The sequence below is a fragment of the Coxiella endosymbiont of Dermacentor marginatus genome, from assembly GCF_907164955.1.
Taxonomy (GTDB): Bacteria; Pseudomonadota; Gammaproteobacteria; order Coxiellales; family Coxiellaceae; genus Coxiella.
The window spans coordinates 403700-519042 of the sequence record NZ_OU015521.1; the positions used below are offsets into that span (position 1 = coordinate 403700).

Sequence of the window (115343 nt, forward strand, 5' to 3'; positions counted from 1 at the left end):
TTTTGAGCAGCTGTTATTTCGCTCACGCCTTCTCGCCAGTGGTTTATTAACCAATGTAAAAAGCGCACCATAGCAATAGCGTCAATGATATGCGCCTCACGCGCGCCTTTTTGCTCTATGGGATTTTTAAGTGCTTTGGCTAGTGTAATAGGACAAGTTTTATAAACAAAATTTTTAGCGTTTTTCAAATGCCTTCGAATCCACCAACTGGTTGTCTCGGGATCAATCCAAACAGAGTTCGATAAGTTGTTAAGTGCTTTGTCAAACGCATGATAAGGTTTTATCTGAACATGAATCTTTTTGAAGTAAGTTCTGTTCTCTTCGGTAAGCTTTTGCAAGTTTGTAAATAGAAAGGCTTCATTATAAGTGACTATAGCGTAGCTTAAAGTAAGTGGGTTATAATCAATATCGTTTCCTCGAATGTTAAACAGCCAGGCAATATTATCGAGAATATTGATTATGAGAGTATCTGCTTCTGCCAACTGCAAAGTTTTACGGAGGGTAGTGAGTTTTTTTTCAGCACTTATCCCAGCATATTGTTCTGGATGTACCTGAATAAGGCTGTTTAGAATTGCTGGGTGATCTTTCCATAGTTGGTCCACAAGATTATTATCTAGCGGTAAGAGTTTTCCTCTCTCTGGAAGCAAGGCCTGCTCAATTTTTTCTGCTTGTCGAACACTGATAACTTGAGGATCTGTAGCAAAGAGAATTGGCTGTTTTTGCTTACGTAACCATTGATCGATAGTGGGTGTTTCACATTGGCCTATTTTCATTAATTTAAAAAGCGTGCTGTCAAGTTGCTGTTCTGCTTGTAAGAAATACCTAGAATCAGTCCACAGAAAAGCGTTATTCATTCCCACAATGACATCTCCTGCGGATCCTGTAAATCCACTAATCCAAGCTCGTCTTTGCCAATAGGTTGGGGGATATTCATTTTTGTGCGGATCAGTAGATGGAATATAGTAATAGTCAACATTAATTTCTCTCATTAATTGTCGTAATTTAAGTAGTCGATTTTTAATGGAGTTTTTAGTCATTATGATTTCTCTATACCATAACGTCTTTGTTATACTCAATTTTTACACTTTTGTGGTTGATTGGTGAAGTTAAAAGTATCTCATATATGTTTTTAGTATGATAGGATACTAGTGCTATGCCAGTTTTACAAAATAAATTAGATCTCATTATCATTGGAGCAGGCCTTATTGGGACAAGTTTAGCAGTTTCTATTTCTATGCAAAATCATGGATTAAGAATCAAAATATTAGAACATAATTTGCCTAATATAAATTTACCTTTACAGAAAGATATGAGGCCTATTGCGCTTTCATATGCTAGTTATCAAATATTACGAGCGTTAGGTATATGGGAGAGCTTGGATCCTGAATCATGCCCTATTTTTACCGTACACGTTTCTGATCAAGGTGCATTAGGAACTTTATGTTTTCGATCTAGTGAATTAGGAATTTCTGCCTTAGGTTATGTAGTTCCCTTTTATAAATTACAGGAAACACTTTATCAAAAAGCAGCTTCTCAAAACAATGTGGAAATTATCCCTATTACTGAAATTCTGGCTATTCATTGTAATAATGATATGTCTTCGGTTAATTACATGACTGTTGAAGGAGAAAAAGACATACAAGCGAGTTTGCTAGTTGCTGCCGATGGAACCCAATCTACAGCTAGACGATTATTGAACATTCCTATTGAAGAAAAAAATGAAAATGAAGTTGCGTTAGTTGCCTCAATGGAATTAACAAAGCCGCATAATCAAGTTGCCTATGAGCGATTTACGCCACAAGGAACACTGGCTATTCTACCTCTCTTTGCGCAGAATCAATGTCGTTTAGTTTGGTCTTTGTCGAAGCAATTGGCTGATAAAGTTAGCCAATATTCCGATACAGAATTTCAAGATAAGATTCAGAAAATTTTTAAAAATCGTTTAGGAGACATTAAATCGCTTAAAAGAAGTAAACAATTCCCTTTGCAGCTGCTTGTTGCTAAAGAACAAATTCGTCCAAGTTTTGTTCTATTAGGAAACGCAGCTCATACTCTTTACCCAATTGCTGCTCAGGGTTTTAATTTAGGATTACGAGATGCAGCAGCACTCAGCGAATTGATAGTATCTACTTATCAGTGGCATGATCCTTTAATAAAAATTGACATTTTGCAAGAATATATTAAATGGCGTAAAGAAGATCAGGATCGAATAATTAGGGTAACTCGAAATATTTCTCAATGGTTTGATTTACGATTACCATTAGTGAATCGAGTTCGGGGTTTAGGATTACTAATAACGGAATTATTGCCGCCAATTAAAAATCAATTAGCTAAACGCTTACTTGGTTTATCGGGACGTTTACCTAAATCGATGCGATACACTTAAATGAATGTGAATAAACTGTCTGAAGTGATGCCAGTTACCATTATCGGTGGTGGTATGGTAGGATTGTTATTGGCAGCACTATTAGCAAATGCAAAAATAAGGGTTGCTATTGTCGAAGAAAAGAGTCCATTGTTGTGTTGGAATAAAAGCAGTTTAGACCCTCGGGTAAGTGCTATTAATGCGGTTTCCGGACGTTTATTGAAAAAACTCGGTTTTTGGCAGGATATTCGAAAGTCAGCTTATTCTCCTTTGATTAAATTGAATGTATGGGATAGCATTGGTGGTGGAGAGATAATTTTTGATAGCGTAGAGGTTTGTGCCTCCGCTTTGGGTGTCATTGTTGAAAATCGAGAAATTACTCGAGTTCTTTGGCAAAAGTTAAAAAAAAATCCTCTGGTCGAATTTATTTGTCCAGAACGTCCTTGTAATGTCTCACATTCTGAAAAATTTATTAATCTTGAGTTCAGCAGTCGAAAAAAAGTTCAAACTTCACTTCTTGTAGGAGCTGATGGTTCTCACTCGTGGCTTCGTAATCAAATGAATATTGATATACAAGAAAGTTCTTATGAGCAAAGTGCTGTTGTTTCCGTAGTTAAAACCGAAAATCCCCATGAGCAAACTGGTTGGGAAACATTTTTACCAGATGCTGTTTTGGCTTTATTACCTTTAGCTAATCCCCATAATTGCGCTATTGTTTGGTCGGTTTCTCCGGAAAAAGCAACACAATTAATGGCCACCGATGACAAATCATTTAATACTGAAATAAGTCATACCTCTAATTTACGGTTGGGTAAAATTCATCGGATTACCCAGCCCAAAGTTGTTCCCTTAATAATGCGTTATGCAAAAAAATATTTAGATTCTCGTATGGTGTTAATCGGTGATGCAGCACATACGATTCATCCTTTGGCAGGACAAGGAGTTAATTTGGGTTTTATGGATGCCGCTTGCTTAGCGCAATGTATAATTGACGCTCGCTACAAAAAACTTGATGTAGGTAGTTTTCGAGTTTTACGTCGCTACGAGCGCTGGCGAAAAGGAGACAATCTTATGATGTTAGCTGCCATGAGATTTTTTAAAGAATGTTTTGGTACTCAGTTGTCTTTAATCGTTCAGATGCGTACGATGGGATTGACGATGATTAATCGACTTAATTTCGTTAAAAATTGTTTTATAAAGATTGCGATGGGTGAAACATTTGATTTACCTGATTTAATTATTCGATAAATTAATTAGAATAAAATTAAATTTTTTTGATTGTTAACCTTGCAAATTAATGTGATTTAGAACTTTTTATTACATTGGATGGAATGAGAAAATTCCTATCAGAAATTACTTCTTGTTTATTTTTAATTAAGAATTTTAGATTTAATATTTTTTTGGGGCAGAAAGAGGAATGAGCCAGCTCTCGTGGTGAAAACGAATATTTTCACCACGAGGCTGTTATATTTTATGAGATCTTATCTTCCCTGTTTTATATTATATACGGATTTTTAGCTTTCGGATCTACTTATCTTACCGGAAGCATAATCTATAATAATCTCGTCCATTGTTTTTATCTTAAAAGAGTCCGAATTCACTAATATTAAAAGATATGGGAAATTAGGTGGAACTGCTTTCTCTAGAAAGATTCCAAACGATAAAACTAAATTCTAATACGCATCAAACTAATAATTATATTTAGCGAAGAATCGATATTCTGTCATCTGGTATTCCTGATTTAATTCTAGAGAATATGAGGTTACTTAATATTATTTGTTTATCATTTCGGTTGTGCTTAGTTGGAACAGATGAGGATGAAATTTAAGTATTTAGTGACATAGTAGAAGTAGTTAATCCTATTTTATTATGGCACGAGAACCAAAATGGAAATTAATAGGCTGAGAAACGGTATGTACTCCTATTTAATAATATTTTATGTACTCCTATTTAATAATATTTACAGCTTCTTGGAACTTGGATGCGTTCCTTTCATCTCTACTTCTTGCTTTTTCTGGGAAGGATTAATATCTTCTTAATAACACCTCATTCAAGATAATTCTCTTCTTTCTCAAGAAAGAAATAATTGTGTTACAATTTTCTTCTCATGAAGATTAGCCAATTTTTTCTGGCCACTGTTAAAGAAATTCCTTCGGATGCGAAACTGACGAGTCATCGTTTGATGATTCGTTCTGGTATGTTGCGTAAATTGGCAAGTGGATTATACACATGGTTACCGTTAGGATTGCGAGTGCTAAAAAAGGTAGAAAATATTGTACGAGAAGAAATGAATCGGAGTGGTGCGCTAGAACTATTAATGCCCATCGTGCAACCTGCGAGCTTATGGCAAGAATCGAACCGTTGGGAAGCGTATGGAGCAGAATTATTAAAAATTGTTGATCGGCATAAAAATACATTTTGTTTTGGCCCCACTCACGAAGAAGTAATGATGGATATCGCTCGGCAGGAATTAAATAGTTATAAACAATTACCTGTTAGCTTTTATCAGATTCAAACAAAATTTCGCGATGAAATTCGCCCACGATTTGGCATGATACGTTCGCGTGAATTTTTAATGAAAGATGCGTATTCTTTTGACCTTGATAAAAAAGGTATGCAAGCAACTTATAATAAAATGTATAACACTTATACACGTATATTTACGCGTTTAGGATTAAATTTTCGTACAGTATTAGCAGATACAGGGACTATTGGCGGTGACTATTCCCACGAATTTCAAGTGCTGACCGATGTGGGTGAAAATATTGTAGTCTATAGTGATGAAAGTGATTATGCGGCTAATATTGAAAAAGCGAGCGCTCAAGCGCCTCAAGGTGAGCCAGCTAATCCTACGAATTATATGACTAAAATAGCTACCCCTGGTATTCGCACAATTAAACAATTAGCTGAATTAATAAATATTTCTCCTAAAAATGGGATCAAAACACTCATTGTGAAAGGAAAGGATATCCCTTTTGTAGCATTAATTTTAAGAGGTGATCATGAGTTAAATCATATAAAAGCTCAAAATATGTCTAGGGTTGCTTCTCCTTTAGTTTTTGCCATCGAAAAAGAAATTAGAGAAACTATTGGTGCTGGGCCTGGATCTTTAGGGCCTGTAAATTTGGCGTTTCCTTATATCGTGGATCGAGACGCTGCACATTTGGCCAATTTTTGTTGCGGAGCCAACGAAGATGATTTCCATTTTGTAAACGTTAATTGGGGTCGTGATATTCCTTTAAGAGAAGTTGCTGATCTTCGGAATGTGGTTGAAGGTGATCATAGTCCTGATGGCAAAGGTCGCTTACGATTTGCCAAGGGAATAGAGGTAGGACAAATATTTCAACTTGGCGAAAAATATAGCCGAAAAATGCATGCCACTGTAATCGATGAAATGGGGCAAAGTCGTTATATTCAAATGGGTTGTTATGGAATAGGTATTTCACGAACAGTAGCGGCAGCCATCGAGCAGAATCATGATGAAGCAGGAATTATTTGGCCTGAAGTGATGGCTCCTTTTTCAGTAGCTTTAATTGGTCTCAATAGGCATAAGTCTTATCGAGTACAATCATCTTGTGAACGAATCTATCACGAATTGATCGAAGCGGGTTTTGAAATCCTTTGGAATGATCGAAAAGAATACCCAGGTACTATGTTTGCAGATATGGATTTAATAGGTATTCCTCATCGATTGGTTGTTAGTGAGCGTAGCTTAAATGAAAATGTAGTGGAGTATAAGTTTCGTCGAAATCTTGTGACAGAAGACGTGCCTCTTGAACACCTAGTAGCTTTTTTAAAAGAAAAAAGCTAAAAGTGAATTTTATGTTGTTGGTTATAAATGCAACAGTTCTCGTATTCAGTTCATAGTCTATATAATATGCTGCTTACTCATTGATGCTCCTTCATTCGATCAGTAGTAGGAATCATTCACTTACAAGCAAGGCGTCCTTCCAAAAATAATGCTATTATACTGATTTAATAGTTTTTTAATTTTTGTGATCCTTCCAGATTATTGTCTACATAGAGTAAAAATTAAAAAGAGAGAGAATATCCCTTAACCTTAATTTCTCTCAATTTTTCTAGTATCCATTTAATAATAGAAGCTCTAGTGATCGGCTATTAAACAATCATGTCTTATGATAATCAACCAAAGCTTAACATACTGCATATCTTTTTAGTAGAATAGTTTTCTTAATTAATACATTTCTAAGTTTCTTAACTAGTCTGATTACTGCGCAGATTTTGCTGGATTGTTATAGGAGGTTATATATAATTAGGGGTGAATATTTTAATTTCTTGTTTGGCACCTAACTATTGTATTCTTTTTTAGTTGTTTAGTTTTGTATAATGTAACTAATTATCTTTAATGGTTGCCTATGAAGTGCAAGATAGGTTGTGGTAAATATCAGAAGAATTACAAAAATATTTCTAATATTTAATATTTCCAGTATTTAATGTGATCAAGTTTAGGAGGGCTAATGAGGTGTTGAAAATATCGCCCCCTTACTGTTTGCCGTTCGGTGTTTCTATTTTCTTTCATATAATTCTATTAATTCTGTTCACTATCAATTTATCTTCTTCGAATACTTATCGGATAAATAATCCATCGTCTTCTGTGACTTTTATTAAAAATATTAAAGCAGAAACTGTAAGCCAAACAGTTATTGACAATGAAATTAATGCTATGAAGATAGCAAAAAAACAAAAACACGAAGCTAAACAAGCATGCGCTCGAGGATTGAAAGAAAAAATTCAAGTGTTAAAAAAACAAAAAATCGCTAAACAAAAGCGGCTTACGGATTTGCATATGAAACAACTGCACATAAAACAAAAGAAGAAACAAGAAGCAGTAGTAAGAAAAAAGGAATTAGATTTAAGAAAGCAGCAGCAGAAAATTACATATCATCGAATAGTATCTAAACAACAAAAATTACAACAGCAACTATTACAAAAAGAAATACAGCGAGAGCAAACTCAAGTAGCTAAAATGTGTCAGACAGAGCAAAATCAAAGAATTTTAGATCGATACAAAGCACAAATCATACAAGTTATCCAACAACAATGGATTATGCCTGTAAACACTAATAAAAATCTTTTTTGTATTTTACTTATTCGCTTAGCGCCTGGTGGAGCTGTTTTATCGGTAACAACACTTCAGAGCAGTGGTGATCCTGTGTTAGACCGTTCAGCTCGAGTGGCGGTCTTTAAGGCTTCTCCTTTACCAGTACCACAAGATAGTTCTCTCTTTTCTCAATTTCATGAATTGCGCTTGACAGCTCGACCTTTGCAAGTTAAAGCCAATACTTGGCCCTCGTTGCATAAAAGTTAGTAATAACATTATAATCTATCAGAAATATCTCAATGCAATAAAAGCCATGCAAAAACAATATCGGATAGTTCTTTATATCCTCGCTTCATTAGTTTTTATTCCAATCTATGCTGCACTAGATTTAGAATTAACGAAAGGTATGATTTCTACGATTCCTATTGCTATTACGCCTTTCGTAGGACAATCTGTTTCTATTTCCGGTGACCAAACAATCCTGCAAGTAATCAAAAACGATTTACAACAAAGTGGGCAATTTCGAGTAATAGAGCCTAATCATTTAGTGAAAACTCCGAAATCTTTGCAACAGATAAATTATCATTATTGGCAAAAACAAAAAGTCAACGCAGTAATTATTGGTGCTATTCGACCATCAGGAATTAATCGTCATCAAGTGGCATTCACCTTAGTGAATGTCTTTGATTCGCACAATGTATTATTAAGCGATTCCTTTAACGTGAAGACCCAGAATTTACGAAGTCTTGCTCACCATATCAGTGATCTCATTTATCAAAAAATGACGGGAGTACGAGGAATCTTTTCTACACGCATTGCGTATGTTTTTGTTCAGCATTTTCCAGATAAATCCTCTACATATACCTTAGAAGTAGCTGATGCGGATGGTTTTAATCCTCAACCTCTTTTAGTTTCTCATATGCCAATCATGTCTCTCACCTGGTCTCCTGATGGGGAAAAAATTGCTTATGTTTCTTTCGAAGAACAACACGCAATTATTTATGTGCAAAATTTAATTACCGGACAACGCCAAAGCATTAGTAATTCTCCGGGTATTAATGGAGCACCTGCTTTTTCACCGGACGGAACCCGTTTAGCGTTAGTACTTACAAAAACAGGTAATCCTAACATCTATGTTTTAAATTTAGTGACGAAACAATTAATTGAAATTACCAATGACTGGGCTATTGATACAGAACCAGCTTGGTCACCTGATGGAAAAACGCTACTCTTTACTTCTAATCGGGACGGTACGCCTCAGATTTATAAATATTCTTTTAGTAACAATGCGATTACTCGATTAACTTACCAAGGTGATTACAATGCGCGAGCATCTTTTTTGCCCAATGGGAAATCGATTGTCATGATGCATCAAGAAAATGGTTTATTTGGTATTGCGTATGAAGATTTAACAACGTGGCAATTACGAATTCTAACCCAAAGTGGGGTAGATGAATCTCCAAGTTTGGCGCCGAATGGTAAAATGATTATCTATGCAACTCAATACGGAAGTCAAGAGATACTCGCGCAAGTTTCTATCGATGGACAAATAAAATCACGATTACCATCAAGAGATGGAATTTTCCAAGAACCAGCGTGGTCACCTTTTTTGAATTAATATTCATCATTACAAAGCAAGGAAACAGCAGTAGTAATGATTAAAGTTAGAAAATGTTAGAGGGGATAGATATGAAAAAAAGATTCCAATGGATTATTTTAGGTGCGGTTGTACTTGAATTGACGGCTTGTAACAGCCATCCTACTTCGATAGGTACAGGAAGCGCAGTAACTGGCATTAGAGATGGCGTTAAGACCTATACGTTGCCAGAGCAATTTGGCTACTATCATGGTCAAGTGATGCGGAATTCACAAGGTCTTATTATTAATTCCTTAGTTGCCCCTGCTAATCAAACTTATTACTTCGATTTTGATAGCACAATAGTACGACCTGTCGATCTTCAAGCAATTCGTATCCAAGCTAATTATTTGGTTACCTATCCAAAAGCAAAAGTCCGATTGGAAGGTAATACGGATAATCGAGGCAGTCGGGAATATAATATCGGATTAGGTTGGCGTCGTGATCAGGCTGTTGCTCGTATTTTGGAACAAGAAGGTGTCGCTCCATCACAACTTAATATGGTGAGCTATGGGAAAGAACATCCAGTTGTGTTTAGTGAGGATAGAAGTAGCAACAATAATTATGCGTGGCGACTGAATCGACGAGTTAATTTAATTTATGAGGCTTATTAATTATGAAAATAAAAATTTTATATGTTTTAAAGTGTTTGATAACTATCTTATTAACATGGGATACAGCACTGGGAGCTGCCCCGGTCTTTGATATTACACAACAAGCTAGCAGTCGTCAAGAGACTCAAACAGAAATACCTAAATTAATATCCAATGAGTTATTTATCGGAACTAATACTCCTAGTGCTTCTATTTCTTTACCTGTACAGCCGCTGACCAATAGTCAGCGGCTAACTCATCTGGAACAGCAAATTAATAATCTTACCAACATGAATTTACCTCAGCAGATTACAGATCTTCAACAGCGGCTAGCTCAAATACGAGGTCAACTACAAGAACAACAGCGTGATTTACAATTAGTGAATAACCAATTACGCAGTTTTTACAATGATCTTAACCAACGAATCACACAACTTAAAAATTTAAATAGCGATGTCTTAAATGACAATGCTTCTTCACAAAAAACTGATAGGAATTTACTTCCCTATAATGGAAATATTCAATTAAAAGATTCTACAACTTATCAAAAAGCACTTAATTTTTTAACTAAGAAGCGATATGACAAAGCTGAAGCTTCTTTTCAGAATTATTTAAATGATTATCCTAATGGAAATTATATCGCAAATGCTCATTATTGGCTGGGAGAAATTTACCTAGAACAAAAAAATAGAAAAAAAGCAGTACTGGAATTTCAAATGATTAAAGATAAATTTCCTAATTCCGAAAAAATGCCTAACGCCCAATTGAAGTTAGCCATTATTCATGCGGAAAATGGTCAATTTATTCAAGCCAAACAGGAATTAGTAAAAATAGAAAAACAGTATTCCAGATCAACGGTAGCACAATTAGCGAGTATTTGTCTGCAACAGTTGAAAAGAATAAACTTCCATCGGTAAATTCCTCGTTATAAATAAGATTTGGATTACTAAAATTTTTATTCTTAAATAAGGGAGGAATAAAGATTGGAATAGGGAGAAGCAGTGATTTCTTTATTCGAATAACGAGTGTAAGATTTCCACTGTGTTGTTTCTACTGTGATACTACTACATCTCTTACTACCTTCTTCAGAAGCAAAATTATTTTCTTATTAACTTGATAGTTAAGAAAAACCTTTAATTCAGCCTAATTATTTTATACTATAATAAAATAAAGGTGTTACGTGATTTAAATGAGTGAAACGTTAGGTATTCCCATGAGAAATTCTTACCCTTTTACCAACGTGATCGTCGCGATTGTAAATAGGCCAAGGTATTTGTTATTAAAGGGTATTTGCTATATAAATATAATTTATTCACATTTAATTTTCTTCTATTTTAAAAACATCGATCCGTGCTGGCGGAAAATTAAGCCAAATATTTTTAGATTTAATTTTTTTGAATCGAATTTTCGATTCAAAAACACTAGAAAAAAATCCGTGAGTATATTGAATGTAATAATTTCCCGGATTTAATAATTCTTCAATTTCAGAAATTACTTTGTTTTTTGTTTTTTCTGGAAGAATTAATAAAGGTAAACTTGAAACTATTGTATCAATATTTTTCGATAAATCTCCCAATAGTTCAGATAAATTTTTAGCATCACCTTGGAAAATTTTAATTAAGGGAAATTTACTTTTAAGTTCATCTACGAATATTTCGGAGCTTTCAACAATAATGAGTCGATGATGCGGAATTCCTCGCCGTAATAAAGCTTTAGTAATAGCACCAGTTCCAGCCCCAATCTCAAGGATATAGCCTTTGGAGAGTAAAACCATCGAAGCTACTCCGCGAGCAAGCCAGGGAGAACTTGGTGTTACTGAACCTATTGCTCTTGGATTTTTTAATAAAGCTTTATAAAAAGATCGCATAACTTATTAGTTCTACATTATTTATTAATTTGCACGATAGATAAAATTCATTACTAATACTTAAGATTATCGCATATCACCCAGATTTAAGAAATAACAACTACTCTTAAACCCCTCTTTACAATCCTATGCTAATGAGGAGCTCGATTTCGACAAATAGCTTTTTGGGGAAAGTCTAGCATAGCACATTGTCAATAAGTAACAAGATGATTAAAAAATAAATGACTTTTTTTAGTATATTAGAGAGGTCGCTTATTGCGGAGAGGAAAATTTCGTGGAAAATTTGAGGGGCGTTTACACGCAGTATCAAAAATTTAGTTAGACAACTATGTATATTTATATCCAATATTTAATATAAAGCAATAATCTTCCTATCAATCGTTGACTGCGAGGGCGTAATGTCTGCCAACTGTCTAACGAGACTTCGTGAGAATTTTTAAGGTCTTCTAGAAATTGTCGTTCCAATATTTTTTTAGCTTCCTTAGAATTAATATGAATATCCGCCTCTAAGTCGTGAATTAGACTACGATGATTAAGGTTGCTTGAACCAATAATCATCCAATCATCGATAATCAGTGATTTTGCATGTAACATTGAAGGTAAATACTCAAAAATTCTCACCCCTGCTTTAAGCAAACTGTAATAAAAAGTAGAGGAAGCCCAAGGCATCATAACCACATCAGATTTCTGAGGTAATAAAACACGTACGTCAATTCCAGAATGAGCAGCTTCTTTCAATTTTTTTAATAGAAAATTGTCAGGAACAAAATAAGCATTGGTGATCCAAATACGGTGTGTGCAATTAGCCATTTTACGAAGTAAATTTTTATAAAGAATGCGCCGGCGTTGACGAGTGTAATTGAGACGGATAAGGGGATCTTTTCGCATTTGGTTAAAAATTTCTCGTAAGCGTTCTTTAATTGTACAATGATACCAAGCTACATCAAATGCCTTAATTAATTCTTTTAAATCAATTCCGGTAAGGCGTACCGAAGTATCGCGCCATCCGTCTCCTCCCTCTTTTAAAGATAAATGATATTTGCTGATATTAAGACTACCGATATAGGCAATTTCTTTATCGATAATGCAGACTTTCCGATGATTTCGAAAATTAATTTTTAGAATTAAATAAATCCATTTTATAAGAGAGGGTAATTTAACGATAGAACGGCTCCAATCCCACAATTGCCAAGGAAATGGATGGAAAACTTTAGTTTTTACTCCCGCTTCTTCTAAGAAGCGGGCAAAATTCGCGCTCCAAAATGGGCTTCCGGCACCATCAACCATTACCCGGACTTTAACTCCACGCTTTGCGGCTTCTGTTAGCTTAAATGCAATCCATTTTCCAAGAGTATCGTTATGAAATAGATAAGTTTCTAAATCAATGGAATGTTTTGCTTTTGCAATATCAGATAACAGAGAATCAAAATGCTTCTGGCCATCTATAAAAATAGTTTCTTCGGATTTTTGAGTTATTGGGTGACCACCTTGCATGACATCCCCTTCTGGCCATTTAATCGGAATCTTCCTTGCAAATTCGTAAGTTGTTAGCTTTAGCAAATTTTATTATAGATTTGTAAAGCTCAGGATTAGATTGTTTCAGACGAGGATCGATGACAACACATTTATGGTCATCTTTCAAAGAGGGCTGTAGTAGAGGAGAGTAATGGATACGGTGTTTATGAAAGGTTGAAAGTGTACCACTCATACGTTCGGCCCAATCGCTTGGTCGAAAAAGTTCACCTGATTTTGTCACTCCTTCGATGATAATTCTTGGCTTCTTATTTTTCATCGCATAGTCTATATGAGTGGCGTACTATAATGTGTAATATACTTAAACAGTATATATTATAGCATTTTATCAAATTTTCCAGGGGGGGAGTTCTTGACTGAAACTAAACAACTTCGAGTTCGTGGTATTTATCTTTTGCCAAACCTTTTTACTGTAGGCGCTATGTTTTCAGGGTTTTATGCTATAGTAGCTGCTATGAAAGGCCGTTATGAAGCGGCTGCTATAGCTATTCTTGTTACCTTTATAATGGACGGCTTAGATGGCCGAATTGCTCGGCTATTGCACGCCCAAAGTGAATTTGGGGCACATCTTGATAGTCTAGCTGATATGATTGGTTTCGGTATCTCTCCTGCTCTAGTGGTTTATAACTGGTCTCTTGCAATTATGGGAAAGCCCGGTTGGTTAGCTGCATTCATTTATACGGCCTGTACAGCTTTACGTTTAGCACGATTTAACGTTCAGGTAAAAAAAGTTGATAAAAATTACTTTCAGGGGCTACCAACGCCGCCTGTGGCGGCGTTGGTAGCTAGTATTGTATGGGTATGTAGTACTTATGATATAGCAGGTGAAAGTATCGCTTTTCCAATGACAATCGTGGTTATTTTATTAGGACTTCTGAAAGTAAGCACGATTCGTTATCGTAGTTTTAAAGATATCAATTTGCGTAATCGTGTTCCTTTCGTAATGATATTGGGTGTAGTGTTGATCTTAGCGTTAATTGCCTTTGATCCACCAGATATTCTGCTCATCCTTTCTTTTTTGTATGTGATTTTTGGTCCTATTGAAACATTATGGTCCTTACACAAACGTCGTCAAAAAAAAAAAGAAACTAAAAGCTTTGAAACATCTTAGCAAATGAATCGAAAGGCTATCGAAAAATCTGTCCGAGCAAGTCTTGAGGAGGATATTAGAACAGGAGATATCACTGCTCAATTAATTTCACCTCATAAGTTTGTAAGGGCAACTATTATTTCTCGAGAAAAAGCCATTTTCTGTGGTACTCCTTGGTTTGATATGGTTTATCAACAGATAGATCCTGAAGTAAGAATACATTGGAATGTAAATGAGGGAGATTTTATCTCAGGTGGCCATTTGCTTGTGGAATTAGCAGGGAAGGCCCGCTCAATTTTAACGGGTGAACGGGCAGCACTTAATTGGTTACAAACATTATCTGGAACAGCCACTCTTACTTTTTATTATGTAGAAAAATTAAAAAATACTAAGATTCAATTACTTGATACTCGAAAGACAATACCTGGTTTGCGTTATGCGCAAAAATATGCTGTTCAATGTGGTGGGGGTAAAAATCATCGTATGGGGCTATATGATGCTTATCTCATTAAGGAAAATCATATTATAAGCTGTGGTTCAATTACTAAGGCCATTCAAAAAGCACGGAATTACTATCCTAAAAAATCGGTGGAAGTAGAGATTAAAAATCTGAAAGAATTACGAGAAGCTCTTGAGGCAAAAGCGGATATTATTATGTTAGATAACTTCAACAGTGATGACATAAAAAGAGCTATCATTATTAATAATGGAAAAGCAAAGCTCGAAGTTTCTGGGAATATAAATTTACGAAATATTCATAAGATTGCTAAGAAAGGCATTGATTTTATTTCTGTCGGTGCTATAACAAAACATCTCTGTGCAATCGATCTTTCAATGCAAATCTTTCTGTAATTTAATTTTTAAAAATTTATTTCCTATCTAAATTCAAGGAGAACATTTATATTAAATCAAAATCTCTCATTATATTAAGAAAATGATAATATATTTTTAATATTATAATTTTTTACCAATGAATTATTATTTACTAAGCTATAAATAAGATACACTCAAATAAGTAGGGATAGGTAAAAATATTTAGAAGCTCCTTCTCGGGTGAGGAGGAATTATCAAGTGCCGAATTTATTCAATCTTATGATGTTTTTGATACGCTTTTTGTAGATTTAGACATCTTATTTTCAAAATATATGGAATAGTAATAAGAAAAAAGAGTAAATTAATTAGAACTACATTTATTGTGCAAGAGTATCATCAGTTATGTACTCTAAAATAGACTCTTTAAAGACCTGGTATTATAATTTCAGATTTGTCTTAACATTGTCCCTAACTAAATGAAGAATCTCAATTTTTTATGGGAGTTTAGTTATTTTTTTGACTTGTTATCACTAATATTATTTTATTTAAGATAGATATAAAAAAGCTAATATTAACCCTTTTTAAAAAAATTTTTGAAAGGGATTATATATTATCGAAGAACCTTCCATCAAAAGATGGAGTTACTTTTAGATGATGTTGCTATAAATATTCTTATTAGAGTTAATCTTAGCAGATGTATTTACTTAAGAGAGCTATGTAAAATCTCACAAGCATCAACCTTACTTTTTCTAAAAAGAGGGTTGATTCTTGACTTTAATATAAACTCAATCAAATATTTTTTACCCCTTAGCAGGGATGGATGGGTATAAGATAAAAATTTGGAGAGTTTTTTAAGTCATAACAGCACTATTACCAAATAAAACAGCCTATATAATCTATATATAAAGATTTTTATAAGAAATGCACGAGGAGAGGTTTAAAAATGTTCATAACTAAGGTAAGGAAAATATTAATTAGCTTTGTGGCTATCATAAATAGACAAATTTACAAAAGATTTATTTGTTTGGATGCCAGCTGGCATCCAAACATTTTTCAAAGATCAGCTGCCAAAATGCCAAAGTATTTAATATTATAATATTTCTTCGCTCAATGAAAGAGACTTACATTAGGTTGCTGCTTGATTTCTCAATCATCATCAAAATGGTTAACTCATTAGTGAAAGTAGTATCCACCGAGAAGTATAGAATTGTAGTGGCGTCCCCAAGGGGATTCGAACCCCTGTTACCGCCGTGAAAGAGCGGTGTCCTAGGCCTCTAGACGATGGGGACCTCGCGGCGTTTTGGGAGCCCTCTAGACCACTAAAGGTAAAGCGGGCAAAAGGTTTATCTTCTTTTCACTAAACATTTTATTCTGCACAGTATTTTAGCTTAAGCGCTTTAACTTATTATACTTATTTCTTCCGATCTTCCGATAGAGCTTCCAAGACTGATCTCCCAGAAACTTATTCTGAAAAATTTGGAGGCAAAACAGAACAATGGAGCTAAGCGGGATCGAACCGCTGACCTCTTGCATGCCATGCAAGCACTCTCCCATCTGAGCTATAGCCCCATGAGAAACTTAGGCATTCTACGGAGTCTTCTATAACTCTGTCAATATCTGTTTCAGGAGCGAAATATTTTTAAACACTTTAATGGAAGTTAATAAAATTGAAGGCTGCTTTGGCCAATTATACAAAAGCTTCAATATAGTATTTAATTGACTCAGGGATTTATATTTCCCTATTACAAGTATAGAATCAAGTCCTTACTAATTACTATCAGGGGGCTTCCATGAAATTATTTTGTGTCCGCCATGGTCGTGCTGAACAGCTACCGGATCATACAGGTGAACGATCACTGACTCAAGAAGGAATTAATGAAGTTAGTAAGTTGGCTGCTTACTTAAAACATCGAGGAGTATATGTTACGCATCTCATGCATAGTGGAAAATTGCGAGCACAACAAAGTGCAGAAATTTTGGCTGTATTAGAACATCAGACTGTAGAAGTTTGCGCACTATTAAGGTCCGATCACTCTATAAAGCTTTTAATCGACCTTATTCAAGAATGGAATGATGATACTATGCTAGTAGGACATATGCCTTTCATGTCTCAGCTAGTAAGTACTCTTATTTTAGGGAAATACAGCTACGATATCCTTCGTTTTTTACCTGGAACAATAGTCTGTTTAGAGCGAATAGAAAACCATCGATGGATACTTAACTGGGTGATACGTCCAGATTTAGTACCAGATTGAGGAAATTAATTTTTTGTTCTAGCTATAGTTTTTCTTCGCTGTTTTTTAATTTGCTGTTTTTTAATTTTTTTAGTCGGTTATTCGGATTGGTTAGTTATTCGGACGGAGCTCTTTGTTCTCAGCTATATATTTTTAGTTATTAGTAAGGTATCTTGCTTTTATTTTTACTTAATTGTATTTTTTCATTCGATCTCTACGACGACTATTTAGTAAATTATCTTTGACAAGTCAGGAAAAATATGTGTAATAGAATTAACATGTGGAAGTATCGTAGCGTGGTATTTTATTTTCTTTAATTTCAGTACTCGTGATACACCGTGATAGGGAAAATACACAGTATTTACTATTTCATTCTTTGATTAGTTCTTGCACAATCTTCTTTTCTTGTTTGTTCAGAAAGAGTGGACATGTAATACAGTGTTTTTGGTGCAAGGATCAGTTTGTGGGTAATCTCTATTGTAATGCAACCCACGACTTTCTGTACGCAAGAGAGCACTTTGAACTATCAAGTTAGCAACGGTTATAATATTTCGTAATTTGATAAATGAGCTGGTGGGTGATGGGGAGAATGTGTTGATTTGTTGTGTAATTTCCTGTAATTGCTTCTTTGCATAGTTAAGTCCTTTATTGGTGCGAATTATGCCTACATGATCCCACATGATTTTTCTGACACGTTGGATGAGCAAATCCAAATATGGACGTTCATCTACTGTTACTACAGAAGCACCAGTAAAAATCAGAGGATCATTTTCTCTAGCTTCTGATGTTATCTCGTCACATGAATAATTGGATGAATGAAGAGCCTTGAGAATAGCTTGTGCGCTATTATCCGCAAATACGAGACATTCTAATAAGGAATTGCTGGCCATACGGTTAGCACCGTGTAACCCTGTAAAGGAGACTTCACCGATAGCATAAAGGTTGAGGATATCCGTTTGCCCACTTAAATTTGTCATAACTCCTCCACAAGTATAATGAGCGGCTGGCACTACTGGTAAAGGTTCTTTTGTCATGTCTAAGTCATATTTAAGGCACATAGAATAAATAGTTGGGAAAGTTTTTTTAATAAAATTGGCAGAGCTGTGGCTAATATCTAAATAGATACAATCTAATTGGTTCTTCTGTAACTCTGCGTAGATAGCTCGAGCAACAATATCACGAGGAGCCATTTCTGCTCGTTTATCATAACTGGGCATGAAACGTTTTCCATTGGGAAGTAATAAATAACCCCCTTCTCCACGGACAACTTCAGAAATTAAATAATAATTGGCTAAAGGATGATAAAGACAGGTTGGATGGAATTGATTAAATTCTAGATTTGCTACACGACATCCTGCTCGCCAGGCCATCGCTATTCCGTCACCACTAGCACAATGAGAGTTACTAGTATGCAGATAGACAAAACTAGCTCCACCAGTAGCAAGTACTGTGTGGCAGGCAATGAAAGTTAAGCATGAACGTTTCTCGGTATCATAAACAAAGGCTCCCCTACAGATTTTATTTTCAATAAGCAAATCTATTGCCACATGACTTGTGAAACAATCAATGTTAGGATGATTAGCTACTTGTTCAGCCAAAGTTTTTATAACCACCGCTCCAGTCTTGTCTAAAGCGTGTAAAATTCGACGCCGGCTATGGCCACCTTCTTGAGTTAAGTGGTATCCTTTTTTAGAATCTATAGTAAATCGAACCCCTTGTTGGATTAGCCATTCAACCGCTATCTTGGCTTGAGATAAGGTAGCGCGAACAATAGCGGGATCACATAAACCACATCCTGTGTTTAGTGTATCTTGAACGTGTAATTCCACACTATCATCAGTAAATCCCATAACTGCGGCGATTCCCCCTTGAGCTTGAGAGGAGGAGGAGCCGGCTGTGAGGCCTTCTTTACTAAGGATAGCTACTTGAGCTTCATTAGCAAGACTTAGTGCAAGTCTCAGCCCTGCAGCACCGCTGCCAATAATCAGCACATCATATTTTGAGCATAATATTGAATTCATATTACAGAATCTTAATTAAGAGATAAGGAGCACGAATCGTGCGACACCTGTCAATTTATATTACTAGTTTTAACATTACTAAAAAGCGTTACGGATTCACTACAGCTTTGTTTTCATTAATAATGGCGTTTATACTGATCAATTTTAGAATGCAGTTTTAAAATATGTTCCTAAAATCTCCTGCTACTTATTCAGAATTATAATTTTCATGATGAGCTGCTACAATCAAAGCTACACAAGCTGTTAATTTTTTCCCTGTAGGAATGTCTAGAAATTCATTGGGTCCATGCGCATTTGATTTAGGTCCCAGAAGTCCGGTAATCATAAATTGAGCATTCGGAAACATCTTACCTAACATCCCCATAAAAGGGATGGTACCGCCTTCGCCAAAATAGGCGGCTGGATTACCAAAGAATTGGTAAGAAGCGGTTTGATTAGCAGCAGCAAGCCAATTGCTCAATGGAGGAGCTAACCAGCCACTAGAAGCAGCTTCAGGAGAAAAAGATATCTTTGCGTGGTAAGTAGGATCTTTTTCTAAAACATCTTTTAATACGATCGACGCTTTTTTAGCATCAATTGTTGGAGGCAGGCGCATAGATAATATTATTCTTAGAGAAGGTATGGATACATTTCCAGCATTTGCTACTGGAGGTAAACCATCAAGCCCGGTCACACTGAGCTGGGGGCGCCAAGTTCCATTTAACAATAATTCGGTAACATTAGAAGTCACTGGTTTAACGCCAGGTAAAAACGGTAGAGCATCTTGAATAGCTCCTATTCTAAACGCCTGGGCTGCTTCTTCTATCTGCTCTTTGTACCTATTAGGTATAGGAGCTTTTAATGCTTCTAAAATTACAGTTCCTGTAGTACTTTCTTCAATTCGATCTAAAAGATGACGCAGGATAGAAAAAGGTGAAGGAACAATGCCGCTTCCAGTTCCTGAATGAATGCCATTTTTTAGTACCTCGATTTTTAGTTCCCCCCAAACAAGCCCTCGTAGGGAAGTAGTGCACCATAACTGATCATAATTGATACAGCCACTATCCAAGCAAATAACAAGGGTTGGCGCTCCAATACGACTATTTAAATGCTCAAGATAAGCAGGTAAGTCAACACTACCACTTTCTTCTGATCCTTCAATGATTACGATGCATCGTGCATGTGAGATTTGATAACGTTGTAAGGTAGCAATAACAGTGAGTGAGGCAAATACGGCATATCCGTCATCTGCTCCTCCTCGGCCGTATAATTTATTTTCTTTCAACACAGGTTTCCAGGGTCCAAGATCTTCATCCCATCCAGCCATTTCAGGTTGCTTGTCCATGTGGCCATAAAACAATATGGTTTTGTCAATAGTTCCTGGAATTTCAATAAATAATAGAGGAGTTCGTTTAGGCAATTGCACTACTTCTAATTGCATCCCATGAATGGGTTGTTTTTGACACCAATTCACTAGAAGAGTCATAGCCTTTTCCATATAGCCGTTTTCTTTCCAATTATCATCGTAATATATTGATTTATTAGGAATTTTAATATATTCCATTAATTTTGGGATGATGCTGTTATCCCAGGTGTTGGAAATAGCTTGATAAATTTCACTGATGTGAGTTGCAAAACGATTATTAGTCATCTGAATTCCTAACTAAGAGTGTGATATGATAGAGGAAAAAAGACGATTAGTGCAAGATTAAGATAGAGGTTCTTTAGCCCTAATGGAAAATTGGCTACATTATTTGAGCTATAATAAGTCACACAAAACTCGCTCTGCTAAAAAAATAATAGACAAAAATTGAAAAATTCAGTTAGGATCGATAGTCGAGTAACAATGCAATCTATCACATATCCACAGAAATAATTCAATCAATTTAGAAGCAAATATAGTTTTTTGGTTGTTGATTGCTATCTATTTTAGGATAGTAGTGGAACAAAGTTTTCAGTGCTAATTATTTAAAACTCCTTGATTAGTGCAAACTAATAAATTTATAATTTTTTCCAGCTTATTAATTTGAAAGCTGTATAGCTTGCAAATGTTTGTACAAATACAAATAAATAAACTATCTGAGCTTGTTAAATTTTCTTTACTTCATCTAATTAAATTGCATAATTAATAGTATGTGATTCAATACGTTCGTGCTAAAACATATAAAGTATTTAATTCGCTGCGTTAATTTATTGGAACCCCCGAAAAATGTTTCATTATTAGAAGGTGGAAAAAATCTTATTTCACTTTCAGAAAAAGAATTACGATTGATATTATGCTAGAAAATAGAAGGATTTTTCAATATCTTAATTTGTTAGGCGATTGGAAGGTAATGAAATATAGTATTCCTGCTGCAACTTATTAGAAAGAGAAGAGCTGAAAAAAGGGGTCTTTCATTAAAATTAACTAGGTTAATCTAAAATACGTGTTATCCAGATCAATTGACATTCTACGAACCTAAAGTACTATTTTTTAACGAAATGACTCAGTGCTCAATCTAGAAACGACCTAATTTATTCCTAGACCTATCCAAAGAAATTGATCATGAACAAGAAATTATCAATAATTTTAATTAATTGTGCGGAAATGAAGATTATTAAAGCTATTACTCAATAAGTAGTTGGTTAGTAGAAGTAAGCTAGAATTGTGGGAAAAAGCATATTTTATCCTTACTTAAGCGATTGAAAACTGAAGTCGCGGAAAATTCTTCAATTTATTAGTCAAAACTTATGCACACGATTACAGAAAGCATTCATTTTTAAGCACTGTGGTGCGAATCAACTAGCATACTGTCGAATTTCTACTTATCGATTAGTTTATCAACTATTCGATTTATTAAGTAAATATCTTTCAAACTGATTTGGAATTTTTATGAGGCAACTCTATTATAGGAAATCCTATATAAGAATAATGTCAATTTCCATTTTATAATAATGAAGAAATATTTCTGTATAGAACCTTATTTTAAAGAATAAAAGTTTATTTAAGTTAAGATCTTGGTTATTTCAGTGTGAATAAATGGCATTATTCTGAATAACATTTTGTAAAATCTTAAGATGATAATTATAATTTTTTATTACTTAATAATGATACAGTCCTTCTCAAAGAAGAATTTTATTTGTTATAAAAAAATCACTTGATTATCATCTTATTTTTAAATAGTTTTTGTTTATGGTAATTAATACCATATTCTCATTTCATTTATTATGTTTTAGTGATAATTATCATCCTATTTACACCACTATTGTAGAAACTTCTTTGGAACAACAACTGCTATCGTTCTATTGAAATCTATATGCCATTTTTTTACTCGACTAACCAAGGTATTTCCGAAGATCTAAGTAATGTACTAATCTAACTTGTTGATTTTATTTGGGAAGTCAAATTAATCCACTTAAAATTTAAAGCCTCATTAATAACAATATCTAAAGATATTGTTATTAATCTAAAATAGTTACGTTTTATCGAATTTAGATACGATCTGATTATTGTGTTCATTTTCTGATATAAGTCTAGCAGTATCGATACGTATTCTATGGTTTTAACCAGTGATTCTCTGTTCTCTCGCGAGATACACTATTCTATAAAATATCAGCCTTTTCGTTCTCATGGAAAATATTGTCGCTACCCTTAAAATAGGCAATAAAGATAAGTTTTGCTTATCGAGTTATCTTTGACGTTGAAGTGATATTTCTTCATTCTTAATTACGATTTTGATATAATGTTCGGCAGCCAGCTAAACAGTCGCTCAGCACAACTGGGAGGAAAGTCCGGGCTCCATAGGGCAGAGTGCCAGGTAATCCCTGGGAGACGTAAGTTTACGGAAAGTACAACAGAAAGTATACCGCTGTCGAGAATTCGACAGTAAGGGTGAAATGGTGCGGTAAAAGCGCACCGTGTTGCTGGTAACAGCAATAGCGATGGTAAACCCCACTCGGAGCAAGACCAAATAAAAATCCTTAATCGTGTGCCCGCACATGTGGATTTGGGTAGGTTGCTTGAGGTGCATGGTGACATGTATCCTAGATAGATGACTGTTCACGACAGAACCCGGCTTATCGGCTGGCTTTTTTTATTTTTACTAAGGAAAAGTAATATTCTGTCTGTGATTATTTATAAAGTTAGGGTTATTAGGGATAGCAAATGTATTTATCAATCTTTCTATATATAAGCCAAGCTTTAAGTCAAAAGCATGATTTTATTTTTGATGAATTAAGACAGGTATTTTTAAATTATCTGAAAAATGTATGTGGATCCCTAAGTTAAGACAGGTTCTGAGCTCTTATCCGAGTTTTGGGTTGCAATAGCTCTTCCTCGGCAACCTTTCTCTTGCCTAGACTTGATGTCTAAAATAAATAATCATTCGAAAGCATGTGCCGATACAAGAGATGCTATGAATGTTAGATTAGTTACATACTGATTAGGGGGTTTAGTTGGGTTGACTATTCGCTTCGCTACTGGCTAGCGCACAGATTGAATTACTTCAACATTATTGACAGCATTTTTTTAGAGTTTCATTAGAAACTTTAAGGATTGAATAATTATATAAGTTATTTTTAACTATATTTATTTTCTGATTCCATGTCCTCATAATTATTATTACTTCGTTAAAAGTTCTCAAATTATTAAAGAGAAAAAGAAGCATTTGCACTGTATAACTATTATTTAGATTATTTTAAAATAACAGCCAATACTTCCGTTATAGCGTGAAGAAATTAGGCTTTTAATTGTTGATTTTAGATAATTTCCCTTTATTCTCAATAGTAATGCTAGGGAATACACAATTGGCGATAAAAATAGCTGACTAATCAAGTGTTAATATGTTTAGTTTTTAAAAAATCAGGAACTGTTTTTAAAATTATGAAAACTTTTTCTAAATTAAAACTAAATTAAAATCAAAATCTGGATAATGTAATAATACAGCATCCTAATTTAAGTTTAAAAACGCTGTATGGTTATGAAGTTAATTGTTCTAACTATTTCTTTTTTCAGATTATTTAATAATTCCCTACTGAAATACTTAATGAGATTCTTCCGAAGGTTATTATATAGATATAGCAGCATTGACCTTTTAAGTAAGACTACACATCCTGCGTTAAAATTTGATTTAGTAGAGGAAGACGTTTTTTGTCTGAAAAATAGGAATGTTAACTACAAAGCTATAAAAAATATATTAAAAGTAATTATGAAAAGCTGATCATAATAAGCAAGTTAATATTGAATGAGTTGACTAAACAGCTAAAAAATCGTTAGGCTTATTTAAAGATCAAAAATTAAAATATAATTTGCCATCCAAGAAAAAGTATGTGTTGCAGTTAAAAAATAGGATGATTTACGGTCCTCAATCATTTTACCAGTGTTTTGCTTTAAATACCCCTAACTTTTTTCTCTCTCTCAAAAGTAGGTTAAGAAAAGGAGGTAAAGGGGGTGTTTCCTTATTTTTCTAAAATGATTTATGAACTTAAAACGTATTTTAGAAAAATTAGAAAAAATAGTATAATTTTATTAACTATATGAATATTCTAATGTTCTAAATCTTATAATGTTATTGCCGTTGATTAGAAAGAGTAATGTATTCAACCAACTTAACTATCTGATTTGCTTGAAAACGAAGCAGATAGAATGTTAGTGATCACTATTGATAAAATGGAATATTGTCTTTTACCTTATCCCTTATCATTAAGACCTCAGTTGGGAAAATTGAAACAATGGAGAATCTATCAAGATACCATCCGGAAATATGTAAGATAGGATAAATTATGATACTTTTAAAATAATGAGAAAATTTAGATTATAAAGTGAAGCGTAATGGGTAGTATAAGAATTAATTAGCAGAAGGAATTTTTATTGAAGAAAAGAAAATTGCCGCCAAAATTAAGAACAATTTCTTTTAAAAATGAAGCACCAGCCGGTTTTATTTAACGAAGTAATGAAAGGATTAACCGTTCGCCAAAATGGAATTTATGTCGATGCAACATTTGGAAGAGGAGGGCACAGTCTCGGTTTATTAAACCGATTGGGTCCTAGAGGCCGTTTATTGGCAATAGATAAAGATCCTGAAGCCATTGTAATCGGTTCTGAAGGTTACTTTCGTGAAGATCATCGATTCTCTATCGTTCACGAAACTTTTTCGAATTTAGAGAAAGTGGTACAAGATCGCGCATGGTATGGAAAAATAGATGGAATCGTGCTTGATTTAGGTGTTTCATCACCACAATTAGATAAGCCAGAGCGAGGTTTTAGTTTTATGAAGGATGGGCCATTGGATATGCGAATGAATCCAGCACAGGGTATAGACGCAGCAACTTGGCTTAATCAAGCTAGAAAAGACGATATCCGATATGTACTCTGGAATTATGGTGAAGAACGTTATGCCAAAAGTATTGCAGAAGCAATTGTAGAAGCGCGAGAAAAAAAACCTATTATCCGTACGTTACAATTAAGAAAAATTATAGAAAAGGCATCATCCTATCGTGAAATTAAAAAACAGCCAGCAACACGTACGTTCCAAGCGATTCGAATTTTTATTAATCGTGAATTGGATGAATTACGTGAATGCCTCCCTCAATGTTTGGAAATATTGACGATAACGGGGCGATTATGTGTGATTAGTTTTCATTCGTTAGAAGATCGCATTGTTAAACGCTTTATTCAAAAAGAATCACATGACTTCTTGCCACGCGAGTTACCTATTTTAGCAAATGAGATAAAACACCGTTTGAAAAAAATAGGGACTTTGACTAAGCCTACCGAGATGGAAATTAGAGAAAACCCGCGAGCACGAAGTGCTCGCCTACGAATTGTGGAGAAATTAGCATGAATACTGCTGAAATTAGTACGAAAACTGCCGCAACTCGTATCATTTTTACTAAAAATCTGAGGAAACAAAATCATGCGTTTCAAGTAACAAAGCAAAGAATTTTAGTCGTTTCCCTGGTAATGGCTTTATTATGTTCAGCCTTTGGCGTTATTTACATTAAAGATCTTAATCGACGATTATTTATTCAGTATCAAATTTTACAACGTGAAAAATCCGAAAAACTTATTCAATTGGGAAAATTGTTATTAGAACAAAACACTTGGTCCACACAATCGCGGGTCCAACGAATAGCACAACAACAGCTGGGAATGCAAATTCCTACCGGAAAGAAAGTTGTATTAGTCAATGAAATATGATACGAATGTTACCCTTAGGTAGTGTGCGTGCACGAGCGTGGCGATTTTACGTGTTATGGTTTTTACTGTGTATCACAGTAGTCGGATTGTTATGGCGCCTAATTGATTTAAATATCTTGGATCGATCTTTTTTACTAAAACAAAGTAAGGCAAGAATCCTTCGTGTTATCAATATTCCGGCTTACCGTGGTATGATTACTGATCGATTAGGAGTACCTTTAGCTATAAGTACTCCGGTTGATTCCGTCTGGGTTAATCCACGGTTATTTCAAGCAACACCTTCTCAGTTTGTCGCGCTCTCATATTTCTTGCATCTGCCTATTGCTTTTATTAAAAAACGAATTCAAAAAGGAGCAAATCACCAATTTGTTTATTTAAAACGAGGTAATCCTCCCTATATTGCAGAGGAAATTCGCCAATTACATATTCCAAATATTTTTTTTCAACGTGAATATCGGCGTTATTATCCTGAAGGAGAGATAACAGCTCATGTGGTTGGGCTCACCAATATCGATGATCAAGGACAAGAGGGTTTAGAATTAGCTTATAACCGATGGTTGTCAGGAAAGTCTGGAAAAATGGAAGTGATTAAAGACCGCTTGGGCCATATAGTGGCGAATATTGATTTAGTGAAAAAACCTATTCAAGGGCATGATTTAACTTTAAGCCTCGATCACCGTATTCAATATTTAGCCTATCAAGCTTTAAAAGAAACAGTTTCGACCTATCATGCAAAAGCTGGCTCTGCAGTAGTATTGGATGTAAAAAGCGGAGAAATTTTAGCGATGGTTAATCAACCTAGCTACAATCCAAACAACCGACCAGTAAGATACGATGGTCGTTATCGCAATCGGGCAATGACTGATATATTTGAACCAGGATCTGTAATTAAAGCGTTTACTATCGTTTTGGCATTAGAAAGTGGAAAATATACACCAAGCACTAAAATTGATACTAATCCGGGATGGATGAAAATCGGCAGTTATCGAATTAGTGATGATGGTTTAAATTTCGGTGTTATTTCACTAACACAGTTATTGCAGCATTCAAGTAATATCGCTGCAGCAAAAATTTTGTTGTCACTCAAACCAAAACATTACTATTCTCTATTATATGCATTAGGATTTGGGCAACGCACCAATAGCAGTTTCCCGGGAGAATCTTCCGGAACATTAGTTTCTCACAATACATGGGTACCTTCTAGAGTTGCGACTTTAGGCTACGGTTATGGTATGGCAGTTACCACTATCCAATTAGCTCAAGCCTATGCCATTTTGGGATCAGGAGGAATGAAAAGACCAATAACTTTTTTAAAATCAGAGCGTTCACCAAATAGTATACGGATTTTACCAGAAAAAGTAGCAAAAACAATTGTAAGAATGTTAGAAACAGTGGTCCAAAAAGGTGGTACGGGAATCCAGGCAGCTGTGTATAGATATTGTGTAGCTGGTAAAACCGGCACTGCTTACATTTCCGGGCCAAAAGGCTACGATAAACAGCATTATATGTCTTCTTTTGTTGGAATGGCGCCGGCTAAAAATCCCAAATTGGTAGTAGCTGTCGTTATCCGTGATCCCCAAAATGAACATTTTGGGGGACTAGTAGCAGCCCCCTTATTTTCCAAAATTATGAGTGGGGCTTTACGAGTATTAGATATTTCGCCAACCCCATCAAATTGACTTTTACTTCCTTCTTAATATTTTGCGATTATAGCTTCGTCTAGGAGTATCTATTTATATTATAATTCTTGGATGAATGGTGTCTTTCTCAATCGATTGTTAAAAGGGTTTAGCAATGAGTTGCCATTCGATATATTAATTCGAGGGCTTCAAACTGATAGTCGAAAGGTTCAGGAGGGTGATCTTTTTATTGCCCATCCTGGAATACATAAAGACGGGCGTCATTATATAAAAGAAGCGATCGATAAGCGAGCAGCAGCTGTTTTTTTCGATGCACATAATTATGAGCTTTTAATAAAAAGCTCAATCCCTCTAATTCCTATTGTAGGACTACAAAATAGAGTAGGTCAGATTGCAGCCCGTTTTTATAGCCATCCAACAAAGGACCTAAAAATTATTGGCGTTACAGGAACTAATGGAAAAACTTCATGTACGCATTTTATTGCTCAATTATTACAATCCCAATGCATTTCATGCGCTGTACTGGGTACTCTTGGTTATGGTTTTTTAAGGAATTTAACAAAAATAAGTCACACTACCCCAGCTCCTCTCCAATTACAACAAATTTTTGCACAGATGCGAAAAGAAGGAGCAACATCTGTTGCAATGGAAGTTTCTTCGCATGCACTAGATCAGCGACGAGTGAGCGGAGTGCATTTTGATATCGCTCTTTTCACTCAGTTATCCTATGATCATCTGGATTATCATAAAAGTATGGAAAATTATGCTCGAGCAAAAGAATTATTATTTCAGCAAATTGGTTTGAGTTATGGAGTGATTAATTGCGATGATGAGTTTGGCAGATATCTTATTGCGAAGTATCATAAAAAACTAATGCTAATTGGTTATTCTATGGGAAAGATAAAGGACGATCGGGTTCCATTAATAATGGTCACAACTATAAAAACATTAACACAGGGATTTTCAATAACTGTTCAAACACCGTGGGGGAATGGTACATTTATTACCTCACTCTTTGGGCGATTTAATATTATTAATCTCTTAGCTACTCTTGGAGTACTTGGATTATTTGGTATTCCTTTAGAAAAAGCATTTTCGGAATTATCAAAATTAAAAAATGTGCCAGGGCGAATGCAGTTAGTAAAATGTACTGGAGGTCCACAGGTAGTAGTAGATTATGCACACACTCCTGATGCATTAGAAAATGCGTTGATATCATTGCGAGAACGTTGCCGCGGCCGATTAATTTGTATTTTTGGCTGTGGTGGTGATCGTGATCGAGACAAACGGCCAAAAATGGGAGCTATTGCAGAATACTATGCGGATCAAGTTATTGTAACCACTGATAATCCGCGCAGCGAATCACCTTTGGCAATTATTCAAGATATTCAGTCAGGATTTAAAAATCCGAAACCGGTGATAGTTGAAACTAATCGCGCTATCGCGATTCATAATGTGATGCAAAAAACCACAGTCAATGATATTGTTTTAATTGCAGGTAAGGGACATGAAACTACCCAAATTATTGGAAACAGGGTTTTGCCTTTTAATGATGTGCAGCAGGTTAAGAAGGCGTTAAACTTATGAAGCTTTCACAAATCGCTCGTATTCTCAACGCAAAATTCAAAGGAAAAGATAAGGATTTTAAATCTTTTAGTATCGATACTCGTACTATCCAACCCAGGAGCATTTTCATTGCTTTGCAAGGCCCACGTTTTGATGCCCATGATTTCGTAGAAGTAGCAGTAGAAAAAGGAGCTGTAGGAGCAATTGTTAGTCGCCCAATAAAAACCTCCTTGCCAAAAATTTACGTCAATAATACTCATGCCGTTCTTATTCAACTAGGAAATCATCAACGTAATCAAATGAAAGAAGTAATGGTCGTGACAGTGACGGGTAGTTGTGGCAAAACAACCACCCGGGCATTACTTACCAGTGTTTTTCGCCAAAAAGGCAATGTGTTAGCTAGCGAAAGGAGTTTTAATAATAATATTGGATTACCGTTAACTCTCTTAAGATTGAATGCCAAGCATGATTATGCTGTGGTAGAGCTTGGAGCGAGCCATCCTGGAGAAATTTTCGAGCTAACACAAATAGCAAAGCCTAACATTGCTATCATTACTAATGCAGGCCCTGCGCACTTAGAGGGATTTGGAAGTATTGGAGGCGTAGCAAAATCGAAGGGGGAAATTTATCAAGGATTATCGTCTAATGGAATTGCTATTGTTAACAATGACGATTATTTTTCAGATTTCTGGAAAGAAATAATAGGTGTTCGGCGAACGATTACTTTTGCATGTAATAATCCAGCCGATGTCACTGCAAAAAATATTTTAGTAAATTCTGAAGGACAGCCACACTTCCGATTGATTTTACCAAACGGAGAGATTGATGTGCAACTGTCGCTCCTAGGCAAACATAATGTAATGAATGCCTTAGCAACAGCAGCTGCTGCCTACTCTCAGCATTTGCCAATTGCAGCGATAAAATCCGGTTTAGAAAACGCTTGCGCAGTTGATGGACGATTAGTATCTCGGAAAGGATATAAAGGCGCTACTATTATCGATGATAGTTATAATGCAAATCCATTGTCAGTATCTGCTGCTATCGACGTTTTAGTTAATTGTTTCGGCAGTCGATTGATTTTGGTGTTAGGAGATATGCTGGAATTAACTGATAGTGTGGATCAGTTACATCGTAAGGTGGGTGAGCAGGCATTGCAATCTGGTATTCATGAATTATTTTGTTGCGGATCTTTGGCTTATTATACCGCTGAGGCCTTTGGAAGTAATGCATATCATTTTAGTAATAAAGAAAAATTACTGACAGCATTAAAAAATAATTTAGATGAAAATACTGTCGTATTGATAAAAGGTTCTTTTTCCATGAATATGGGAAAAATTGTGAATGGACTAATCGAGAAATAAGCAATGTTGCTCTGGCTCACTAATTTTTTAAGTCACCATTTTCGTAGTTTTTGCGTTTTTAATTATTTTAATTTAACATTTCGTTCAATTGTAAGTGCTTTGACTGCATTAGTTATTATTTTCACTTTTTGTCCCTTTTTAATAACAAAACTTAAAAGATTACAAATTGGTCAAATAGTAAGAGATGACGGACCTCAGTCCCATTTTAATAAATCTGGAACTCCTACTATGGGAGGTATTCTTATCATTTTTTCTATTACGATTAGCACCTTATTATGGGGAGATCTTACCAATCGATTTATATGGATTATCTTGTTAGTTGTAGTACCTTTTGGGCTTATAGGTTGGATTGACGATTGTCGTAAGGTAATGAAAAAAAATAGCAAGGGATTATCTGCACGTTTGAAATACTTGTTTCAATCTCTAATTGGTCTTATAGCAGCAATTTATCTCTATCTGACAGCTACAAATCTGGCCGAAACCCAATTAGTCATCCCATTTTTAAGAAAGATAGCACCCAATTTGGGTCTTCTTTATATTTTTCTTGCTTATTTTGTCATAGTAGGTAGCAGTAATGCAGTAAATTTAACCGATGGGTTAGATGGTTTAGCTCTTATGCTTATTATAGTGATTAGTAGTGCCTTAGGAATTTTCGCTTACTTTAGTGGAAATCGTCTTTTTGCAGAATATTTAACGATCCCATATATTCCAGGAGTTAGTGAAATTGTTATTTTTTGCAGTGCTTTAGTAGGTGGTGGATTAGGTTTTTTGTGGTACAACGCTTATCCTGCTCAAGTTTTTATGGGGGATGTAGGTTCATTAGGATTAGGTGCTGCTTTAGGGATAATTGCAGTGATAGTGCGCCAAGAGATAGTTTATTTTTTTATGGCAGGAACTTTTGTTCTTGAAACCCTCTCTGTTATTATTCAAGTCGGTTATTTTAGGCTATCTGGTGGTAAGCGGGTTTTTCTTATGACGCCACTACATCATCATTTTGAATTAAAAGGTTGTCCTGAGCCCAAAGTTGTTGTTCGTTTTTGGATTGTTACCTGTATTCTAGTGCTTTTTGGCTTATCTACTTTAAAATTAAAGTAATATGCAAGACAAACAATTAATCGTTATTGTAGGATTAGGTAAAACAGGATTATCTTGCTCCAAATTTTTGGTAGAGACAAATCGATCTTTCGCAGTCACCGATAATCGAAAAAAACCTCCGAAATTAAAAGAATTCGTCAAGGCTTATGCTAATGTAGAATTAGCGTTAGGTGACTTTTCTGAAAATTTATTAAATGAAGCACAAGAAATTATATTAAGTCCTGGAGTACCTCTTTATGAACCTGCTATTGCCAGGCAGGCGGCGATGGGTAAATCCATTATTAGTGATATTGAATTATTCGCTTGTGTAGCCAAAAAACCTGTTATTGCAATTACTGGTTCTAATGGTAAGTCGACAGTGACAACAGTTGTGGGATTAATGATGAAGGCTGCGGGAATGAATGCCATTGTTTGCGGTAACATCGGACAACCTGTACTACAACAACTCCACTCTGATCCTGAATATTACGTTCTAGAATTATCGAGTTTTCAATTGGAAACAACTTTTTCCCTACAACCTCATGTTGCAACAATACTAAATATTAGTGAAGACCATATGGATCGATATACTAGTCTGAAAGAGTACATGCAAGCTAAGCGAAGAATCTACAATTCCTGTCGAACACCTGTTGTCAATGCAGATGAACCGGAGATCTGGAAAAATCTTTCATTCAAAGAAAAACCTCTATCCTTTGGATTAAAGAATCAAGCTGATTTTTCATTAACAGAACGTGATAATAAAACCTTTATCACATATCGGGGTAGAAGGCTTATGCCTATTGAAGAATTAAAACTAAACACCCACCACCACATCCAAAATGTATTAGCCGCTTTAGCTTTAGGAAAAGCAGCGGACGTGCCTATGGGAGCTATGCTTAAAGTTTTGTCTGACTTTACGGGAATCCGTCACCGTTGTCAGTGGGTACGAAAATATAAAGAGGTAGATTATTACAACGATTCGAAGGGAACTAATGTTGGTGCAACTCAAGCAGCTATTATCAGTTTGGGAGAAGCTAGAAAAGGAAGATTAATTTTAATTGCAGGTGGACAGAGCAAGGGAGCTAATTTTTCCGCTTTGAGAAATGTAATCAAACGTTACGTGAAGCACATCGTTTTAATTGGTGAAGATGCATCAAGATTAGAAAAAGCTCTGGAAGGCTGTACAAAAATTTCAAGGTTTTCTTCTATGAAAGAAGCTGTAAAAAAATCTACGGATATTGCGCACCCAGGTGATGTAGTTTTGTTATCCCCGGCCTGTGCCAGTTATGATATGTTTCAACACTATGAACATCGAGGTGATGTGTTTATTGAAATGGTGGAAAAACTTTAATGCAGCAAAAATCGATATTCTCAAGGTCTTATGACCGTTGGGTTATTATTTCTACTTTATCCTTGCTAGTATTTGGTTTACTTATGGTGGCTTCAGCCTCTATGGTTATTTCAGATCAGCGATTTAATTACCCTTTTCATTATTTTATTCACCAATTAGTTTATTTAATTTTAGGCTTACTACTTGCCGTTATAGCTTCTCGTGTGCCAATTAAAATTTGGCAGAAATATAATGGCTATTTATTTTTATCAGGTTTTTTATTACTAATAATGGTTTTATTACCAGGAGTTGGCAAAATGGTTAACGGAGGTCGCCGCTGGATCCAGTTGGGATTTTTTTCGCTGCAAGTTTCAGAAGTTGTGAAATTAGCCGCAATTTTATATTTAGCGAGTTATGTGCAACGCTACCAAAATGAAGTGCGTGAAAAACTTAAAGGGTTTTTAAAACCCATGATCCTTGTAATATTTTTGTCTGGTTTACTATTGTTAGAGCCTGATTTTGGAACAGCTGTTGTTATTACTATGACTTATATGGCTATTTTATTTCTCAGTGGTGTGCGCTTATGGCCTTTTTATATATTGTTAATTTTAGTAATAATTTCTTTAACTTTATTGGCAATTTTTTCCCCTTACCGATTGCGACGACTATTGGTTTTTCTAAACCCTTGGCATAATGCTTTCAGTTCAGGTTACCAATTAACTCAATCATTAATTGCGTTTGGGCGTGGAGGTTTGTTCGGTGTTGGTTTAGGTAATAGCGTACAGAAGCTGTTTTATTTACCGGAAGCACATACGGATTTTTTATTTGCAGTACTTTCTGAAGAGTTGGGTCTTATTGGTGAGCTTTTAGTGTTTACTTTGTTTATTATCTTAATTATTCGCATTTTTATAATTGGTCATCATGCTGAAACAAATGATCAATTGTTTTCAGCCTATGTTGCTTATGGTTTTGCTTTATGGTTCTGGTTACAGGCACTTATTAATATTGGAGTTAATATAGGTGTTTTGCCCACTAAGGGTTTAACTTTACCTTTTATCAGCTATGGAGGGAGTAGTATGTTAATTAATTGTTTAGTTATCGGGATCCTATTGCGCATTGCCCATGAAGTTCAGCAGAGTAATAGCACTAAACAATCTCGATTGACAAATTATTAATGTTAGAATTATTGCTAGCTTGAACGATGAATAGAAAAAACTCAGATAAAAAAAGAGGGGGGGGGTAGGTTGGTTCTGTTGGAACTTTCAAAATAAATGAAGCGAATATTAATTATGGCTGGAGGAACGGGGGGTCATATATTCCCTGCTCTCGCGGTGGCGCGCGCCCTAAGACAGCAAGATATAGAGATTTACTGGTTAGGAACTACGAGTGGTTTAGAAAAGAAATTAGTTTCTCCCGAGTTTCCGTTGAAATTTATTCAAATAAAAGCACTTCGAGGTAAAGGATTGGTGCGGAAATTTTTTATACCTTTTCGCTTGATTCGAGCAATTTTTCAGTCTTATCGAGTAATTCAACGAGTGAAGCCGAAAGTGATTTTAGGGATGGGAGGATATGTGGCAGGGCCTGGTGGGTTTGCTGCATGGCTAACTCAAACGCCCATAGTGATCCATGAGCAAAATGCAGTAGCTGGATTAACTAATCGGATATTAGCAAAAATAGCTCGATCTGTTTTGCAAGCCTTCCCAAATGTTTTTATTGATAAGAAAAATGTAAAGACTATCGGTAATCCTATTCGGATTGAATTAGTTAATACACCTTTACCACGAGCTCGCTTGATCAATCGGAAAGGACCTCTGCGAGTTTTAGTCTTAGGGGGTAGCCAAGGTGCTCGCCCGATTAATCAGAAAATGGTGACAACCTTAAGAAATTACCCTTATTCCCAAGAGCTTATGCTTTGGCATCAAACAGGCCAATCTGACTTTAAGTGGCTCAAGGAGGTTTATGAAACCCTACCTCTTGAGACTCGAGTCGACGCATTTATTGATGATATAGCTGAGGCCTATACATGGACTGATTTGATTGTTTGTCGTTCAGGTGCTTTAACAGTAAGTGAAATTGCAGCAGTAGGTATAGCTAGTATTTTGATTCCCTATCCTTATGCTGTAGATGATCATCAATTTCATAACGGTCGCTTTTTGGAAAAAGCAGGAGCTGCCATTATCATTCCAGAAAAATCATTAACGGAAAAATGTTTGATCCATTATTTTGAGCAATTTGCTCGTGACAGACAACGTCTGTTAACAATGGCAGAATGCGCACGAAGTTTATCAGAGCTAACAGCTGTGCAGAGTGTCATGAATGAATGTAAGAAAATACTATGATACTAGATGGCAAAACGATTAAACATATTCATTTCTTGGGGATTGGTGGGATTGGTGTTAGTGCCCTTGCTGAGATTCTTTTAAAAAAAGGGTACCGCATTAGTGGTTCTGATATTTCTCCAAATAAAAACACTGAAAGACTTTATCGTTTAGGAGCTGAAATTATATTTAATCATAACGGGAAAATCATCACAAAAGCTGACTGTGCTGTTTATTCAAGCGCAATTACGCTGACCAATCCTGAATTTATTGCTGCTCAACAAGTAAAAATCCCCATCTTAAAGAGGGGTCAAATGCTAGCTGAAATCATGATGGCTTATCAGTCAATTGCAGTAACTGGTACTCATGGTAAAACCACTACCAGTGCTCTTCTGGCTAATGCTTTTGTTATAGCTGGTTTAGATCCAACGTTTATGGTTGGTGGTATATTAAACGATAGTCAAACATCTGTACGGTTGGGGAGTGGGCCTTATTTTATTGCCGAAGCTGATGAAAGCGATGCGTCTTTCTTATATATGCATCCTAATATTGGTATAATAACGAATATAGATGCAGATCATCTAAGTATTACCTATGGTGGTGATTTTGACCGTTTAAAAGAGGCCTACATGCAATTTCTTCATCAAATTCCCGATGAGGGGGTGGCTGTTTTGTGTATAGATGATCTTGTATTAAATGAATTAATTCCGACTTTATCTCAGAAGATAATTACTTACGGTTTTTCCTCGAAAGCTAATTACCGAGCAAATAATTATTCACAAAAAGGTCTGAAAAGCTATTTTCAAGTTCATCGCTTTTTGCAAGATAAATCACCTCTATCTATTAAGGTTAATCTGGCGGGTAGGCATAATGCTCTTAATGCTTTAGTGGTCATAGCTGTTGGTGAGTTAATTGGAATTGATGAAAAAAAACTGTTGCAATCCTTGGAACAATTTTCTGGTGTAGATCGTCGTTTTACTATTAAGGGCGACATGATCCTTTCAAATGGACAAGCGCTCGTGATTGAAGATTATGGACATCATCCTAACGAAATTAAAGCAACCTTATCAGCAGCAAGAACCGCATGGCCTGAAAGACGGCTTATTCTTGTTTTTCAACCTCATCGTTACAGTCGAACACAAGAGTTAATGCACAACTTTGCTTCGGTTTTAACAGAATCTGATTTATTAGTGCTACTTGAAGTGTATAGTGCTAATGAAACTCCTATCCCGGGAGCTGATGGAAGGACATTATTAAAGGCTATTAAGCAACAGACCACTAAAAAAACTGTCTTTGTTCCAGCATTGCAAGATTTGCCAAAAATATTACGAAAGTTGGTACAGCCCAATGATATAATTATTCTTCAGGGTGCTGGTAGCGTGGGAGCTTCTGTAACAACTTTAATCAGAAACCGTAGTGAATTCTTTATTAATTAATGGGCGGCGGGCAGTATTTCGGCGTTTCAGATACGAGAAAAAAATTAATAATTTATGCGGGGATTTAATTTATAACCACAATTTAGCACATTACACTTCCTTGCGAGTAGGTGGTAATGCTGAACGATTTTATTGGCCTGCTAATATAGCAGATTTGCAAAATTTTCTTGCTCAATTACCACCTGATGAGCCATTAACCTGTTTAGGTTTGGGTAGTAACGTTTTAATTCGTGGTGGTGGAATTAGAGGAACGGTAATTTTAACTGTGAACCGATTAAAGGAAATTTCGTTTTTTAAAGAAGAAGATAAGCAATTAGTGATTCGTGCTGAATCGGGTGTAACTTGTTCTAAATTAGCGAAATTCTGTGTAAGCCAAGGACTAAAAGAGGGTGCTTTTTTTGCAGGAATTCCTGGAACTGTAGGTGGAGCTTTGGCCATGAATGCCGGTGCTTTCGGCAGAGAAACATGGTGTCATGTTATTCGTGTGGAAACAGTCGATCATTCGGGTATTCTCTATAAAAGACAGCCGGATGAATTTAAAATTAACTATCGTGAAATTCATGGCCTTAATAATCAATTTTTTGTTGCTGGTTATTTTTGTTTTGATCAGAAAGATATTAATAAAGCCAGGAAAGCTATAAATGTATTATTAAAAAAACGTGTTAATTTACAACCCATTGGGACTTTTAGTTGTGGTTCCGTCTTTCGCAATCCGCCTGGTGATTATGCGGCTCGGCTCATTGAGTCTGCAGGATTAAAAGGAACAAGAATCGGTAATACTAAAGTTTCAGAAAAGCATGCTAATTTTGTTATAAATATGGGAGAAGCAAACGCTTCCGATGTCGAATGTTTAATTCAATTCATTGCGCAACGAGTTTATAAAATTCATGGCATCCAATTAATAAAAGAAGTGCATATCCTTGGTGATCACTAACATCACATGAAAAATAAAATTAAATACTTTTGAGTAATCCAACTGCGAAAATCAATTACCTCTCTTTTAGGACTAATCATTTTTTCTACTTTTTTAATAGGAATATTATTAATATTGCGTAATCCTAAAACCTTACCTTTTCGTCAGATTAAAATAGACGCACCTGGCGCTTACCTTCAAGTACCAGAATTAAAAGATGTTATAATTCAAAATATTAGCGGAGGATTTTTTTCTCTTAATACGCATAAATTAAAATCAGCTTTAATAGTATTGCCGTGGGTATCTCATGTTTCTATTCGACGAACATGGCCGGATAAATTAGAAATTACTATTGCAGAACAACAGCCATTAGCACGATGGAACGGAACTCAATTAATATCAAAATTAGGTATACTGTTTACCCCGCCAATCTCGACAATCCCTAAAGATTTGCCTCAGCTTCAAGGACTGAATAATAGTGAAAAATTTGTTCTCGCTCGATTTGAGCAATTTAATCAATTATTGAAACCATTGCATATAAGGATAACCGCTTTAAGAGTAAGTGATCGTGAAGCTTGGTTTCTTGTATTAAACAATCATATCCGAGTTTATTTGGGGCACCAAGACATCAATCAACGATTTAAAAAACTGGTTCAGTTTTACCAAAAAATTATCGGAAATCGGAGCAATCAAGTGGACCATATTGATCTTCGCTATCCTAACGGATTAGCCATTCAGTGGAAAGCAGGATTTCTTAATTAATCCCTAAATTCCTAAGAAGAAGGAAAATAACTTATTTGAATGTAACACGGGATCTCACTGTCTTCTTATTTTTTTCTTCTTCAAAATAAGCCTAAAATGAAAAAGTTTTTATCTTAAGCGATAAGCTTTCTTATCTTTACCAGGCAATTAGTTTTTGTAAATCATTGTAATTTGTGTTTATCAATTACTTTTGAAAATACCTTATACCTTAAGGCTTACTGCTCAGTTTTTCTTTTACTATCACATTCATTTTTTACAGAGGTTTTTATCGAAACTAATGACAACATTATAGTTAAATAATTAAGTCTTGAAGTAGTCCTTTCTGAGAATTCGAAGAGATAGTATATCTTTCAAGTTTTCATCGACTGTTAATTTTAAAAAATTAGATTTATATTCGCTGAAAACTCCGTTAAAATTATTCAAAAAAGAAAATAAGTCAAGAAATATTTAAAGTTTTTAAAGTAATGCATTCTATAAAAAATTTTCTCATAAAAATTATTTTTCTCTTGTATAACTAATTTTTTTTCAAAAACCTATTAGAAGAATTCACTCCTTTTAAAATAAGCGGGATGTCAATCAAAAAATAAGAAATATCTATTGAATTTCCAAAATAGTAATTTTTCTTTCTAGCGCTTAATTTTAAAGAGATCTTAAATCAAAGAACTTAAAAACCCTAAACGCCCTATCTGTCATCTGTGAGCCAACTGTTATTTATAAAATCATAAAAAAATTCCTTCTCTATAGAAAATTACATTGATAGACATTTGAAATTCTAAAACTTTTTTTCATTCAATTGTACATTGAAATCGTTTTTTTAAATCCGTGCTATTCAAAACGCATCGATACCTTTAAACTGACTATAGTCTAATAATATAGCCTAAAATAATAAAATTTCTTACCTAATTAAGATGACAAATTTCAAACCTCAATGCTATAAATTGAGGCCATGGTAGCCTTAATGATTCAATACAGTATTGAATCATTAAAATTGCGTATAAAAAGCAACCTCACCTCGTAAGATCATCTGCATCGGAGGGAATCAAAATAAGTTGATACGAAAAACACAAACAAGCTGCTATTTGATTTCACGATGTTAGACACGCCACAGTAAGCGTATTTCTCGTATGAAAAATTATTTAAAATGACACTTTTCTTTCAAAGAAAAACGTTTTTGAATAATTTTGATAAAGAATTTCCCTGTTTTATTTGATTGAGGTATTGGAAAAGTACCTTTAAAAATCTGCTTAAGAAATATTTTCCTAAAATCCTGTTTTAAATAATAATCAGTCAAAATTAAAAAACATAACCCTGTGTATGAGATGTAGCGTTAATTGCCTCATAGCCTTTACATTTGGATAGAGATAAACTCTATCTTATATGATAGAGCATCATAGTTACAAATGAAAAAATGTAAAGTAGCCACCAAGTATGATATTTAGGTGTTGTTGCTTCAGGTTCTATCAACTAAAATTAAAGTTGTCCAATTTTTGAATTATTTTTACTTAAAATTAAATTGATTTAGTTTTAATCATCTCACTTAGTTTTGGTGACTTATTTTAATAGATAATAAAGATAACATTATAATATTTCGATAATATTTTAATGAATTAAAAACATACATAAGAGTAATAAAAAAGTGATAAATTTTAAATAAAGAGTGCTAGAATTAAGATTAATTTTTAATAGTGCTTTCAAGGTATGTCACTTATACTAATGATTTAATAGCTAATGTGGGTCCGTGCACATAGAGAGACTTTGGCACTATGCCGAAAAATCTGGAAAGAAATCTTATTTTTGCGTTAGATATTGGTACTAGCAAAATTGCCGCGCTTGTTGGAGAGGTGAGCCAAGATAACCAAATTGGAGTTATTGGTTTTGGAACCTATCCGTCGCGTGGATTAAAACGCGGAATGGTAATTGATATTGAATCAACAGTAAAATCCATTCAACGTGCTGTTAAAGAAGCAGAATTAATAGCCGGTTGTGAGATTCGTTCTGCTTACACAGGAATTGCTGGTAGTCACATTCGCAGTTTGAATTCTCATGGGATTGTGGCAATTCGTGATCGTGAAGTCAACCAATCTGATGTAGATCGAGTGATCGACGCAGCGAAGGCAGTTGCTATTTCCGCTGATCAAAAAATACTCCATATTTTGCCACAAGAGTTCATCATTGATAACCAAAAAGGTGTGCGCGAACCTATAGGAATGTCGGGCGTTCGCTTGGAAGCAAAAGTACACATCGTTACTGGCGCCGTAAGTGCTGCTCAGAATATAACTAAATGTGTTCGTCGTTGTGGATTACAAGTAGGTGATATTGTTTTAGAACAACTTGCTTCGAGCCACTCGGTATTGACTGATGATGAAAAAGAATTAGGTGTTTGTATGATTGATATTGGTGGAGGTACCACCGATATTGCTATCTTTATAGAGGGTGCTATTTGTCATACTCATGTTATTCCAATCGCGGGTGATCATGTAACTAACGATGTGGCTGTAGCCTTACATACCTCTATGCAATGTGCTGAGCAAATTAAAATAAAGTACGCATCTACATTACCTGAAGCAGTTGATCCTGAAGAAACTATACAAGTACCGAGTGTTGCTAAGCGATTATTGAAGCAAGTCCAAAAAAGAGTATTGGCTCAAGTAGTTGCCGCACGCTATGAAGAATTATTCGAATTGGTATTAACTGAATTGCAACGCAGCGGCTTTGAAGATTTAATTGCTGCTGGTATCGTTTTAACAGGCGGTGCTTCTCGAATTTTAGGATGCATTGAATTAGGCGAAAGAATTTTCCAAATGCCTGTAAGAATAGGGCTACCTCAATATGTTACTGGGTTAGCAGATATTCGAGATAATCCCATTTACGCGACGGCAGTTGGTTTATTGATCCACAGTCATCAAAATCAAATCAATAACCGGCCTATGCTTGATTTAGATCGTGGTTTGAGCTTATGGCAACGTATGAGAAATTGGTTTCAAGGGAATTTTTAGGAGAAAAGAGCATGTTTGAGCTTGGTGAAAATTTACCTCAAAATGCCCAGATAAAAGTGATCGGTATCGGTGGAGGTGGCGGAAATTCAATAGAGCATATGATTACTGAGGGTATTGATGGTATTGAGTTTATTTGTGCGAATACCGATTCTCAGGCATTAGGTCGCTCTAACGCCCGAGTTGTACTTCAACTAGGTGAAGAAATAACAAGAAAATTAGGTGCAGGTGCGGATCCCAATATTGGCCGTCAGGCAGCTGAGGAGGCAAGCGAACAGATTCGAGAAATTCTTGAAGGGGCTGATATGGTTTTTTTAACGGCTGGTATGGGGGGTGGTACTGGTACAGGTGCGGCACCCGTATTTGCAGAAGTAGCTAAAGGATTAGGGATATTAACAGTCGCCGTTGTAACTAAGCCATTTGTTTTTGAAGGTAAAAAGAGAATGGAAGTAGCTGAAGAAGGAATTAAGTCATTGACTAAGTACGTTGATTCTTTAATTACTATTCCTAACAATAAATTGTTGAATGTACTTGGTAAAAATACGACTTTATTAAATGCATTTAAAGCTGTAAATAATGTATTGTTAGGGGCAGTACAAGGTATTTCAGATTTAATTACTCGTCCAGGATTAATTAATGTGGACTTTGCCGATGTACGAACAGTGATGTCTGAAATGGGTATGGCTATGATGGGAACGGGAGTCAGTAGCGGTGAGAATCGTGCGCGCGAAGCAGCTGAAGCAGCTATTGCCAGCCCATTATTGGAAGATGTAGATTTTACAGGCGCTCGAGGGGTGTTAATAAATATCACTGCTGGAATGGATCTTTCTGTTGGAGAATTTGAGCAAGTAGGTGAATCTATTAAATCGTTTGCGTCGGAAAATGCAACAGTAGTTGTCGGTACGGTAATTGATCCTGAAATGAGTGATGAATTACGAGTGACTGTTGTAGTCACTGGACTTGGTGTACAAAACAGTGGAAGTGCCAGTAGCATATCTCTTAAACCTGTAGTAAAAAACACTAAAAGTGATGGGATGCTAAATTACCACCAATTAGATCGTCCGACGTATATGCGAAACCAAGAACTTCATAAACGAACAGTAGAAACAGAGAAAAAACGAGATCGCGATTTTGAATATTTAGACATTCCTACTTTTTTACGCCGCCAGAAAGAAGACTGACGTTTGTGAGTAAATGTGCTTCTCTTTTTTTAGGAAAGGATTAGAATAGTGATTAAGCAAAGAACTCTAAAAAACATTGTCACAGCAGCTGGTGTCGGTGTTCACACTGGTGAGAGGGTTCGTTTGACTTTACGTCCCGCCCCAGTCAATACGGGTATTATTTTTTGCCGAACGGATTTAAATCCTGTGGTCGAAATTCCAGCTACAGTTAATCATATTAGTGATACACGTTTATCAACTTGCTTATCAAAAGGTGATGTTCAAGTGGCCACTGTCGAACACTTATTATCGGCTTTAGCCGGTGTAGGTATTGATAATTTATATATTAATCTCACTTCACCAGAGCTTCCTATTATGGATGGGAGTGCAAGCCCTTTTTTATTTTTGATTCAGTCAGCTGGTGTTGAAGAACAAAATGCTATTAAAGAATTTATTTGTATTAAAAAAAGGCTGAAGGCAGAAAACGGTGATAAAAGTGTAATGATAGAGCCTTATCATGGATTTAAGATCAATTTTAGCATTGACTTCGACCATCCCTTGTTTAATGAACATAATAAAAATGCTACTCTCGATTTTTCGAGTACTGCTTATATGCAAGAAGTTTCTCGTGCGCGCACTTTTGGTTTTTTGTCAGATTATGAATTTATCCGAAAAAATAATTTAGCACTAGGTGCTAGCTTAGATAATGCTGTTGTCTTAGATGAATGTAAAATTTTAAATCAAGATGGTCTGCGTTACCCTGATGAATTTGTAAAACATAAAATTCTTGATGTAATTGGTGATCTTTATCTACTAGGTCGCGGTTTCATTGGAGCATTTCGCGGAGTTAAATCCGGTCACACTCTAAATATTTCTTTGTTAAGGAAATTATTAGCTCAGAAAGAAGCTTGGGAAATTATCACTTTTAAAAACTCTTCGGAGTTACCATTTGATTTGACCTCAGTTATAGTTTAAAAGTCTTTTCATTAATCCTAATATTAATATTTCTTCTCCTCTAAATTTTAAAATATTTTAAAATTTAGAGGAGAAGAAATAAAGAGAATCAATTATCCTATTAATTAGCAGTTACTTGAAAAATTAATTAAGGGTATCGAAAAAAATATTGAAAGATAAATTAAAAAAAATTACTAATTAGTAATTTAAACTACTAAACCTTGTCATGGTGGATAATCGTTATAATTTCTTTATACATTCAGCTCTTTTTAGCAATTAAATTAAGATTTAATATAATCTCAGAGTTAGAATAAATAAATAGAAAATGTCTTTTCATATTATAGAAAAGCTCAGGATTGGAAATTAGTTTAATAAATTTAACTTCAATAAACTAAAAGAAGTTGAAAAACTGTTTAATATAGAATGAGATTTGAAAAAATTAAAGATGTTTTTGTTATCTCTTTGTTCTCGAAAGATTTAATGAAGCCAAAAAATAAATTAAAAGAATTTAAAAAAGTTTTTGATGATCTGGAAAAACAAACAAATTAGATATGTAATAAAACTACTACTAGAATCGATGTTTTTAGAATTAACGTTTTCAAAAATATGGAAATTAGAAAAATTGGATCATGAGAAATGTCATGAAAAATAATGTTTTTTTAAAGATTCTGCAGTTCTGCATTATTTTAAAGAGAAATAAATCACTTAAAATTTGGAAGTATGAAATTTGATTAGCAGAAGTAATTGACGCTGTTAATATCTCATTTGAAAAATTAATAGCTACTAGTAAACTGGTGATAAAAATGGTTAGTAAAATAGTGATTTTCAGATTTATCAAAGTGAAAGATAACTAATTAGATGAATCAAAGCCGTAAGTTCATGGTAGTCGAATACCTATTATTAGAAATTTCTCAGGTAATATTTCCATTATGATTGCTGTTAACTGATGAATTTTATATATAAAAATTAATTTAAGAAGGTTGCTTTATTGTGAGAACATACCTCTTTTAAATAATAATATAAATAATGATAATAACTTTCAGACCTGATGAAAGAAAATGCCTATCTTTCAAACTAAGTATATAAATTAGGCCGAACCCGGCATTGAATCCTATAGATTCCAAGATCCTCTTGAGCAAACTGTTCTAGCAAATAAGGCACCAAGTAGCGCATTCGTGTGGCCCAAGCCGCATTTTCTAACTGGAGAATTAAAGTTTCTTGGGAAAGATTCATAATGCGATAATGGGGAGTAATCTCCGGGGGTAGAATTTGATTCAGGAATTTTCCTACAGAGAGGATTCTCTTTGCCTTTCGTACAATTAGTTTAAGTGAGCCAGCTTGAAGACACTGTTTAATCGGTTTTGGATCGCTGGGTTGCATTTACTTCATACTATGAAATTCCCCTTTACCCATCAATAGTATACAATACTAATTATGCTTGGCAAGCTTATTAAGAAAGTAGTTGGTACTCGCAATAAGCGATTGCTCAGAAGTTATTTTAAAACAGTAGTTAAAATTAATGCCTTAGAATCCGAAATTAAGGTCTTGTCTGATCAGGCCTTACACGCTAAAACGAGTGAATTTCAAAAACGACTTAAAAAAGGTGAAAGCCCGGATATTTTATTGCCAGAAGCATTTGCCGTAGTGCGCGAGACAAGCATTCGGACCTTGGGACTTCGTCACTTTGATGTCCAGTTAATAGGAGGCATCGCTCTTCATAACGGAAAAGTTGCGGAAATGCGTACAGGGGAAGGAAAAACGCTAGCAGCCACAATGCCTGCTTATTTTAATGCCCTTACTGGAAAAGGTGTTCATCTTGTTACTGTAAACGATTATTTAGCAAAACGTGATGCAGAATGGATGGAGCCTATTTACAAATTTTTAGGTTTAACTGTGGGAATTAATATATCTGGAATGGGGCCAGCAGAAAAACAGGCTGCTTATGCAGCGGATATTACTTACGGCACTAATAATGAATTTGGTTTTGATTATTTACGAGATAATATGATTTTTAGCCTAAATCAACGTGTTCAGCGACCATTGTATTATGCCATCATCGATGAAGTCGATTCGATTTTGATCGACGAAGCACGCACGCCTTTAATTATTTCAGGGCAGGCAGAAGAATCTTCGGATCTTTATATCAAAGTAAACAAACTCATCCCGTTTCTGACAGCACAAAAAGCGAAAGAAGAACAAAAGAAAGTAGAAGTTCTCAAAGCTCTTAAAGAAGACTCCGGCGATTATACCATAGATGAAAAGAATCGACAAGTCTATTTGACCGAACAAGGTCACCGAACTATTGAAGCTTTACTTGTAAAAGAAGGTCTTATGAAAACCGGAGAAAGTTTATATGATGTGACAAACATATCATTAATGCATTATGTATATGCTGCTTTGCGCGCTCATACATTGTTCCATCGTGATGTTCATTATATTATAAAAAATAATGAGGCAATTATTGTTGATGAACACACGGGCCGATTAATGCCAGGACGTCGTTGGTCTGATGGCTTACATCAAGCAGTTGAATCAAAAGAAGGTATCCCTATTCAATTAGAAAATCAAACCTTAGCGACGATTACTTTTCAAAATTATTTTCGCCTTTATGAAAAATTGTCTGGTATGACAGGTACTGCGGATACCGAAGCGTTTGAATTACAAAAAATTTACGGTTTAGAGGTCGTTGTTATCCCTACTAATAAACCGATGATTCGTCGGGATGAGTCAGATCAAGTATACTTAACCACCAAAGCAAAACTCCAGGCGATTGTTAAAGAAGTAAAAAAACGTCATGCAACAGGTCAACCGTTGTTAATCGGAACTGCTTCGATTGAAGCGTCCGAAGTTGTATCAAACCTTTTAAAAAAGTCTACTATTAAACATGAAGTCTTAAACGCTAAAAATCATGAGCACGAGGCAAAAATTATTGCTGAAGCAGGACGTCCCAAAGCAGTAACCATTGCCACTAATATAGCTGGACGTGGAACTGATATTGTTTTAGGTGGTAATTTGAAAGTTGAATTAGATAATCTGCCCAAGGCGGAAATTAAGAAGCACAAAGTCGAATGGAAAAAACGTCATGATATAGTTATTGCAGCAGGAGGATTGCATGTGCTGGGGACTGAACGTCACGAATCTCGCCGTATCGATAATCAATTGCGTGGTCGTTCAGGACGACAAGGTGATCCAGGATCTTCTCAATTCTATCTTTCAATGGAAGATGATTTGCTGCGTATTTTCGCCGCTGAGCGAATGTCTATTATGATGCGTCGTTTGGGCATCAAAGAAGAAGACGTAATTGAACATAAATGGATCAGTCGTGCTATTGAAAAAGCTCAGAAACGCGTAGAAGGAATGAATTTTGATATTCGGAAGCAGTTATTAGAATATGATGATGTAACTAATGACCAACGCAAAGTAATTTATCAGCAACGATTTGAATTATTACAAGCTGATAATATCGCTAATACTATTGAAGTAATTCGCAAAGAAGCGATGAGCGATATGATCAGTCTCTTTATTCCTCCTCAAAGTTTAGAGGAGGAATGGGATATCTCTGGCTTAGAAAAGCAGATCTGGGAAGATTTTGGTATGATTTTCCCGATCAAAAAATGGCTCAAAGAAGATACGGCCCTTTACGAAGAAAAATTGTACCAGAGGATAATTAATGAAATTACCAATGCTTACAAAGAAAAAGAAGCAAGAGTAGGCTCAGGCGTTATGCGTGATGTAGAAAAAACAATTATGCTACAATTATTAGATCATCATTGGAAGGAACACCTGGCAGCAATGGATCATCTGCGACAAGGTATCTGTTTACGTGGTTATGCTCAAAAAAGTCCTGCACAAGAGTACAAACGCGAATCTTTCGAGTTATTCAAGCAAATGTTATCACGCATTAAATATGAGGTTATTGCTACTTTATCAAAATTAGAAATCATGTTGGAAGAACAAGCAGCTAAACAGCAGAAACGGCTATTTTATCAATCGACTACTGAATTGCAATATCAACTTGAAATGACCACCTTACAAGATAAAATGGACTTTGCTATTACTTCCGAAGAGGCTACGCAGCCTTTTTTACGCTCTCGACCAAAAATCGGACGAAATGAAGCTTGTCCCTGTAGTAGTGGTCAGAAATATAAACATTGTCATGGAAAATTAGTCTAATCTTGTTTTAATGAACAAATGTATTCTTTACGTTTTTTACTATTTTATTAATTTAAAGAATGAAATTCTTGTACCTTATGATCAATGTAGTTCAAAGCGGACTTTAGAAGTTTCCTGAAGGAAGACTAAAATCAGATGAGATTAGTTATGGAGCTTTGTGTAAAGAATTAAAAAAGAAATACTATAGACAAAGAGACGGTACAAGATTCTGAATCAATCCTTTTAATAGGTAAAGTTATAGGTAAATTTGATTGCATGAGAGTTGGTGCGGTAAATTAATGTTAAGTGTTTTCTGAACCTTCTTACGTGCCAATGCATTGAAAAGAATTATTGTCGTGAGTAATCTGTAAAACAGTGTTAATACTTACGGGTAAGTATTTAGATCTACTGGACCAGTTTCGCAAGTCAGTAATAGGATTTTGCTATTTTTCTGTTGATATAGTTGTTGACGTTTTTGACCGCCCAAGCGCTCTTACTTCTAAATTTAGGGTGGTTGGGCTGAGTTTTAATGATTTGAGAAAACTTAACTGATTAAACGGTCTGTGCCTCCTGGTAGAGAAAGCATTGAGATGACACGAGGACTAATAAAAACGACACTCAAGCTTCAAACGAATTCGACACTATAACGGATTTTTGACACTATTGAGCGCTTTCCTAAAAAACAGCTTCTTTAATTTTAATTTCTGATTTATTTATTTATTTATTTATTTATGTTGTTCATCATAACATAAAATTTTAAAAGGGATACAAGAAGAGCTCTCTTTTATTTTTTTTCAGCCAATTGTAGGTATGTGGAGTGTAGTTGGAACACTATCTCTTTTAGTGTTGCAAGTGTTTGATCGTTCACAATCACATCATCTGCTATAGCTAACCGTTCTTCACGGCTGCTTTGTGATTTAAGAATTAATTTAATCTGTTCATCAGAAAGCTGGTCGCGTATTTTTGTACGTTGGATTTGTAAAGATACAGGAATGTCAACTACTAGAGTACGGTCAAGAAAATTTATTGAGTAATGGAACTCTACCAGTAAAGGAACCACTAAAATACAATAAGGTGAATTTGTTTCTTCAATCTTTTCCTGCATTTTGGAAATAATAAGAGGGTGCAATAAGTTTTCCAGCCATTGTCTTTTTTTCGGATATCTAAAGATTAATCTTTTTAATTGAGAACGATTTAAGGAGTTTTTTCCATTTAGAATTCCTTTCCCAAAATATGCTACGATTCTTTTAAACCCTACCTGGCCCAAAGTTGTAATTTCACGAGTAATTACATCGACATCAACGATTGGAACTCCTAATTCAGAAAAATAATTTGCAGCAGTACTTTTACCACTGCCAATACCGCCTGTTAAACCAACCCGCAACATTTTCTATCCTAAAAATAAAGAAAAAACACGATTATGATATCATTTAACTCCATAAAAGGGGTAGCCTAACCTTCTAACTAGTAATAAGGGACCATATGGAATAGATTTTTTCAAAGTATTTTTTATGAAAAAGTATCTTTGAAAAGAAGTTCAGGCATATAACCTCCTGTCAATAAGAGTATATTTAACATAACATCAGCTTAAAATTAGTTATTAATCATAACAATTGTCTATTAACAAATTTTTCATCGATTAGAAAATGAAAGTAAGATATTTTTAATTCGGTCAATAAGAAAAGGTATTTTCAATAAAACCAAAATTACATAATTAGAAGTTTCAAAGAAATATTTTTATAAAGCGAGGTGCTGAAAAAGATTGTGATAAAAGCTATTTTTTACATTGTCATATATATTTCATAAAGCATGAAATATAAAACAAGCAAACAAAGATGATCAGGTGCCAATTTAGTAAGAATATTTTGAAACTAGAAAATTATAAATTTTAGGATATCAACAGTATATAAAATTGCATGCAGAATATTCTAAGCAGAGTATTCTAATTTTTTCTTCAGTTTGCAATAACGAGGAATATACCTTTATAGTTCCTGACAGATCCTACACCTAGCTATTTTCAATTTTTTCTTTAATTTTCAATAATTAATTGACAGACGCAGTGCAAAACGGTGTCCCAATTTGGCAATAAATGTTCGTTTCTTAAATAAGGGAATGGATATTAATTTATGTAATATAGGATTTTAAGTGACTTGACCTTAGTGTCAACTTACGTGATTATGAACACTATTCTTTGAGAATCGGTATTGATGCTGCCGGTGTAGCTCAGGCGGTAGAGCAACTGATTCGTAATCAGTAGGTCCGCAGTTCAAATCTGCGCACCGGCAATAAAATAGAGTTCGTTGATCTTGAAGCAACCGATGAAGTAAATTTAGCTTGCTTTGCTAATCCTTTATCTTATCTTTCATGGTTTTTGCTTTTTCTATATAGAGAATCAAAACAGTATGTTATTTTAAAGACGCTTCTGGGACTAGATTATTTAAACTCTTCTAATAAGATGAAATTAAACTTTATTGAAATAAAGATAAATGTTTCGCAGGTTAATACTTTAGGAAATGATTCGAATAAGATAACCTAACTGTTCTCTAATAAAACATTTGTTCCCACTGGTTTTTTCTTGAGCCACTTAAGGTTAAAATACTTAAGACTAAATACTTTTAAAAAAGGAAACTTATTTGAAAATAAGAATCTACTACTAGATTCTTATTTTCAAATAAGTTTCCTTTTCACATGATCACTTACCCATCTATTTGCGATTTGTAAAAGGTATAGCGAATGGAGGAAGTTTAATCTCTCAGTGCTATGTTCTGGCAGTAAAATCAGATATTGCCGTAATTACTATTAGCGCTTTAATTACATTAGAATCTCTAATTTGTAAAGGTAGAGTATATTATCAATAGATTATGGTGTTTGTTTAGTATGATTATCAGTAGTGTAGATAGATTTTGGTTTAAAATATTTGATTTTTTAGTAGATTTTAATGTCGTGGCTAAAATTAATCGGCTAATCGCTACATTAATTTCTTCTAGTGTGTCTTGATGGAACAAGAGGCGAAATGAATAAAGAATTGCTTTTTCTTTAATTAATTCTTTAGGAATCAGCTCACTGTAGCTCGCTATCGATTGAAGAAGATTGAATTAGAAAGACAAGTACACCATCAGTTGTATTCAAACTTAATAGCCGGGGCGCAAAGACTAGAGATCTGATATAAAAAATTTTAGGACGCACTTTCGGTACTTATGTTGGGTTTTTAAGTTTGGTATTGTTAACGGCTAATTGAATATCTTGACGCAGATGTAGCTCTGCTAGCAATTTTTTTGCCATGCGCAAAAAGGATTTTTCATATTTTTGAGGAATGCTTTGATCTAAGGTGGTCTTCATGGCTAACCAATTTTGGGGTTTGCCGTTAATATAGAATCCAAAGTGGAGATGTGGTCCTGTGGCCCAACCAGATTTGCCTACATAGCCAATTACTTGACCTGTGTGTACCCATTCATGGAGGTGAAGCTTTGCAAACCTTAACATATGGCCATATAGGGCAAGATAGTGATGATTATAACGTATCTTAATTGTTCTGCCATAACCGCCCTTACATCCCATAAAGATAATTTGTCCTTCACCAATGGATTTAATAGGAGCCCCAAGTGGGGCAGCAAAATCAACGCCTAAGTGAGGTTGAATTTTATGTAACACAGGATCATAACGATGATAGCTAAAGTAACTGCTGATTCGTTTGTAGTGCTGCAGCGGAGCACTCAGAAAACGTGCTGATAAGCTGTGGCCATTGGAATTATAATAGGCGATATGATTAATAGGATACATGTAACGAATAGCTTGCTCTATTTTACTACGATGAATAAACTCAGCAGCAATAATATTGCCATTACGATATTTCCTTCCATTAATACAGTTTTCTTGATGTAAGAAATCGAAGCGATCACCTCGACGGAGGTCATGCATAAAATTAATCTTACCACCAAAAATAGTTTGTAATTCGCGTAACATTTGAGAGGTAAGGCCTAATTTCTTCGCATCTTGGATTAGCGAGTGTTGGATTACGACTGATGTGTAAGCTAATGTAGTTGTAACAGGTCGAGTTATTGTTTTTTTTATGAAGTTATTTCCTTGACGAACAAAAATTAACGTCTTAACTATCGATAATGGATATTGAAAGGCCATGAGTTGATGAGAAGAATTAAATTGAAAAGAGAGTTTTTCACGGAGATGCAGTACAGTAAGAAATTTATTTTGCTTAAATAGCTGAGCTAATTCTCTCTGGTTAATTTTAAAATGACTAAAAATAGTGGTCAGAGTATTGCTACGTGTCACAAGGATGGTTTGCCATTGCAAGTCCGATTTATTCATCTTTTTTACAATATTAAGAGGGGCAGAAGTATTAAGAATAAGTTGTTTAACTAGTTTGGGTGTGTGAATAAAAAATAATCTTATTAGTATAATTAGTATCAGACCTACAGCGAATAAAATGATTAATACAGTTGATTTCCATCCTATCTTTTTTAGTTGCATTCGATTTCCTTTTAAGTTTCGATTAGTTAAAATTTTGAATCATATCACGTAACATAAAGATCTAGAATAATGAGAGGATTAGATGATTTCATCACAGGAAACACTGGAAGAAATTAAACGAGGTGTTGTTGAAATTATTCTCGAAGAAGAATTACTTATATGTTTAAATGAAAAAAAATCACTGCGAATAAAATTAGGATTTGATCCTACAGCGCCTGATATCCATTTTGGTCACACTGTTGTATTAAATAAGCTACGCCAATTTCAAGTTTTAGGTCATGATGTAATTTTTTTAATTGGTGATTTTACAGGAATGATTGGTGATCCTACTGGCAAAAATACAACACGTAGGCCGTTGACGCGTGAAGAAGTTGTAGAAAATACTAAAACTTATGAAGCACAAGCTTTTCGTATTTTAGATCCTGGAAAAACCCAAGTTATTTTTAATTCAACTTGGATGAATAATTTAAAGGCTGATAATCTCATTCGTCTAGCTTCAACTTATACGGTTGCACGAATGCTAAAGCGGGATGACTTCAATAAGCGTTATGCTGCACAACAACCTATTTCTATTCATGAATTTTTATATCCATTATTACAAGGTTATGACTCCGTAGTGCTTCATGCTAATGTTGAATTAGGTGGTACTGATCAAAAATTCAATCTATTAGTAGGTCGTGAATTACAGAAACATTTTGGTCAAAGACCTCAATGTATTCTAACTATGCCTTTACTAGAAGGACTAGATGGTGTCCAGAAGATGTCAAAGTCATTGAATAATTATATTGGAATAATGGAATCACCATCAGAAATGTTCGGTAAAATTATGTCAATATCCGATGATTTGATGTGGCGTTATTATGAATTGTTGAGCTTTCAGCCAATAAAAGAAATTAATCGTTGGCGCAGAGAGATAGCCAAAGGAAAAAATCCAAGAGATATAAAAATTTTATTGGGTGAAGAATTAGTGGCTCGGTTTCATGGTAAAAAAGCGGCTAAAGCGGCGCACAAATATTTTATTGACTATTTTAAGAATCATGAGTTACCTACAGATCTTAAAGAAATTGAAGTGTTGGCCGAGCATGGTCATTTAAGAATCGGTTATATTCTACAACGTGTTGGCTTAGTTAGCACGATTTCTGAAGCCCGTCGAATGATAACACAAGGTGCTGTTCGTATAGACGGTGAGCGTATTGAAGACATTCGATTAACCATCCCCGTTGGTGAAAGTCATTTGTATCAAGTAGGAAGACGTCGTTTTGCTAAAGTAAAAACTGTTTGATTCCTTCAATTTATCGACTCTTAGATAAGGCTTTTTTGTAATGTTTAGTGAGGAGATAGACAACTTTTTTTTCATCCGATAACATGAGAATGTCTTTCGGATTCAACATAGTAGCTTAATATCAATGCTCTTAAGTGAGAATGATAGATTTTCTACCAAAACTTTGTTGACATTATTTTCCATTAGTGTTTCTGCCACCTACTTGACAGATTAGGATTTTTGATGATTAAGAGTCTTATATAATTATAATCCAGCAGAAAATTAATTATTTAGTCTCTTTAATTTTATAAGAAAAATCGATATTTACTGCATCATTTTTATTTCCGCATTTAAATTAATTTCTTTTTTTTAATTTTTGAGTTATCTTTGACGAAGATATCAGAATAGATGAGTTAAAAAAGAAATACCTTTAATTTTTATGTTTTTCATGTATGTTTTCTACTCTTTTTTACATTGTCATAACTGACTTATCGAATAAAATTAAATTCTTCGAATAGCATGTTAAAATGGTCTTTTAAGAAAATATTAAAAATCACTTGTGTTATTGCCTAAAAAGTTACTCCTTTCTATTATATGAGAGGTAATTCAATCCATTCACTGATTCCTCTAAAATAAGAGAGAATAGGAAATTGTCTTTTGCTTATTCTCCAAATAGAATATGGAAGGTTACTGAGAAATCTGGATTAGGAAATTAGATACGTACTTAACGTATAACGGTTGAGTGTTTTATTTATTTTACTTTACGGTAAAAGACCAGGTGATCTGATTGCAAGTCGCTTCTATAAAGAGTTTGATCGTTTAAAATATAATATATCGATTATATCGTACATAATCTTCTGCTTTTAATGTTAGAAAAGATTAGAGAAAGATTCTGTGCATTATATCTAAACACAGAGTGCCTATATGGATTCATAGAAGAAATCTTTATAAATTCTTAGTTAGTGGAATTTCACTTTTTATTTGAATTCTTAGTGTTTTTATATTTTTATCAACTAAAAATTAAAGAAGTTTACATTTCTCTTATTTATATCTTTTTGAGTTAATTTTTGTGCATTCTTTTCTTGAAATCATTTTTCAAAATTAAAAAACTTTAATAAACTTAATGTTGCAGGATTTTTACCATTACACAGTATATGCAAAGATGAAAAATAGTAACCTAGAGACAAATAAGAATAATCTACCTAAGATCTATCAAGAAAAAGAAACAAAAATTAAAATTTGTAGGAAGTTTTAGTTTTTTGAAGTAACAGGATAAAGTAAATTAATGACTTTTATTGAAGAACATTTAGGGGTAGGAAAAACTTTAAAGGTAAGATCTCTAAAATTGTATATTCTAAAATTCCTCCTGATTACGTTACGAAAGAGTAAGAAGTAAACTAAATACGCAAACACTTTGTTTTTCTAACTCATTTTAAGATTATAATGATCTAATGTTTTAACACAGGATTTGCGGTTTTCTGTGTTTTTATGCTGACATAATTAAAAGAAAATTTTATGTTATTACTTTAATTAGGTTAGATTAAAAGCTCGATCTAATATAAAGCAGAGACTCACTTAAAATATTGTCACGGAACCATAGCAATTAAAATTAAGTAATCATCAGAACTGTACCTGTACCTGTACCTGTACCTGTACCTGTAAGTAAAAAGTAAATTGAGTTTTTATTCTAAATCTTAATGTTGTTCTGGATTAATTATGTATCAAAAAAGTCATATACGAATTTTCTAATTTTTCGCATGATATCTAAATCAAATTAAAAAAACCTAAGAAACTTATTATAATCTCATTAAACTTTAGTGATACTATTTTCAGACTAAGTTTACGAAGTTATATTTTACGACATTAAAAGGAAACAGATTGCGTGGTTCTTATTGACATTACTCAACAAGGCGTGTAGGATCGCTTATCCATGTTTGATGGAGTTGCTCTTTAACAATTAGTAACGAACGGAAGCAGTTTGTGTGGGTATTGTACGATAGTCGAATCACTCAAAGAAATATTCGATACACAAGACCGCTCAACTGCAGTATTTTGTGTCGAGCCTTATTTTAATTTGTTGCCTTTTTTAAAGGCAATTTATGTTTGATTGAAGAGTTTGATTCTGGCTCAGATTGAACGCTAGCGGCATGCCTAACACATGCAAGTCGAACGGCAGCGCGGGAAGCTTGCTTCCTGGCGGCGAGTGGCGGACGGGTGAGTAACACGTAGGAATCTACCTTGTAGTGGGGGATAACCCGAGGAAACTCGGGCTAATACCGCATAATTTCTTCGGAGCAAAACGGGGGATCTTCGGACCTCGTGCTACAAGATGAGCTTGCGTCGGATTAGCTAGTTGGTGGAGGTAATGGCCTACCAAGGCGACGATCCGTAGCTGGTCTGAGAGGACGATCAGCCACACTGGGACTGAGACACGGCCCAGACTCCTACGGGAGGCAGCAGTGGGGAATATTGGACAATGGGGGAAACCCTGATCCAGCAATGCCGCGTGTGTGAAGAAGGCCTTCGGGTTGTAAAGCACTTTCAGTAGGGAAGAAAGTCTCAAGGCTAATACCCTTGAGCGTTGACGTTACCTACAGAAGAAGCACTGGCTAACTCTGTGCCAGCAGCCGCGGTAATACAGAGAGTGCAAGCGTTAATCGGAATCACTGGGCGTAAAGCGCGCGTAGGTGGATGTTTAAGTCGGATGTGAAAGCCCTGGGCTTAACCTAGGAACTGCATCCGATACTGGATGTCTCGAGTATGGTAGAGGGAAGTGGAATTTCCGGTGTAGCGGTGAAATGCATAGATATCGGAAAGAACACCAGTGGCGAAGGCGGCTTCCTGGACTAATACTGACACTAAGGCGCGAAAGCGTGGGGAGCAAACAGGATTAGAGACCCTGGTAGTCCACGCCGTCAACGATGAGAACTAGCTGTTAGGGAGTTTACTTTCTAGTAGCGAAGCTAACGCGTTAAGTTCTCCGCCTGGGGAGTACGGCCGCAAGGTTAAAACTCAAAGAAATTGACGGGGGCCCGCACAAGCGGTGGAGCATGTGGTTTAATTCGATGCAACACGAAAAACCTTACCTACCCTTGACATCCTCGGAATTTGTCAGAAATGACTTGGTGCCTTCGGGAACCGAGTGACAGGTGCTGCATGGCTGTCGTCAGCTCGTGTCGTGAGATGTTGGGTTAAGTCCCGTAACGAGCGCAACCCTTGTCCTTAGTTGCCAGCGGAATCTGCCGGGAACTTTAAGGAGACTGCCGGTAATAAACCGGAGGAAGGCGGGGATGACGTCAAGTCATCATGGCCCTTACGGGTAGGGCTACACACGTGCTACAATGGGCAGTACAAAGGGTTGCCAAACCGCGAGGTGGAGCTAATCCCAAAAAGCTGCTCTCAGTCCGGATTGGAGTCTGCAACTCGACTCCATGAAGCTGGAATCGCTAGTAATCGCGAATCAGAATGTCGCGGTGAATACGTTCTCGGGCCTTGTACACACCGCCCGTCACACCATGGGAGTGAATTGTACCAGAAGCGGGTAGGCTAACCTTCGGGAGGCCGCTCACCACGGTGTGATTCATGACTGGGGTGAAGTCGTAACAAGGTAGCCGTAGGGGAACCTGCGGCTGGATCACCTCCTTAAATTTATAGAGTGGTAGGATTGTCGTACGTATGCCCACACAAACTGCTTTCTGAATGATCAGTGGAATTTTAGGATCCAGGATCTGGGTTTATTTCAGATCAATAAACTCGGGTCTGTAGCTCAGTTGGTTAGAGCGCACCCCTGATAAGGGTGAGGTCGGAAGTTCAAATCTTCCCAGACCCACCAATTTCGGGGCCATAGCTCAGTTGGGAGAGCATCTGCCTTGCAAGCAGAGGGTCGGCGGTTCGACTCCGCCTGGCTCCATAGAGTTTTACTTAAGCTAGCGTGCTTGGCCTTTTCCTTTTTAGATCGAGTGTTTTTATTTAGGTTATACTCTGTTAGTTATAGGTTGTACTCTATGGATATGAATTACTTTCGTAATTTTATTTAAAAATAAAATTAGATTTAAAATATTAACTTCCGTTTGTTTTTTGCCACATATCTTTCTTTTTTAAGGTATGAATGGTTAAAACCCTGTCAAAGCTTAAGCGAAGCAGGGAGCTCTTTAAAAATTCGGTGAAAAAAGTAAAGGCGCCAATTTAGGTATTCTATGTTGTTATTATTATTAACTATAAGGTAATTCTGAAATCATTCAGGGTTACATAGTCAAGTGAATTAAGTGCATATGGTGGATGCCTTGGCAGTAAGAGGCGATGAAGGGCGTAGTAACTTGCGATAAGCTTCGGGGAGCTGGTAAACAAGCAATGATCCGGAGATTTCCGAATGGGGAAACCCATCCCGCACCCAAATTGGTTTTAGGATTTGGGTAATTTATTTAAGACTGATTTGGGTGCGGGATATTGTGTGCTGAATTCATAGGCACGCAAGGCGAACCTGGAGAACTGAAACATCTAAGTATCCAGAGGAAAAGAAATCAACCGAGATTCCGCTAGTAGTGGCGAGCGAAAGCGGAACAGCCCAGTTACTAAATCGTTATTAGCTTTAGCAAAATGTTCTGGAAAGTTCAGTCATAGTAGGTGATAGCCCTGTATGCAAAAGAGCTAATAGCGTGGGTAACGAAGAGTAGGTCGGGACACGTGGTATCTTGACTGAATATGGGGGGACCATCCTCCAAGGCTAAATACTCCTTACTGACCGATAGTGAACTTAGTACCGTGAGGGAAAGGTGAAAAGAACCCCGGCGAGGGGAGTGAAATAGAATCTGAAACCGTATGTATACAAGCAGTCAGAGCCCCACACCTAAATCACTTTGGAACTTGAAACAGAAAGTGATTTAGGTGTGGGGTGATGGCGTACCTTTTGTATAATGGGTCAGCGACTTACTTGTTGTAGCGAGCTTAACCGTATAGGGGAGGCGTAGGGAAACCGAGTCTGAAACTGGCGTTTAGTTGCAATAAGTAGACCCGAAACCGGGCGATCTATTCATGACCAGGGTGAAGGTCAGGTAACACTGACTGGAGGCCCGAACCCACTACTGTTGAAAAAGTAGGGGATGAGTTGTGGATAGGAGTGAAAGGCTAATCAAGCTCGGAGATAGCTGGTTCTCCTCGAAAGCTATTTAGGTAGCGTCTCGTATATGACTCTTGGGGGTAGAGCTACTGTTTCGGCTAGGGGGCCTTACCGGCCTACCAAACCGAGGCAAACTCCGAATACCAAGAAGTTTTAGTATCGGGAGACACACTGCGGGTGATAAGGTCCGTGGTGAAAAGGGAAACAGCCCAGACCGCCAGCTAAGGTCCCAAAATCACAGTTAAGTGGAAAACGATGTGGGAAGTCTTAGACAACCAGGAGGTTGGCTTAGAAGCAGCCATCCTTTAAAGAAAGCGTAATAGCTCACTGGTCGAGTCGTCCTGCGCGGAAGATTTAACGGGGCTTAAACTGTGTACCGAAGCTGCGGAGCTCTTTAATTAGAGCTGGTAGAGGAGCGTTCTGTAAGCCTGCGAAGATGAATCGAAAGGTTTGTTGGAGGTATCAGAAGTGCGAATGCTGACATGAGTAACGATAATGTGGGTGAAAAACCTACACGCCGAAAGTCCAAGGTTTCCTGCGCAACGCTAATCGGCGCAGGGTGAGTCGGCCCCTAAGGTGAGGCAGAAATGCGTAGTCGATGGGAAACAGGTTAATATTCCTGTACTTTACAATACTGCGATGGGAGGACGGAGAAGGTTAAGTCAGCCACCCGATGGTTGTGGTGGGTTTAAGTGCGTAGGAAAGGTTCTTTGGCAAATCCGGGAACCCAATTCTGAGACATGATGACGAAGCATGATTTGTTTCATGCGAAGTGACTGATACCACGCTTCCAGGAAAAGTCCCTAAGCTCCAGGTACTGTAAAACCGTACCCCAAACCGACACAGGTGGACAGGTAGAGAATACTAAGGCGTTTGAGAGAACTTGGGTGAAGGAACTAGGCAAAATGACACCGTAACTTCGGGAGAAGGTGTGCCCTTGGTAAGTGAAAGTCTTCGCGACTGGAGCTAAAGAGGGTTGCAGATAACAGGTGGCTGCGACTGTTTAATAAAAACACAGCACTCTGCAAACTCGTAAGAGGACGTATAGGGTGTGACGCCTGCCCGGTGCCGGAAGGTTAAGTGATGGGGTTAGCCTCCAGAAGGCGAAGCTCTGGATTGAAGCCCCGGTAAACGGCGGCCGTAACTATAACGGTCCTAAGGTAGCGAAATTCCTTGTCGGGTAAGTTCCGACCTGCACGAATGGCGTAACGATGGCCACGCTGTCTCCACCCAAGACTCAGTGAAATTGAAATCGCTGTGAAGATGCAGCGTACCCGCGGCTAGACGGAAAGACCCCGTGAACCTTTACTATAGCTTTATACTGAACTTTAAATATATCTGTGTAGGATAGGTGGGAGGCTTTGAAGTTAGGGCGCTAGCTCTAATGGAGCCGCCCTTGAAATACCACCCTGGTATGTTCGAGGTTCTAACCTTAGCCCGTTATCCGGGTTGGGGACAGTGTATGGTGGGTAGTTTGACTGGGGCGGTCTCCTCCAAAAGAGTAACGGAGGAGTACAAAGGTACCCTCAGCACGGTCGGAAATCGTGCATTGTGTGCAAAGGCATAAGGGTGCTTGACTGTGAGACTAACAAGTCGAGCAGGTACGAAAGTAGGTCTTAGTGATCCGGTGGTCCTTTATGGAAAGGCCATCGCTCAACGGATAAAAGGTACTCCGGGGATAACAGGCTGATACCACCCAAGAGTTCATATCGACGGTGGTGTTTGGCACCTCGATGTCGGCTCATCACATCCTGGGGCTGTAGCCGGTCCCAAGGGTATGGCTGTTCGCCATTTAAAGTGGTACGTGAGCTGGGTTTAGAACGTCGTGAGACAGTTCGGTCCCTATCTGCCGTGGGCGTTGGAGATTTGAGAGGAGCTGCTCCTAGTACGAGAGGACCGGAGTGGACGTACCTCTGGTGTTCCGGTTGTCACGCCAGTGGCATTGCCGGGTAGCTAAGTATGGACGGGATAACTGCTGAAAGCATCTAAGCGGGAAGCCCCCCTCAAGATAAGATCTCCCGGGCCCCCCAATAAATAAAAGGGCCCCTAAAGATTCGTTGAAGACTACAACGTTGATAGGCAGGATGTGGAAGCTCAGTAATGAGTGTAGCTAACCTGTACTAATTAATCGTGTGGCTTGACTATGCAACCCTAAATGGTTTCTTAAGCCTTTACTAGATTTTATCGGTTTCCTGGCGGCTATAGCGAGCGGGTCCCACCTGAAATCCCATTCCGAACTCAGAAGTGAAAACGTTCAGCGCCGATGATAGTGTGGTTATTCCCATGCGAAAGTAGGTCACTGCCAGGTTTTTTTTAAATTTAATTTTTACACGAAGCATATAATGCGAAGAGCGATTTTCCTTTATTACGCTATCTTTGATAATCATATGGTTTAGCTTTAGCACAGAGATACAAATAAATTAGGATAGTGATTTTTATAAATTAAATTGATTGGTGTTTCAACAGATTGATTGGTATTTCCAATTACGCGATAGTTGTTGCGTATTGGATTTTACATTTGTTGTGCTTTACTGACTCTTTTATACCATCTATAATTCTTTGGAAACCCTTGAATATCCTTGTAAAAAGAAATAAGTACACTAACTCGGGTCTTCAAAAAACTGTCTTTGAAAAACCTTTTACAATATTGCTAAAGCAGTTTGATCATTTATGCTAGCTTTCAGGACTCGTTTAATAAATTTTTCTGAGCTTGTCCACTGCAACCTTTTAATATTTAGTTTTCTTTATCTTGGAATATAGAACTATAAGTGGTATAAAAATAGGTCAAAATTAAATAAATTCTAAATTATTTCTCAGCACACAACGGATAGGTACTTAAATTGACTTGGTTGGATCTTTGTCTTTTTTCCCTAACAATCCTCGAGTAGAGAAAGAGACTACACTGAATAAATCATTTTTTGGAATCAAAAAAATCTCAGTATTTTATTCATTAGAAAATTTTCGTAGCTACTGAAAAGTTTTATAGGAACTTGCCTGATCCTATTAATCTGCAATTTGATGTGAGTAAAATACATTTTTCGAACCCAGATTTGGATCTACTCCTCTACTATTACTGTAAAATAGCTATAACAAAACTAAGAACGATAACGTTAAATATAAGAACGATGTGCAAAGTTTGATATCCCTAAAATTTTATAATGCCAGCCGGCTGTAAACTTAAGCTTTGATAACTGTTTTTTTCAGTTAATCATTTAGATATTTTCCAATAATGTTGGGAAAACTTTATAGATTGAACTTTTAAGGTATTAAAAATACGTAGTGTAATAAAATAAGTGATAATCAGATAACTATCCTTCACTAGTTTAATTATATAAGAAACTCTAAAAATTGACGAAGAATTGGGAACTGCGATAATAGAATCTGCCTATAATTAACCTCTTAGTTTGTTGCTTGTCGTGAGATTGAATAATAAATAACGTGATGGATGGTAATTTTAAGCAATTGGAGTTAACTTCATATTTGCAATTTACGCGTGAAGAATGGTGCAATTTTTTCCAAGATACTCTACTCACCTTGACAGAAGATGATCTTGACAAACTACATAATCAAATAGAAATAGTCTCATTAAAAGAAATTGAGGAAATTTATTTACCTCTTGCTCGATTATTGAGTTTTTACGTTACTGAACGACAGACATTATACTATGCGACAAGTCAATTTTTAGGTAAATTGAAACCCAAGGTTCCTTACCTTATTGGGATTTCTGGAAGTGTAGCTGTAGGCAAAAGTACGACATCTCAAGTATTAAAAGGCTTATTATCATGCTGGCCAGATCATCCTAATGTGGAAATTATTACGACCGATAGCTTTTTATATTCTAATGCTCAATTAGAACGTCAAGGACTTATGGATCGAAAAGGATTTCCGGAAAGCTACGATATGCCATACTTATTGCGAATTTTAAACGCGATTAAATTAGGAAAACGCAAAGTATCGATCCCTGTTTATTCTCACCATTATTACGGCGTCATTCCTAATGAATATGAAACCGTTGATCAACCCGATATTGTCATTTTTGAGGGATTGAATATTCTACAAACTTTTAAAAAAAAATCGGATTGCTTATTTTTTTCTAATTTTTTTGATTTCTCTTTGATTATAGATGCTAAAATTGAAATTATTAAAAATTGGTACATTGATCGAGTTTTAAGTTTTTGGCGCGGACCTTTTAAATCGCCGGATGCTTATTTTCATTATTTAACTGCTCTCTCTGAAAGAGAAGTTGTTCAGTTTGCCAAAAAAATATGGCGAAGAATTAATGAAGTAAATTTTCTTGAAAATATCTTGCCCTTCAAAAATCGCGCTCAATTAATTTTAGAAAAAATGGACAATCATTCAGTTCAAAGAGTTTATTTGAGAAAAACTTGGACAGAACTATAAACTAAAAATCAATTAGCTAAAAACATTACGACAATTACAAGGTCGAAAAAGTTTCTTTATTTACGCAACTTTTTTTGAGGATAATGATTGAAGACTTACTGAAAAGATAAAGTTCCTCTATCACTTATTTTAAGTGATAGAGGAACAAGATACTTATTTATTCAGTGATAAAATTTATCAACTAAAATGCAATTTTTTATTTAGTACTTTCTATGAGAATTGAATAAAGAAGGTAAAAATCATCTTACCTTAATATTAAAAGATACTACTGTTAAGATACAAAAACTAAACTTGTTCTTTGAGAATTAAATTATACTATCAGATTCAGAAAGAAAATTGTTGTGCTATCAAACCCGTCAAGAATTTAAGTAATTATTTTATACCTTAAATTGCACAAGCTTCATCCTCACTTTAATTATACCGCTAAGGAAAAAGCAAAAAAAAAGAATCACCAGCGGCTTTCGTCAAGTGAAAGTAAAGAAAAGGTTTTAAACTTTTGAGTTTCTTCTAAATTAGACAGTACCGTTAATGATTTCTGTCCATAATTACGCTATTTTGTGTCATTAAGGATATGTCATCTTATTCGGTAGTGACTGTTATCAAATCATCCCGTTATAAATTAACGAAGAGATGATGATCAAGAGGATTCTGGAAAATAGAAAAGTATAAAAATTAGATTCAAGGCTCACCTTCAAAAAAATTTATATTGATTTTAACTTTTAATGTACGAGATCATAACATAATATATTAGTTCACAGTAAGGGGGGGGATATCTTAACTAGTAGAAAAAGACGCTGTTGTATATCCTATATCCACCATGAAAAATTCAGAGCAAATTATACGCACGCGATTTGCGCCTAGCCCCACTGGTTATCTCCACATTGGAGGTGCGAGAACAGCCCTGTTTAGTTGGCTATTTGCGAAGCAACGTCAGGGAACTTTCATTTTACGTATCGAAGATACCGATATAGGACGTTCAATGCAAGCTTCCGTGGATGCAATTTTAGAAGGTTTGCGGTGGTTACAAATTGATTGGGACGAAGGACCCTATTTCCAATCCCAACGGATGGAGCGTTACCAAGAAGTTATTCAATATTTAGTAAAGAAAGGAAAAGCTTATCCATGCTATTGTTCTAAAGAGCGACTCACTGAATTGCACAATACGCAATTAAAAAACAAACAAAAACCACGTTATGATAGATTTTGTAGAGATAAACAATCTAGTGCTCATAATGCAAGTGATCCTTTTGTGATGCGTTTTCGCAATCCTATAGAAGGTACGGTAGTTTTTGATGATATGATTCATGGAACAATCTCCATTACAAACAGCGAATTAGATGACCTCATTATTGTGCGTAGTGATGGTACACCAACTTACAACTTTACCGTGGTGATAGATGATTGGGATATGAAAATTACCCATGTTATTCGTGGTGATGATCACATCAACAATACACCTCGTCAAATTAATATATTGAATGCATTGGATGCTGATTTACCTCGGTATGCCCATGTTCCTATGATTTTAGGACTCGATGGTAAACGCTTATCAAAAAGACATGGGGCTGTAAGTGTTTTACAATATTGGGATGATGGTTTTTTACCCGATGCATTGATTAATTACTTAGTGAGATTAAGTTGGGCATATGGTAATCAGGAAATATTTTCACGCGAGGAAATGATCAATCTATTTAATATCAATGTCGTTAGCCACTCTCCAGCCACATTTAATCCAAAAAAGCTACTGTGGCTTAATCAACATTATTTGAAAAATCAGAATCCTATGTTAATAATGAATGCATTTGCTGCGCAATTAATTAAGCTAGGAATTGATTATCAAAGAGGACCTGCATTAGAACAAGTAATTAGTCTACAAGCTGGGCGTACCAAAACATTGAAAGAAATGGCTGAACGTAGCCGGTATTTTTTTGAAGATACGATTGAATATGAGTCAAAAGCAGCTGAGAAATATTTACATCTGAAAATTGCTAAACCCTTACGATTGTTTCGAGATCGGTTAGCCCAACTTTTTAGTTGGGAGAAGGAACTTATCCATCAAACGATTATTGAGGTTTCTGAGGCTTACCAATTAAAACTGGGTCAACTTGCGCAGCCGATTCGTGTAGCTGTAACGGGAGATATAGTATCCCCACCAATTGATGCTACTCTATATTTAATAGGCCGAGATCTGGTACTTCATCGTTTAGATCGTGCAATTGATTTTCTGCAAATCCCAGTTTTTTTTAATAAAAAGCGAGCGAGGTTGCCTATATAATTCTTAATAATATAATTAATAATATAAAAATATAATTCTTAATAATATAAAAATAGAATCTGAGTTTATTCATGCTAATGCAACACAGCTCTCGGCTAATTTATGAGAAAATTAGCCGAGAGCTGTAGGGCTTAATAATCATTCTTAACCGGTTTATTAATTAGGAGAGGCTATCCAAATTTTCTGTTTCGATCCTATAAAATTTATTATTAAATAGTAGCAGCAATAGCTGTCATTATGTATTTTAATCACTAGTCTTATTTACTTTACTTTGTGTATTGCTAGATATGCAAATTAGGCTAGAAATGCTAATAAACCATTCAATAACATCTTGTGGATTTCTAATAGCATTTTCTTTAAGGTAAAAGTTTTACATCAATACTCAGTTTATTAAGTTCTTCTAATATTAATGTGTTATTGCACAATTCACGATTTCGGAATCATTAAAGAACATTCTACATGAGGAGTACTTTAAAAATACTCAGAGCGAGAGGTGCTTGAACAATTGTATGATTCCATAAATCAAATCTCAAATAATAAGGAAGATAACACATTCTAGTGTTTTGAAAAAATCCAGTGGAATGGACAGAATAATAAGAAAATGATGGAACTTTACGATCAACTATTCGAATTGATCACAGATTTTTACATAAATATTGTAAAGAATTTCAAAATTAAAAAATAGTTAATAGCAAAAATTATCTCGTTGTAAAATAAAAGATTAACGATCAAGCATTTAGAGATCCAATCAGTCATTTTATTTCAGTAAGACAACAAATATTAAGCTTGATGAAGCGTTTGATTGTTATTTAGATAATCATCTATAACCAAGGCTTTGAAGAAAAATAAAACCATCCAATCAGATAAAAAGTACCTATTTATAGGTTAAAAATCAGGACAGATTTATTAAATCTAGCAGACAAATTAAAAAATGAATTCTTACATCGCATAAGTTCTACTAAACTAACTTGATTGAGGAACATAACCTGAGATATGGGAAGAGCAATCGAACTTTTAAAACTGAAAATACAACTTCAAAACCATTTAGAAACTCTTTATCTAATCGAGAAAAAAGCACTTTCCTAAAAGTGATACTGAGTTGAGATAGAATGTTATTTATAGAAATCACCCCATCTTGACTCTGATTAAAAGTATCGTTACGGTTACGTGTTAGAGAAACAGAAAATGAAATGAGATGCAGTGCGCATAGAAGAAAATCAAAGATAATACGAAGACAGTATGGAGAAAATTAAGAAAGTTTTGCTGGCGTAGCTTAGTAAGGTAGAGCAGCTGATTTGTAATCAGCAGGTCGTAGGTTCAAATCCTATCGCCAGCTTTATAATATTTATATAAATCGGTGATCTATACATGAGATATAAGTTAAAAAATTGTACCCGAGAGACCTCCCCATTTTAATGGGAAGGTGAGGGAGATAAGAAGAAGTTTTAGAATTTCTTTCTCTTTGATTATGCCACATGACAACAGTACACATGTGAGTGCTTCTGAGTAAAGATTTACCGAGTACTCACCGGCGTGAAAACAACCGCAGTAAGTTTAAGAATAAATTAATAAAATCTAAATACAACATAAGAGCACCATTGATGGTAACTTTCTGTTGTTGGTTTTCCGTGAAATCTTCATTGATTTGAAAGTAAGTGCATTTAATTCTTTGAGTATCGTAAGCAGTAAGACCTGAAAAAACGATAACACCGATAGCCGCAATAGTAAGTTGCATGGTATTCAAATACAGGCTCGGTAAAAAGAAAGCAAGAAGAAAGATACCAACCATTCCAAATAAGCCCATGACACAAAAAGTCCCGAGAGGACCCAAATCTCGCTTTGTAGTATAACCAAACACACTCAAACCTAAAAACGCTACACTCGTAACGGCAAAAGCGTCAAAAATATTTTGTTTCGTGTAAGTAAATAAAATAACGCTTAGGGTAATTCCTGTTAAAATGGTATAGAGTATATAAATCAATGTGGCTACGGCAGCCGTAAGCTTTTTGTTTATCGATGTAAGTCCAATAACTGCTGAAAGTTGGGCAATAATTAAACAAAAAAACAATCCTGGTGTGTGAGTGATTTTGTAAAACACCTCACTATGCGAGAACAAGTAATAAGCCACACTAGCTGACAGGGATAGACCTAACACCATCCACAGATAAACTTTACTCATGAATTGAGCAACAGAACCGTTTTGAATGCGACTTTGGATTTGCTGATACGTATTCATGGAGTTTTGCATAGAACACACCTCATCTGAAAAATAGTACTAGAATGATTGTACAGGAATTATTATTCTGGTGCAATCTGAATGGCCTGTTTTAGATACAGTTAGGCTTTATTTGAGCGTTAGCTAAAACGGGAATCATTAGTCAATTAGTCTTAGATTAAGTTCTATTTTAAAGTATAGAGATACTCTTATTGACAATTGCTTTCTCAATTTCCAAGTCTTTTTATTTTCCTGCTTTATGATATTTTCTGAAAGACGTATCTACCCCATCATAAAAACATCATTCTCCTGTTTCTCAAGAGTAATAGTGTAGCCGCTCCAATCTGTGAGAAACTTAGTTGAAGTTATAAAATTACCCGTAGAAATATTTCAGGTCGTTTTTTTCTTAAATTTAGGGATTAATACACTTTAGTGTAATAACCCTATCTCCATAGTTAATAATGAGCTTTCTTTCTGTCTAATCTTTCGGATAGACTAACAAATCAAACAAGAATCTAAGTTAGTAATGATTAGTAATGAAATGAAGTGAGTAAATTTAGATGCATGATAATATAAATAGAAATAAGCCTTGGAAAACTATTGTAAGAAAACCCTCTTTAAAAGAAGGAGAAGTACATATTTGGCGAACATTTTTAGATTGGCCTATTGAAGCAATCAAAAAAGGGTTGGCCAACTTATCTATGGAAGAAAAGGCACGCGTGAAACGTTTAGTGAATAATCAGCATCGATGCTATTACATCGCTTCTCATGCAGCATTACGTGCTATTTTAACTCTATATCTACCTGTACTAAGTGCTCTACGATTTCATTATAATGATTACGGAAAACCTTATCTACTGAACAATCCTTCTTTATATTTTAATCTTTCAGACTCTCATAAAATCGCTCTTTACGCAATTACGGTGAATCGGGAAGTAGGTGTCGATATTGAATCGATGAAAAGTAGTATTCATATTAAAAATATTGCAGAGCGTTTTTTTTCTCCTAACGAAAATTTAGCTTGCAATTATAACAAACTTCCTAAGGATCAATATGTAGAAGATTTTTATCGAATTTGGACTTTGAAAGAAGCTTATGTCAAAGTTATTGGCCAGGGCTTGTCATTTGGTCTTAATCGATTTACTACGAATGTTAACACAGATAATATTAAAAGGGATGGACTTCTTGACGTTGATGAGGATGCTAACGTAGCTAAGCGGTGGGCATTATGTTCGATACCAAGTGCACCAGGCTATATGGCTGCTTTAGCAACAGAAGGCCCTATTAAAAAAATTCATTACTTTGCCTGGTCACCTACTCATTAAATAAACAAAATAATAATTGATTGGTGAAATATAGGTAGTCGGGAGAAATTTCTTTATCGGCTGGTTGACATCTGCTATTTTGTTACGCACAATACCACGCTTAATTTTCAAGCAATTTATGGTGCTTAAAGCTAAGTGCTCGAGTATGATGATCTAACTCAAATTACTACTTGTATCTAGTTAAGCTTCAAGCCCTAAATTTATTTAAGTTATAGTTAAAATGGTTAAATCAGAATAAGGATGTTCGCATGGATAGAAAGCGTTTGTTGGAGGGGTTCCCGAGTGGCCAAAGGGATCAGACTGTAAATCTGACGGCTATGCCTTCGTAGGTTCGAATCCTACCCCCTCCATCTCAGAGGACAGAGGACAGAGGACAGAGTAGTGACCATAGATATAGTAATGATAATGCTAACACCAATGCTAATACTAGTGTAATCGTCACGAAGCAATACGTATCATCTGTCCTTTGTAAGCGGGTGTAGTTCAATGGTAGAACTTCAGCCTTCCAAGCTGATAGTGTGGGTCCGATTCCCATCACCCGCTCTGCCCACATAGCTCAGGTGGCAGAGCACTTCCTTGGTAAGGAAGAGGTTCACCGGTTCAAATCCGGTTGTGGGCTCCAGACTATGATTATTCTATTATTAGGATATCAAAATTCTATTTTTAGAATATTGTCTACAAAAGTGGATTTTTTTAAAGTAAAGAGTTTTTTTTCGGAGGTCATTTTTTATGTCTAAGGAAAAATTTGTGAGAGAGAAGCCGCATTTAAATGTAGGGACAATTGGTCATGTAGATCATGGTAAGACGACGTTAACGGCGGCATTAACAAAGGTGTTATCAGAGAAATTCGGAGGGGAAGCGCGGGCGTTTGATCAAATAGATAATGCACCGGAAGAGCGGGCACGGGGGATTACAATAGCAACATCGCATGTAGAATATCAAAGTGATAAGCGTCACTATGCACATGTTGATTGTCCAGGCCATGCGGATTATGTGAAAAACATGATTACGGGAGCAGCACAGATGGACGGAGCAATATTGGTAGTAAGTGCAGCAGATGGCCCAATGCCGCAGACTCGAGAACATATTGTGTTGGCAAAGCAGGTAGGAGTACCTGCGATAGCGGTGTTTTTAAACAAGGCAGACATGGTGGATGACAAAGAATTGTTAGAATTAGTAGAAATGGAAGTGAGGGATTTATTGACGAGTTATGATTTTCCAGGGGATAAGACACCGATTGTAGTAGGTTCAGCCTTGAAAGCCTTAGAAGGAGATAATGGAGAGTTAGGGGTTCCAGCGATATTAAAGTTAGTAAAGACGATAGATGAGTATTTCGATGAACCGGAACGAGAGAAAAATAAGCCATTTTTAATGCCGATTGAAGATGTGTTTTCAATATCAGGACGGGGGACAGTAGTAACAGGACGCATTGAGCGAGGGATTGTCAAAGTAGGTGATGAAATTGAGATTATGGGGATCAAGGCGACGACGAAGACGACGTGCACAGGTGTAGAAATGTTTCGTAGGTTATTGGACGAAGGTCAGGCAGGAGATAATGTTGGAGTATTGTTGAGAGGGACAAAGCGAGAAGAGGTTGAGCGTGGACAAGTATTGGCGAAGCCTGGAACAATTACGCCGCACACAATGTTTGAAGCAGAGATTTATGTATTATCAAAGGAAGAAGGAGGTCGGCATACGCCCTTTTTAAAAGGCTATCGACCACAGTTTTATTTTCGTACGACGGACGTGACGGGAGAGGTATTGAGTCTACCTGAAGATGTTGAAATGGTGATGCCAGGAGATAACGTGAAGGTAACGGTGAAATTAATAGCACCGGTAGCAATGAACGAAGGGTTACGATTTGCGGTTCGCGAAGGTGGACGTACCGTTGGAGCTGGTGTCGTAACAAAAATTATTGAGTAATTGAAGTGAGAAGTAAAGCTATTGAGATGACAAAGTAAGGGCCAGTAGCTTAATTGGTAGAGCAGCGGTCTCCAAAACCGAAGGTTTGGGGGTTCAATTCCCTCCTGGCCTGCTAAGTGGTAGATCCAAAAAAAAATGGTAGGCCCAAAAATTAAAATGTGAGATAAGTAGTAATTATGGCCCAACAAAATGCAATACAAAACACTAAGTCGTCGTGGTCCGACGCTTTAAAGTGGTTTCTAGTTATCCTCCTATTTGCGCTAGGATTAGCAGCTAATTTTTATTACAGTCACGTTGTCGTCGCAGTTCGTGCCGCCGTTGGAATCGTGCTCACTACTTTAGCTTTAATCATTGCTTCTCAAACTCAAAGAGGTCAAAAAACTTTGGGTTTCATAAGGAGCTCTCGTATAGAACTACATAAGGTTGTTTGGCCCACTCGTCAGGAGACTGTTCAAACCATGTTAGTAGTCGTGGTTATGGTCATAGTGACAGCACTTATTCTATGGGGTCTCGATAGCTTTTTTATGTGGGCTATCTCTTGGATGACTGGGCAAAGAAGGGTAATTTAATGACTGAAGAAAAAAAACGCTGGTATGTTCTTCATGTTTATTCAGCTCATGAGAGTTACGTTGCCAAGATACTAAATGAACATATCCGAAGAGAAGGACTAGAAGATCATTTTGGTGAAATAATTGTGCCTACTGAAGAAGTGATAGAAATGCGAGCAGGGCGTAAGTGTAAAAGCCAGCGTAAGTTTTTTCCGGGTTATGTCTTAGTACAAATGGTGATGAATGACAAAACGTTGCTTTTAGTTCGAAATGTTCCCAAGGTATTGCGTTTTATTGGAACCGAACGGCCAGCTTCTATTAGTGATGAGGAAGCAGCAAAAATTTTACAACGCGTTGAAGAAGGTGAAATAAAGCCAAAACCCAAGGTCCTCTTTGAACCTGGCGAAGTAGTAAGAGTTATCGAAGGGCCATTCGCTGATTTCAATGGAGTAGTGGAGGATGTCAGTTACGAAAAGAGCCGACTGCGAGTGTCGGTTAGTATTTTTGGACGTTCTACCCCAGTGGAATTAGAATTTGGACAAGTAGAGAAAAATTAGGAGCATAGTTGAATAAAACTATGTAATAATTGATTGGGAATTAAATAAGGAACTTGCATCTACTAAAAAAAGAAAAGGAGAAGAATATGGCGAAAAAAGTAAGTAGTTACATTCGTTTACAAGTTAAAGCAGGTGAAGCGAATCCAAGTCCACCAGTTGGTCCTGCTTTGGGACAACGCGGCATTAATATCATGGAGTTTTGTAAATTATTTAATGAAAAAACTCAAAACATTGAGAAGGGCTTACCCATTCCTGTAATTATTACAGTGTATTCCGATCGCAGTTTTTCTTTTATTACTAAAACACCTCCAACTTCTATCTTGCTGAAAAAACTAGTATTGAAAGGGAAAAGCGGTAGTTCTCGACCCAAAACAGAGAAAGTTGGAAAAGTAACGCTTACACAATTGGAAGAGATTGCCAAAATGAAAACACCTGATCTCACCGCGACTGATTTCAATGCTGCTGTACGTACTATTGCCGGGACTGCGCGTAGTATGGGTATTGATGTAGAGAGGTAGCATAATAATGCCAAAGCTCACAAAAAGACAAAAATTAACGGCAGAAAAAGTACAGCCTGGAAAGGTCTATCCTATAAAAGAAGCTCTTAAGTTAATTAAGGCCTGTGCAACTACAAAATTTAAAGAAAGCATTGAGGTGGCTATTAATCTTGACGTTGATTCACGCAAATCGGATCAGTCAGTCCGTGGAGCTACCATATTACCCTATGGAACTGGAAAAAACGTGAGAGTGGCCGTCTTTACCCAAGGTGATCAGGCAAATAAAGCTAAAGAAGCTGGCGCTGACATTGTTGGAACAGATGATTTAGTTGCACAGATCCAATTTGGAAATATTAATTTCGATTTGGTAATCGCCACTCCTGAGACAATGAGAATAGTTGGAAAATTAGGTCAAATCTTAGGTCCACGTGGCTTAATGCCTAATCTTAAAGACGGAACTGTGACTGCCGATGTGGTAACAGCAGTTAAGAATGCTAAACTTGGACAAGTTCGCTACCGTACTGACAAAAATGGTATTATTCACTGCGCTATTGGGAAAGTTGATTTTGAAGAAAAAGCGCTAGAAGAAAATTTATTAGTTTTGTTGTCTGATATTAAGAGAAAAAAACCAAGCTTTGTCAAAGGGACGTATTTAAAGAAATTAACCATATCAAGCACGATGGGGCCAGGCATTATGGTGGGCCGGCCAGATTTCACAATAGGATAAATACTTCATCCTAGTTAGCTAGCCTCTTTAAATAAGGAGATGTAGTGAAAAGTAAGATTCGTAGAGTGTCATTCTTGATATTCAACCGTCGGAGGACTTTGGATGCTAATACCTAAAAAACTCAGGCACTAATTAAAAAAAGTTACTCATGCAGCAGACGGTGGCCTTCTCAAAGGTTGTCACTGAAAGGTAAAAATAGCAAAATTTACCTAAACATAGAACTGTTTTTTATTATATTTAGAGAATAATTGGAGAAGAGATAGTGGTTTTAAATCTCGAACAGAAAAAGGCAATTGTCGCAGAATTATTAAACATCACTCGTCAAGCAATTTCGGTGGTAGTTGCGGATTATCGTGGATTAACCGTCTCAGAAATTTCGGAATTGCGAAAAGCAGCTCGTAGTAGCGCTGGTGAGGTAACCATGCGAGTATACCGTAACACACTTACGCGTCGTGCATTTAAAAAGACGCCCTATGCTTGTCTTAATAAAGTTTTGATAGGCCCTGCCATACTGTTCTTTTCACGCGATGAACCGGGCGCTGCTGCTCGTTTAATTACAAACTTTATTAAGAAGCACGAACAACTAAAAGTAAAAGCATTAGCGTTAGGGGGAAAGTTACTACCGGCAAATAAATTAAAAGCTTTCTCTCAACTCCCTTCGCGTAAAGAAGCTTTAAGTCAATTAGCAATTGTTCTGCTAGCCCCGGTGACTAAATTTGCTCGTACGATTCATGAGCCGGTAATTCAGGTTATTCGTTTAATAGTTACGATTCAAGATCAAAAGAAAGCGGCGTAAAAAATTGATTTAACTTTTTGTGGAGTAAATAATTATGACTCAAATGACAAAAGAAGATATTTTAGAAGCAGTGTCCAGTATGACTGTGATGGACGTTGTCGATTTAGTAAAAATGATGGAAGAAAAATTTGGTGTTTCGGCTCAATCAGTATCGGCTTTTACAGGATCTATACCAAGTGGGGGCAGCGAAGCTGCTGTGACAGAAGAAAAAACTGAATTTAATGTAAAAATGATTAGTTTTGGTGATAGCAAAATTGGCGTTATTAAAGTAATTCGTGGCATTACTGGCCTTGGTTTAAGGGAAGCTAAAGATCTTGTTGAATCTGTTCCAAATATTGTTAAAGAAGGTGTTAACAAAGAAGAAGCTGAAAAAATTAAAAAGGAACTGGAAGCGGCAGGTGCTAAAATTGAGTTCGAGTAATGATCTGACGGAAAGCTAACCGATATTCCTGCCAACCCCCGTTTTTACAAAAAAAAGATCCGAAGAATTGGAATGTTTTTGTTTCAAAAACTTGGATTCTTGTTTAAGAAAGAGCTGCATAGAAAACGGGTAGGCGACGTATTTACTTAATTTAAAAATAATGAGGTGTGTTCATGGGGCAAGCGAATGTTAGAAAAAGGAATTCGGATGCAATCTCTTATACCGAGAAAAAGCGCGCGCGTGTCAACTTAGGAAAACGCGAAGTTGAAGTGTTAAAAATGCCTTATTTATTGGAAACACAAATAGAATTTTATCGTGCTTTTTTGCAAAAGGATATTGCTCCCAAAAATCGGAAAGATACAGGTTTGCATGCCGCATTCAAATCCGTATTTCCTATTTCCAGTTATTCCGGTCACGCGGAATTAGAATACGTCAGTTATAGCTTAGAAGAAAAGCCTATCTTCGACGTAGGAGAATGTAAGTTACGAGGATTAACTTATGCTACTCCTTTGAAGGTGAGAATGCGCTTATTAATTTACGATAAGAATGATAATTTGCCTGCAGATAAAAAAACCATTAAGGACATCAAAGAACAAGAAGTTTACATGGGTGAAATTCCATTAATGACAGAGACGGGGAGTCTCATAATTAATGGGACTGAACGAGTGGTTGTTTCTCAATTACATCGATCTCCCGGAGTTTTCTTTGAGCACGACAAAGGAAAGACCCATTCTTCCAGAAAATTATTATATTCGGCCCGAATTATTCCTTATCGCGGTTCATGGTTAGACTTTGAGTTTGATCCCAAAGATTACTTATTTGCGCGAATTGATCGACGTCGTAAATTACCAGCGACGGTGATTTTAAGAGCTTTAGGTTATGGTACCGAACAAATTCTCGGCATATTTTATAAGATGAATACTTTTCGTCTTAACAAAAAAGGAGGAGAAAATATCACTTTAGAATTAGTGCCGCAGCGATTACGTGGTGAATTAGCAGCAGTGACAATAAAAGATAAAAAAGGGAAAATAATTGTTGAAGCCAATCGTCGAATTTCAGCCCGACATATTCGTTTGATTGAAAAAGCTAGAATTAGCGAACTTGAGCTGCCTGATGAATATTTATATGGTAAAGTCATTAGCGAGCCTATCTTTAATAAAGAAAACGGGGAAGTGATTGCTCAGGCTAATGAAATTATTACAGCAGATTTATTAAGGAAATTACGGGCTCAAAATATTTCTTCGTTACGTACGTTGTATATTAATGAAATTGAATGTGGGCCTTATATTTCCGATACTTTAAGGTTAGACAATACTAATAATCAGTTAGAAGCTTTAGTAGAAATTTATCGCATTATGCGTCCAGGTGAACCACCAACCAAAGAAGCTGCTGAAAGCTTATTCGAAAATTTGTTTTTTTCGCCAGGGCGTTATAATTTATCCTCTGTAGGTCGAATGAAATTCAACCGTCGAGTCGGACGGAGAGAATTGACAGGATCAGGAATTCTATCTAAAGAAGATATTATAGATGCGTTGCGCGTTCTTGTTGACATTCGAGATGGTAAAGGCGAAGTAGATGATATTGACCATTTAGGAAATCGTCGCATACGTAGTGTAGGTGAAATGGCCGAAAATCAATTTCGGATTGGGTTAGTTCGTGTTGAAAGGGCTGTAAAGGATAGATTAAGTTTGGTAGATATTGAAAACTTGATGCCCCAAGATCTAGTAAATGCAAAACCTGTGTCAGCAGCGATGAAAGAATTTTTTGGTTCAAGTCAATTGTCGCAATTTATGGATCAAAATAATCCATTATCTGAAATAACCCATAAGCGCAGGGTATCTGCTTTAGGTCCGGGTGGACTAACGCGTGAACGAGCAGGTTTTGAAGTGCGGGATGTGCATCCCACTCATTATGGGCGAGTCTGCCCTATTGAGACCCCTGAAGGGCCAAATATTGGTTTAATTAATTCATTAGCAGTATTTGCTAGAGCAAATGAATATGGCTTTTTAGAAACACCATATCGAAAAGTGGTTGATGGAGTAGTTACTGATGAAACGGAATATTTATCAGCGATTGAAGAAGGCGATTATTATATCGCGCAAGCAAATACCAATGTTAATAAAAATGGTCATATGATAGATGAATTAATTTCATGTCGTTATAAAGGTGAATTTACCTTAACCACACCAGATAAGGTAAACTATGTAGATGTTTCACCGCGACAAATCGTTTCTGTAGCTGCTGCCTTAATTCCTTTCCTAGAGCATGATGATGCTAATCGAGCGTTGATGGGTTCCAACATGCAACGTCAAGCAGTACCTACAATTCGACCAGAGACGCCTCTAGTGGGAACTGGAATGGAGAGAACTGTAGCTGTAGATTCTGGAGTAACTGTAGTTGCCAAACGCAACGGTATTGTGGATTCTGTTGATGCTGCACGCATCGTAGTTCGGGTAGATTTAGAGAAGGCGGATGAAGATGATATTGGTGTTGATATTTACAATTTGACTAAATTCACTCGTTCCAATCAAAACACCTGTATTAATCAATATCCTATTGTGGAAATCGGAGATCGTGTACAAAAAGGAGATGTGTTGGCCGATGGTCCTTCCACAGACATTGGTGAGCTAGCGTTAGGGCAGAATTTACTAGTAGCTTTTATGCCTTGGAATGGTTATAACTTTGAGGATTCCATTCTGATTTCCGAGCGATTAGTGGAAAAAGATCGATTCACGACAATCCATATCCAAGAATTTACCTGCATTGCCCGAGATACTAAATTAGGCCCAGAGGAAATTACAGCAGATATTCCGAATATCGGAGAGGGTGCATTAGTAAAATTAGATGAATCTGGCATTGTACATATTGGAGCTGAAGTAGGCCCAGGTGACATTCTAGTGGGTAAGGTAACTCCTAAAGGTGAAACCCAGCTTACACCGGAAGAAAAATTACTGCGAGCAATTTTTGGCGAAAAAGCATCAGACGTAAAAGACACTTCCTTGCGAGTTACTCCTGGAATTACCGGAACCGTTATTGATGTTCGTATTTTTACTCGTGAAGGGGTGAAAAAAGATGAACGTGCTTTAGAAATTGAAAAAGCGGAACTCATAAAAATGGAAAAAGATTTAAATGATCAGCTGCGTGTTCGTGAAGATGCTTTATTTGGAAACTTAGAAAAACTTCTTATCGATCAAGTAGTGATTGACGAACCACTTAAATTGGCAAAAAGCATAAAAATTAGTAAAGATTATTTGGTAGGGTTGTTACCCAGACAAAAGTGGTTTGAAATACGATTGCATGATAACGATGTGGCGAAACGCCTCGAGGCTGCGCATGAACACTATGAGGAACTTCATAAAGCACGTAACGAAAAGCTCAAAGATTTTCATCAGAAATTGACTCAAGGTGGTGATTTAGCGCCCGGTGTCATTAAGATAGTGAAGGTTTACTTAGCAGTTAAGCGCCGTATTCAACCCGGTGATAAAATGGCAGGACGCCATGGAAATAAAGGGGTTATCTCTACCATTGTTTCAGCAGAAGATATGCCTTATCTAGAAGATGGAACGCCGGTAGATATCGTGCTAAACCCTTTAGGGGTTCCTTCCCGAATGAATATTGGTCAAGTACTTGAAACCCACTTGGGGTGGGCTGCCAAGAGCTTAGGTATTAAAATTGGTGAGTTGATCGATCAAGGTACTAATGTAAAACAATTACGCGAAACTCTCAAGTCCATTTACGACTTGAGTAAGACACAGAAATTTAATCTAGAGGCTTTAAACGATAAAGAAATAACGATTTTAGCTGAGAATCTGAGAAAAGGCGTGCCTATAGCATCGCCAGTATTTGATGGAGCTACGGAAGAAGAAATAAAAAATTTATTAGAAATGGCGAACCTTCCCACTTCTGGACAAACTTATCTATACGATGGGCGAACCGGGAAAAAATTCGACCGAGCCGTCACTGTAGGTTACATGTATATGCTGAAGCTTAACCATTTAGTAGACGATAAGATGCACGCTCGTTCTACGGGTTCTTATAGTCTTGTAACCCAGCAACCTTTAGGTGGTAAAGCTCAATTTGGTGGACAGCGGTTTGGAGAAATGGAAGTCTGGGCATTGGAAGCTTATGGAGCAGCTTATACTCTGCAGGAAATGTTGACAGTGAAATCTGATGATGTCACTGGTCGTACTCGTATGTATAAAAATATTGTCGATGGTAATCACCAAATGGATGCTGGTATGCCAGAATCTTTCAACGTTCTGATAAAAGAAATCCGTTCGTTAGCTATTGATATTAATTTAGAAAATGATTAACGTTAATCAGGAGAACTGTCTTGAGAGACCTATTAAAACAGCTAAAAAGTGAAAAACACATAGCTGAATTCGATGCACTTCGCATCAGGCTGGCATCTCCAGAGGAGGTTCGATCGTGGTCATACAGTGAAGTGAAAAAACCTGAAACCATCAATTATCGAACCTTCAAACCTGAACGCGATGGTTTGTTCTGCGCTAAAATTTTCGGTCCTATTAAAGACTATGAGTGCTTATGTGGAAAATATAAACGCCTCAAGCATCGTGGCGTGATCTGTGAAAAGTGTGGAGTGGAAGTGACCTTGGCAAAAGTACGGCGAGATCGAATGGGTCACATCGAACTAGCTTCACCTGTAGCTCATATTTGGTATCTTAAATCATTACCTTCCCGTATTGGTTTACTGCTTGATATGACTCTGCGTGATATTGAACGCATTCTTTACTTTGAAGCATACGTAGTGGTAGATCCTGGAATGACAGAATTAGAGATGGGTCAATTACTTTCGGAAGAAGCTTACCTCGATGCATTAGAAGAATACGGTGATGAATTTACGGCGTTTATGGGTGCAGAAGCAATTCAACGACTGTTACAGGGTATTGATGTTTCTGTAGAGGTTGAAGCATTACGTACAGAAATATCAACCACTGCTTCCGAAACGAAACTGAAAAAGCTTACTAAGCGGCTTAAAGTCTTGAGCGCGTTTTTAGAATCCGGAAATAAGCCTGAGTGGATGATATTAACCGTATTGCCTGTTTTACCTCCAGACTTACGACCCTTGGTTCCATTAGATGGCGGGCGCTTTGCTACTTCCGATTTAAACGACCTGTATCGTCGAGTAATTAATCGAAATAATCGATTAAAACGTCTATTAGATCTCAATGCGCCTGATATTATTGTTCGTAATGAAAAACGAATGCTTCAAGAAGCCGTAGATGCTTTGTTGGATAACGGACGCCATGGGCGATCTATTTTAGGGTCCAACCGACGACCTTTAAAGTCTTTAGCGGATATGATCAAAGGAAAATCCGGGCGTTTTCGTCAAAATCTTCTTGGTAAGCGTGTGGATTATTCAGGCCGTTCTGTTATCGTAGTAGGGCCGACTCTGAAACTCCATCAAGCTGGTTTGCCAAAGAAAATGGCATTGGAACTATTCAAACCATTTATCTTTAGTAAATTACAGCGACAAGGTTTAGCGACTACCATTAAAGCATCTAAAAAGATGGTGGAAAGTGAGGTTCCAGAAGTCTGGGATATCCTTGAAGAAGTTATTCGAGAGCATCCCATCTTGTTGAATCGAGCACCCACTTTGCATCGCTTAGGTATTCAAGCATTTGAGCCAGTGTTGGTGGAAGGAAAAGCAATTCAATTACATCCACTCGTTTGTACGGCTTACAACGCGGACTTTGACGGAGACCAAATGGCTGTACACATCCCTTTAACTTTAGAATCACAGTTGGAGGCGCGTTCATTAATGATGTCTACCAACAATGTTCTACACCCTGCGAACGGCGAACCGATTATTGTTCCTACTCATGACGTGGTGTTAGGCCTTTACTATATTACTCGAGATCGTGTGAATGCAAAAGGCGAGGGAATGAAATTTGCAGACACGGATGAAGTGGTTCGTGCTTACGAAAATGAGCAAGTGGATTTACATGCATGTATAGATGTTCGAATTAAAGAGAGCATTTTTGACGAGGTAGACAATGTAAGGGAGAGTGAATGCCTAATTACCACCGCTGTGGGACGAGTTTTGTTATGGCAGATTGTTCCTAAAGGGCTACCTTTTGCGCTAATTAATCAACCAATGACTAAAAAAGCAGTTACAAAATTATTGGATATTTGCTATCGAAATTTAGGTCTTAAAACCACCGTCATTTTTGCAGATAATTTAATGTACTTAGGCTTCCGTTATGCGACTTGCTCAGGTATTTCGATTGGTATAAACGATCTTGTAATTCCTGATGAAAAAGAAGCTATTATTTCTCGAGCTGAAGAAGAAGTGCAAGAAATTCAAAAACAGTATGCTTTTGGGTTAGTAACTTATGGTGAGCATCGCAATAAAGTAATTGATATCTGGTCACGAACTAATGATCAAGTCGCTAAAGCAATGCTGGGAAAAATCGCTATGGAAAAAGTAAAAGACGCTCAAGGAAAAGAAGTGATACAAAGCTCTTTTAATTCCATCTACATGATGTCTGATTCTGGAGCGCGTGGTTCTGCAGCGCAAATCCGTCAGTTAGCTGGGATGCGAGGTTTAATGGCAAGACCTGACGGTACCATTATCGAAACACCTATAACAGCTAATTTTCGCGAGGGGTTAAATGTTTTACAATACTTTATTTCTACTCATGGTGCTCGTAAGGGTTTGGCCGATACTGCTTTGAAGACAGCAAACTCAGGATATTTAACTCGACGGCTCGTTGATGTCGCTCAAGACTTGGTTGTCACCGAATATGATTGTAAGACCAATCAAGGCATCGAGATGATACCACACATCGATGGAGGTGATGTGGTAGAACCTCTCCGAGAGCGCGTTTTAGGACGAGTTTTGGCGAAACCGGTTATTGATTTTAAGTCCAAAAAAGAGTTAATAGCCGAAGGTATTCTTCTAGACGAAAAATTAGTCGACGTCTTGGAAGAACACAGCGTAGATCAAGTCATGGTACGCTCAGCAATTACCTGTGAGACAGCTTATGGTATTTGTTCAATGTGCTATGGACGTGATCTTGCCCGTGGACATATAGTAAATGTGGGAGAAGCCATTGGCGTGATAGCGGCCCAATCGATTGGTGAACCAGGAACTCAATTAACTATGCGAACATTTCACATGGGTGGTGCTGCTTCTCGAGCAACTACTGCTAATAGCATCGAAGTAAAATCTGCTGGGAAAATTAAGTTACATAATTTAAAAACAGTTGAACAAGCTAACGGTAATTTAGTTGCGGTCTCCCGTTCAGGAGAATTAGTGATACAAAATCCTCAAGGCGGGGGGCGTGAACATTATAAGGTTCCATATGGCGCAACTATTAGTGTACGTAATGGTGATTTTGTGAAATTTGGACAAATGGTGGCTCAATGGGATCCTCACACCCATCCCATTATCACTGAAGTAGCAGGTACTTTATGTTTTGTTGATTTAGTAGATGGTGTGACCATGAATCGACAGACAGACGAGTTGACAGGTCTTAGCAGTATCGTAGTAACCTCCACTAAACAACGCACTATCGGGGGTAAAGAGCTTCGTCCAATGGTTAAACTTATAGATAAAAATAATAACGATCTCTTTTTATCGAGTGGTAAAGTCCCTGCGCATTACTTCTTACCGGAAGGGACTATTCTTACCAAAGAAGATGGTTCTACAGTCCAAATTGGTGATGTACTTGCACGTATTCCTCAAGAAACTTCAAAAACGCGAGATATTACAGGAGGATTACCAAGAGTGGCTGATCTTTTCGAAGCTCGCCGGCCAAAAGATGCTGCTATTTTAGCTGAAATTTCTGGGGTAGTGAGTTTTGGTAAGGATACTAAAGATAAAGGTCGTTTAATTATTACCGCCCAAGATGGTACTACTCGCGAAGAACTTATTCCAAAATGGCGTCACGTAAGTGTTTTTGAAGGTGAAACAGTAGAAAAAGGTGAAGTAATCGCAGACGGTCCTCCGGACCCACACGACATCTTACGCTTATTGGGAATAAATGCAATGGCGAACTATATCGTTAATGAAGTACAGGAAGTCTATAGGTTACAAGGGGTAAAAATTAACGATAAACATATCGAAGTGATCATCCGCCAGATGTTACGTAAAGTTAAGATCGTCGATCCTGGTGAGACAGAATTTCTGAAAGATGAACAGGTAGAACGCCCACGTGTACGAGAGCAGAATGAAAAAATTGTTCAAAAAGATGGCTGCGTGGCAAGAGTAGAACCCATTTTGCTGGGAATCACGAAGGCTTCTTTAGCTACCGAATCTTTTGTCTCAGCCGCATCTTTCCAAGAAACGACTCGCGTATTGACAGCTGCTTCTGTAGGTGGTAAACGCGATGATCTTCGAGGACTCAAAGAGAACGTGATTGTTGGACGACTAATTCCTGCTGGAACGGGATTTAGTTATCATCAAGAACGTCGGCATAAAAAGGGAAAAGAAAAAGGAATCAAAGAGGAAAAAGGTGTGACTGTCAGTGAGGCCGAACAAGCTTTGAGCGCAGCGTTCAAATCTAAAGAAACGAAGTAGAACAAAGATAAACTTCAGATGCCATAGTGATCGCCTTATTCCATGCCTCGATTTTGTGAATAGAATAATAAGAGAGTTGATTTAGCTTGACAGGGATCGTTACCTTTATTTAGAATCCCCGCTCTGTGTTTAGATTAATATATAGATGTTTTTTGCTTTAGAGAGAATTTCAATGGCCAGAATCAATCAGTTAGTCAGAAAGCCGCGTCGTGCAAAAATAAAGAAAAGCGATGTTCCGGCATTGGAAAGCTGTCCCCAAAAACGAGGCGTGTGTACAAGAGTATATACCACTACTCCTAAAAAGCCTAATTCAGCTTTACGGAAAGTAGCGCGAGTACGGATCACTAACGGTACAGAGGTCACTGCTTATATCGGTGGTGAGGGTCACAATTTACAAGAGCACTCGGTGGTGTTAATCCGAGGAGGCCGTGTGAAAGACTTGCCAGGTGTACGCTATCATATTGTGCGTGGAAGCTTGGATGCGGCAGGTGTTTCAGGACGACGTCGTGGTCGCTCTAAATATGGTGGGAAAAAACCAAAAGAATAAATTTGGAGAAATTTAGATGGCACGAAGAAAAGCAGCGCCTAAAAGGGAAATTTTACCAGATCCGCTCTTTCGCAGTAAGCTTTTAGCTAAGTTTATAAATGCTGTTATGCGTAATGGTAAGAAATCGGTAGCAGAGAATATCGTCTATGGGGCACTTGATATAGTGACAAAGCGGTCGTGTATTCACATTAAAGAGTATACTGAGGGAGAAAAAAGCGTCAGAGAAAGTGGTGGTAAAACCAGAAGAAGCCTGAAAGGAAATACTCATCTCGATGAGAGAACACATTCTGTAGCTTTAGAAAAGTTTAAGGAGGCTTTAAGCAATGTAACACCTATTGTAGAAGTGAAATCGCGTCGAGTAGGTGGATCTACCTATCAGGTGCCTGTGGAAATACGAGCCGTACGACGCCAGACTTTGGCTATGCGATGGGTAACTGAGTATGCGAATAAAAGAAATGAGAAGACAATGATTTTACGTTTGGCAAATGAGATTCTGGATGCTGTAGAGAATCGAGGTGGAGCAGTAAAGAAAAAAGAGGACGTTCATCGCATGGCCAAGGCAAACCAAGCATTCGCACATTATCGGTGGTAAGAGAAAATAATGACAATGGCTAGAGAAATTCCATTAGAACATACTCGTAATATAGGTATTATGGCGCATATTGATGCAGGAAAAACTACGACGACTGAACGAATCCTTTATTATACAGGTATTTCTCACAAAATGGGTGAAGTTCATGAAGGCAGTGCTATAATGGATTGGATGGAACAGGAGCAGGAGCGTGGCATTACCATTACCTCTGCAGCCACTACTTGTTTTTGGATGGGTATGGATCAGCAATATTCAAAACATCGAATTAATATTATTGATACACCAGGACACGTCGACTTTACAATTGAAGTTGAGCGTTCCTTGCGGGTGCTGGACGGAGCGATCGCTGTTTTCTGCTCGGTAGGAGGAGTAGAACCACAAAGCGAAACTGTTTGGCGGCAAGCTGATCGTTATGGTGTTCCACGTTTAGGCTTTGTAAACAAGATGGATCGGGCAGGGGCAAATTTTCTACGAGTAGTACGACAAGTAAAAGAGCGCCTGAAATCCAATCCAGTGCCTGTTCAAATGCCTGTTGGTTCAGAAGACAATTTCCAAGGTGTTATTGATTTAATTCAAATGAAAGCTATCTATTGGAATGAGGAGGATAAGGGTCGTACTTATGAATTGGCAGACCTTCCTGAAGATACAAAAGCAGTAGCTCAAGAATGGCGTGAAAAAATGGTAGAAGCTGCAGCTGAATCCTCTGAAGAATTGATGGAAAAATACTTAGAGAATAGGGATCTTTCCAAAAAAGAAATCCTGGAGGGCCTGCGTCGGCGCACTTTGTCTAATGAAATTGTCCCAATGTTATGTGGAAGTGCCTTTAAGAATAAAGGAGTACAAGTTCTGTTAGATGCAGTAATTAATTACTTGCCAGCACCTACTGATGTACCTGCTATTCGAGGTGAGGAAGAAGATGGTTCAGAAGGCTCTCGTGTGGCTTCCGATGATTCATCTTTTTCAGCTTTAGCTTTTAAAATTGCCTCTGATCCTTTCGTTGGGACTTTAACTTTCTTTCGAGTTTATTCTGGCGTATTAAAATCGGGAGATTCGGTTTATAATCCCGTTAAACGTAAAAAAGAGCGTATTGGCCGTCTCTTGCAAATGCATTCCAATTCCCGTGAAGAGATTAAAGAGGTTCGAGCAGGTGATATTGCTGCTGCAGTGGGCTTAAAAAATGTTACTACTGGGGACACCCTTTGTGATCAACAGAAAGTTATCACTCTTGAAAAAATAGAATTTCCAGAACCTGTGATTTCTGTAGCTATTGAGCCAAAGACTAAGGTAGATCAAGAGAAAATGGGGGCAGCTTTAGGCAAATTAGCTCAAGAAGACCCGTCATTTCGTGTTCGTACTGGTGAAGAATCTGGACAAACTATTATTGAGGGTATGGGTGAATTACACTTGGAAATTATTGTAGATCGGATGCAGCGTGAATTTAATATTGCTGCTAATGTTGGAAAGCCTCGTGTAGCTTATCGGGAGACTATTCGTAAAGTAGTAGAACAAGAAGGAAAATATATTCGTCAAACGGGTGGCCGAGGACAATATGGACATGTGTGGCTTCGAATCGAACCTAAAGAACCAGGCTCTGGTTTTGAATTTGTAAATGAAATTGTAGGTGGTGTGGTACCGAAAGAATATATTCCAGCTATAGAAAAAGGTGTGCGTGAACAGATGGAAAATGGAATTATCGCTGGTTATCCTGTAGTGGATATTAGGGTAGCTATTTTTAACGGATCTTATCACGATGTTGACTCCAGTGAGATGGCATTTAAAATCGCTGGTTCAATTTGCTTTAAGGAAGGAGCTGCTAAAGCCAATCCTGCATTATTGGAACCCATTATGAAAGTAGAAGTTATTACTCCAGAAGAATATATGGGTGATATCGTTGGTGATCTTAATCGACGTCGGGGCATGATTCAAGGTATAGATGAAAGTCCAACCGGTAAAATTGTTAATGTTGAGGTGCCACTAGCGGAAATGTTTGGTTATGCAACTGATCTTCGTTCGCTAAGTCAAGGACGTGCAACTTACGTGATGGAGTTTTTAAAGTACACTGAAGCACCAAAAAATATCACTGAAAAATTGTTGTTAAACAATGGAATTAAGAAAGAAAAATAAGCTAAGGAGATAATGTTGGAGTATTGTTGAGAGGGACAAAGCGAGAAGAGGTTGAGCGTGGACAAGTATTGGCGAAGCCTGGAACAATTACGCCGCACACAATGTTTGAAGCAGAGATTTATGTATTATCAAAGGAAGAAGGAGGTCGGCATACGCCCTTTTTAAAAGGCTATCGACCACAGTTTTATTTTCGTACGACGGACGTGACGGGAGAGGTATTGAGTCTACCTGAAGATGTTGAAATGGTGATGCCAGGAGATAACGTGAAGGTAACGGTGAAATTAATAGCACCGGTAGCAATGAACGAAGGGTTACGATTTGCGGTTCGCGAAGGTGGACGTACCGTTGGAGCTGGTGTCGTAACAAAAATTATTGAGTAATTTTGGAAATTAAATTATGGCGGTCTTTAATAATAGCAATAACAACCAACGTATTCGGATTCGATTAAAAGCATTTGATCATCGATTAATTGATCGATCTACGCGAGAAATTGTTGAGACAGCACGGCGAACAGGTGCAATTATTAAAGGTCCTATTCCGTTGCCTACAAAAATTGAGCGCTATACGGTTTTAATTTCGCCTCATGTAGATAAGGACGCTCGGGATCAATATGAAATCCGAATTCATAAGCGATTAGTAGATATTGTGCAACCTACTGATAAAACAGTTGATGCATTAATGAAATTAGATTTAGCTGCTGGGGTGGATATTCGAATAAGTGTTGAATCAGAATCCGTTTAAAATACAAAGTGGGTTATATGTAGGTGTAGGTGTAGGTGTAGGTGTAGGTGTAGGTGTAGGTGTAGGGGATGTTTTGCAGGATAGCCTCTTTTTATTTTTATAAGTGGTTAGTATAGATAACTGGAGAGTAGGTGATGCCTATTGGTTTAATTGGTCAAAAATGTGGTATGACTCGCATATTTACAGAGATGGGGATTGTTGTTCCTATTACAGTAGTTGAAGTAACACCTAATCGAGTTACTCAAATAAAAACGGTTGATGTCGATGGCTATTATGCTGTTCAAGTAACCTATGGAAAAAAGTCTTTCGTTCGTGTCAATAAGGCAATGTTGGGGCATTATTCGAAAAGTGGAGTAGAAGCAGGGGAGGTGATCCGTGAATTTCGTGTTGTTTCTGATGAATTAGCCAAAATTAAGGTGGGTGATGAATTCAAGGTTAATATTTTTAAAGAAGGACAAACTGTTGATGTGCGCGGTTTAACTCGAGGTAAGGGCTTTTCTGGTACGGTAAAGCGCCATAATTTTCGCACTCAGGATGCTACCCATGGGAATTCGTTATCTCATCGCGCGCCAGGCTCCATAGGACAATGTCAAACACCAGGACGTGTGTGGAAAGGCAAAAAAATGGCGGGTCACATGGGGAATACTTATTGCACTATCCAGAATCAAGAAATTTTTAGAATTGATGTTGCACGACATCTCCTTTTAATTAAAGGTGCTTTACCAGGTGCTCCTGGTAACAAAGTGATTATTATGGAATCAACTAGAACAAGTAAATTCGCTGATTTCAGGAGATAATTGATGGAGCTTGCGGTACGCTACTTCGAAAAAAAAGAACTGAGTAAGATCGTTGTAACTGAAGCTATCTTCGGGGTGGAATTTAATGAAGGTTTAGTTCATCAAGTCATTTCTGCTTATTTATCTGGTGCACGAGCAGGTACCAAAGCACAAAAGACACGAAGTGAAGTCAGTGGTAGTGGATCCAAGCCCTGGCGACAAAAGGGAACTGGACGAGCCAGAATAGGTAGTATTCGAAGCCCTCTATGGCGTAGTGGTGGTGTGATTTTTGCAGCAAGACCTCGCAATTTCTCGCAAAAAGTGAATCGAAAGATGTACCACCAAGCCATGATTTCTATTCTCTCTGAATTAATTCGGCAAGAGCGTTTTATTGTGGTAGAAAGTCTAAAATTAAAAGAGCCTAAAACTCGTGAGTTAAAAAACTTACTAGCAGGATTAAATATAGAAAAAGCTCTAATTATTCTTGATAGAGATGATCGAAATGTAAAGCTAGCTTCAAGAAATATGATCAATGTCATAACTTTGAATTCTATAACGGTAGACCCAGTCAGCCTTGTTACTTCGGAAAATGTATTGATTACAATAGATGCTTTAAAAAAGCTTTGGGAGAGACTTTCGTGAATCAAGAAAGGTTATTAAAAGTTCTTATTGGTCATTATGTATCAGAAAAGAGTGCTTTATTTACAGGTCAGCATACATTTAAAGTGTTACCTAATGCAACGAAATCTGAAATTAAGGCATCTGTAAGAAATCAATTTAATGTCACGGTAAAGGCAGTGCGTGTTTGTAATGTTAAAGGGAAAACTACGCGATTTAGAAAAGTGCAAAGTCAACGTAAAAATTGGAGAAAGGCGTATGTTACGTTAGTATCAGGTAATGAAATTGATATTGTAGCTAGCAAATGAGAGTTGGAGTAAATAAGAAATGGCTTTAGTAAAAACAAAACCTACGTCACCGGGACGACGCTTCGTTATCAAAGTTGTACATCCAAATTTGCACAAAGGCGAGCCACATGCACCATTAATAGAGAGTAGAAAGCTTATTAATTGTCGTAACAACCAGGGACGTATTACTGTACGCCATCGCGGCGGTGGGCACAAGCGCCATTATCGAATTATTGACTTTAAGCGTGATAAGAAAGGTAAGGGTATCGTAGAACGGTTAGAATATGATCCAAATCGTAGCTCTTATATTGCCTTAGTCTTATTTCCAGATGGAGAACGCCGCTATATTATAGCTCCCAAAGGGATCCATCAAGGTTCATTCGTAGTTTCAGGAGAAGATGCGCCTATTAGTCCCGGCAATTGTTTACTATTGCAGAATATTCCCCTAGGGACTACTATTCATAACCTTGAATTAAAACCAAGAAAAGGAGCACAGCTTATCAGAAGTGCGGGTACTTCCGCCCAATTAGTGGCAAGAGATGGGATTTACGCTATTGTTCGAATGCGCTCAGGCGAGATGAGAAAAATTTTAATTAGTTGCCGTGCCTGTGTAGGAGAAGTATCCAATCCGGAACATAATTTACGTTCGTTAGGTAAAGCAGGTGCTAAACGCTGGCGTGGTCGGCGACCTACTGTTCGTGGTGTAGCTATGAATCCAGTAGATCATCCTCATGGAGGAGGCGAAGGTAAGACTTCAGGAGGTCGTCATCCAGTTTCTCCTACGGGTAAACCAACAAAAGGTTATAAAACACGCCATAATAAACGTACGACTAATATGATCATTCGTAGTCGGCATAAAAAGTAGAAGAAGAGGTATTAAAAAAGTGCCAAGATCAATAAATAAAGGTCCATTTGTAGATCATCATCTTTTAAAGAAGGTGGAACAAGCGCAAAAAGAAGGCAGCAAGCGACCTATTAAAACTTGGTCGCGGCGCTCCATGATCACTCCTGAAATGGTAGGCCTGACTATTGCTATCCATAACGGGCGTCAACACGTGCCTATTTACATTTCAGAAAACATGGTAGGACATAAATTAGGGGAATTTGTTATAACTCGTACTTTTAAAGCTCATTCAGGTGATCGTAAAGTAAAGAAAGAGAGTTGATGATGAAAGTTAGTGCAAAATTGAAATATGCACATATTTCAGCTCAAAAGGTAAGACTTGTAGCTAATCAGGTTAAAGGTTTACCGGTTGAAAAAGCGGTTGATTTGTTGCGCTTTAGCAATAAAAAAGCTGCAGTTATTATAAAAAAAGTTTTAGATTCAGCTATTGCCAATGCCGAGCATAATAAGAGCGCTGATATGGATGAGTTAAAAGTATTGTCAGTAACAATTGATGAAGGTCCTATGGCGCGAAGATTTCGCACTCGAGCTCGTGGCCGCGCTGATCGAATTTTGAAGCGTACTTGTCATGTTACTATTGAAGTATCGGATTATCGAGTGGAGGAGATTAATGGGTCAAAAAGTTAATCCCGTTGGGATACGGCTTGGTATTACAAGAGATTGGACGTCCAACTGGTATGCAGATAAAAAAGATTTTGCTGATCATTTAAACGATGATTTAAAAGTACGTCAATTTTTAGAAGAACGCTTAAAAGGTGCGGCTATTAGCCGAATCCAAATTGAACGGCCAGCTCGAAATGCTAAAATTGCAATTTACTCTGCACGTCCGGGTGTAATCATTGGAAAGAAAGGTGGAGAAATTGAGGCCTTGCGTGTAGAAATATCGAAAGTAATAAAAGTGCCGGTGCACATCACTATTGAAGAAATTCGAAAACCTGAATTAGATGCAAAATTAGTAGCAGAAAGTGTTGCCCAACAATTAGAGCGCCGAGTCATGTTTCGAAGAGCTATGAAACGCGCTGTACAAAATACTCTGCGTCAAGGTGCCTTTGGAATTAAGATAAGCGTGAGTGGGCGCTTGGGTGGAGCTGAGATCGCTCGTACTGAGTGGTATCGAGAGGGGCGTGTTCCTCTGCATACGTTTCGAGCTGATATTGATTATGCGACAGCTACAGCTAAAACTACTTATGGAACAATAGGGGTAAAGGTGTGGATTTTTAAAGGAGAAATCCATGCGATGAGAGCAAAAACGTCAACTGAAGTAGTTGAGGAAGTGAAATAGGAAACGATTAAATGCTGCAACCAAGTAACAGAAAGTACCGAAAAGATTTTAAAGGCCGAAATCGAAGAGTAGCTCATCGTGGCAATCGGGTTAGTTTTGGAGAGTTTGGTCTCAAAGCAACAGCTTACGCTCGAATCACTGCGCGTCAACTAGAAGCCGCCAGACGTGCTCTTTCACGACATATAAAGCGCGGTGGCAAGATTATCATCCGTATCTTTCCAGATAAACCAATTACGAAAAAGCCTTTGGAGGTGCGTCAAGGTAAGGGTAAGGGGAGCGTTGAATATTGGGTAGCGCTTGTACAACCTGGGCGAATGCTGTTCGAAATTGAAGGGATTGATGAAGTCCTGGCTCGTGAAGCTTTAGATCGAACAGCAGCTAAATTGCCTGTGAAATGCGTGTTTGTTAAACGGACGGTAATATAATGAAAGCCAATGAATTCCGTAATAAGACAGAAGCTGAACTTAAAAAAGAGTTAATTGCTTTTTTGAAAGAGCAATTCAATTTACGTATGCAAAAAGGTATGAGAGAAGTTTCCCACTCACATTTCTATAAACAGGTACGACGCAATATTGCTCGTGTTAAGACTATCTTGAAAGAAAGAGAGAGGAATATGTTTTATGAGTAGGAATGAGAAAGTAGTTCGTGCCCTAACAGGAACCGTGGTTAGCAACAAAATGAATGACACAGTTGTTGTATTAGTAGAACAGCAAGTAAAGCACCCTAAATATGGGAAGTTTATCAAACGTTCTACAAAACTGCGTGCACACGATCAAGGGAATAAATGTCAGGAAGGCGATACCGTAACCATTTGTGAAACACGTCCTATTTCAAAAACGAAAAGATGGATGTTGGTAAAAATTAGAAAAAAATCGGAAAAGATATGAGGAATTAATGATGATTCAGGCACAGTCAGTTGTTGATGTGGCAGATAATAGTGGAGCTAGACGCGTGATGTGCATTAAAGTTTTAGGTGGTTCTAAACGTCGTTACGCAAATATTGGTGATGTCATTACAGTGAGTATTAAAGAAGCGACTCCGCGGGGAAAAGTAAAAAAGGGTGATGTAATGAAAGCTGTGGTAGTGCGAACATGTAAGGGTGTTCGACGGGATGATGGGTCGGTAATTCGATTTGATAGCAATGCAGTGGTGCTGTTAAGCAATCAGTTACAACCGATAGGTACACGGATTTTTGGGCCGGTGACTCGCGAATTACGGACCGACAATTTTATGAAAATTATTTCCTTAGCCTTAGAAGTTTTATAATAGATGACAAGATGATGACAATGAAGAAAATTAAAAAAGATGATACCGTTGTTGTAATGACAGGAAAAGATAAAGGTCGTCAAGGTAAAGTACTAAAGGTTTTATCTAATGGGCGGGTATTGGTTGAAGGCGTTAATCTAGTTAAAAAACATGTAAGGCCTAATCCCAATAAAAATGAACAGGGAGGGATATTAGAAAGAGAATCAGGGATTCATGTGTCTAATGTCGCTATTTATAATCCTACCACTAAAAAACTGGATCGCGTGAGAATTAAAGTACTTGAGAATGGATTGAAAGTTCGAATATTTGCATCAAATTTCGAACTGATTGATGTATAAGGAAAAAATATGGTAGAACTACAGGAACTCTACAAAAAAGTGATTATCCCAAATTTGCAAAAAGAATTTGGTTTTAAATCTATGATGGCCGTTCCACGTATTGAGAAAATTACTTTAAATATAGGTACCGGTGAAGCCGTAGCTGATAAAAAAGTAATTGAACATGCTATGGGCGACATGATGAGAATTTCAGGTCAGAAACCCATTATTACTTATGTGCGTAAATCGGAGGCTGGTTTTAAAATTCGTACTGGGTGGCCTATTGGCTGTAAGGTAACCTTGCGCCGGAAACGCATGTATGAATTTTTGAAACGATTAATTTCGATTGCAATACCTCGTATTCGGGATTTTCGAGGTTTTAACGCTAAATCTTTTGACGGACGAGGTAACTTTAGTTTAGGAATTCAAGAACAAATTGTTTTTCCAGAAATTCAATACGATAGAGTCGATGCTATTCGTGGGATGGATATTACTATTACCACTACAGCAAGAACTAATGAAGAAGGAAAAGCTTTATTAAAAGCTTTTAGTTTCCCATTAAAAGATTTATAAAAACCAAAAGAGGTTATAATAAGAGCTATGGCAAAATTAAGTGTCATCGAACGAAATAAAAGACGTATTCAACAATCTCAAAAGGCGCGAAAAAGACGTTTTGAATTAAAGCAAATCTTTAAAAAAGGTACTCCTGAAGATCAAGAGTTAGCTCTACTAAAATTACAAAAAAGTCCTCGAAATGAGTCAACAGTTCGAGTGAGACACCGATGTCGAACATGTGGTCGTCCTTGTGGCACACTTAAAAAATTTGGGTTGTGTCGAATTCACTTGCGGGAAGCTGCGATGAGGGGCGATGTGCCCGGATTAAAAAAAGCGAGTTGGTAATTTATGATGCAAGATCCTATATCCGATATGTTAACGCGTATTCGCAATGCGCAAGCAGTGGCAAAAAAAGAAGTTGTTATACCTTCATCAAAATTAAAATTAAGCATTACAAAAGTGTTAAAGAAGGAAGGTTATATTATTGATTATCGTGAAGAAAACAACATAACCAAAAATCAATTAGTAATTATCTTGAAATATCATGAAGCAAGGCCTGTTATTTCAACTCTAAAACGTGTTAGCGGTCCTTCTTTGCGTGTATACAAAGGTAAGAATAAACTACCTAAAATAAATAATGGCTTAGGTGTTGTCATTGTTTCGACTTCAAAGGGTGTAATGTCTGGTCGGCAGGCACGACATTATGGTGAAGGTGGGGAAATCATCTGCTACGTTAGCTAGGAAAGAAAACATTATGATAAGTCGTGTGGTAAAAAATCCAATTAAGATCCCATCTGGTGTTGATGTTAAAGTCCATGGTCGATTCGTAACGGTGAAAGGTAAATTCGGTGAACTTACTCAAATAATGCATGACGTCGTTAAAGTTACACAAGAGGGTAATAAACTCCAAATAATGTCAGAAAATGATTTGCCGGAGTCAAATGCGTTAGTAGGAACAACTCATGCTGTAACTCAAAACATGGTGCGTGGTGTTCATGAAGGATTTCAACGAAAATTAGTAATAGTAGGAGTTGGTTATCGTGCGAAGGCTCAAGGAAAAACGTTAAATTTAACAATCGGATTTTCACATCCAGTGGAAATTGAAATTCCAGAGGGTATTACTGTAGAAACTCCTAGTACAACTGAGATCATTGTCAAGGGTGCTGATCGGCAATTAGTTTGCCAAGTGGCAGCAAATATTCGTGCAACCCGGCCACCTGAGCCTTATAAAGGTAAAGGTATTCGTTATGATGATGAAAATGTAGTTCGTAAAGAGGCTAAAAAGAAATGATGGATAAACGAAAAAAACAACTTAGACGTGTACGTCGAACGCGATCAAAAATTAAGGCATTAGGTATGACACGATTATGTGTTCACCGCTCGCTCAATCATATTTATGTTCAGCTAATTTCTTCTGATGCAAAAATATTAGCTACCGCATCAACTTTGGAAAAAGAGGTAAGAAGTCAATTAAGGCATGGGGGCAATATTTCGGCAGCTGAGGTAGTGGGTGAGCTTATTGCGGAACGTGCGAAAAAATCAGGAGTTATAAAAGTAGCTTTTGATCGAAGTGGTTATAAATACCACGGACGTGTACAAGCATTAGCGGAAGCAGCACGTAAAGGTGGAATTGAATTTTAATAAGGTACATTTATGCGTGAATTGGGTACTGATACGAAAACCGATGGTAACCAGGATAAACTGGTTTATGTTCGACGTACAGCGAAAGTTGTAAAGGGTGGACGCGTGTTTGGTTTTTCCGCATTGGTCGTTGCGGGAGATGGTGAAGGTAAGGTAGGTTTTGGTTTAGGAAAAGCGCGTGAAGTCCCGGCTGCCATAAAAAAGGCTACGGAAGACGCGCGCCGTAATATGATTTCTGTGCCTTTAGATGGGAAAAACACATTAAGTCATCCAGTGAAAGCCACTCATGCATCTTCAACTGTATTGATATTGCCTGCTTCAAAGGGAACTGGAGTGATTGCTGGAAATGCGATGCGAGCAGTGTTTGAAGTTATGGGTATTCAAAATATTTTAGCGAAGTGTATCGGCTCTTCTAATCCAATCAATGTAGTTCGAGCTACCTTCAAAGCACTTAAAAACATGGAAACACCTGATTCTGTGGCTGCAAAACGTGGAAAATCTATTAAAGAAATTTTGGGATAAAATTAATGAAACAATTAAAAAAAGTTCGTGTAACCTTAATAGGAAGTAAATATGGACGCAAACCCGGACATCGTGAGTCTATAGAAGGCTTGGGATTACGACGAATTAATCAGACGGTTGAAGTTATTGATACACCCGCTAATCGAGGGATGATTAATAAGGTCTTTTATTTGCTAAAGATTGAGGAAGTTTGAAATGAGGCTGAATGTTCTACAACCTAATCAAAAGGCAAAAAAAAATAAAACGCGAGTAGGTCGTGGGATTGGCAGTGGAAAAGGAAAAACTTGTGGCCGCGGACATAAGGGACAGCATTCTCGCTCAGGCGGCTATCATAAAGTTGGCTTCGAAGGTGGACAAATGCCTCTAAAACGTCGGGTCCCAAAATTTGGCTTCACATCAAGAAAGAAGTTATTTTCTGCAGAAGTGCGCTTACACGAATTAAATAAGATTTCTGATGGTGATGTAGTTAATATCGATACTCTGAAAGCAGCTAACATTATTGGTTGTCATATTAAGTATGTTAAAATATTTGCTTCAGGCAAATTAGAAAAACCTGTGACAATTTTAGGTCTGCAAGTAACTAAAAGCGTCAAGTCCGCTGTAGAAGCAGTAGGCGGTAAGGTTTAATGGCTAAAACCAAGTTCGGTGCACCCTTGTTACAAGGTAGTGGACTTAGTGAATTAAAACGGCGTTTATTGTTCGTCCTAATCGGCATTATGATATACCGATTAGGAACTTATATACCTGTCCCTGGTCTCGATCCTGCTCGTCTAGAAGCGCTTTTTCACCAACATGAATTAGGCTTTCTAGGAATGTTTAATATGTTCTCCGGTGGTGCTTTAAGTCGGATGACGATTTTTGCGTTAGGGGTAATACCGTATATTTCCTCTTCTATCATTATTCAAATGTACAGCCAAATTTCTTCTAAAATGCAGGCTCTTCGAAAAGAAGGGGAAGCAGGTCGTCGAAAGATCAATCAGTATACGCGGTATGGAACTGTTATATTGTCCTTACCACAATCAATTTTTATGGCCAAGTGGCTTGCTAACAGCGGCACTGTACTTACCTTAATTAGACCAAATTTTAGTTTCTATTTTACAGCTGTTATTACGCTCGTAACAGGTACTATTTTTCTAATGTGGTTAGGTGAACAAATGACGGAACGAGGTATTGGTAATGGAACTTCTTTAATTATTTTTGCTAGTATTACTTCAAGGTTCCCTACAGCAATCAGCCAAGTATTTACACAAGTACATCAAGGCCAAATGTCTGTGTTGACTTTATTACTTTTGATGACAGTAGTAATTGCAATTACTTTGGTGGTTGTCTTATTTGAACGAGCTCAACGTCGAATTACTATTAGTTATGCTAAACGGCAGCAAGGAAGAAAGTTATATGTGGCTCAAAGCAGTCATCTTCCATTAAAAATTAATATGGCTGGGGTGATCCCAGTAATTTTCGCTCAAAGTATTATTTTATTTTCAGGAGCCGCAGCTAAATTTATGGCTTCGATTCGAGGATTAGAATGGCTGAATAATGTTTCTTTAGTGCTTTCAAATGGTCAGCCGGCTTATATTGTGGTTTTTTCTATATCGGTAATCTTTTTTAGTTTTTTCTATACAACTTTAGTTTTTAATCCTAAAGAAACAGCTGAAAATTTAAAAAAATCTGGGGCATTTATTCCTGGTATTCGCCCAGGCGAGCAAACAGCGAATTATATTAACAAGGTAATGGCCAGATTAATTTTAGTGGGTTCTATTTATCTTACTTTAGTAGCTTTGCTACCTCAATTTTTGATTTTAACATGGAATGTTCCTTTTTATTTTGGAGGCACTTCTTTGTTGATTGTAGTGGTGGTTGTTATGGATTTCATGACGCAAGTGCAAGCTCATTTAATGAGTTATCAATATGAATCTTTAATGAAAAAATCAAGTATGAAAGGCTCAAAATTTGGGCTTATTCGGTAATGAGGAAGGATAATGGGATGAAAGTAAGAGCATCTGTAAAACGAATTTGTCAAAATTGTAAAATAGTTAGACGGGAAGGTGTTGTACGAGTAATTTGCAGTAACGCTCGGCATAAGCAAAGACAAAAAAGTAGAAAGTAAGGATACATATTAGTAGTTCCATTCAATCAGAATAAAAATGGTGAAGTGACAAGTTGGAAATCGCTAGGAGTGCTAGATAGATCTCTAGTGAGAGGGCATGCTAGCACTGTTTCTATGATCCCTTGATTTATCGAGGGATGGGGATTATAGTTGTAGTTTTCAGTAAATTTTTGGTGAATTATTGATAAGTCGGAGTAAATACAAATGGTAGCTCGCATCACAGGCGTTAATATTCCAATGCAAAAACACGTACGAGTAGCGCTTCAAGCAATTTACGGTATAGGTAATTCTCGTGCAATAAAAATTTGCAAAGCAGCAAAAATTGCTCCTACTTCTAAAATGCAGAACTTGTCAGAGGTTGAGCTTGATGCTTTACGAAATGAAGTTAGCAAGTTCACAGTAGAAGGGGACTTAAGACGTGAACGTTCTACAGATATCAAACGGAAGATGGATTTAGCTACTTATCAAGGTATCCGTCACCGCCGCGGGCTTCCAGTCCGTGGTCAACGAACCTGCACTAACGCTCGTACACGCAAGGGTAAACGCAAGTCTATACGAACTTGATAAAAAGAAAAAGGTTGTTTCATGTCAAAAAAACGTTTTCGAAAGGTTACTGAGGGTATTGCCCACATCAATGCAACATTTAATAACACAAAAATATGTATTTCTGATCCTCATGGGAATGTATTGTGTTTTCGGTCAGTTGGTGGATCTGGGTTTAAGGGTTCTCGTAAAGGCACTCCCTATGGTGCGCAATTAGCTGCTGAGGGAGTGGGCGAAAGAGCCATTCAAGATTTTGGTATGGAAGCTGTTTCCGTATGTGTTAAAGGTCCAGGTGCAGGACGTGATTCTGCTATTCGTGGATTGCGTGCCGCAGGTTTAAAAATTATTAGTCTAGAAGATCGCACAGCATTGCCACATAATGGCTGTCGGCCACGTAAGAAACGACGAGTTTAGGAGATGATTAAGCAATGGCAAGGTATTTAGGCCCAAAATGTCGATTATCACGACGTGAAAAAACTGATTTGCAACTAAAAAGTGGTATTCGGACCATTGATTCGAAGTGCAATATTGAACGTGTTTCTGGTATGCACTGGCAACGTCGTGGTCGAACCACGGACTATGGTGTCCAATTGCGGATGAAACAGATGGTTAAACGTTATTACGACATTTTAGAAAAGCAATTTCGTAATTATTATCGGAAAGCTGATAGACTAAAAGGATCAACTGGAGAAAATTTATTAAGCTTATTAGAAGGACGATTGGATAATGTGGTTTATCGAATAGGATTTTCAGCTACCAGAGCAGAAGCGAGGCAGCTTGTAAGTCATAAAGCGATCCTCGTTAACGAGAAAGTAGTTAATATTCCTTCTTATCAAGTAAAACCTGGGGATCTGATTAAAGTTCATAGACAAGCAAGGGGGCAATTCCGAATCAGAGGCGCATTAGAACTAGCACAACAACGCGAATCGGTTTCTTGGATTGAAGTGGACACAAAAAAAATGCTAGGTACACTCAAGAATCAACCAGACGTAGCAGAATTACCTGCTGAATTTAAAATTAACCTCGTTGTTGAACTCTATTCGAAGTAAGGGAAATTAAATATGCAAGATCTTCTTAAATCATTTTTAACACCGAAAAACGTTCAGGTTCATTCTGTGTCACCTCATCGCTTTCGTATTGTGTTAGAGCCGTTAGAGCGTGGGTTTGGACACACCTTAGGAAATGCTCTGAGAAGAATTTTATTATCTTCTATGCCTGGAGCCGCTATTGTCGAAGCGCAAATAAAAGGTGTTTTGCATGAATACACCTCTATTGAGGGTGTACGCGAAGATGTGGTGGGTATTATATTAAATCTAAAAGGAGTTGCTGTTAAGTTAGAGGGACGTAGTAAAGCTACTTTAACCCTAAATAAAAAAGGTCCAGGTATAGTCATAGCAGGAGATTTACAAACAGATCATGGTGTTAAGATCATCAACTCTGATCATGTCATTGCACATCTTACTAAGGATGGTGAAATTAACATGACGTTAAAGGCAGAAATGGGTCGAGGTTATGAACCTGCTAGTATACGTGCAGAGAAAGAAGAAAGTCGGTCGTTAGGTGTATTATTGATAGATGCTTCCTATAGTCCGGTACGACGTGTTTCTTATTCTGTAGAAAATACACGAGTAGAAAAGCGCATTGATTTAGATAAATTAATCATCGATCTTGAAACTAATGGTACGCTCAATCCTGAAGGTGCTATTCGATTCGCAGCAACCATTTTACAATACCAATTAGCTACTTTTGTTGATTTAAAGCATGAGGAATACCGATCCTCTAGTAGAAAAGAGGATAAAATAGATCCCTTATTGCTCCGCTCTGTAGACGATTTAGAATTGACTGCGCGAGCTGCTAATTGCTTGAAAGCAGAAAGTATTTATTATATTGGTGATTTAGTGCAGCGTTCTGAAAACGATTTGTTAAAGACGCCAAATTTGGGTAGAAAGTCTTTATTAGAAATTAAAAGCGTACTTTTACAAAAAGGATTAAGTCTTGGTATGCATATTGAAGGATGGTCTCCTGAAAATTTTTCGGAGAAGTAGACGATGTATCATCGTAAAAGTGGCAGACATTTCAATCGTCCTAGTGCACATCGAAAAGCGATGCTACAAAATATGTCTGTATCATTACTTAAATATGAGCTAATCAAAACTACTCTACCAAAAGCAAAAGAATTGCGACGGATAGTTGAACCATTGATTACTTTAGCAAAAGAAGACAGTGTAGCTAATCGTCGCCTGGCCTTCAATCGTCTACGTAACGATGAAGCTGTAATGAAGCTTTTTAAGGAAATTGCACCACGATGTAGAGAACGATCCGGTGGTTATTGTCGCGTATTAAAATGCGGTTTCCGTGCCGGAGATAATGCACCTATGGCAATTGTTGAATTAGTTGATCAAAAAGACAGCGCGAAAGAAGCAGTTTAACTCAAGAAGCTATGATTTTCTCTTTCTGATTCTTTGAAATATTAGCTTCTTTTTTTCATAGATTATCTTTGAATAAATGAAAGGAGAAACTTCATGATTGTCGTACCAAAAATTCATGGTTTTATTTGTACGACGGCTCATCCGGATGGATGCGAAAAACATGTAACAGAATGGATTGATTATGTCAAAAAACAGACGCATCTTTCTTATGGTCCTAAAAAAGTTTTGATTATTGGTGCCTCTACTGGTTTTGGTCTTTCAAGTCGCATTGTAGCTGCTTTTGGTGCAAGGGCTAAAACGATAGGTGTTTTTTTTGAAAAGCCAGCTAGTGAAAAACGAACCGCTTCTCCAGGATGGTATAATACAGCAGCCTTTGAAAAAGCTGCCTACAAGTCAGGGTTGTATGCTAAAAGCATTAATGGTGATGCATTTTCAGATGAAATAAAACAAAAAACTATTGAATTAATTAAACAAGATTGGCAAGGCGGAGTTGATTTAGTCATTTATAGTATCGCTGCTCCGCGTCGTATTCACCCTAAAACTGGAAAAATTTTTAATTCCGTATTAAAGCCTATTGGCCAATCTTATCGAAATAAGACGGTAAATATTATGACAGGTGAAGTAAGTGAGGTGACAATTAATTCTGCAACTGAAAAAGAAATTCAGAACACAAAAGCAGTTATGGGCGGCGATGATTGGGCTTTATGGATAACTTCTTTGTTGGACAATAATTGTTTGACAAAAAAAACTGAAACAGTTGCCTTTACATATATTGGCTCTGAACTAACCCACGCGATTTACCGTAATGGCACCATTGGAAGAGCAAAATTGCATTTAGAAGAAACAGCCAAAAAATTAGACTCTCTTTTAAAATCGGAATTAAAAGGACAAGCTATTGTTTCTGTGAATAAAGCATTAGTAACACAAGCCAGCGTTGCTATACCTATTGTTCCCCTTTACATCTCATTGCTTTATAAAGTCATGAAGGAAAAAAATCTGCATGAAGGTTGTATTGAGCAGATGTGGCGGTTATTTAACGATCACTTATATTGTAATCGTGATTTTCCCATGGATGAAAAAGGTCGTATCCGAATTGATAATTTAGAAATGCGCGATGATGTTCAGGCTGAAGTAAAAAAATTATGGAAATCCATCAATAGCGAGAACGCTAACCAAATATCTGATATTACTGGTTATCGTAGAGATTTCTACAAACTATTTGGTTTTGGTTTAAGTGATGTCAATTATAAACAGGATATAGGTATCAATGTTTCTATTCTTTCTATTAAAGATGAAGAACGTAGTTAGAGACCTATATCTTGCTTTTATAAGATTTAATCCATACTAAGGCTCTATTAAAAATAGGGCTCTGATGTATTTATATATTTTTTCGGTATTCAGTTCAAAAAAAATATTTATTGGCATAATCTGAATCTGTATTACCATCTTGGAATGAAGTTATCAGAAAAATTGTATTTTAGAAGGGAATATCATCTTCAAGTTCAGAGCAGGGACTATCTTCGTTAGGTATAGCTGTTTGATTTCCTATCGGATTCACTTGTTTATAAGAAGAGCTGCCTTCTTGATTTTCATGGCTACTACTGCTACTTCGGCTATCAAGCATGTGCATTTCACTTGCGATAATTTCTGTGGTGTAACGATCAGCACCATTCTTATCTTGCCATTTACGCGTTCGTAAACTTCCTTCAATATACACTTTTGACCCCTTACGCAAATACTCTCCTACAATTTCAGCTAAACGGTTAAAGAATGCAATACGATGCCATTCCGTTCGCTCTTGTAATTCACCTGTTTGTCTATCACGCCAGGTTGTACTCGTAGCCAACGTTACATTCGCGATAGCGTTTCCATTTGGTGTATAACGTACTTCGGGGTCTTGGCCTAAATTTCCAATTAAAATAACTTTATTTACACCTCTAGCCATTATAAAAATCTCCTAAGTTCTCAAGTCTCAACAAGTGTTATATTGATTTTCAATGGTCTCCACTTGCGTCCAGATTACTTTGTCTAATCCGTTTTCGCAATTCGTCCTCGGTAATTATTTTTTTATTAATTTTAAGATAAATTAAATTTTCCTGAGCCAAAACTGCTATTTCAGAAACACCAGGAATGTCATGGAGATTTTTTTTCAAAGAGGCAATACTTTGTTTCAAATATTCGTCTAATTTTAGGGTAACGGTAGCAAGATAAGAAGGATTCTGCATTTTTATGGCTAGCATTAGCCATAAAAATGCAATAATTGCACAAAAAATGAACACTCCTACTGCCTGAAAGTGATTAAAAATCCATCCTCCCACAACACCACCAAAAAAAATACCAAAAAATTGAGAGGAAGAATAAATTCCGAGAGCCATTCCTTTTTGACAAATCGGTGCAATTTTTGAGATTAATGAGGGAAGCATTGCTTCTAGTAATGTAAAAATAGTGAAGAAAAAAAATAAGATAGCACTAATTTCAATAATCGAGTGACAAAAAACCATAAATAAAAATTGACAAACTATTAAGAAAGCGATAGCGCTGACAAAACTTAACTTAAGTTGGCATTTCTTTTCAGAAAAAATAATAAGAGGTATTGCTGTTATAAAAGCGAGTAATAATATGATTAGATAAAAAAGTATTTGCTCATGCTCGGTGAGATTAATTACTCGACTTAGAATAATAGGAATGTTAATAAACATTGCTGTTAAAATACAGTGCAGAGAAAAGATTCCAAAATCTAATCGTAAAAGCGCGCTACTGCAAATTACATTTCTAAAGTATCTTCTTGATTCGGATTCTTCTCTAGGATAGAGAGGTAGTAGTGCTTGAGGGGAAGTAGGTACGACAGTATGAAGAAGAATAATTCCTAATATTGCAAAAATTACTGTCACCCAGAAAATGCCTTCGAGGTGAAACCATGCATTAATAACTGGTCCGATAATAAGAGCGATAGAAAACGAAAAACCAATTACCATCCCAACCAATACCATGGCTTTACTTCGTTCTTCATCGCGAGTCAAATCGGTGATCATGGCAAGAATAGTACTCCCAACTGCCCCTGTACCTTGAAAAGCTCGTCCAATAATAATGCCGTAAATAGAATGTGAAAAAATTGCAAGAACACTTCCAACACTTAGTAATACTAATCCTGCTGTGATGACCGGCTTTCGGCCAATACGATCGGAGATCATCCCGAAAGGAATTTGAAAACAAGCTTGTAAGAGACCGTAAATACCAAGAGCTATCCCAATGAGGGTTGGTGTCGCAAAAGGTATTTGGTTGGTATAGAGAGCAAGCACAGGAAGCAGCATAAACAACCCAAACATCCGAAAGGCCATGATGACGGCGAGGGAAGTGATAGCAATTCGTTTTTTCGCACACATATTATTTTCTAAAGGTAAATTATAACAGAAATCTCATTATATCCTAAATAAGCTTGATAAGCTAATCTATGAATCTCAATTAGCTAAGCTAAATCTGCAACTATTCAGTAATTAAGAGAAAGATTAAAACTTAAACGCTTTAATTTATAAATTAAAAATCAATTAATTGAACTATTTAAGCTTGTATAAAAGGCACACGATTAAAATAATAATTGACAATATTAAAGTTAGTCCTGATGTACAATAATGCTTTGTAGAATTGTTCAAAATCGCTATATATTTTTTCAGATAGCTTTTGAGTGGCTACTTCCTATTACTTCCCCAAGTTGAGGAACACATTCTTCATCACTTATATGCTTAACCTGATATAGTTACATTTGAGGATAGCATACTGGGCTTTTTAATAATTCTTATTTAGATGCGTTTCCACTTGTGACAAAAGATATTAAGCAATATTTTGATCTTGAGAAAATAAACTACAACAAAAAGATAGTTTTACTGATGCTCTTTCAGATGATCCTTTTCTTGTTTCTTTTTTCAACTACCATGAAGAGAGCTTATTACATAAAGCATTTTTCCTGGCCCTGTATTATAGAAAATCCTTATTCGCTAACTAGAATATTATCTATCTAAGAAAAACACAATTCCAGTCTTTAAAATCTGAGTGTGAATATTCTCATTGGTTTTATGACTTTACACAATCGGTGTGTTAAATTCTGAAAAATGAATCTGAAGAATTCAAATATCTTAGATAGTATGTAGGGGTTAATTCAGATCCCCACAGAGTGCAACACAGCGAGATTAAATGCACACTTGTACAAATTTTTCTAACCCAGAAGTTATTTACGGAAGAACAGCAGAACGCTAGGTTATTCGTCAGGCGGATTATATTTTAGCGTTGTGAGGAGATGGTCTTTGCGGCAATCTGCTCGGGTGAAGGTATTTTTTAAAGTTGACATGTATTTTCTTTCAGACAGTTATGTCGTTTATAACGTTTAAAAAATGACAGTATAAAAGTCGCATGCATTTTTTGATGTGGCTCCAATTCTTTCTCGAAAATTACGACATGATGGGATATAGGTGTTTCTTATATCCCCTTTATGGGAGCACATTTTATATCAAAACCCTAAACTCTTCATATCTGATTGAGAAAATTGATTTTTTTGACAATTTGTTTAAACGCTCAAATTTAATCGGTGTTGATACTTTAAATAACATCTGATCTACGAGGATGTGGATTATTAACACCTTTACCTGTATTAGGTAATTTTTACTAAATTATTTATCGTAAAAAATGATAGAGAACAATTTTATCGCAAACTCGAAACAGCAACTAGAAAAATTATAAAAACGGATTGGGTTGAACAACTAGTGTCACAGAAAGGAAATTTAGATTCAATAATTTTATTATTCAATCAAAGACGATGCGTTTACTTGAAAGTACTTGTTAGTGAAAATAGGCTTACAATCGTAAGTTTAAATGTATGCTTACTTATATACTGGTAAAAACTATTGATTCTTTTCGATAAATAATGCAGATTCGTAGAGAAAAAATCATTTACTAAAACTTATTATTTTTGCAGTTCTATTTAAAGACTGCGCACTTGACTTTACAGAATACGATGTTATATCTTCAATCATGATAGGGAAAGGGACAGCCTGCCAGCTTATAGCTTACGCTATATAATGCTGACTGTCATTTTGACATAACTGTTGCTAAGTTCAATAATTCTGCCTAGTGGCATCTTAAAAATCCTAGTTAAGAAAGAGTCACTGACCGTGTTGGAGAAGCTGTTTTTCCAGTTTTTGGATAAATATTAGTATGGGCGTAAACTAGCAGTAACTAGAAGTGCAGTAAATACAGAGGCTATGGTCATCATTCGACTGATAATATAGTCATCAAACTACGTGAATAATGAAAATACAGTCTCTGTGTCGATAAAATCCTTTTGATAGTTGTGATCAGTTTCTCATGTAGGTTAGCGGGAGCAATTATGAAACGAAATTAATGAAATAGTGAATGGGGATAACAATGGCTCATCACTTAAAAGCTGACGATTGTGTTTAAAGTGATTGATGAGAAATGCGCACAAGTTTTTATCTTATCATTTTATCAGTAATAATAACAAGTACTCAGTAAAAATAGTCTTCTTATATTTTCAATAATCATCTCACAATGCACGCTGTCGCTTGGACTCATTCGCCACTTTAATTTCCTTTTTAATTTCTTTATATTCGAAGAATAGAGGATTAAGAATGACAATATTTTGGAGAAACATGTAAGCGTATTCTATGAACAAGGAAGTAAATTGAAAGATTTTGTCTTAATCAGATAATTCTTATTAGGTGATTACGTTAATAAAGAGAAGAGAGAATGTTACTTATGCAAATCACCATCTGTCTCTTGAAACTGGGTAATTATCCGCTTGTAATTTCTCTTATTTGGAATGATAGACTTCTAAATCAAAATGGGCTTGGTGTTGAAGACAATTTAAATGACTCTTTATACGATTTCAATAACATTAATCTTAGTAATGGACCCACTGGGAAATATTCCTTTATTTTTAGCTATTTTAAGAAACTATGATACGCGAACTCAAATACGAATTATCCTACGCGAATCCATAATTGCTTTTCTCATTTTAGTATTGTTTGTTTTCCTCGGACGTTATATCTTGCATGGATTACATATTACTACTCCCTCCCTAGTCATAGCTGGGAGTATTATTCTTTTTATTATTGCTCTTCGAATGATTTTTCCATCGGAACAAAAAATATCTAAAGAAAGCTTTGAAGAGCCTTTAATTGTTCCTCTCGCTGTGCCATTGACAGCTGGACCGTCCGCAATGGCGATGGTATTGCTGTTTGTAACTCAAGCTCCTCATCATCTTTGGTTGGTGTTTTTAGGTGTACTTATTGCCTCTACAATTTTTACTATAATCATGTTGTTTATACCTTTTTTAATAAAAGTTTTTGGAAATCAATGGGTAATAGCAATCGAACGGCTGATGGGAATGATATTAATAACTGTCGCTGTACAAATGTTTTTGTTCGGAATTACGCAATATCTACACCATTCTTTATTAATGTAATTCTCTTCCAAAATTCTTAAAGTGAGTGGTAAATAAAGTATGACTAAAGAAATTTGATGTTTATTCAAATAGCAGGTGAATAATCTAAAATAAAACCAATACCTCGATAGATAGCTAATTCTACTACAATATCGCGAAATAACCAGTGAATAATTAATTAGTTATTTAAGCCACTAACTTCAGTTTCTTCTTGAATCCTTATTAATAAAAGTAAGGTCTACAAATGTAATCATACATTGAAGGTTATTGCTACCTTTGGTAGCAATATAATAAAAAATAAGGTGTAAAGGCTATAATTTGCAGTGTTGATATTTGAAATTTGTATTAAAAACAAATGAATAATTCTTTTGATTTCTATCACTGAATAGATCTAATTTTTAAGAAATTAGATCTATTCAGTGATAGGGAGAAAAGAAAATTTACAGCCGCAGTAAATTTCTAGACTTTTCCATAAATCTAAGAAGATTGTTGGTGGTGATGTGAAATTACACCCTTTTACTAATTAAATCTCACAAGAGTTGAGAAATCTGCTGGGGAGTAAAAGTAATATCCTAAGTTTAAATTGAACAACACGTTTAAATTTAATTCTTCTATGGTTCTTTTAATATTAAGCACACTTATTTGTGTCACTTTACTTTTTTAAATTCTAAAACACATTATTTAAAATATCTAAGTTCGTTTCCAATAAAATTAGTATCAATAGTATAAAAAAGTTTGTTATTGTTTAAAATAAGAAATAGCAGGCAACTAGCGTAGCTTACTCAAAAATTTACAGAGATTTAAAAATCCTACAAAAATATGCCCTCATTGATTAGACCTACTGCTCCCTACGGGATTCGAACCCGTGTTACCGCCATGAGAGGGCGGCGTCCTGAAGCCCCTAGACGAAGGGAGCTGGGTAACATAAAATGAATTCCCCTATTATAGGCTCTAATAGAGAATGTAATCAATGGCAGGGATTCATATTTAAATCAACCATTGGAGAGGTATTGGGCGTTTATTTCGTAATGAAAAAAAAAGATCGGCCGTACATCATTAAACATAGGAATCATTCTATTTCACATGATGATATTAGTCCTAATGCTCTGAAAGTACTTTATCGGTTAAGTAAAGCTGGCTATGAGGCTTTTTTAGTTGGCGGAGGTGTAAGAGATATGTTATTAGGACTTCATCCTAAAGATTTTGATATTGTCACCAATGCCCGTCCTCTTGAAATTCAGAAACTCTTCAGAAACAGTCGTCTTGTTGGAAGACGATTTCGTTTAATACATGTTTTTTTTTCTAATGAAATTATTGAGGTATCCACTTTTCGTGCTAATGCAGAAGAATATTTAAAGGAAGTATCATTAGATAAAATGAAAGAAAGCGAAGCAGTAAAACTGTTTATGTTGGCGAATGATAATACTTATGGAACCATAGAAGAAGACGCTTGGCGGCGGGACTTTACAGTAAATGCACTCTATTACAACATCACCAATTTTTCGGTAGTAGACTTTGCAGATGGGATGAAAGATTTACGAAAAGGTTTAATTCGCATGATAGGTGATCCTACTCAACGATATCATGAGGATCCTGTGCGATTGTTGAGAGCTGTGCGATTAGCAGCAAAGCTTAATTTTAAAATTCATCCAGATACAGAAAAACCCCTTCTCCGATTACATAACCTACTGCACCATGTACCTGGAGCTCGTTTGTTCACAGAACTATTAAAAATTTTTTTCAAAGGCTATGCACATCGGTCTTATCAATTATTAATGCGCACCAATTATATGAAAGCATTATTTCCAGAAGTAATTACTTTTATAGAAAAAAATCAGAATATATATTACCGAAATTTGATTGAACTTGCCTTAAAAGCGACAGATGAACGTTATTATAAAAATCAAACACTAAACCCAGGATTTCTGCTTGCTATTTTTTTATGGCCTGTGGTTCAAGAATTAATGGAGCAGCATTTTAAAAAGCACAAACGATTGTTCCATTCACTCTATTACGGAGTGAATCATACTCTTTATTTACAGATACAAACATTAGCCATTCCACGTCGTTTGACGACGATGATACGTTCTGTTTGGTTACTACAATATCATTTAGAACGACGACGCAGTAATCGTATTTATCGGATTTCCAAACAGCGTTTTTTTCGGGCAGCGTTTGATTTTTTAGAATTGCGAGAACGTGCGGGTGAGCCTTTAACTGAAATTGTCTGTTGGTGGCGTATTTTTCGAGATGGTAATACTAAACAGCGTGATCAGTTGATTGATAAATTAAAAGGATGAAAAATGGTAGTAGTCTATATTGGTATAGGTTCCAATCTCAATTCTCCAATCAAACAAGTAAAAACGGCAATCGTTAATTTGGCGATATTACCAAAAACAATGATTTTAAATCACTCTAGTTTTTATCAAAGTCGACCTGTAGGTCCTCAGGATCAACCGAATTATATAAATGCTGTTGTGACTCTAGAAACAAGACTATCCCCTGAAGCGCTTTTAAAAGCGCTTCAGGCTTTGGAAGAAAATCAAGGGCGTGAGCGTTCCGGAACACGATGGAGAGCTCGAACTCTAGATCTTGATATTTTGCTGTATGGTAAGAGTGTGATTCAAACCGAGACACTTTCCATTCCACATCCTCACCTTAAAGTTCGAGAATTTGTTCTTTATCCCCTATTTGAAATTGCACCTAACTTGATTTTACCGACAGGCGACTCTGTCTTAGCTTTAAAGGCACTATGTCCTAAAAAAGGAATTAAGAAATTAATAGATCGTATTTCTATGAATTTTATAGAAGACTTCAAATAATACTCTCAATGTTAATTAAAAATGCCTGAGAACACTTAAGAAGGTTTGAAAACTTCTTCAAAAAAATGTATAGATATGTAATACGTATTGAGGTTGCAATGGCTATTCTGTAAGTTATGTTATGAAAAGAAAGAAAAGATGTATCATCCAAAAATAAATCAGGTTTAATGAAACCAATAGTCGTTTATCCAGGTACATTTGATCCCTTAACCAAGGGCCATATCGACATTGTTGAGCGTGCTTTGTTCTTGTTTGAGAAAATTATTGTAGCTTGCGCTCCGACTAGTCGTAAAGCTCCTTATTTGTCTTTAAATGAACGAATTTATTTAATTAAAGAAGTGTTTACCGATGCAGTTAATATAGAGGTAGTCTCTCTTGAAGGGTTGTTGGTTGATTTTGCAAAGCGACGTAATGTGAAGACCATACTGCGTGGTCTTCGCGCTGTTTCTGACTTCAATTACGAGTTTCAGTTGGCACACATAAGCCAGTGTTTATCACCAGAAATCGAAACCGTTTTTTTACCTGCTAGAGAAAGTTATAGTTATATTTCTGGAACCTTGGTAAGGGAAATTGTTGAATTAGGTGGTGATATATCTCCCTTTGTACCTCCACTTGTTGCTCAATGGCTAGCAAAAAAAAAGAAGATATAGATAGTGAAAATAATGGCATTGAAGATTACAGAAGAGTGTATTAATTGTGATGTCTGCGAGCCTGAATGCCCAAATGATGCTATCTCTATAGGTAAATTAATTTATGAAATTGATCCTAATCGATGTACCGAGTGTGTCGGGCATTTCAATGAACCTCAATGTCGCCAAGTGTGTCCTGTCGACTGTATTCCTGTGGGAATAACGGAATCTCAAGAAGTCCTAATGGAAAAGTACCAGAAATTACAAGCACAGAAACAATAGATGTGTTGAAGTGTAATAACTTTTAACTAAGGATTGAATAAAAGTCATTTTGGTATTTTCTCTTCTTTGAAAAGCACATGCACACCATATTTTCCCGTTTCATAATTCCAAGCTCGGGGATCAAATTTTTTGATTCCTAATTTTCCTTCGGTATTTCTTTTATTTTTTGTAGTTGTATAACAGGTACCAGTTGGTTTGCTAGCTTTAGTTTTGCCAGTGGACCGAAGCATTATTTTTTCACGAGGACTAGTAGCCATAGAACAATCCTTATGTACTTATTTTTTCACGTTCACGGATTTTTTTAAGAACTGTTTTAATACCTAACTTATCAATAATTCGTATGCCGTGCATAGACACCTTCAAAGTTATAAAACGTTTTTTTTCTAGCGACCAGAATCGATGTTTTTTTAAATTAGGTAAAAAACGACGTCTTGTTTTATTATTTGCATGGGAAACATGATTTCCGGTTTGAGGTCGCTTACTGGTTACTTGGCATACTCTTGTCATGAAAGTGTTCTCCGAAATATCAACAACAATATCAATTCTATATTAAATTTTAAACCAGTACAAACAGAAATAAATAGTAACTATAGAATTTCCTTATGCTTTTTTAGGTCAGAAAGGTGCTTAAAATTACTATTGGTCATTTTCGTAACAAGAACGAGCTATTCATGCTAATTTGATGGTATGTAACTACGAATACTCTTCTTTTAGATGATTACACTAATTAATTTAGCATTATTTAGGATGATATGATTTCAACACCTCACTGAAGGAGCTTGTTCTCCTGTCTATTTCATGCGGTAGATCATTTAACAATTGACATAGATATAGAGTGTATTTAGAGAAAAAGAAGACACAATATTGAGATAGAAAGTTAGAACGACTTGTCTAGTTTAGAAATAAACGGTACATTTTATCTTTTTACAAAGAAGTCATGTCATATTTGATTCAACTAAAAATTTTGGATAAACGTTTGGGAGAGCAAGTATCATTACCGACCTATGCAACAACAGGTTCAGCAGGTCTTGATTTACGAGCTTGTATTAATGAACCGTTTGAAATTCATCCAGGTGAAACTTGCCTGATCAGCACTGGATTAGCAATTCATCTTCGTAACCCCAATGTTGCAGCCACTATATTGCCCCGTTCAGGATTAGGACACAAACATGGAATTGTGTTAGGTAATCTTGTTGGTTTAATTGATTCTGATTATCAAGGGCCACTAATGGTATCTTGCTGGAATCGTGGTACATTTGCTTACACCATCCGACCGGGAGAACGCATTGCGCAATTAGTCATTATTCCTATTTTAAAAGCGCAATTTAAAATAGTTGAGGAGTTTGAGAACAGTAAACGAGGTGTAAGTGGGTTTGGAAGCTCCGGTCAACATTAATTCGGAAGTTAATCTGTTTGGGTCCATCCCAGCAGATGTTTTTCGTGCGTATGATATTCGAGGTCCAGTGAGTGTAGGAGGTCTTAGTGCCAATCTTGCTTATGCTATTGGTTTAGCTATCGGTAGTAAAGTGCGAGAGCAAGGACAAAAAGCTATTGTTGTAGGCCGTGATGGACGATTATCAGGTCCTGAGTTAACGGCAGCTTTGGTGCGTGGACTTTGTGGAGTTGGTCTTACTGTTCTAAATATCGGAATCGTACCTACACCCCTTGTATATTTTGCTACTAATTGGTTAGAAACAAATTCAGGTGTAATGGTTACTGCTAGTCATAACCCAGGACATCATAATGGTTTTAAGATTGTATTAGATGGGAAAACGTTAACGACACAGGGAATTTCTGCTCTACGTATTAAGATTCAAGAATGCCGTTTTTCAAAAGGTAGAGGTAAGCAGGTTAATATCAATATTATTCAGGATTATGAAGATTTTATTTTAAAAAGAATCCAATTAGAGCGCCGTTTAAAAATAGTAGTTGATTGCGGTAATGGAGTAGCTGGAAAAATTGCTCCTGATTTATATCGGAAATTAGGTTGTGAGGTAGTTGAACTCTTTTGCGAAGTGGATGGTCGATTTCCTAACCATCACCCGGATCCTACGATCCCAGAAAATTTAATTGATTTAATCGATACAGTAAAAAGGACCTCAGCAGATATAGGTTTAGCTTTTGATGGTGATGCTGATCGTTTAGGAATCGTAACGAATAATGGTGAAATTATTTGGCCTGACCGACAAATGATGCTTTTTTCAATGGACTTACTATCTCGATTACCTGGTTCAGATATTATTTTTGATGTTAAATGTTCTCGCCAATTACCCAAAATTATTAAAAAATATGGTGGAAACCCAGTTATGTGGCGAACAGGACATTCAGTTTTAAAAGCTAAGTTATTCGAAATAAATGCACCTTTAGCAGGTGAAATGAGTGGACATATCTTTTTCAAAGATGAATGGTTTGGTTTTGATGATGGAATTTATGTAGGTGCAAGGCTATTGCGTATTATTTCGCAACAAAAAAAATCAACGAGTGAAGTATTTTCGAGTTTACCTAATAGTGTAAATACACCTGAATTAAAACTACCTATGAATGAGGAAGAGAAACCGATTTTTATGAAAAAATTAGTGCAACAAGCAGATTTTAGTGAGATAAAATTGATTACTTTAGATGGGTTAAGAGTAGAATTTAATCACGGTTGGGGATTGATCAGACCTTCTAATACCTCGCCGTATTTAATTTTACGTTTTGAGGCAGATACAGAATCCGAATTAAAACGCATTCAAGATGTTTTTAGAACACAATTGCTTAAAGTGGATAACACCTTAACGCTGCCTTTTTAAGAGTTCCAATTTTCTGGGTCTTTATTCCAAACTAACGCTTTTTGTCTTTCTTTTTCAGTGATGTAGCCTTCAGAAACCGCAACTTTAATCAGTGTCTTAAAATTAGAAAGGACGTAATAATTGAGATTAGCTTTTGCAAAGTTTTTCTGCGCTTTAGACAATTGGTAAGAAAAAATAGCAATACAATCCTTGACAATGGCAAATTGGCGAAGTGCATAACTAGCAGAGATGGTGCTTTCTCCAAAACTAATTAGATCTTCGACCACTAGTACCTTTTGTTCTGACTTTAATTTACCTTCAATCTGATTTTTTTTTCCATAAGTTTTTGCTTTGTCCCTTATATATACCATTGGTAAGTTTAGTCGATCTGAAATCCAAGCTGCATAAGGAATTCCTGCTGTCATAGTTCCTGCTATAACATCGAATTGTAGGTTTTTTTCTTCGATTAAGTACAATAAAGAATCAATAACTACCTTACGTTTTTCTGGGTAAGAAATGATGAGGCGATTATCACAGTAGATAGGAGATAATAGTCCAGAAGAATAGTGATAAGGTTCTTTCAGATTTAGAGTAATAGCCTTGATATCAAGTAGTATTCTTGCTATTTCCGTAGCGTATTTCATAAAATATCTTTTTTCTTTTTAATACTAAGGAAAAAGAGCAAAACAAATATGATGATATTATTTAAACATTAAATTGAGAAAATGACAAATATGTGTGTTATCACTTTTAAAGTATTAACATTATCATTCTGCTATTCGTAAGGATTTTTTCGATTGGCTCAAAGATTAAAAGACCAATATAGTTTGTCTTTAAGAAAAAAGCAGATGTATCGTTATTATTAGAGATTAACTGAGATTAATTTCACTTTAAATGATACAATTGCCATAGTCATAATGCTAAAAAAGTGGTTACATATAGTTTAGGAATTTTGTTGCGAGAAATCAAAGCAGGTATCAAGACAACTAGGTTGAACAACCTAAATAAAGAGGAATGATCCTATATTCAAGCAAATTTCGATTCTTTTCTTTATCTTAGGCATAGTATCATTGTAAATATCATCCGTTACAAACAGGAAGGCAGCGAAAAAAATTGCATTTGTTTACTTAAGATAGTATATGAAATGATTAAAAAATATGTGTTACATAAAACATCTTCTGTGAAGATTAAAATGTTGTACATAATAGAGGTTGATATTAAGAATTTTGGAGATGATCAGAAAGAAAGATCCCGGCTGTCTCTGTCTGCTCCGAAGAGTATGCCTGGACAAATGAAGCATGTGATTTTAAAGTAGGAAAATATTAGGGTAGGAAAATTAATGGACATTTTTCATATTATCAATAAGAACCCGGAAATGCATTTAGCGGTTAATAAAGCGCAGGAATTTCCGATCATATATAACGTTGATCGTTGATCATGCCCTTTTGCTTTAGACAACTTTTTTCCGGTTAAAGTGACTCATTATCTTGCGTTAATATTTTTATTTTTCATTAAAAAATCATTGACTCAATTTTATTCCATCGATCAAATGTAGGAGACTAGAGTCGATACGTTGCCCAAGGAAAATTTCACCGATACGTGTAAATCGTTTGGGGGAGTCAGTAACTAGAAAAGTCAATTGAGAACTTTGATTTGTGTTTTCTAGGTTCATTTTTTGAGTAATCGATTTTACTGCCATTGCAGTTTCTGTTGCTGCATCAATAATATTGATACCGTTCCCTAAAATCATTGTTAATGAATCAATAAAAACTGGAAAATGAGTACACCCTAAAATAATAGAATCACATCGGTGATGATCATTAATGATAGGATCCAAATATTTTTTTATAACGAGGGTCGCAATTTCATTGTCAATACAACCTTCCTCCGCTAACGCCACGAATAAACCACAAGTTTGGCTTCTAATTTTAATTTTAGGATTTAATGTAAGAATGGTTTTTTGGTAAACTCCGGATTGGATGGTGGCTTCAGTAGCAAGCAAGATTACTCGAT

General features: G+C 36.5%; 95 protein-coding genes, 11 tRNA genes, 3 rRNA genes, 1 other RNA gene and 1 pseudogene (2 of these 111 running past the window's edge). 92 read left to right on the plus strand and 19 right to left on the minus strand.

Annotated features, from left to right (window positions below; genetic code table 11):
• Positions 1 to 1037, minus strand: the 5' portion of a protein-coding gene (locus tag ONG85_RS01505; RefSeq protein ID WP_264435819.1) for an aminopeptidase P family protein. The gene continues 760 nt to the left of window position 1, outside the view; the window shows 1037 of its 1797 coding nt (coding positions 1-1037); it begins with the start codon at positions 1035 to 1037; its stop codon lies off the left edge, out of view.
• A gap of 116 nt (positions 1038 to 1153) precedes the next feature.
• Between ONG85_RS01505 and ubiH the strand changes: the two genes are divergently transcribed.
• The 7 genes from ubiH to ybgF all read left to right on the plus strand — a co-directional run bounded on the left by ubiH (position 1154) and on the right by ybgF (position 10573).
• The gene (gene ubiH, locus ONG85_RS01510) at positions 1154 to 2386 is read left to right on the plus strand and encodes a 2-octaprenyl-6-methoxyphenyl hydroxylase (RefSeq protein WP_264435820.1); all 1233 of its coding nucleotides are present in this window, start codon (positions 1154 to 1156) and stop codon (positions 2384 to 2386) included.
• Positions 2387 to 2413: 27 nt separating this feature from the next.
• Positions 2414 to 3613 (plus strand): UbiH/UbiF/VisC/COQ6 family ubiquinone biosynthesis hydroxylase, encoded by a 1200-nt coding sequence (locus ONG85_RS01515; protein WP_406566720.1) that lies wholly within the window; start codon positions 2414 to 2416, stop codon positions 3611 to 3613.
• Positions 3614 to 4472: 859 nt separating this feature from the next.
• Entirely contained in the window at positions 4473 to 6176 is a 1704-nt protein-coding gene (locus tag ONG85_RS01520; protein WP_264435822.1) for a proline--tRNA ligase, read from the plus strand.
• A 672-nt stretch (positions 6177 to 6848) separates the two neighbouring features.
• Positions 6849 to 7694 (plus strand): cell envelope integrity protein TolA, encoded by an 846-nt coding sequence (gene tolA / locus ONG85_RS01525; RefSeq protein ID WP_264435823.1) that lies wholly within the window; start codon positions 6849 to 6851, stop codon positions 7692 to 7694.
• 46 nt (positions 7695 to 7740) lie between these two features.
• A complete protein-coding gene (gene tolB / locus ONG85_RS01530; RefSeq protein WP_264435824.1) occupies positions 7741 to 9045 on the plus strand; it encodes a Tol-Pal system beta propeller repeat protein TolB in 1305 nt (434 codons plus the stop codon).
• Between the two features lie 71 nt (positions 9046 to 9116).
• On the plus strand, positions 9117 to 9677 hold the full coding sequence (locus tag ONG85_RS01535; protein WP_264435825.1) for an OmpA family protein: 561 nt from the start codon (positions 9117 to 9119) through the stop codon (positions 9675 to 9677).
• Positions 9678 to 9679: 2 nt separating this feature from the next.
• On the plus strand, positions 9680 to 10573 hold the full coding sequence (gene ybgF, locus ONG85_RS01540; protein ID WP_264435826.1) for a tol-pal system protein YbgF: 894 nt from the start codon (positions 9680 to 9682) through the stop codon (positions 10571 to 10573).
• A 401-nt stretch (positions 10574 to 10974) separates the two neighbouring features.
• Here the strand turns inward: ybgF and ONG85_RS01545 are convergent, their stop codons facing one another.
• The 3 genes from ONG85_RS01545 to ONG85_RS01555 form a co-directional block, all read right to left on the minus strand.
• Entirely contained in the window at positions 10975 to 11523 is a 549-nt protein-coding gene (locus tag ONG85_RS01545) for a class I SAM-dependent methyltransferase (protein ID WP_264435827.1), read from the minus strand.
• Positions 11524 to 11859: 336 nt separating this feature from the next.
• Positions 11860 to 13017: a phospholipase D-like domain-containing protein gene (locus ONG85_RS01550; RefSeq protein WP_264435828.1), complete on the minus strand. Its 1158-nt coding sequence runs from the start codon at positions 13015 to 13017 to the stop codon at positions 11860 to 11862.
• A 19-nt stretch (positions 13018 to 13036) separates the two neighbouring features.
• Positions 13037 to 13315 carry a DUF3579 domain-containing protein gene (locus ONG85_RS01555; RefSeq protein WP_264435829.1) on the minus strand — a complete coding sequence of 93 codons (279 nt, stop codon included), beginning with the start codon at positions 13313 to 13315 and terminating at the stop codon, positions 13037 to 13039.
• 93 nt (positions 13316 to 13408) lie between these two features.
• On the opposite strand from ONG85_RS01555, the gene pssA reads away from it, so the two are divergent.
• Positions 13409 to 14167 carry a CDP-diacylglycerol--serine O-phosphatidyltransferase gene (pssA, locus tag ONG85_RS01560; RefSeq protein WP_264435830.1) on the plus strand — a complete coding sequence of 253 codons (759 nt, stop codon included), beginning with the start codon at positions 13409 to 13411 and terminating at the stop codon, positions 14165 to 14167.
• A gap of 3 nt (positions 14168 to 14170) precedes the next feature.
• Positions 14171 to 14998 (plus strand): carboxylating nicotinate-nucleotide diphosphorylase, encoded by an 828-nt coding sequence (gene nadC / locus ONG85_RS01565; protein ID WP_264435831.1) that lies wholly within the window; start codon positions 14171 to 14173, stop codon positions 14996 to 14998.
• Between the two features lie 1174 nt (positions 14999 to 16172).
• Here nadC and ONG85_RS01570 read toward each other — a convergent pair.
• Together ONG85_RS01570 and ONG85_RS01575 are read right to left on the minus strand one after the other, a co-directional pair.
• A tRNA-Glu gene (locus ONG85_RS01570) sits at positions 16173 to 16248 on the minus strand.
• Between the two features lie 207 nt (positions 16249 to 16455).
• Positions 16456 to 16528, minus strand: a tRNA-Ala gene (locus ONG85_RS01575).
• Between the two features lie 221 nt (positions 16529 to 16749).
• Between ONG85_RS01575 and sixA the strand changes: the two genes are divergently transcribed.
• The gene (sixA, locus tag ONG85_RS01580; RefSeq protein ID WP_264435832.1) at positions 16750 to 17214 is read left to right on the plus strand and encodes a phosphohistidine phosphatase SixA; all 465 of its coding nucleotides are present in this window, start codon (positions 16750 to 16752) and stop codon (positions 17212 to 17214) included.
• 392 nt (positions 17215 to 17606) lie between these two features.
• On the opposite strand, the gene nadB is transcribed toward sixA, so the two are convergent.
• Both nadB and ONG85_RS01590 read right to left on the minus strand, forming a co-directional pair.
• On the minus strand, positions 17607 to 19214 hold the full coding sequence (nadB, locus tag ONG85_RS01585; RefSeq protein WP_264435833.1) for an L-aspartate oxidase: 1608 nt from the start codon (positions 19212 to 19214) through the stop codon (positions 17607 to 17609).
• Positions 19215 to 19401: 187 nt separating this feature from the next.
• A complete protein-coding gene (locus ONG85_RS01590; protein ID WP_264435834.1) occupies positions 19402 to 20844 on the minus strand; it encodes a M20 family metallopeptidase in 1443 nt (480 codons plus the stop codon).
• Positions 20845 to 22922: 2078 nt separating this feature from the next.
• On the opposite strand from ONG85_RS01590, the gene rnpB reads away from it, so the two are divergent.
• The 16 genes from rnpB to lpxC all read left to right on the plus strand — a co-directional run bounded on the left by rnpB (position 22923) and on the right by lpxC (position 43898).
• Positions 22923 to 23268, plus strand: an RNA gene (gene rnpB, locus ONG85_RS01595) — RNase P RNA component class A.
• A 1822-nt stretch (positions 23269 to 25090) separates the two neighbouring features.
• Positions 25091 to 26014: a 16S rRNA (cytosine(1402)-N(4))-methyltransferase RsmH gene (gene rsmH / locus ONG85_RS01600; protein ID WP_264435835.1), complete on the plus strand. Its 924-nt coding sequence runs from the start codon at positions 25091 to 25093 to the stop codon at positions 26012 to 26014.
• A complete protein-coding gene (gene ftsL, locus ONG85_RS01605) occupies positions 26011 to 26370 on the plus strand; it encodes a cell division protein FtsL (protein WP_264435836.1) in 360 nt (119 codons plus the stop codon). Before rsmH ends, ftsL begins: the two co-directional genes overlap by 4 nt.
• Positions 26367 to 28049, plus strand: coding sequence for a peptidoglycan D,D-transpeptidase FtsI family protein (locus tag ONG85_RS01610; protein WP_264435837.1), 1683 nt, complete (start codon positions 26367 to 26369; stop codon positions 28047 to 28049). The genes ftsL and ONG85_RS01610 overlap by 4 nt, the downstream gene beginning before the upstream one ends.
• A 72-nt stretch (positions 28050 to 28121) precedes the next feature.
• The gene (locus ONG85_RS01615; RefSeq protein ID WP_264435838.1) at positions 28122 to 29597 is read left to right on the plus strand and encodes a UDP-N-acetylmuramoyl-L-alanyl-D-glutamate--2,6-diaminopimelate ligase; all 1476 of its coding nucleotides are present in this window, start codon (positions 28122 to 28124) and stop codon (positions 29595 to 29597) included.
• Positions 29594 to 30937 (plus strand): UDP-N-acetylmuramoyl-tripeptide--D-alanyl-D-alanine ligase, encoded by a 1344-nt coding sequence (locus tag ONG85_RS01620; RefSeq protein ID WP_264435839.1) that lies wholly within the window; start codon positions 29594 to 29596, stop codon positions 30935 to 30937. Before ONG85_RS01615 ends, ONG85_RS01620 begins: the two co-directional genes overlap by 4 nt.
• Positions 30938 to 30940: 3 nt before the next feature.
• Positions 30941 to 32032, plus strand: coding sequence for a phospho-N-acetylmuramoyl-pentapeptide-transferase (mraY, locus tag ONG85_RS01625; RefSeq protein WP_264435840.1), 1092 nt, complete (start codon positions 30941 to 30943; stop codon positions 32030 to 32032).
• A gap of 1 nt (position 32033) precedes the next feature.
• Positions 32034 to 33362 (plus strand): UDP-N-acetylmuramoyl-L-alanine--D-glutamate ligase, encoded by a 1329-nt coding sequence (murD, locus tag ONG85_RS01630; protein WP_264435841.1) that lies wholly within the window; start codon positions 32034 to 32036, stop codon positions 33360 to 33362.
• Positions 33362 to 34516: a putative lipid II flippase FtsW gene (ftsW, locus tag ONG85_RS01635; protein WP_264435842.1), complete on the plus strand. Its 1155-nt coding sequence runs from the start codon at positions 33362 to 33364 to the stop codon at positions 34514 to 34516. Before murD ends, ftsW begins: the two co-directional genes overlap by 1 nt.
• Positions 34517 to 34612: 96 nt before the next feature.
• A complete protein-coding gene (gene murG, locus ONG85_RS01640) occupies positions 34613 to 35680 on the plus strand; it encodes an undecaprenyldiphospho-muramoylpentapeptide beta-N-acetylglucosaminyltransferase (RefSeq protein ID WP_264435843.1) in 1068 nt (355 codons plus the stop codon).
• Positions 35677 to 37095, plus strand: coding sequence for a UDP-N-acetylmuramate--L-alanine ligase (gene murC / locus ONG85_RS01645; protein ID WP_264435844.1), 1419 nt, complete (start codon positions 35677 to 35679; stop codon positions 37093 to 37095). The genes murG and murC overlap by 4 nt, the downstream gene beginning before the upstream one ends.
• Before the next feature lie 43 nt (positions 37096 to 37138).
• Complete coding sequence (gene murB, locus ONG85_RS01650; protein WP_264435873.1) at positions 37139 to 38029, plus strand: UDP-N-acetylmuramate dehydrogenase; 891 nt, start codon at positions 37139 to 37141, stop codon at positions 38027 to 38029.
• Positions 38030 to 38143: 114 nt separating this feature from the next.
• Positions 38144 to 38770, plus strand: coding sequence for a cell division protein FtsQ/DivIB (locus ONG85_RS01655; RefSeq protein WP_264435845.1), 627 nt, complete (start codon positions 38144 to 38146; stop codon positions 38768 to 38770).
• A gap of 1763 nt (positions 38771 to 40533) precedes the next feature.
• A complete protein-coding gene (ftsA, locus tag ONG85_RS01660) occupies positions 40534 to 41766 on the plus strand; it encodes a cell division protein FtsA (RefSeq protein ID WP_264435846.1) in 1233 nt (410 codons plus the stop codon).
• 11 nt (positions 41767 to 41777) lie between these two features.
• Positions 41778 to 42944 (plus strand): cell division protein FtsZ, encoded by a 1167-nt coding sequence (gene ftsZ, locus ONG85_RS01665; RefSeq protein ID WP_264435847.1) that lies wholly within the window; start codon positions 41778 to 41780, stop codon positions 42942 to 42944.
• Positions 42945 to 42992: 48 nt separating this feature from the next.
• Positions 42993 to 43898, plus strand: a complete 906-nt coding sequence (lpxC, locus tag ONG85_RS01670; RefSeq protein ID WP_264435848.1) for a UDP-3-O-acyl-N-acetylglucosamine deacetylase — start codon at positions 42993 to 42995, stop codon at positions 43896 to 43898.
• A 1053-nt stretch (positions 43899 to 44951) separates the two neighbouring features.
• On the opposite strand, the gene ONG85_RS01675 is transcribed toward lpxC, so the two are convergent.
• Complete coding sequence (locus ONG85_RS01675; RefSeq protein WP_264435849.1) at positions 44952 to 45257, minus strand: DciA family protein; 306 nt, start codon at positions 45255 to 45257, stop codon at positions 44952 to 44954.
• Positions 45258 to 45311: 54 nt separating this feature from the next.
• Between ONG85_RS01675 and secA the strand changes: the two genes are divergently transcribed.
• Positions 45312 to 48050 carry a preprotein translocase subunit SecA gene (gene secA, locus ONG85_RS01680; protein WP_264435850.1) on the plus strand — a complete coding sequence of 913 codons (2739 nt, stop codon included), beginning with the start codon at positions 45312 to 45314 and terminating at the stop codon, positions 48048 to 48050.
• A 763-nt stretch (positions 48051 to 48813) separates the two neighbouring features.
• Here secA and coaE read toward each other — a convergent pair.
• Complete coding sequence (gene coaE, locus ONG85_RS01685) at positions 48814 to 49416, minus strand: dephospho-CoA kinase (protein ID WP_264435216.1); 603 nt, start codon at positions 49414 to 49416, stop codon at positions 48814 to 48816.
• 825 nt (positions 49417 to 50241) lie between these two features.
• On the opposite strand from coaE, the gene ONG85_RS01690 reads away from it, so the two are divergent.
• Positions 50242 to 50314, plus strand: a tRNA-Thr gene (locus tag ONG85_RS01690).
• 910 nt (positions 50315 to 51224) lie between these two features.
• Here ONG85_RS01690 and ONG85_RS01695 read toward each other — a convergent pair.
• Complete coding sequence (locus ONG85_RS01695; RefSeq protein WP_264435217.1) at positions 51225 to 52514, minus strand: M23 family metallopeptidase; 1290 nt, start codon at positions 52512 to 52514, stop codon at positions 51225 to 51227.
• A gap of 82 nt (positions 52515 to 52596) precedes the next feature.
• Between ONG85_RS01695 and tyrS the strand changes: the two genes are divergently transcribed.
• The 9 genes from tyrS to ONG85_RS01740 all read left to right on the plus strand — a co-directional run bounded on the left by tyrS (position 52597) and on the right by ONG85_RS01740 (position 66903).
• The gene (gene tyrS, locus ONG85_RS01700; RefSeq protein WP_264435218.1) at positions 52597 to 53796 is read left to right on the plus strand and encodes a tyrosine--tRNA ligase; all 1200 of its coding nucleotides are present in this window, start codon (positions 52597 to 52599) and stop codon (positions 53794 to 53796) included.
• 2083 nt (positions 53797 to 55879) lie between these two features.
• Positions 55880 to 57420: ribosomal RNA gene (locus ONG85_RS01705) — 16S ribosomal RNA — on the plus strand.
• 110 nt (positions 57421 to 57530) lie between these two features.
• Positions 57531 to 57607, plus strand: a tRNA-Ile gene (locus tag ONG85_RS01710).
• 5 nt (positions 57608 to 57612) lie between these two features.
• Positions 57613 to 57685: transfer RNA gene (locus tag ONG85_RS01715), tRNA-Ala, on the plus strand.
• A 340-nt stretch (positions 57686 to 58025) separates the two neighbouring features.
• A 23S ribosomal RNA gene (locus tag ONG85_RS01720) occupies positions 58026 to 61036 on the plus strand.
• 46 nt (positions 61037 to 61082) lie between these two features.
• A 5S ribosomal RNA gene (gene rrf, locus ONG85_RS01725) occupies positions 61083 to 61199 on the plus strand.
• The 16S, 23S and 5S rRNA genes sit together here with 2 tRNA genes alongside, the layout of an rRNA operon.
• A gap of 1133 nt (positions 61200 to 62332) precedes the next feature.
• On the plus strand, positions 62333 to 63292 hold the full coding sequence (coaA, locus tag ONG85_RS01730) for a type I pantothenate kinase (protein WP_264435219.1): 960 nt from the start codon (positions 62333 to 62335) through the stop codon (positions 63290 to 63292).
• 817 nt (positions 63293 to 64109) lie between these two features.
• Positions 64110 to 65567 (plus strand): glutamate--tRNA ligase, encoded by a 1458-nt coding sequence (gene gltX, locus ONG85_RS01735; protein WP_264435220.1) that lies wholly within the window; start codon positions 64110 to 64112, stop codon positions 65565 to 65567.
• Between the two features lie 1262 nt (positions 65568 to 66829).
• Positions 66830 to 66903 (plus strand) — tRNA-Thr (locus ONG85_RS01740).
• Between the two features lie 189 nt (positions 66904 to 67092).
• Here the strand turns inward: ONG85_RS01740 and ONG85_RS01745 are convergent.
• Positions 67093 to 67815 (minus strand): Bax inhibitor-1/YccA family protein, encoded by a 723-nt coding sequence (locus ONG85_RS01745; RefSeq protein ID WP_264435221.1) that lies wholly within the window; start codon positions 67813 to 67815, stop codon positions 67093 to 67095.
• A gap of 527 nt (positions 67816 to 68342) precedes the next feature.
• On the opposite strand from ONG85_RS01745, the gene ONG85_RS01750 reads away from it, so the two are divergent.
• The 48 genes and pseudogenes from ONG85_RS01750 to fabV all read left to right on the plus strand — a co-directional run bounded on the left by ONG85_RS01750 (position 68343) and on the right by fabV (position 101680).
• Complete coding sequence (locus ONG85_RS01750) at positions 68343 to 69107, plus strand: 4'-phosphopantetheinyl transferase family protein (protein ID WP_264435222.1); 765 nt, start codon at positions 68343 to 68345, stop codon at positions 69105 to 69107.
• Positions 69108 to 69375: 268 nt separating this feature from the next.
• A tRNA-Tyr gene (locus tag ONG85_RS01755) sits at positions 69376 to 69457 on the plus strand.
• A 122-nt stretch (positions 69458 to 69579) separates the two neighbouring features.
• A tRNA-Gly gene (locus ONG85_RS01760) sits at positions 69580 to 69650 on the plus strand.
• 2 nt (positions 69651 to 69652) lie between these two features.
• A tRNA-Thr gene (locus ONG85_RS01765) sits at positions 69653 to 69729 on the plus strand.
• 107 nt (positions 69730 to 69836) lie between these two features.
• Positions 69837 to 71030 carry an elongation factor Tu gene (gene tuf / locus ONG85_RS01770; RefSeq protein WP_264435223.1) on the plus strand — a complete coding sequence of 398 codons (1194 nt, stop codon included), beginning with the start codon at positions 69837 to 69839 and terminating at the stop codon, positions 71028 to 71030.
• Positions 71031 to 71068: 38 nt separating this feature from the next.
• Positions 71069 to 71142 (plus strand) — tRNA-Trp (locus tag ONG85_RS01775).
• A 64-nt stretch (positions 71143 to 71206) separates the two neighbouring features.
• On the plus strand, positions 71207 to 71599 hold the full coding sequence (secE, locus tag ONG85_RS01780; protein WP_264435224.1) for a preprotein translocase subunit SecE: 393 nt from the start codon (positions 71207 to 71209) through the stop codon (positions 71597 to 71599).
• Positions 71599 to 72135 carry a transcription termination/antitermination protein NusG gene (gene nusG, locus ONG85_RS01785; RefSeq protein WP_264435225.1) on the plus strand — a complete coding sequence of 179 codons (537 nt, stop codon included), beginning with the start codon at positions 71599 to 71601 and terminating at the stop codon, positions 72133 to 72135. The genes secE and nusG overlap by 1 nt, the downstream gene beginning before the upstream one ends.
• Positions 72136 to 72221: 86 nt before the next feature.
• Positions 72222 to 72653, plus strand: a complete 432-nt coding sequence (gene rplK, locus ONG85_RS01790) for a 50S ribosomal protein L11 (protein ID WP_264435227.1) — start codon at positions 72222 to 72224, stop codon at positions 72651 to 72653.
• 4 nt (positions 72654 to 72657) lie between these two features.
• Positions 72658 to 73359: a 50S ribosomal protein L1 gene (gene rplA, locus ONG85_RS01795; protein ID WP_454706805.1), complete on the plus strand. Its 702-nt coding sequence runs from the start codon at positions 72658 to 72660 to the stop codon at positions 73357 to 73359.
• A gap of 262 nt (positions 73360 to 73621) precedes the next feature.
• Positions 73622 to 74155, plus strand: coding sequence for a 50S ribosomal protein L10 (gene rplJ, locus ONG85_RS01800; protein ID WP_264435230.1), 534 nt, complete (start codon positions 73622 to 73624; stop codon positions 74153 to 74155).
• Positions 74156 to 74189: 34 nt separating this feature from the next.
• Positions 74190 to 74576 carry a 50S ribosomal protein L7/L12 gene (gene rplL, locus ONG85_RS01805; RefSeq protein WP_264435231.1) on the plus strand — a complete coding sequence of 129 codons (387 nt, stop codon included), beginning with the start codon at positions 74190 to 74192 and terminating at the stop codon, positions 74574 to 74576.
• 167 nt (positions 74577 to 74743) lie between these two features.
• Positions 74744 to 78889: a DNA-directed RNA polymerase subunit beta gene (gene rpoB, locus ONG85_RS01810; RefSeq protein ID WP_264435233.1), complete on the plus strand. Its 4146-nt coding sequence runs from the start codon at positions 74744 to 74746 to the stop codon at positions 78887 to 78889.
• Positions 78890 to 78909: 20 nt separating this feature from the next.
• On the plus strand, positions 78910 to 83121 hold the full coding sequence (gene rpoC, locus ONG85_RS01815) for a DNA-directed RNA polymerase subunit beta' (protein WP_264435234.1): 4212 nt from the start codon (positions 78910 to 78912) through the stop codon (positions 83119 to 83121).
• Between the two features lie 172 nt (positions 83122 to 83293).
• Complete coding sequence (rpsL, locus tag ONG85_RS01820) at positions 83294 to 83668, plus strand: 30S ribosomal protein S12 (RefSeq protein ID WP_264435235.1); 375 nt, start codon at positions 83294 to 83296, stop codon at positions 83666 to 83668.
• Positions 83669 to 83684: 16 nt separating this feature from the next.
• Positions 83685 to 84260, plus strand: a complete 576-nt coding sequence (rpsG, locus tag ONG85_RS01825) for a 30S ribosomal protein S7 (RefSeq protein WP_264435236.1) — start codon at positions 83685 to 83687, stop codon at positions 84258 to 84260.
• 9 nt (positions 84261 to 84269) lie between these two features.
• Positions 84270 to 86384: an elongation factor G gene (fusA, locus tag ONG85_RS01830; RefSeq protein WP_264435237.1), complete on the plus strand. Its 2115-nt coding sequence runs from the start codon at positions 84270 to 84272 to the stop codon at positions 86382 to 86384.
• Positions 86385 to 86389: 5 nt separating this feature from the next.
• Positions 86390 to 86764, plus strand: a pseudogene (locus tag ONG85_RS01835) (EF-Tu C-terminal domain-related protein); the annotation flags it as partial.
• Positions 86765 to 86780: 16 nt separating this feature from the next.
• On the plus strand, positions 86781 to 87125 hold the full coding sequence (rpsJ, locus tag ONG85_RS01840) for a 30S ribosomal protein S10 (protein WP_264435238.1): 345 nt from the start codon (positions 86781 to 86783) through the stop codon (positions 87123 to 87125).
• Positions 87103 to 87228 (plus strand): hypothetical protein, encoded by a 126-nt coding sequence (locus tag ONG85_RS01845; protein ID WP_264435239.1) that lies wholly within the window; start codon positions 87103 to 87105, stop codon positions 87226 to 87228. Before rpsJ ends, ONG85_RS01845 begins: the two co-directional genes overlap by 23 nt.
• Positions 87229 to 87259: 31 nt before the next feature.
• The gene (gene rplC / locus ONG85_RS01850; RefSeq protein ID WP_264435240.1) at positions 87260 to 87922 is read left to right on the plus strand and encodes a 50S ribosomal protein L3; all 663 of its coding nucleotides are present in this window, start codon (positions 87260 to 87262) and stop codon (positions 87920 to 87922) included.
• Positions 87923 to 87925: 3 nt separating this feature from the next.
• Positions 87926 to 88543, plus strand: coding sequence for a 50S ribosomal protein L4 (gene rplD, locus ONG85_RS01855; protein ID WP_264435241.1), 618 nt, complete (start codon positions 87926 to 87928; stop codon positions 88541 to 88543).
• Positions 88540 to 88827 carry a 50S ribosomal protein L23 gene (gene rplW / locus ONG85_RS01860; protein WP_264435242.1) on the plus strand — a complete coding sequence of 96 codons (288 nt, stop codon included), beginning with the start codon at positions 88540 to 88542 and terminating at the stop codon, positions 88825 to 88827. Before rplD ends, rplW begins: the two co-directional genes overlap by 4 nt.
• A gap of 19 nt (positions 88828 to 88846) precedes the next feature.
• Entirely contained in the window at positions 88847 to 89671 is an 825-nt protein-coding gene (gene rplB / locus ONG85_RS01865; protein WP_264435243.1) for a 50S ribosomal protein L2, read from the plus strand.
• Between the two features lie 19 nt (positions 89672 to 89690).
• On the plus strand, positions 89691 to 89972 hold the full coding sequence (gene rpsS / locus ONG85_RS01870) for a 30S ribosomal protein S19 (protein ID WP_264435244.1): 282 nt from the start codon (positions 89691 to 89693) through the stop codon (positions 89970 to 89972).
• A gap of 2 nt (positions 89973 to 89974) precedes the next feature.
• On the plus strand, positions 89975 to 90337 hold the full coding sequence (gene rplV / locus ONG85_RS01875; protein ID WP_264435245.1) for a 50S ribosomal protein L22: 363 nt from the start codon (positions 89975 to 89977) through the stop codon (positions 90335 to 90337).
• A complete protein-coding gene (rpsC, locus tag ONG85_RS01880; RefSeq protein ID WP_264435246.1) occupies positions 90321 to 90992 on the plus strand; it encodes a 30S ribosomal protein S3 in 672 nt (223 codons plus the stop codon). The genes rplV and rpsC overlap by 17 nt, the downstream gene beginning before the upstream one ends.
• A gap of 11 nt (positions 90993 to 91003) precedes the next feature.
• A complete protein-coding gene (rplP, locus tag ONG85_RS01885; RefSeq protein WP_264435247.1) occupies positions 91004 to 91417 on the plus strand; it encodes a 50S ribosomal protein L16 in 414 nt (137 codons plus the stop codon).
• Positions 91417 to 91620 carry a 50S ribosomal protein L29 gene (gene rpmC / locus ONG85_RS01890; protein ID WP_264435248.1) on the plus strand — a complete coding sequence of 68 codons (204 nt, stop codon included), beginning with the start codon at positions 91417 to 91419 and terminating at the stop codon, positions 91618 to 91620. The genes rplP and rpmC overlap by 1 nt, the downstream gene beginning before the upstream one ends.
• Positions 91613 to 91879 (plus strand): 30S ribosomal protein S17, encoded by a 267-nt coding sequence (rpsQ, locus tag ONG85_RS01895; protein ID WP_264435249.1) that lies wholly within the window; start codon positions 91613 to 91615, stop codon positions 91877 to 91879. The genes rpmC and rpsQ overlap by 8 nt, the downstream gene beginning before the upstream one ends.
• Positions 91880 to 91889: 10 nt before the next feature.
• On the plus strand, positions 91890 to 92258 hold the full coding sequence (rplN, locus tag ONG85_RS01900; RefSeq protein WP_264435874.1) for a 50S ribosomal protein L14: 369 nt from the start codon (positions 91890 to 91892) through the stop codon (positions 92256 to 92258).
• A 14-nt stretch (positions 92259 to 92272) separates the two neighbouring features.
• Positions 92273 to 92596, plus strand: coding sequence for a 50S ribosomal protein L24 (gene rplX / locus ONG85_RS01905; protein WP_264435250.1), 324 nt, complete (start codon positions 92273 to 92275; stop codon positions 92594 to 92596).
• 9 nt (positions 92597 to 92605) lie between these two features.
• Positions 92606 to 93148: a 50S ribosomal protein L5 gene (rplE, locus tag ONG85_RS01910; protein WP_264435251.1), complete on the plus strand. Its 543-nt coding sequence runs from the start codon at positions 92606 to 92608 to the stop codon at positions 93146 to 93148.
• 27 nt (positions 93149 to 93175) lie between these two features.
• Entirely contained in the window at positions 93176 to 93475 is a 300-nt protein-coding gene (rpsN, locus tag ONG85_RS01915) for a 30S ribosomal protein S14 (protein ID WP_264435252.1), read from the plus strand.
• Positions 93476 to 93478: 3 nt separating this feature from the next.
• Positions 93479 to 93871: a 30S ribosomal protein S8 gene (gene rpsH, locus ONG85_RS01920; RefSeq protein WP_264435253.1), complete on the plus strand. Its 393-nt coding sequence runs from the start codon at positions 93479 to 93481 to the stop codon at positions 93869 to 93871.
• Positions 93872 to 93884: 13 nt separating this feature from the next.
• Positions 93885 to 94421 (plus strand): 50S ribosomal protein L6, encoded by a 537-nt coding sequence (gene rplF, locus ONG85_RS01925; RefSeq protein ID WP_454706806.1) that lies wholly within the window; start codon positions 93885 to 93887, stop codon positions 94419 to 94421.
• Positions 94421 to 94771 (plus strand): 50S ribosomal protein L18, encoded by a 351-nt coding sequence (gene rplR / locus ONG85_RS01930; RefSeq protein ID WP_264435876.1) that lies wholly within the window; start codon positions 94421 to 94423, stop codon positions 94769 to 94771. The genes rplF and rplR overlap by 1 nt, the downstream gene beginning before the upstream one ends.
• A 12-nt stretch (positions 94772 to 94783) precedes the next feature.
• A complete protein-coding gene (gene rpsE / locus ONG85_RS01935) occupies positions 94784 to 95293 on the plus strand; it encodes a 30S ribosomal protein S5 (protein ID WP_264435254.1) in 510 nt (169 codons plus the stop codon).
• 5 nt (positions 95294 to 95298) lie between these two features.
• The gene (rpmD, locus tag ONG85_RS01940) at positions 95299 to 95487 is read left to right on the plus strand and encodes a 50S ribosomal protein L30 (RefSeq protein WP_264435255.1); all 189 of its coding nucleotides are present in this window, start codon (positions 95299 to 95301) and stop codon (positions 95485 to 95487) included.
• 1 nt (position 95488) lies between these two features.
• Positions 95489 to 95920 carry a 50S ribosomal protein L15 gene (gene rplO / locus ONG85_RS01945; protein ID WP_264435256.1) on the plus strand — a complete coding sequence of 144 codons (432 nt, stop codon included), beginning with the start codon at positions 95489 to 95491 and terminating at the stop codon, positions 95918 to 95920.
• A complete protein-coding gene (secY, locus tag ONG85_RS01950) occupies positions 95920 to 97260 on the plus strand; it encodes a preprotein translocase subunit SecY (protein WP_264435257.1) in 1341 nt (446 codons plus the stop codon). Before rplO ends, secY begins: the two co-directional genes overlap by 1 nt.
• A gap of 17 nt (positions 97261 to 97277) precedes the next feature.
• Positions 97278 to 97400: a 50S ribosomal protein L36 gene (gene rpmJ, locus ONG85_RS01955; RefSeq protein ID WP_264435258.1), complete on the plus strand. Its 123-nt coding sequence runs from the start codon at positions 97278 to 97280 to the stop codon at positions 97398 to 97400.
• 204 nt (positions 97401 to 97604) lie between these two features.
• Positions 97605 to 97964, plus strand: coding sequence for a 30S ribosomal protein S13 (gene rpsM, locus ONG85_RS01960; protein WP_264435259.1), 360 nt, complete (start codon positions 97605 to 97607; stop codon positions 97962 to 97964).
• A 21-nt stretch (positions 97965 to 97985) separates the two neighbouring features.
• Entirely contained in the window at positions 97986 to 98357 is a 372-nt protein-coding gene (gene rpsK, locus ONG85_RS01965) for a 30S ribosomal protein S11 (RefSeq protein ID WP_264435261.1), read from the plus strand.
• Positions 98358 to 98371: 14 nt separating this feature from the next.
• A complete protein-coding gene (gene rpsD / locus ONG85_RS01970) occupies positions 98372 to 98992 on the plus strand; it encodes a 30S ribosomal protein S4 (RefSeq protein WP_264435262.1) in 621 nt (206 codons plus the stop codon).
• Positions 98993 to 99004: 12 nt separating this feature from the next.
• Positions 99005 to 99988 (plus strand): DNA-directed RNA polymerase subunit alpha, encoded by a 984-nt coding sequence (locus ONG85_RS01975; protein WP_264435263.1) that lies wholly within the window; start codon positions 99005 to 99007, stop codon positions 99986 to 99988.
• A gap of 3 nt (positions 99989 to 99991) precedes the next feature.
• Positions 99992 to 100372: a 50S ribosomal protein L17 gene (gene rplQ, locus ONG85_RS01980; RefSeq protein WP_264435264.1), complete on the plus strand. Its 381-nt coding sequence runs from the start codon at positions 99992 to 99994 to the stop codon at positions 100370 to 100372.
• Positions 100373 to 100465: 93 nt separating this feature from the next.
• Positions 100466 to 101680: an enoyl-ACP reductase FabV gene (gene fabV / locus ONG85_RS01985; RefSeq protein WP_264435266.1), complete on the plus strand. Its 1215-nt coding sequence runs from the start codon at positions 100466 to 100468 to the stop codon at positions 101678 to 101680.
• Between the two features lie 169 nt (positions 101681 to 101849).
• Here the strand turns inward: fabV and ssb are convergent, their stop codons facing one another.
• Positions 101850 to 102317 (minus strand): single-stranded DNA-binding protein, encoded by a 468-nt coding sequence (ssb, locus tag ONG85_RS01990; protein WP_264435268.1) that lies wholly within the window; start codon positions 102315 to 102317, stop codon positions 101850 to 101852.
• A gap of 49 nt (positions 102318 to 102366) precedes the next feature.
• On the minus strand, positions 102367 to 103755 hold the full coding sequence (locus tag ONG85_RS01995) for an MFS transporter (protein ID WP_264435270.1): 1389 nt from the start codon (positions 103753 to 103755) through the stop codon (positions 102367 to 102369).
• A gap of 2495 nt (positions 103756 to 106250) precedes the next feature.
• Between ONG85_RS01995 and ONG85_RS02000 the strand changes: the two genes are divergently transcribed.
• Positions 106251 to 106847, plus strand: coding sequence for a MarC family protein (locus ONG85_RS02000; RefSeq protein WP_264435273.1), 597 nt, complete (start codon positions 106251 to 106253; stop codon positions 106845 to 106847).
• Positions 106848 to 107668: 821 nt separating this feature from the next.
• On the opposite strand, the gene ONG85_RS02005 is transcribed toward ONG85_RS02000, so the two are convergent.
• Positions 107669 to 107742, minus strand: a tRNA-Glu gene (locus ONG85_RS02005).
• 13 nt (positions 107743 to 107755) lie between these two features.
• Here ONG85_RS02005 and pcnB point away from each other — a divergent pair.
• From pcnB to ONG85_RS02025, 4 genes are all read left to right on the plus strand, one after another.
• Positions 107756 to 109126 (plus strand): polynucleotide adenylyltransferase PcnB, encoded by a 1371-nt coding sequence (pcnB, locus tag ONG85_RS02010; RefSeq protein WP_406566702.1) that lies wholly within the window; start codon positions 107756 to 107758, stop codon positions 109124 to 109126.
• Between the two features lie 3 nt (positions 109127 to 109129).
• Positions 109130 to 109648, plus strand: coding sequence for a 2-amino-4-hydroxy-6-hydroxymethyldihydropteridine diphosphokinase (gene folK / locus ONG85_RS02015; RefSeq protein ID WP_264435275.1), 519 nt, complete (start codon positions 109130 to 109132; stop codon positions 109646 to 109648).
• Positions 109649 to 109815: 167 nt separating this feature from the next.
• Positions 109816 to 110298 (plus strand): pantetheine-phosphate adenylyltransferase, encoded by a 483-nt coding sequence (gene coaD / locus ONG85_RS02020; RefSeq protein WP_264435277.1) that lies wholly within the window; start codon positions 109816 to 109818, stop codon positions 110296 to 110298.
• A gap of 12 nt (positions 110299 to 110310) precedes the next feature.
• Positions 110311 to 110559: a YfhL family 4Fe-4S dicluster ferredoxin gene (locus ONG85_RS02025; protein ID WP_264435278.1), complete on the plus strand. Its 249-nt coding sequence runs from the start codon at positions 110311 to 110313 to the stop codon at positions 110557 to 110559.
• Between the two features lie 44 nt (positions 110560 to 110603).
• Here the strand turns inward: ONG85_RS02025 and rpmG are convergent, their stop codons facing one another.
• Complete coding sequence (gene rpmG, locus ONG85_RS02030; RefSeq protein ID WP_264435279.1) at positions 110604 to 110816, minus strand: 50S ribosomal protein L33; 213 nt, start codon at positions 110814 to 110816, stop codon at positions 110604 to 110606.
• Between the two features lie 10 nt (positions 110817 to 110826).
• Positions 110827 to 111066, minus strand: a complete 240-nt coding sequence (gene rpmB / locus ONG85_RS02035) for a 50S ribosomal protein L28 (protein WP_264435280.1) — start codon at positions 111064 to 111066, stop codon at positions 110827 to 110829.
• Positions 111067 to 111496: 430 nt separating this feature from the next.
• Here rpmB and dut point away from each other — a divergent pair, with 430 nt between their 5' ends.
• Positions 111497 to 111955: a dUTP diphosphatase gene (gene dut, locus ONG85_RS02040; RefSeq protein WP_264435281.1), complete on the plus strand. Its 459-nt coding sequence runs from the start codon at positions 111497 to 111499 to the stop codon at positions 111953 to 111955.
• Positions 111951 to 113351, plus strand: a complete 1401-nt coding sequence (locus ONG85_RS02045) for a phosphomannomutase/phosphoglucomutase (RefSeq protein ID WP_406566721.1) — start codon at positions 111951 to 111953, stop codon at positions 113349 to 113351. The genes dut and ONG85_RS02045 overlap by 5 nt, the downstream gene beginning before the upstream one ends.
• On the opposite strand, the gene pyrE is transcribed toward ONG85_RS02045, so the two are convergent.
• Together pyrE and murI are read right to left on the minus strand one after the other, a co-directional pair.
• Positions 113348 to 113974, minus strand: coding sequence for an orotate phosphoribosyltransferase (gene pyrE / locus ONG85_RS02050; RefSeq protein WP_264435282.1), 627 nt, complete (start codon positions 113972 to 113974; stop codon positions 113348 to 113350). The two genes, ONG85_RS02045 and pyrE, sit on opposite strands and share 4 nt — an antisense overlap.
• An 875-nt stretch (positions 113975 to 114849) precedes the next feature.
• On the minus strand, positions 114850 to 115343 hold the 3' portion of the coding sequence (gene murI, locus ONG85_RS02055) for a glutamate racemase (protein WP_264435283.1). Its footprint extends 349 nt past the window's final position; the window shows 494 of its 843 coding nt (coding positions 350-843); its start codon lies off the right edge, out of view; the stop codon is at positions 114850 to 114852.

Excerpts from the sequence above, each read along its gene's own strand:
- rpsH (WP_264435253.1), top strand. The coding sequence starts at position 93,479 with ATGATGCAAGATCCTATATCCGATATGTTAACGCGTATTCGCAATGCG.
- ONG85_RS01620 (WP_264435839.1), top strand. The coding sequence starts at position 29,594 with ATGAAGCTTTCACAAATCGCTCGTATTCTCAACGCAAAATTCAAAGGA.
- nadB (WP_264435833.1), bottom strand. The coding sequence starts at position 19,214 with ATGAATTCAATATTATGCTCAAAATATGATGTGCTGATTATTGGCAGC.
- nadC (WP_264435831.1), top strand. The coding sequence starts at position 14,171 with ATGAATCGAAAGGCTATCGAAAAATCTGTCCGAGCAAGTCTTGAGGAG.
- rplX (WP_264435250.1), top strand. The coding sequence starts at position 92,273 with ATGACAATGAAGAAAATTAAAAAAGATGATACCGTTGTTGTAATGACA.
- ONG85_RS01695 (WP_264435217.1), bottom strand. The coding sequence starts at position 52,514 with ATGCAACTAAAAAAGATAGGATGGAAATCAACTGTATTAATCATTTTA.
- murD (WP_264435841.1), top strand. The coding sequence starts at position 32,034 with ATGCAAGACAAACAATTAATCGTTATTGTAGGATTAGGTAAAACAGGA.
- ONG85_RS01545 (WP_264435827.1), bottom strand. The coding sequence starts at position 11,523 with ATGCGATCTTTTTATAAAGCTTTATTAAAAAATCCAAGAGCAATAGGT.
- ONG85_RS01590 (WP_264435834.1), bottom strand. The coding sequence starts at position 20,844 with ATGACTAATAATCGTTTTGCAACTCACATCAGTGAAATTTATCAAGCT.
- nusG (WP_264435225.1), top strand. The coding sequence starts at position 71,599 with ATGACTGAAGAAAAAAAACGCTGGTATGTTCTTCATGTTTATTCAGCT.
- ftsL (WP_264435836.1), top strand. The coding sequence starts at position 26,011 with ATGAATACTGCTGAAATTAGTACGAAAACTGCCGCAACTCGTATCATT.
- rpsK (WP_264435261.1), top strand. The coding sequence starts at position 97,986 with ATGTCAAAAAAACGTTTTCGAAAGGTTACTGAGGGTATTGCCCACATC.
- sixA (WP_264435832.1), top strand. The coding sequence starts at position 16,750 with ATGAAATTATTTTGTGTCCGCCATGGTCGTGCTGAACAGCTACCGGAT.
- ONG85_RS01535 (WP_264435825.1), top strand. The coding sequence starts at position 9,117 with ATGAAAAAAAGATTCCAATGGATTATTTTAGGTGCGGTTGTACTTGAA.
- secE (WP_264435224.1), top strand. The coding sequence starts at position 71,207 with ATGGCCCAACAAAATGCAATACAAAACACTAAGTCGTCGTGGTCCGAC.
- rpsG (WP_264435236.1), top strand. The coding sequence starts at position 83,685 with ATGGCACGAAGAAAAGCAGCGCCTAAAAGGGAAATTTTACCAGATCCG.
- ONG85_RS01995 (WP_264435270.1), bottom strand. The coding sequence starts at position 103,755 with ATGTGTGCGAAAAAACGAATTGCTATCACTTCCCTCGCCGTCATCATG.
- rpmD (WP_264435255.1), top strand. The coding sequence starts at position 95,299 with ATGAAACAATTAAAAAAAGTTCGTGTAACCTTAATAGGAAGTAAATAT.
- rpsM (WP_264435259.1), top strand. The coding sequence starts at position 97,605 with ATGGTAGCTCGCATCACAGGCGTTAATATTCCAATGCAAAAACACGTA.
- rpsL (WP_264435235.1), top strand. The coding sequence starts at position 83,294 with ATGGCCAGAATCAATCAGTTAGTCAGAAAGCCGCGTCGTGCAAAAATA.
- murG (WP_264435843.1), top strand. The coding sequence starts at position 34,613 with ATGAAGCGAATATTAATTATGGCTGGAGGAACGGGGGGTCATATATTC.
- rpsQ (WP_264435249.1), top strand. The coding sequence starts at position 91,613 with ATGAGTAGGAATGAGAAAGTAGTTCGTGCCCTAACAGGAACCGTGGTT.
- rpmJ (WP_264435258.1), top strand. The coding sequence starts at position 97,278 with ATGAAAGTAAGAGCATCTGTAAAACGAATTTGTCAAAATTGTAAAATA.
- rplQ (WP_264435264.1), top strand. The coding sequence starts at position 99,992 with ATGTATCATCGTAAAAGTGGCAGACATTTCAATCGTCCTAGTGCACAT.
- rplL (WP_264435231.1), top strand. The coding sequence starts at position 74,190 with ATGACTCAAATGACAAAAGAAGATATTTTAGAAGCAGTGTCCAGTATG.
- rpmC (WP_264435248.1), top strand. The coding sequence starts at position 91,417 with ATGAAAGCCAATGAATTCCGTAATAAGACAGAAGCTGAACTTAAAAAA.
- coaA (WP_264435219.1), top strand. The coding sequence starts at position 62,333 with ATGGATGGTAATTTTAAGCAATTGGAGTTAACTTCATATTTGCAATTT.
- ONG85_RS01520 (WP_264435822.1), top strand. The coding sequence starts at position 4,473 with ATGAAGATTAGCCAATTTTTTCTGGCCACTGTTAAAGAAATTCCTTCG.
- ONG85_RS02025 (WP_264435278.1), top strand. The coding sequence starts at position 110,311 with ATGGCATTGAAGATTACAGAAGAGTGTATTAATTGTGATGTCTGCGAG.
- ONG85_RS02000 (WP_264435273.1), top strand. The coding sequence starts at position 106,251 with ATGACTCTTTATACGATTTCAATAACATTAATCTTAGTAATGGACCCA.
- rplP (WP_264435247.1), top strand. The coding sequence starts at position 91,004 with ATGCTGCAACCAAGTAACAGAAAGTACCGAAAAGATTTTAAAGGCCGA.
- pyrE (WP_264435282.1), bottom strand. The coding sequence starts at position 113,974 with ATGAAATACGCTACGGAAATAGCAAGAATACTACTTGATATCAAGGCT.
- ONG85_RS01515 (WP_406566720.1), top strand. The coding sequence starts at position 2,414 with ATGCCAGTTACCATTATCGGTGGTGGTATGGTAGGATTGTTATTGGCA.
- rplE (WP_264435251.1), top strand. The coding sequence starts at position 92,606 with ATGGTAGAACTACAGGAACTCTACAAAAAAGTGATTATCCCAAATTTG.
- ONG85_RS01975 (WP_264435263.1), top strand. The coding sequence starts at position 99,005 with ATGCAAGATCTTCTTAAATCATTTTTAACACCGAAAAACGTTCAGGTT.
- rplB (WP_264435243.1), top strand. The coding sequence starts at position 88,847 with ATGGCTTTAGTAAAAACAAAACCTACGTCACCGGGACGACGCTTCGTT.
- rplK (WP_264435227.1), top strand. The coding sequence starts at position 72,222 with ATGGCGAAAAAAGTAAGTAGTTACATTCGTTTACAAGTTAAAGCAGGT.
- rpsD (WP_264435262.1), top strand. The coding sequence starts at position 98,372 with ATGGCAAGGTATTTAGGCCCAAAATGTCGATTATCACGACGTGAAAAA.
- folK (WP_264435275.1), top strand. The coding sequence starts at position 109,130 with ATGGTAGTAGTCTATATTGGTATAGGTTCCAATCTCAATTCTCCAATC.
- rplC (WP_264435240.1), top strand. The coding sequence starts at position 87,260 with ATGCCTATTGGTTTAATTGGTCAAAAATGTGGTATGACTCGCATATTT.
- rplN (WP_264435874.1), top strand. The coding sequence starts at position 91,890 with ATGATTCAGGCACAGTCAGTTGTTGATGTGGCAGATAATAGTGGAGCT.
- rplR (WP_264435876.1), top strand. The coding sequence starts at position 94,421 with ATGGATAAACGAAAAAAACAACTTAGACGTGTACGTCGAACGCGATCA.
- rpsC (WP_264435246.1), top strand. The coding sequence starts at position 90,321 with ATGGGTCAAAAAGTTAATCCCGTTGGGATACGGCTTGGTATTACAAGA.
- rpmG (WP_264435279.1), bottom strand. The coding sequence starts at position 110,816 with ATGGCTACTAGTCCTCGTGAAAAAATAATGCTTCGGTCCACTGGCAAA.
- ftsZ (WP_264435847.1), top strand. The coding sequence starts at position 41,778 with ATGTTTGAGCTTGGTGAAAATTTACCTCAAAATGCCCAGATAAAAGTG.
- ssb (WP_264435268.1), bottom strand. The coding sequence starts at position 102,317 with ATGGCTAGAGGTGTAAATAAAGTTATTTTAATTGGAAATTTAGGCCAA.
- ubiH (WP_264435820.1), top strand. The coding sequence starts at position 1,154 with ATGCCAGTTTTACAAAATAAATTAGATCTCATTATCATTGGAGCAGGC.
- secA (WP_264435850.1), top strand. The coding sequence starts at position 45,312 with ATGCTTGGCAAGCTTATTAAGAAAGTAGTTGGTACTCGCAATAAGCGA.
- ftsW (WP_264435842.1), top strand. The coding sequence starts at position 33,362 with ATGCAGCAAAAATCGATATTCTCAAGGTCTTATGACCGTTGGGTTATT.
- gltX (WP_264435220.1), top strand. The coding sequence starts at position 64,110 with ATGAAAAATTCAGAGCAAATTATACGCACGCGATTTGCGCCTAGCCCC.
- rplD (WP_264435241.1), top strand. The coding sequence starts at position 87,926 with ATGGAGCTTGCGGTACGCTACTTCGAAAAAAAAGAACTGAGTAAGATC.
- tuf (WP_264435223.1), top strand. The coding sequence starts at position 69,837 with ATGTCTAAGGAAAAATTTGTGAGAGAGAAGCCGCATTTAAATGTAGGG.
- ybgF (WP_264435826.1), top strand. The coding sequence starts at position 9,680 with ATGAAAATAAAAATTTTATATGTTTTAAAGTGTTTGATAACTATCTTA.
- coaD (WP_264435277.1), top strand. The coding sequence starts at position 109,816 with ATGAAACCAATAGTCGTTTATCCAGGTACATTTGATCCCTTAACCAAG.
- mraY (WP_264435840.1), top strand. The coding sequence starts at position 30,941 with ATGTTGCTCTGGCTCACTAATTTTTTAAGTCACCATTTTCGTAGTTTT.
- ONG85_RS01555 (WP_264435829.1), bottom strand. The coding sequence starts at position 13,315 with ATGAAAAATAAGAAGCCAAGAATTATCATCGAAGGAGTGACAAAATCA.
- rplF (WP_454706806.1), top strand. The coding sequence starts at position 93,885 with ATGATAAGTCGTGTGGTAAAAAATCCAATTAAGATCCCATCTGGTGTT.
- secY (WP_264435257.1), top strand. The coding sequence starts at position 95,920 with ATGGCTAAAACCAAGTTCGGTGCACCCTTGTTACAAGGTAGTGGACTT.
- pcnB (WP_406566702.1), top strand. The coding sequence starts at position 107,756 with ATGAATTCCCCTATTATAGGCTCTAATAGAGAATGTAATCAATGGCAG.
- ONG85_RS01615 (WP_264435838.1), top strand. The coding sequence starts at position 28,122 with ATGAATGGTGTCTTTCTCAATCGATTGTTAAAAGGGTTTAGCAATGAG.
- rplV (WP_264435245.1), top strand. The coding sequence starts at position 89,975 with ATGAAAGTTAGTGCAAAATTGAAATATGCACATATTTCAGCTCAAAAG.
- dut (WP_264435281.1), top strand. The coding sequence starts at position 111,497 with ATGTCATATTTGATTCAACTAAAAATTTTGGATAAACGTTTGGGAGAG.
- ONG85_RS01745 (WP_264435221.1), bottom strand. The coding sequence starts at position 67,815 with ATGCAAAACTCCATGAATACGTATCAGCAAATCCAAAGTCGCATTCAA.
- coaE (WP_264435216.1), bottom strand. The coding sequence starts at position 49,416 with ATGTTGCGGGTTGGTTTAACAGGCGGTATTGGCAGTGGTAAAAGTACT.
- ftsA (WP_264435846.1), top strand. The coding sequence starts at position 40,534 with ATGCCGAAAAATCTGGAAAGAAATCTTATTTTTGCGTTAGATATTGGT.
- rpsN (WP_264435252.1), top strand. The coding sequence starts at position 93,176 with ATGGCAAAATTAAGTGTCATCGAACGAAATAAAAGACGTATTCAACAA.
- ONG85_RS01675 (WP_264435849.1), bottom strand. The coding sequence starts at position 45,257 with ATGCAACCCAGCGATCCAAAACCGATTAAACAGTGTCTTCAAGCTGGC.
- rsmH (WP_264435835.1), top strand. The coding sequence starts at position 25,091 with ATGAAGCACCAGCCGGTTTTATTTAACGAAGTAATGAAAGGATTAACC.
- rpsE (WP_264435254.1), top strand. The coding sequence starts at position 94,784 with ATGCGTGAATTGGGTACTGATACGAAAACCGATGGTAACCAGGATAAA.
- fabV (WP_264435266.1), top strand. The coding sequence starts at position 100,466 with ATGATTGTCGTACCAAAAATTCATGGTTTTATTTGTACGACGGCTCAT.
- murC (WP_264435844.1), top strand. The coding sequence starts at position 35,677 with ATGATACTAGATGGCAAAACGATTAAACATATTCATTTCTTGGGGATT.
- rplO (WP_264435256.1), top strand. The coding sequence starts at position 95,489 with ATGAGGCTGAATGTTCTACAACCTAATCAAAAGGCAAAAAAAAATAAA.
- rpmB (WP_264435280.1), bottom strand. The coding sequence starts at position 111,066 with ATGACAAGAGTATGCCAAGTAACCAGTAAGCGACCTCAAACCGGAAAT.
- tolB (WP_264435824.1), top strand. The coding sequence starts at position 7,741 with ATGCAAAAACAATATCGGATAGTTCTTTATATCCTCGCTTCATTAGTT.
- ONG85_RS01550 (WP_264435828.1), bottom strand. The coding sequence starts at position 13,017 with ATGCAAGGTGGTCACCCAATAACTCAAAAATCCGAAGAAACTATTTTT.
- rpsJ (WP_264435238.1), top strand. The coding sequence starts at position 86,781 with ATGGCGGTCTTTAATAATAGCAATAACAACCAACGTATTCGGATTCGA.
- ONG85_RS01610 (WP_264435837.1), top strand. The coding sequence starts at position 26,367 with ATGATACGAATGTTACCCTTAGGTAGTGTGCGTGCACGAGCGTGGCGA.
- fusA (WP_264435237.1), top strand. The coding sequence starts at position 84,270 with ATGACAATGGCTAGAGAAATTCCATTAGAACATACTCGTAATATAGGT.
- ONG85_RS01750 (WP_264435222.1), top strand. The coding sequence starts at position 68,343 with ATGCATGATAATATAAATAGAAATAAGCCTTGGAAAACTATTGTAAGA.
- tyrS (WP_264435218.1), top strand. The coding sequence starts at position 52,597 with ATGATTTCATCACAGGAAACACTGGAAGAAATTAAACGAGGTGTTGTT.